88 protein-coding genes and 1 pseudogene (1 of these 89 cut by a window edge) are annotated in these 115,343 nt (G+C 73.0%); 43 read left to right on the top strand and 46 right to left on the bottom strand.

Annotation, left to right across the window (positions count from 1 at the left end; genetic code table 11):
* The 7 genes from ACZ6AA_RS24715 to ACZ6AA_RS24685 form a co-directional block, all read right to left on the bottom strand.
* A protein-coding gene (locus ACZ6AA_RS24715; RefSeq protein ID WP_468454793.1) for an acyl-CoA synthetase family protein crosses the window boundary here: on the bottom strand, positions 1-294 show its start. 855 nt of this gene lie to the left of the window's left edge; 294 of the gene's 1,149 nt are visible here — the first part of the coding sequence; its start codon is at positions 292-294; its stop codon lies off the left edge, out of view.
* Complete coding sequence (locus ACZ6AA_RS24710) at positions 291-1,580, bottom strand: hypothetical protein (protein WP_471460001.1); 1,290 nt, start codon at positions 1,578-1,580, stop codon at positions 291-293. The genes ACZ6AA_RS24715 and ACZ6AA_RS24710 overlap by 4 nt, the downstream gene beginning before the upstream one ends.
* The gene (locus ACZ6AA_RS24705) at positions 1,577-3,904 is read right to left on the bottom strand and encodes an aminotransferase class I/II-fold pyridoxal phosphate-dependent enzyme (RefSeq protein ID WP_471459999.1); all 2,328 of its coding nucleotides are present in this window, start codon (positions 3,902-3,904) and stop codon (positions 1,577-1,579) included. The genes ACZ6AA_RS24710 and ACZ6AA_RS24705 overlap by 4 nt, the downstream gene beginning before the upstream one ends.
* A gap of 571 nt (positions 3,905-4,475) precedes the next feature.
* Positions 4,476-5,576, bottom strand: coding sequence for a radical SAM protein (locus tag ACZ6AA_RS24700; protein WP_468454799.1), 1,101 nt, complete (start codon positions 5,574-5,576; stop codon positions 4,476-4,478).
* 360 nt (positions 5,577-5,936) lie between these two features.
* The gene (locus tag ACZ6AA_RS24695) at positions 5,937-7,556 is read right to left on the bottom strand and encodes an ABC transporter substrate-binding protein (RefSeq protein ID WP_468483528.1); all 1,620 of its coding nucleotides are present in this window, start codon (positions 7,554-7,556) and stop codon (positions 5,937-5,939) included.
* Between the two features lie 6 nt (positions 7,557-7,562).
* The gene (locus ACZ6AA_RS24690; protein WP_471459997.1) at positions 7,563-9,638 is read right to left on the bottom strand and encodes an ATP-binding protein; all 2,076 of its coding nucleotides are present in this window, start codon (positions 9,636-9,638) and stop codon (positions 7,563-7,565) included.
* 521 nt (positions 9,639-10,159) lie between these two features.
* Entirely contained in the window at positions 10,160-13,390 is a 3,231-nt protein-coding gene (locus tag ACZ6AA_RS24685) for an NACHT domain-containing protein (protein WP_468454805.1), read from the bottom strand.
* Positions 13,391-13,522: 132 nt separating this feature from the next.
* Between ACZ6AA_RS24685 and ACZ6AA_RS24680 the strand changes: the two genes are divergently transcribed.
* From ACZ6AA_RS24680 to ACZ6AA_RS24655, 6 genes are all read left to right on the top strand, one after another.
* Entirely contained in the window at positions 13,523-14,392 is an 870-nt protein-coding gene (locus ACZ6AA_RS24680; protein ID WP_468454807.1) for a metallophosphoesterase family protein, read from the top strand.
* Positions 14,393-14,665: 273 nt separating this feature from the next.
* Entirely contained in the window at positions 14,666-15,976 is a 1,311-nt protein-coding gene (locus tag ACZ6AA_RS24675; protein ID WP_471459994.1) for a cation:proton antiporter, read from the top strand.
* 132 nt (positions 15,977-16,108) lie between these two features.
* A complete protein-coding gene (locus ACZ6AA_RS24670) occupies positions 16,109-16,888 on the top strand; it encodes an SDR family NAD(P)-dependent oxidoreductase (RefSeq protein ID WP_468454811.1) in 780 nt (259 codons plus the stop codon).
* Positions 16,889-16,986: 98 nt separating this feature from the next.
* Positions 16,987-18,132, top strand: a complete 1,146-nt coding sequence (gene dgoD / locus ACZ6AA_RS24665) for a galactonate dehydratase (RefSeq protein ID WP_468454813.1) — start codon at positions 16,987-16,989, stop codon at positions 18,130-18,132.
* A 103-nt stretch (positions 18,133-18,235) separates the two neighbouring features.
* Complete coding sequence (qcrB, locus tag ACZ6AA_RS24660; RefSeq protein ID WP_468454815.1) at positions 18,236-19,879, top strand: cytochrome bc1 complex cytochrome b subunit; 1,644 nt, start codon at positions 18,236-18,238, stop codon at positions 19,877-19,879.
* Positions 19,880-19,964: 85 nt separating this feature from the next.
* Positions 19,965-22,340, top strand: coding sequence for a hypothetical protein (locus tag ACZ6AA_RS24655; RefSeq protein WP_471459991.1), 2,376 nt, complete (start codon positions 19,965-19,967; stop codon positions 22,338-22,340).
* A 3-nt stretch (positions 22,341-22,343) separates the two neighbouring features.
* On the opposite strand, the gene ACZ6AA_RS24650 is transcribed toward ACZ6AA_RS24655, so the two are convergent.
* From ACZ6AA_RS24650 to ACZ6AA_RS24640, 3 genes are all read right to left on the bottom strand, one after another.
* Positions 22,344-23,696, bottom strand: coding sequence for a hypothetical protein (locus ACZ6AA_RS24650; protein ID WP_471459989.1), 1,353 nt, complete (start codon positions 23,694-23,696; stop codon positions 22,344-22,346).
* A 29-nt stretch (positions 23,697-23,725) separates the two neighbouring features.
* Complete coding sequence (locus ACZ6AA_RS24645) at positions 23,726-24,202, bottom strand: hypothetical protein (protein ID WP_468483534.1); 477 nt, start codon at positions 24,200-24,202, stop codon at positions 23,726-23,728.
* Between the two features lie 132 nt (positions 24,203-24,334).
* Complete coding sequence (locus ACZ6AA_RS24640) at positions 24,335-26,551, bottom strand: terpene synthase family protein (RefSeq protein WP_471459987.1); 2,217 nt, start codon at positions 26,549-26,551, stop codon at positions 24,335-24,337.
* 496 nt (positions 26,552-27,047) lie between these two features.
* On the opposite strand from ACZ6AA_RS24640, the gene ACZ6AA_RS24635 reads away from it, so the two are divergent.
* The 7 genes from ACZ6AA_RS24635 to ACZ6AA_RS24605 all read left to right on the top strand — a co-directional run bounded on the left by ACZ6AA_RS24635 (position 27,048) and on the right by ACZ6AA_RS24605 (position 33,771).
* On the top strand, positions 27,048-28,301 hold the full coding sequence (locus ACZ6AA_RS24635) for an MFS transporter (RefSeq protein WP_471460210.1): 1,254 nt from the start codon (positions 27,048-27,050) through the stop codon (positions 28,299-28,301).
* Positions 28,302-28,401: 100 nt separating this feature from the next.
* A complete protein-coding gene (locus ACZ6AA_RS24630) occupies positions 28,402-29,259 on the top strand; it encodes a TetR/AcrR family transcriptional regulator (protein ID WP_468454825.1) in 858 nt (285 codons plus the stop codon).
* 91 nt (positions 29,260-29,350) lie between these two features.
* Positions 29,351-30,247: a beta-keto acid cleavage family enzyme gene (locus ACZ6AA_RS24625; RefSeq protein ID WP_468454827.1), complete on the top strand. Its 897-nt coding sequence runs from the start codon at positions 29,351-29,353 to the stop codon at positions 30,245-30,247.
* A 20-nt stretch (positions 30,248-30,267) separates the two neighbouring features.
* Positions 30,268-31,275, top strand: a complete 1,008-nt coding sequence (locus ACZ6AA_RS24620) for a 3-hydroxyacyl-CoA dehydrogenase NAD-binding domain-containing protein (RefSeq protein WP_468454829.1) — start codon at positions 30,268-30,270, stop codon at positions 31,273-31,275.
* A complete protein-coding gene (locus ACZ6AA_RS24615) occupies positions 31,272-31,775 on the top strand; it encodes a thioesterase family protein (RefSeq protein ID WP_471459984.1) in 504 nt (167 codons plus the stop codon). The genes ACZ6AA_RS24620 and ACZ6AA_RS24615 overlap by 4 nt, the downstream gene beginning before the upstream one ends.
* A gap of 154 nt (positions 31,776-31,929) precedes the next feature.
* Positions 31,930-33,270, top strand: coding sequence for a 6-phospho-beta-glucosidase (locus ACZ6AA_RS24610; protein WP_468454833.1), 1,341 nt, complete (start codon positions 31,930-31,932; stop codon positions 33,268-33,270).
* A gap of 24 nt (positions 33,271-33,294) precedes the next feature.
* Positions 33,295-33,771, top strand: coding sequence for a (2Fe-2S) ferredoxin domain-containing protein (locus ACZ6AA_RS24605; protein WP_468454835.1), 477 nt, complete (start codon positions 33,295-33,297; stop codon positions 33,769-33,771).
* Here the strand turns inward: ACZ6AA_RS24605 and ACZ6AA_RS24600 are convergent.
* From ACZ6AA_RS24600 to ACZ6AA_RS24590, 3 genes are all read right to left on the bottom strand, one after another.
* Positions 33,768-34,271: an FBP domain-containing protein gene (locus ACZ6AA_RS24600; protein ID WP_468454837.1), complete on the bottom strand. Its 504-nt coding sequence runs from the start codon at positions 34,269-34,271 to the stop codon at positions 33,768-33,770. The genes ACZ6AA_RS24605 and ACZ6AA_RS24600 overlap by 4 nt on opposite strands.
* A gap of 51 nt (positions 34,272-34,322) precedes the next feature.
* Positions 34,323-35,114, bottom strand: a complete 792-nt coding sequence (locus ACZ6AA_RS24595; RefSeq protein ID WP_471460208.1) for a GNAT family N-acetyltransferase — start codon at positions 35,112-35,114, stop codon at positions 34,323-34,325.
* 158 nt (positions 35,115-35,272) lie between these two features.
* Positions 35,273-36,193 (bottom strand): quinone oxidoreductase family protein, encoded by a 921-nt coding sequence (locus ACZ6AA_RS24590; protein ID WP_471459981.1) that lies wholly within the window; start codon positions 36,191-36,193, stop codon positions 35,273-35,275.
* Between the two features lie 318 nt (positions 36,194-36,511).
* Here ACZ6AA_RS24590 and ACZ6AA_RS24585 point away from each other — a divergent pair, with 318 nt between their 5' ends.
* From ACZ6AA_RS24585 to ACZ6AA_RS24575, 3 genes are all read left to right on the top strand, one after another.
* Positions 36,512-38,569 (top strand): phosphocholine-specific phospholipase C, encoded by a 2,058-nt coding sequence (locus ACZ6AA_RS24585; protein ID WP_471459979.1) that lies wholly within the window; start codon positions 36,512-36,514, stop codon positions 38,567-38,569.
* Positions 38,570-38,750: 181 nt separating this feature from the next.
* Positions 38,751-41,381 carry a valine--tRNA ligase gene (gene valS, locus ACZ6AA_RS24580; RefSeq protein ID WP_471459978.1) on the top strand — a complete coding sequence of 877 codons (2,631 nt, stop codon included), beginning with the start codon at positions 38,751-38,753 and terminating at the stop codon, positions 41,379-41,381.
* Positions 41,382-41,504: 123 nt separating this feature from the next.
* Entirely contained in the window at positions 41,505-42,404 is a 900-nt protein-coding gene (locus ACZ6AA_RS24575; RefSeq protein ID WP_471459976.1) for an LURP-one-related family protein, read from the top strand.
* Positions 42,405-42,593: 189 nt separating this feature from the next.
* On the opposite strand, the gene ACZ6AA_RS24570 is transcribed toward ACZ6AA_RS24575, so the two are convergent.
* Complete coding sequence (locus tag ACZ6AA_RS24570) at positions 42,594-43,559, bottom strand: DMT family transporter (RefSeq protein WP_471459974.1); 966 nt, start codon at positions 43,557-43,559, stop codon at positions 42,594-42,596.
* On the bottom strand, positions 43,556-44,476 hold the full coding sequence (locus ACZ6AA_RS24565) for a phosphatase PAP2 family protein (RefSeq protein WP_471459972.1): 921 nt from the start codon (positions 44,474-44,476) through the stop codon (positions 43,556-43,558). Before ACZ6AA_RS24565 ends, ACZ6AA_RS24570 begins: the two co-directional genes overlap by 4 nt.
* A gap of 169 nt (positions 44,477-44,645) precedes the next feature.
* Between ACZ6AA_RS24565 and ACZ6AA_RS24560 the strand changes: the two genes are divergently transcribed.
* Positions 44,646-45,311 (top strand): TetR/AcrR family transcriptional regulator, encoded by a 666-nt coding sequence (locus ACZ6AA_RS24560; protein ID WP_471459970.1) that lies wholly within the window; start codon positions 44,646-44,648, stop codon positions 45,309-45,311.
* A gap of 118 nt (positions 45,312-45,429) precedes the next feature.
* On the opposite strand, the gene ACZ6AA_RS24555 is transcribed toward ACZ6AA_RS24560, so the two are convergent.
* Both ACZ6AA_RS24555 and ACZ6AA_RS24550 read right to left on the bottom strand, forming a co-directional pair.
* Positions 45,430-46,359, bottom strand: a complete 930-nt coding sequence (locus tag ACZ6AA_RS24555) for a DUF2510 domain-containing protein (RefSeq protein WP_468454853.1) — start codon at positions 46,357-46,359, stop codon at positions 45,430-45,432.
* Positions 46,360-46,439: 80 nt separating this feature from the next.
* Positions 46,440-47,621: an anhydro-N-acetylmuramic acid kinase gene (locus tag ACZ6AA_RS24550; protein WP_468454855.1), complete on the bottom strand. Its 1,182-nt coding sequence runs from the start codon at positions 47,619-47,621 to the stop codon at positions 46,440-46,442.
* A 206-nt stretch (positions 47,622-47,827) separates the two neighbouring features.
* On the opposite strand from ACZ6AA_RS24550, the pseudogene ACZ6AA_RS24545 reads away from it, so the two are divergent.
* Positions 47,828-47,977: pseudogene (locus ACZ6AA_RS24545) on the top strand (MFS transporter); the annotation flags it as partial.
* Positions 47,978-48,085: 108 nt separating this feature from the next.
* On the opposite strand, the gene ACZ6AA_RS24540 reads toward ACZ6AA_RS24545, so the two are convergent.
* Both ACZ6AA_RS24540 and ACZ6AA_RS24535 read right to left on the bottom strand, forming a co-directional pair.
* Positions 48,086-49,090, bottom strand: a complete 1,005-nt coding sequence (locus ACZ6AA_RS24540) for an acyl-CoA dehydrogenase family protein (RefSeq protein WP_471459968.1) — start codon at positions 49,088-49,090, stop codon at positions 48,086-48,088.
* Positions 49,090-50,400, bottom strand: coding sequence for an acyl-CoA dehydrogenase family protein (locus tag ACZ6AA_RS24535; protein ID WP_471459966.1), 1,311 nt, complete (start codon positions 50,398-50,400; stop codon positions 49,090-49,092). The genes ACZ6AA_RS24540 and ACZ6AA_RS24535 overlap by 1 nt, the downstream gene beginning before the upstream one ends.
* A 122-nt stretch (positions 50,401-50,522) precedes the next feature.
* On the opposite strand from ACZ6AA_RS24535, the gene ACZ6AA_RS24530 reads away from it, so the two are divergent.
* From ACZ6AA_RS24530 to ACZ6AA_RS24515, 4 genes are all read left to right on the top strand, one after another.
* Complete coding sequence (locus tag ACZ6AA_RS24530; RefSeq protein ID WP_471459964.1) at positions 50,523-51,308, top strand: SDR family oxidoreductase; 786 nt, start codon at positions 50,523-50,525, stop codon at positions 51,306-51,308.
* Positions 51,309-51,470: 162 nt separating this feature from the next.
* Complete coding sequence (locus ACZ6AA_RS24525; protein WP_468483579.1) at positions 51,471-52,058, top strand: TetR/AcrR family transcriptional regulator; 588 nt, start codon at positions 51,471-51,473, stop codon at positions 52,056-52,058.
* Positions 52,059-52,105: 47 nt separating this feature from the next.
* Positions 52,106-53,263, top strand: a complete 1,158-nt coding sequence (locus tag ACZ6AA_RS24520) for an acetyl-CoA C-acetyltransferase (RefSeq protein ID WP_471459962.1) — start codon at positions 52,106-52,108, stop codon at positions 53,261-53,263.
* A 192-nt stretch (positions 53,264-53,455) separates the two neighbouring features.
* On the top strand, positions 53,456-56,104 hold the full coding sequence (locus tag ACZ6AA_RS24515) for an ATP-binding protein (RefSeq protein WP_468454865.1): 2,649 nt from the start codon (positions 53,456-53,458) through the stop codon (positions 56,102-56,104).
* Positions 56,105-56,492: 388 nt separating this feature from the next.
* On the opposite strand, the gene ACZ6AA_RS24510 is transcribed toward ACZ6AA_RS24515, so the two are convergent.
* The 4 genes from ACZ6AA_RS24510 to ACZ6AA_RS24495 form a co-directional block, all read right to left on the bottom strand.
* Positions 56,493-57,506, bottom strand: a complete 1,014-nt coding sequence (locus ACZ6AA_RS24510) for an NAD(P)H-dependent flavin oxidoreductase (RefSeq protein WP_471460206.1) — start codon at positions 57,504-57,506, stop codon at positions 56,493-56,495.
* 68 nt (positions 57,507-57,574) lie between these two features.
* Positions 57,575-58,351 (bottom strand): CoA-transferase subunit beta, encoded by a 777-nt coding sequence (locus ACZ6AA_RS24505; protein ID WP_468454869.1) that lies wholly within the window; start codon positions 58,349-58,351, stop codon positions 57,575-57,577.
* Complete coding sequence (locus ACZ6AA_RS24500; protein ID WP_468454871.1) at positions 58,348-59,214, bottom strand: CoA transferase subunit A; 867 nt, start codon at positions 59,212-59,214, stop codon at positions 58,348-58,350. The genes ACZ6AA_RS24505 and ACZ6AA_RS24500 overlap by 4 nt, the downstream gene beginning before the upstream one ends.
* On the bottom strand, positions 59,211-60,023 hold the full coding sequence (locus tag ACZ6AA_RS24495) for an enoyl-CoA hydratase family protein (protein ID WP_471459960.1): 813 nt from the start codon (positions 60,021-60,023) through the stop codon (positions 59,211-59,213). The genes ACZ6AA_RS24500 and ACZ6AA_RS24495 overlap by 4 nt, the downstream gene beginning before the upstream one ends.
* 72 nt (positions 60,024-60,095) lie before the next feature.
* Between ACZ6AA_RS24495 and ACZ6AA_RS24490 the strand changes: the two genes are divergently transcribed.
* Both ACZ6AA_RS24490 and ACZ6AA_RS24485 read left to right on the top strand, forming a co-directional pair.
* Entirely contained in the window at positions 60,096-60,863 is a 768-nt protein-coding gene (locus ACZ6AA_RS24490) for an SDR family oxidoreductase (RefSeq protein ID WP_468454875.1), read from the top strand.
* Between the two features lie 13 nt (positions 60,864-60,876).
* Positions 60,877-61,827, top strand: a complete 951-nt coding sequence (locus tag ACZ6AA_RS24485; protein WP_471459957.1) for an SDR family oxidoreductase — start codon at positions 60,877-60,879, stop codon at positions 61,825-61,827.
* A 70-nt stretch (positions 61,828-61,897) separates the two neighbouring features.
* Here the strand turns inward: ACZ6AA_RS24485 and ACZ6AA_RS24480 are convergent, their stop codons facing one another.
* The 7 genes from ACZ6AA_RS24480 to ACZ6AA_RS24450 form a co-directional block, all read right to left on the bottom strand.
* On the bottom strand, positions 61,898-63,400 hold the full coding sequence (locus ACZ6AA_RS24480) for a SulP family inorganic anion transporter (protein WP_471459955.1): 1,503 nt from the start codon (positions 63,398-63,400) through the stop codon (positions 61,898-61,900).
* A 117-nt stretch (positions 63,401-63,517) separates the two neighbouring features.
* On the bottom strand, positions 63,518-63,883 hold the full coding sequence (locus tag ACZ6AA_RS24475) for a hypothetical protein (RefSeq protein ID WP_471459953.1): 366 nt from the start codon (positions 63,881-63,883) through the stop codon (positions 63,518-63,520).
* A 299-nt stretch (positions 63,884-64,182) separates the two neighbouring features.
* Positions 64,183-65,817 carry a 3-carboxy-cis,cis-muconate cycloisomerase gene (pcaB, locus tag ACZ6AA_RS24470; protein WP_471459952.1) on the bottom strand — a complete coding sequence of 545 codons (1,635 nt, stop codon included), beginning with the start codon at positions 65,815-65,817 and terminating at the stop codon, positions 64,183-64,185.
* A gap of 35 nt (positions 65,818-65,852) precedes the next feature.
* Complete coding sequence (gene pcaG / locus ACZ6AA_RS24465) at positions 65,853-66,413, bottom strand: protocatechuate 3,4-dioxygenase subunit alpha (protein ID WP_468483550.1); 561 nt, start codon at positions 66,411-66,413, stop codon at positions 65,853-65,855.
* Positions 66,410-67,195: a protocatechuate 3,4-dioxygenase subunit beta gene (pcaH, locus tag ACZ6AA_RS24460; RefSeq protein ID WP_468454887.1), complete on the bottom strand. Its 786-nt coding sequence runs from the start codon at positions 67,193-67,195 to the stop codon at positions 66,410-66,412. Before pcaH ends, pcaG begins: the two co-directional genes overlap by 4 nt.
* Positions 67,192-67,887: a CoA transferase subunit B gene (locus tag ACZ6AA_RS24455; protein ID WP_471459950.1), complete on the bottom strand. Its 696-nt coding sequence runs from the start codon at positions 67,885-67,887 to the stop codon at positions 67,192-67,194. Before ACZ6AA_RS24455 ends, pcaH begins: the two co-directional genes overlap by 4 nt.
* The gene (locus ACZ6AA_RS24450) at positions 67,887-68,642 is read right to left on the bottom strand and encodes a CoA transferase subunit A (protein ID WP_468483553.1); all 756 of its coding nucleotides are present in this window, start codon (positions 68,640-68,642) and stop codon (positions 67,887-67,889) included. The genes ACZ6AA_RS24455 and ACZ6AA_RS24450 overlap by 1 nt, the downstream gene beginning before the upstream one ends.
* A gap of 213 nt (positions 68,643-68,855) precedes the next feature.
* On the opposite strand from ACZ6AA_RS24450, the gene ACZ6AA_RS24445 reads away from it, so the two are divergent.
* Entirely contained in the window at positions 68,856-69,320 is a 465-nt protein-coding gene (locus tag ACZ6AA_RS24445; RefSeq protein ID WP_468454893.1) for a MarR family winged helix-turn-helix transcriptional regulator, read from the top strand.
* Here ACZ6AA_RS24445 and ACZ6AA_RS24440 read toward each other — a convergent pair.
* The 3 genes from ACZ6AA_RS24440 to ACZ6AA_RS24430 all read right to left on the bottom strand — a co-directional run bounded on the left by ACZ6AA_RS24440 (position 69,307) and on the right by ACZ6AA_RS24430 (position 73,448).
* On the bottom strand, positions 69,307-70,263 hold the full coding sequence (locus ACZ6AA_RS24440) for a DUF3048 domain-containing protein (RefSeq protein ID WP_471459949.1): 957 nt from the start codon (positions 70,261-70,263) through the stop codon (positions 69,307-69,309). The two genes, ACZ6AA_RS24445 and ACZ6AA_RS24440, sit on opposite strands and share 14 nt — an antisense overlap.
* 30 nt (positions 70,264-70,293) lie before the next feature.
* Positions 70,294-72,087 (bottom strand): hydroxysqualene dehydroxylase, encoded by a 1,794-nt coding sequence (locus tag ACZ6AA_RS24435; protein ID WP_471459947.1) that lies wholly within the window; start codon positions 72,085-72,087, stop codon positions 70,294-70,296.
* 287 nt (positions 72,088-72,374) lie between these two features.
* Positions 72,375-73,448: an ATP-dependent DNA ligase gene (locus tag ACZ6AA_RS24430; RefSeq protein ID WP_471459945.1), complete on the bottom strand. Its 1,074-nt coding sequence runs from the start codon at positions 73,446-73,448 to the stop codon at positions 72,375-72,377.
* A 74-nt stretch (positions 73,449-73,522) separates the two neighbouring features.
* On the opposite strand from ACZ6AA_RS24430, the gene ligD reads away from it, so the two are divergent.
* On the top strand, positions 73,523-74,542 hold the full coding sequence (gene ligD / locus ACZ6AA_RS24425) for a non-homologous end-joining DNA ligase (RefSeq protein WP_471459943.1): 1,020 nt from the start codon (positions 73,523-73,525) through the stop codon (positions 74,540-74,542).
* A 25-nt stretch (positions 74,543-74,567) separates the two neighbouring features.
* Here the strand turns inward: ligD and ACZ6AA_RS24420 are convergent, their stop codons facing one another.
* Positions 74,568-76,805, bottom strand: a complete 2,238-nt coding sequence (locus ACZ6AA_RS24420) for an OmpL47-type beta-barrel domain-containing protein (RefSeq protein WP_471459941.1) — start codon at positions 76,803-76,805, stop codon at positions 74,568-74,570.
* Entirely contained in the window at positions 76,802-79,345 is a 2,544-nt protein-coding gene (locus ACZ6AA_RS24415; RefSeq protein ID WP_471459939.1) for a ThuA domain-containing protein, read from the bottom strand. Before ACZ6AA_RS24415 ends, ACZ6AA_RS24420 begins: the two co-directional genes overlap by 4 nt.
* A 268-nt stretch (positions 79,346-79,613) precedes the next feature.
* Here ACZ6AA_RS24415 and ACZ6AA_RS24410 point away from each other — a divergent pair, with 268 nt between their 5' ends.
* Positions 79,614-80,666: a multicopper oxidase domain-containing protein gene (locus ACZ6AA_RS24410; protein WP_471459937.1), complete on the top strand. Its 1,053-nt coding sequence runs from the start codon at positions 79,614-79,616 to the stop codon at positions 80,664-80,666.
* Positions 80,667-80,754: 88 nt separating this feature from the next.
* Here the strand turns inward: ACZ6AA_RS24410 and ACZ6AA_RS24405 are convergent, their stop codons facing one another.
* The gene (locus ACZ6AA_RS24405) at positions 80,755-81,318 is read right to left on the bottom strand and encodes an RICIN domain-containing protein (protein ID WP_468454909.1); all 564 of its coding nucleotides are present in this window, start codon (positions 81,316-81,318) and stop codon (positions 80,755-80,757) included.
* A gap of 302 nt (positions 81,319-81,620) precedes the next feature.
* On the opposite strand from ACZ6AA_RS24405, the gene ACZ6AA_RS24400 reads away from it, so the two are divergent.
* Together ACZ6AA_RS24400 and ACZ6AA_RS24395 are read left to right on the top strand one after the other, a co-directional pair.
* Positions 81,621-82,655 carry a LacI family DNA-binding transcriptional regulator gene (locus tag ACZ6AA_RS24400; RefSeq protein ID WP_468455064.1) on the top strand — a complete coding sequence of 345 codons (1,035 nt, stop codon included), beginning with the start codon at positions 81,621-81,623 and terminating at the stop codon, positions 82,653-82,655.
* A 139-nt stretch (positions 82,656-82,794) separates the two neighbouring features.
* The gene (locus ACZ6AA_RS24395) at positions 82,795-83,559 is read left to right on the top strand and encodes an SDR family oxidoreductase (RefSeq protein ID WP_471459933.1); all 765 of its coding nucleotides are present in this window, start codon (positions 82,795-82,797) and stop codon (positions 83,557-83,559) included.
* Positions 83,560-83,696: 137 nt separating this feature from the next.
* On the opposite strand, the gene ACZ6AA_RS24390 is transcribed toward ACZ6AA_RS24395, so the two are convergent.
* Positions 83,697-84,920 (bottom strand): glycoside hydrolase family 64 protein, encoded by a 1,224-nt coding sequence (locus ACZ6AA_RS24390; protein WP_471459931.1) that lies wholly within the window; start codon positions 84,918-84,920, stop codon positions 83,697-83,699.
* Positions 84,921-85,265: 345 nt separating this feature from the next.
* Here ACZ6AA_RS24390 and ACZ6AA_RS24385 point away from each other — a divergent pair, with 345 nt between their 5' ends.
* Together ACZ6AA_RS24385 and ACZ6AA_RS24380 are read left to right on the top strand one after the other, a co-directional pair.
* Positions 85,266-86,057: a VOC family protein gene (locus ACZ6AA_RS24385; protein ID WP_471459929.1), complete on the top strand. Its 792-nt coding sequence runs from the start codon at positions 85,266-85,268 to the stop codon at positions 86,055-86,057.
* A 191-nt stretch (positions 86,058-86,248) separates the two neighbouring features.
* Entirely contained in the window at positions 86,249-86,497 is a 249-nt protein-coding gene (locus ACZ6AA_RS24380; RefSeq protein ID WP_380855964.1) for a WhiB family transcriptional regulator, read from the top strand.
* Between the two features lie 72 nt (positions 86,498-86,569).
* On the opposite strand, the gene ACZ6AA_RS24375 is transcribed toward ACZ6AA_RS24380, so the two are convergent.
* The 4 genes from ACZ6AA_RS24375 to ACZ6AA_RS24360 form a co-directional block, all read right to left on the bottom strand.
* Positions 86,570-89,041: a glucosidase family protein gene (locus tag ACZ6AA_RS24375; RefSeq protein WP_471459927.1), complete on the bottom strand. Its 2,472-nt coding sequence runs from the start codon at positions 89,039-89,041 to the stop codon at positions 86,570-86,572.
* A gap of 94 nt (positions 89,042-89,135) precedes the next feature.
* The gene (locus ACZ6AA_RS24370) at positions 89,136-90,104 is read right to left on the bottom strand and encodes an acyl-ACP desaturase (protein WP_468454919.1); all 969 of its coding nucleotides are present in this window, start codon (positions 90,102-90,104) and stop codon (positions 89,136-89,138) included.
* Between the two features lie 161 nt (positions 90,105-90,265).
* Positions 90,266-92,602, bottom strand: coding sequence for an ATP-binding cassette domain-containing protein (locus ACZ6AA_RS24365; protein ID WP_468483563.1), 2,337 nt, complete (start codon positions 92,600-92,602; stop codon positions 90,266-90,268).
* Positions 92,603-92,645: 43 nt separating this feature from the next.
* Positions 92,646-94,397, bottom strand: coding sequence for an ABC-F family ATP-binding cassette domain-containing protein (locus tag ACZ6AA_RS24360; RefSeq protein ID WP_471459925.1), 1,752 nt, complete (start codon positions 94,395-94,397; stop codon positions 92,646-92,648).
* Between the two features lie 536 nt (positions 94,398-94,933).
* On the opposite strand from ACZ6AA_RS24360, the gene ACZ6AA_RS24355 reads away from it, so the two are divergent.
* Positions 94,934-95,767 (top strand): isocitrate lyase/PEP mutase family protein, encoded by an 834-nt coding sequence (locus ACZ6AA_RS24355; protein WP_471459923.1) that lies wholly within the window; start codon positions 94,934-94,936, stop codon positions 95,765-95,767.
* A gap of 87 nt (positions 95,768-95,854) precedes the next feature.
* On the opposite strand, the gene ssgD is transcribed toward ACZ6AA_RS24355, so the two are convergent.
* Complete coding sequence (gene ssgD, locus ACZ6AA_RS24350; protein ID WP_468454927.1) at positions 95,855-96,271, bottom strand: spore wall synthesis regulator SsgD; 417 nt, start codon at positions 96,269-96,271, stop codon at positions 95,855-95,857.
* A gap of 392 nt (positions 96,272-96,663) precedes the next feature.
* On the opposite strand from ssgD, the gene ACZ6AA_RS24345 reads away from it, so the two are divergent.
* Entirely contained in the window at positions 96,664-97,788 is a 1,125-nt protein-coding gene (locus ACZ6AA_RS24345; RefSeq protein ID WP_468455066.1) for a WD40/YVTN/BNR-like repeat-containing protein, read from the top strand.
* Positions 97,789-97,863: 75 nt separating this feature from the next.
* Here the strand turns inward: ACZ6AA_RS24345 and ACZ6AA_RS24340 are convergent, their stop codons facing one another.
* On the bottom strand, positions 97,864-98,163 hold the full coding sequence (locus tag ACZ6AA_RS24340) for a YciI family protein (RefSeq protein WP_468454929.1): 300 nt from the start codon (positions 98,161-98,163) through the stop codon (positions 97,864-97,866).
* Positions 98,164-98,291: 128 nt separating this feature from the next.
* Here ACZ6AA_RS24340 and ACZ6AA_RS24335 point away from each other — a divergent pair, with 128 nt between their 5' ends.
* On the top strand, positions 98,292-99,002 hold the full coding sequence (locus ACZ6AA_RS24335; protein WP_468454931.1) for an endonuclease V: 711 nt from the start codon (positions 98,292-98,294) through the stop codon (positions 99,000-99,002).
* A gap of 179 nt (positions 99,003-99,181) precedes the next feature.
* On the opposite strand, the gene ACZ6AA_RS24330 is transcribed toward ACZ6AA_RS24335, so the two are convergent.
* A complete protein-coding gene (locus ACZ6AA_RS24330) occupies positions 99,182-100,369 on the bottom strand; it encodes a saccharopine dehydrogenase family protein (RefSeq protein WP_468454933.1) in 1,188 nt (395 codons plus the stop codon).
* Between the two features lie 82 nt (positions 100,370-100,451).
* Between ACZ6AA_RS24330 and ACZ6AA_RS24325 the strand changes: the two genes are divergently transcribed.
* The 6 genes from ACZ6AA_RS24325 to ACZ6AA_RS24300 all read left to right on the top strand — a co-directional run bounded on the left by ACZ6AA_RS24325 (position 100,452) and on the right by ACZ6AA_RS24300 (position 108,046).
* Complete coding sequence (locus ACZ6AA_RS24325) at positions 100,452-100,883, top strand: MmcQ/YjbR family DNA-binding protein (protein ID WP_468454935.1); 432 nt, start codon at positions 100,452-100,454, stop codon at positions 100,881-100,883.
* 169 nt (positions 100,884-101,052) lie between these two features.
* Positions 101,053-102,237 (top strand): CaiB/BaiF CoA transferase family protein, encoded by a 1,185-nt coding sequence (locus ACZ6AA_RS24320; RefSeq protein ID WP_468454937.1) that lies wholly within the window; start codon positions 101,053-101,055, stop codon positions 102,235-102,237.
* Positions 102,237-103,250 (top strand): LLM class F420-dependent oxidoreductase, encoded by a 1,014-nt coding sequence (locus ACZ6AA_RS24315; protein ID WP_468454939.1) that lies wholly within the window; start codon positions 102,237-102,239, stop codon positions 103,248-103,250. Before ACZ6AA_RS24320 ends, ACZ6AA_RS24315 begins: the two co-directional genes overlap by 1 nt.
* 21 nt (positions 103,251-103,271) lie before the next feature.
* Complete coding sequence (locus ACZ6AA_RS24310) at positions 103,272-104,414, top strand: acyl-CoA dehydrogenase family protein (RefSeq protein WP_468454941.1); 1,143 nt, start codon at positions 103,272-103,274, stop codon at positions 104,412-104,414.
* Positions 104,415-104,500: 86 nt separating this feature from the next.
* Positions 104,501-105,715: an acetyl-CoA C-acetyltransferase gene (locus ACZ6AA_RS24305; RefSeq protein ID WP_471459920.1), complete on the top strand. Its 1,215-nt coding sequence runs from the start codon at positions 104,501-104,503 to the stop codon at positions 105,713-105,715.
* Between the two features lie 138 nt (positions 105,716-105,853).
* Entirely contained in the window at positions 105,854-108,046 is a 2,193-nt protein-coding gene (locus ACZ6AA_RS24300; RefSeq protein WP_468483569.1) for a 3-hydroxyacyl-CoA dehydrogenase NAD-binding domain-containing protein, read from the top strand.
* An 88-nt stretch (positions 108,047-108,134) separates the two neighbouring features.
* Here the strand turns inward: ACZ6AA_RS24300 and ACZ6AA_RS24295 are convergent, their stop codons facing one another.
* Complete coding sequence (locus ACZ6AA_RS24295) at positions 108,135-108,965, bottom strand: MerR family transcriptional regulator (RefSeq protein WP_468483570.1); 831 nt, start codon at positions 108,963-108,965, stop codon at positions 108,135-108,137.
* 134 nt (positions 108,966-109,099) lie between these two features.
* Between ACZ6AA_RS24295 and ACZ6AA_RS24290 the strand changes: the two genes are divergently transcribed.
* The 3 genes from ACZ6AA_RS24290 (at position 109,100) to ACZ6AA_RS24280 (ending at position 113,590) form a co-directional block, all read left to right on the top strand.
* Positions 109,100-110,923, top strand: coding sequence for an AMP-dependent synthetase/ligase (locus ACZ6AA_RS24290; RefSeq protein WP_471459918.1), 1,824 nt, complete (start codon positions 109,100-109,102; stop codon positions 110,921-110,923).
* 183 nt (positions 110,924-111,106) lie between these two features.
* Positions 111,107-112,570 (top strand): amino acid permease, encoded by a 1,464-nt coding sequence (locus ACZ6AA_RS24285; protein WP_468454951.1) that lies wholly within the window; start codon positions 111,107-111,109, stop codon positions 112,568-112,570.
* Between the two features lie 174 nt (positions 112,571-112,744).
* Positions 112,745-113,590: an oxygenase MpaB family protein gene (locus ACZ6AA_RS24280; RefSeq protein WP_471459916.1), complete on the top strand. Its 846-nt coding sequence runs from the start codon at positions 112,745-112,747 to the stop codon at positions 113,588-113,590.
* A gap of 46 nt (positions 113,591-113,636) precedes the next feature.
* Here the strand turns inward: ACZ6AA_RS24280 and ACZ6AA_RS24275 are convergent, their stop codons facing one another.
* Positions 113,637-115,175, bottom strand: a complete 1,539-nt coding sequence (locus ACZ6AA_RS24275; RefSeq protein ID WP_468483582.1) for a M1 family metallopeptidase — start codon at positions 115,173-115,175, stop codon at positions 113,637-113,639.
* Positions 115,176-115,343 lie beyond the last annotated feature (168 nt).

Here is a 115,343-nt window from a genome sequence, read left to right as displayed (position 1 = left end):
CCCGCGCGGACGCAGGTCCAGGGCGCTCGCCGCGCGCAGCTCGCCCTTGTCGAAGAGCCCGAACAGCTCCAGCGCCGCGAAACCGTCGACATCCTTGAGCGGGTCGAAGCCGAGCCGGTCCCGCCGCCCGATCCAGAACGGGGAGCCCGTGTCGGGGTGGAAGTGCCAGCGCATCATGCGCCGCGTCCACACGTCGAGGTCCACGGCCAGCGCGGGCACGCGCTCGCGCAACGTGTCGTACAGGGTGTCGAAGCTGACCTGCGGGGCGTGTTCCTGGCGTGCCGCGGTCGTCATGGGACTCCTCCTGGTGTCGCCGGCGGTCGGTACACGAACAGGGCTTCGTCGGCGAGGGCACGCGCGGCCCCGGCGGTGGCGCCGAGCACGGCGGCGAACGGGAAGGGGACCTCGTGGCCGATGAGCGGATGGGACGGTGCGGCCGCGTCGACCTGGAGCAGGGCCAGTTGGGGGCGTACGTAGACGTCGCCGCCGGTACCGGTGCCGACACCGGGGCTCGTGGTCACCGTCGGCTCGCGGGTGAGCAGGTGGTCGCCCGGGCGCAGGCGCTCGCGTACGGACGCGGCGGCGCGGTCGGCCTCACCGGGGTCGCGGAAGGCGGTCAGCGGCCAGCGGGGGTCGGCCGGGTCGGGGGCGGGACCCGGGTGGAGGGCGTCGAGCGCGGAGGCGAGGGCCTTGGCCAGGGGTTCCGGGTCGTGGTCCACGCACACGACAGTGCGTACGTTGCTGCAGAACCGGCCCGAGTCCGCGGCGATGAGCGGCAGCAGCCAGGCAACCATGTCGTCAACAGCGTCAACAGCGTCAACAGCGTCAACAGCGTCAAGGGAGTCGGCGGGACCGGCGGCCGTGCCCGGTGACACGAGTGCACAGCCCCGGCCGGGCCCGTGCAGCGTCAGCGTCGGAGAGTCCCGCACCGACGCGGCGAGACCCGCGCCGCCGTACACGATGTGCCGGTCGGTGAGCTTCAGCAGGCCGTGCAGGGTGTGCTGCTCGGTGGGGTACAGGCCGAGGCGCCGCGGTGGCCAGCCGACGGCGAGGAGCGCCGCGAGCAGCCGGGCCGCGGACAGCGGTTCGCGGCGGCTCGGGCGCACCCAGACGCACGCGGACCGCTCGACCTGCTCCAGGACGGAGTCCAGGCAGGTGAAGGTGTTGCCGGGCAGCGCCACCAGGGCGAGCGCGTCGTCCGGCGCGACGACCTCGCGGCGCGCGGCCCCCTCGTACAGCATCGCCCCCCACCGCTCGACCAGCGGCCCCGGCAGTCCCGCGCTCTCCCACAGGGCCGCCCGGAAGTCGTCCGCGCTCTGCGGCCCGACGCCCCCGACGGTGACCGTGCCATGCCGGAACAACTCCAGAGCGGACAGGACGAGTTCGCGTCGGCCGGACAGCGGGGGCAGGTCCGCGCGGACGCCGTCCCACCAGCGGCGGTCGGAGTGGGCGACGATGTGCGGGACGAGGGCGAGGCGGGCGCGCGTCGCGCCGGGCAGCGGGGCCGTGTCGAGGGACGGCTGCCAGCCGCCCCTGCGGTACGCGGAGAGGACCGGAGCCTCGTCGTCCGGCCCCGTCACGACAACTCGCCGCGCAAGGCCTCGACCACCCGGAACTGCTCGGCCCGGGTGAGCGTTGGATAGAGCGGAAGCGCGATGTGGTGGCGGGCGAACCACCGGGCCTGCTCGAAGGGACCGTCCGTCGCCACCCCGGAGGCTCCGATCGCCGTCCCGGAGGCTCCGGCCGCCGCCTCGGACGCTTCCACCACCGTCCCCGTCCCCGAGCCCGCTGCCGCCGTCCCCGAGCCCGCTGCCGCCGTCCCCGAGGCGGCCACCGCCGCCGCAGAACCGACTGCCACCGTCCCCGAGGCCTCGGCGCCCGCCGCCGAGGCGACCGCCACCGCCCCCGATTCCCCAGCCGCCGCGAAGTACGGCTGGTCGCACAGCAGATGGTCGTACACCTCGCCCGCGAGCGACACGCCATGCCGTTCGCGCAGGCGCTTCTTCAGCAGGGCCCGATCCACGGGTGCGTCCAGGTAGGCGAGGTACTTGTAGTAGTTGCTGTGCGCCGCCGCGGGCACGGTGTGGGCGCGGACGCCGGGCACGTCGGCCAGCAACTCGTCGTAGCCGAAGGCGAGATCGCGGCGCGCCGCCAGCGTGTCGTCGAAGCGCTCCAGGTCGACCGTGCCGACGGCGGCGTGCAGTTCGCTCAGCCGCCAGTTGCCGCCGGGCCGGTCGTGCAGCGTGGAGCCCTGCGCGCTCTTGCCGTGGTCGCGCCAGCGCCGCACCTGCTCCGCGTCCTCGGCGTTCGCACAGGTCACCAGGCCGCCCTCACCGCTCACCGCGACCTTCGTGGGGAAGAACGAGAAGGCGCCGAACCGGCCGAAGGCACCCGCGTACCGGCCGCCGAGCGTCGCGCCGAGCGCGTGCGCCGCGTCCTCCACGACGGCCACGCCCCGTCGCTCGCACAGCGCGAGAACGTCGTCCAGGGTCGGCGAGACGATGCCGCCGATGTGCACCGGCAGCACCGCCGCCGTGTCCGGATGGCGGTCGAGCGCGGCGCGCAGCGCGTCCGGGTCGAGGCCGAGGCCGTCCAGCTCGATGTCGACGAACCGTACGCGCGCACCCGCGCGCACCGCGGCCGCCGCCGTCGCGAAGAAGGTGTTGACCGGTACGAGCACCGTGCGCCCGGCCACGCCGACGATGCGCAGGGCGATCTCCAGGGCGGCCGCGCCGGACGCGACCGCGACGCCCTCGCGCCCCGTCCAGGAGCGGCACAGCTCCTCGAAACGGGCCAGGCCGGGGCCCTGCGTGAGGTGGCCGGAGGCGAGCGCGGTGTCGACCCGGTCGAGGACCGCGCGGCGCTCGGCCACGCCGAAGTGGACACGTTGTGCGGGGATGTCGCCGGGAGCGGTGGCCGGACCCGACAACGTGCGCGTGAAGAAGTCGACCGCGTGCCGCACGTGGGTGCCGTGGCCCATGGGAAGCTCGTGGACGTCGAGGCGGTCCTCGGCGTCGGCCGCCGTGTAGCCGCGCCGGACCGTGCCCGCGGCGGCGCGGGCGTCGGCCGGTTCCAGGTAGGAGTCGGCCGTGCCGTACTGGAGGTGCAGCGGGGCCGGGGCGAGCGCGGCGTAGAGGTCGCCGAGGTCGGCGTACTCCAGGATGCCTGGCAGGGCTGCGCCCTCGTACCCCGTCAACAGGCGTTCGTACAGCGCCGGGTAGCTGCCGAGGTGGCTGGCCGCGCACACCGGCAGCGGGCGCGGCGTGAGCAGCGCGGTGTGCAGGGCGACCGCCGCGCCCAGGCTGTGCCCGAACAGGCCGACGCGGTCGGCGTCGACCAGGGGGTGCGCGGTGAGGACGTCCAGGGCGCCCAGGGTGTCGCCGACGAGCGCGCCGAGCAGGGAGCGGCCGGTGAGCGCGAAGGCGTGCGCGAGGAGGGCGCCCTCCTCGCGGCCTGCGCGGCGCTCCTCGTCGAGGCCGCCGATGCCGTGCTCGAAGGTCAGCGTGACGAATCCGGCGCGAGCCAGGTGTTCGGCGATGTTGCGGTCGGGGAAGTCCGGTGGGCGCTCGCCTGTGAGGTGCTCCAGGCGGGCGTTCTTGCCGCCGAACACCAGGACGGCGGGGCCGGGGGAGGACGCGGTGCGGTCCGCCGGGGCCAGGAGGGTGGCCTGGAAGGCGCCCCGTACGGGCGAGTTGAGGGTCAGGTGCTCGCGCCTCAGGCCCGTCTCGTCGTGGGTGTCGACGGCGGTGATGTCGAGCTGGGCGTGCTCGACGCGGGCTAGGCGGTCCACGACCGCCCGGAGCCTGCGGGACCAGGTCGCGTGGGCCGTGGGGTCGGAGAGGGTGGGGGTGAAGCGCAGCGTCGGTTCGGCTCTCAGCAGCCGGCGCACGTGGGTGGTCTGCATGCGGGGGCTAACGCTCCTGTGGGTGCGGGTGGGTGTGGTTCTCGCGGGGCGCCCCAGGCCCGCCCCTTCCCGTAACCAGGGGGCTGCGCCCCCTGGACCCCCGCTGATCGCCGCTTCGCGGCTCGTCCTCAAACGCCGGACGGGCTGGAAAGAGGCGGTGGCGGGGGTGGGTTGAGAAGGGCGGGCGTGTGAGTGAAGGGCGGGTGTCGGGTGACTTGCGGGCGGATGGGTGACGGGTCGAGTGGAGTACGTGCCAGGCGCCCGGGCGGGGTCTGGACGAAGCCCGCGTCGGGCGTGCGGGCGGGGTCTGGGAAGTCCGCGCCGGGCGTCCGGGCGAGGTCCGCGCCAGGGGTCCGGGTGGGCCCTCGGTGAAGGTCGCGCCAGGCGCCTGGGTGGCGTCTGGGCGAGGCCCGTGTCGGGTGTTCGGGTGGGTTTGGGGGAACCCCGTGTCGGGTGTTCGGGTGGGGTTTGGGGGAAGCCCGTGTCAGGCGTCTGGGTGAGGTCCGGTGGAGGTCGCGTCGGGGGGCGGGTGGGCCCTGGGTGAAGTTCGCGTCCGGTGTCCCGAAAGCGGCTAGACGAAGTCTGCGTGGAGTGTTTGGGGGACCTCGATCGCATACGCGTCCAGGGCCTCGTCGAGTTTGATCTGGCCGCGTTTGAGGAGTTCGAGGAGCTCGTTCTGGGGGCGGTAGAAGCAGGATTTGCACAGGTCGGTGCGGTTGGGGTTGGTGGCTTCCCACTCGGCGCGGGGGCCGCCGTCGAGGACCGTGGGGTAGCCGAGGTCGACCACGTCGCCGATGCGGTAGCGGCTGTTGAGGTGGACCTGCGGGCACGGGTAGAGGTGCCCGTCGGCGCCGACGGCCGTCACGAAGCGGCTGTAGTGGCAGCGCTCGAAGTCGCCCTCGACCTCCTCCACCTGGTCCATGGGGCCGCGGTCCAGCTTGGGCACCGACACCTCGAAGGCGTCCGTGGACATCGCGGCGGCCTCGACGAGCGAACCGGAGATCTCCGCCATGACGGACTCGATGGTCTCGTGCCCCATCGCGCTGTAGAACTCCGGCTCGAAGCGCACATAGTGCGCGCCGGACTCGTGGGCGATGCGGGCGGCCTCGACGATCTCGCGGTAGTTCTGCAGCGTGATCACATAGTTGAAGCCGATGCGGAAGTCCGGTGCGACGGCGTTGTCGCGCAGCTTGCCGATCGTCCCGATGAACTTGGAGAACGTCTGCTCGCGGTCGCGGGTGATGTCGTTGAACGTCGCCTCGGTGCCGGCGTTCATGCCGACGCGCACCCAGGTGTGCGTCGCGGTGACACAGTCGGCGACCTTGGGGCGGCCGAGCCGGGAGCCGTTGGTGATCAGACCGATGTGCAGGCCGCTGTCGTGCCCGGCGTGGCAGATGTCGGCGTAGCCCGGGTGGATGGTGCACTCGCCGCTGCCGCAGAAGGTCACGGCGCGGCCGTCGTTCTCGGCGAACTCCTTGAGGAGAGTGATCGCCTTGTCGGTGGTGAGGGAGTCCTTGAACGAGAACAGGTCGTAGAACTGTTCCTCGTTCGGTGAATGGAAGTTGCAGAAGTTGCAACGCATATTGCAGGCGCCCATGATGCCGATCCGCATGTGGACCGGTTTGATCTCCTCGCCGGCGACGAATCGTCGTAGGAGATCACCGTGCGCCATGACTTTCTGTGGCGAGTGTGCTTGATCGAGACTCACGTCCGGGAGGCCTTCGCCGTTCCGGGGCGCTGCCATGGTGATATCGCGGGCACCTTCAGTGCTGTTCACGAACCCCTCCACGCGCTTTTGGCGACGTTTTGCGTTGTCCGATCGACGTCCGCGACAGTAGGAGAGCGCTTCCTGGAGTGTCAATGGGTCTAGACAACCAGGAAGTTGAGTAAACATCTATCGCGCCATGGGATCAGGCCAAATGTGCTGGGCACGTGTTCTTGTCACGTGCCACCGCGCGTCGGACGCGGTGAATTGCCGCCGCGGGGCAGGTCAGGAATCGCTGTGGGGCGGGTCGCCAATCGTCGGGGCGGGTCAGGAGTCGCCGCGGGTCACATCGTCCGGGCACGGGTGCTTGAACGTCTTCTCGAACGTTCGGAAGGTGTCCTGCGCCTTGCGGCCCCGCACGGCCGGGTACTCGATCACCGGTACGGGCTTGCATACCGGCCACTGATCGGTGTCGTCGGTGTCGGAGGACTTCTCGAAGCCGTACGTGCCCGCGGCGCCCTGGAGACAGCCGATGCAGCGTGTGGAGTCGCCGGTGTCGACGATACTCGCGTCGATCAGCGTGTTGTAGACGTCGTCCTTGGTCGGCGTGCGCGCCGGGTCCGGAGTCCTGGTGGAGTCGCCGGTGGGCTCGTTCGCCTCCGAGTACGAGCGGTCGAAGGCGTTGGCCAGGAGCATGAACGCGTCGTGGTACATGATCGCGTAGCCGTCGTCGAGGGACTTCCCGCCGAGGCCGTAGGGCTCCTTGAGTTTGTTGAAGACCGAAAGGAAGCCGCCGAGACCATCGGGTGCGGTGCTCTTCTTCTGCCACCACTCGCTCGTCACGGACGCCGCCGCCACCATCGTGGTCTTCGTGTCGCGCAGCATCTGCGTGAGTTCGGGGGTGGTGAGCGTCGGGTCGAGACCGATTCCCACTTTCAGGATGCGCACGGGACTGCTGCGGTCACAAGAAGGCTCCTGTGACAGGCGTTTCACGAGTGCCGGGAGATCCTGGTCGCGGCCCGCGAAGAACACCGTGTCCGAATCGGTCACGCAGATCTTCTGCGCGGCGGACTGGAATCGCTGCGGGATACCGGCGTCCGGGCCCGTCGAGCCGAGGAACGACGCCGAGCGCTTGCGCAGCCCGTACGTCGCGCCGAATTTCTTCTCGATCAGCTTCTGCAGATTGCGCGAGTACACATCGTCGGGGCGGCTGTCGAAGACGAGGAAGCCTTTGCCCTCGCCCCGATTCTTCTTCAGGTACTGACCGAGTGCGTCCGCGAGGAGGTCGTTGTTCGGTGAGGTCTTGAAGAAATAGGGGGCGTTCATGTCGGCGGAGGTGATGACCGGACCGACGGTCGCGATCCGGCGGTCGCTCAGCGCCCGCATCGCGTCCCGGGTCTCGGGGGTGCTGCTCGGCAGGCCCATCACACCGACGAGCGGCGACTCCCGGTCGTCCGTCAGGTCCTCCAGGTCGTCGACCACCGGCTGCCACTTGTCGAGGTCCTTGCCGTCGGGCGCCATCAAGAGCTGATAGTGCGGCCCGCCGCCGCTGTTGGCCCGCAACTGCGCTGCGTGCGCCCCGGCGAGGGCGCGGCGGATCATCGGCGCGGTCATGGCGCTCGAATCGTCCGAGGTGAACGGCATCATCAGCGCGATCCGGCCGTACGGTATCCGGGTCTGGCCCTTCTTCGGCGACTCCCAGGCCTTCTCCACCCGGGTGTTCTCATCCGCGACGGCCCGGATCAGCCCCTTGATGTCGTCGTTCGCGTCGAACGCCGAATCCGTGACGCCCACACACTGGCCGTCACGCTTGGCGAGGCCCCCCGCGCAGTCCTCGGGGCGGGTCGCCAGGTACACGATCACGCCCACGGCGATCAGGACCAGCGGCACCAGGACGGCGATGGCCTTGTCGAGGGGACCGAACCCGTTGCGACGGCTCAGGAACATGCTTCCTCACAGTTCGGGCAGCGGGAGGGGGCGCTTGTCACGGACGGCGGCCGGCCAGGTGCGGGCGGCCTGGCTCAGCACCGCCCGCCACGTCTGGTGCCGCAGCGACAGGAAGGCCAGCTCGGCGCCGATGTCGTCGCAGAGGTCGGCCTCCGGCTCGGCCAGCGCGTCGGAGAGGTACCACAGGCCGTGCAGCAGCCTGTTGATGCAGCGGTCGATCTCGTCTATGTCGTGATAGCGGTCGTCGTGGGCGCCCGCGGCCATCGCGGCCCGCTCGTCGTCCCAGTCCGCCGACGGCGGGGCCGGTGCCGTCGCCGCGTAGCTCAGGCAGTTCAGCCAGCGCAGCGCGCTCTGCCGGTCCTGCTCCGACTGGAACTCCTCGGACAGCGCGGCCACCACCGTCTTGGCGTCCCCGGCCGCCAGCGTGTGGCGCAGCGCGTCGGCCTCGCTGTCCTCGCCGCGCGTGGTGTGGTGGCGGCGCAGGAAGCCGTGGATCTCCTGCCAGCCGCGGCGCGAGTCGGCGCCGTGCGAGGTGCGGCGCGCCTCGTGCACCAGGAGCGTGTGCAGCAGCGGGTCGGCGGCCAGCGGGCGGTCCTGCGGGGTGTCGTGCTGCCAGTGCTCGGCCTCCAGATAGTCGGCCGCCGCGTTCGCGGGCAGCTGCTCGGGGCCCTCGAGGCGCAGATGGGCGGCCAGGGCCTGTGCGGCCGTGCTGTCGCGGGCCAGGGACAGCGGCACCAGGCGGGACCGCTGCTGCGGCGAGGGGAGCAGCCGCTCCAGGATCGCCTGGGTCACCGAGGGCCCGTCGGGGGTGGTCAGTTCGAGGAGGTTGCGCGGGCCGAGCGGTCCTTCCGGCGGGCGCGGGGCCGCGCCGCGGGACGCGGTGGCGCGGGTGTGCTCCAGGACGGCGTCGCACAGCACGCCGCTCGCCAGCGGGTGCCCGCCGGTGAGGGTGTGCAGCGCGGACGCCAGATACGGGTGCAGCGGCGCGGACGCGGCGTCCAGCATCAGCAGGATGTCGTCCCTGCTGAGCGGAGTGAGCGGTACGACGAGCAGTCCCGCCGACGGGGCGTGGCCGGTGCGCCGCCAGCGCGTGGAGGTCACCAGGTCCGGCAGTTCGCGGTGCGCGGCCTCGGTGGCCTCCGGCGGCGCGTCGCCGAGCCGCGTGGCGACGACGACCAGCGGGTCGTGGTGGGCGGCACGGGCGCGGTATTCGAGGATCAGGTCGACCAGGCGGGCGCCGGCGGGGGAGTGGGTGTTGTCGAGCAGGGCCAGCGGGCGCGGGTCGCGGTTCAGGCGCTGCCACTTGCTGCGGGCGGTGGCGATGTCCTCCAGGAAGGCGTGCACGAGGGTCTGTTCGGCCGCGTGCCGGTAGTCGCCGCCGCGGCGGAACCAGTCGGCGAGGCGTACGAGTCCGTCCTGGCCGTCCGCCGCCGTGCCCGCGGCGGACTCGGACTCGGCGTACCGCTCCTGGTACCACTGGCGCAGCGGTGCGGCGGCGCGCGAGCGGGTGTACCGCTCGAAGTACTCGGCGAGCGCCGCCTGCGTGACGGCGTGCGCGCCGGACCGGGACCCGGCGCCGCCGGTCCCCGCGCCGGGCGCGTCGTCCAGGCGGGCGCGCAGCCGGCCGGCCCACCGCTGGGCGACGTTCGCCTCGGTGCCGGACTCCAGGTGGCAGGCGATCAGGAGGCGGGCGATGCGGGTGGTGGCCCGGGTCCGCCCGTCCGGGGTGCCGCCGTGGCTCGCGAACACGGAGATCAGGCCCGGCAGGAGCAGCGGGAAGCGCCTGCCGAGGCCGGGCGCCAGGGAGCACACCAGCTCCTCCAGGAGCTCGACGACGAGCGCGCAGGCCGCGGTGTCGACGAGGGCGAGCGGCAGCCGCCCCGTGTAGTGCCGCTCCAGGGCGCGCAGGACGGCGGTGCGGCCCATGCCGTGGCGTCCGGTCAGGAGGACGAGCGGGAGGTCCTTGTCGTGCTCCCAGGGCACGCGGGCGCGTTCGGCGTAGGCGAGGCCCGTGAGGCGGGGGAGGAGGCAGTGGAGGAGCGGATCGCGTGCGTACAGCCGAGGCGTTTCGGATGTGTGCATCTCGCCGGATTCCGCTCCTGTCCTTGGCCGCCCGCCGGTGTCTCGTCCCCGCCGGTCCCGCGGGATCTCGCGCCGCTCCTTCGCCCCTCCTTGCCGGGGTCAACTGCTTTGAGGGTGAAAGAAGTTACACCTCCCACTATCCCCTGGCCAGGGCTTACGGGCGAGCCGATCGGGCATATTACGGCGGATCCGTGACACGGTGCGGTATGCGATCGGGGGCTCGCGACGGAGCGGGGCCGACGGCGGCCGGAAGGCGGCCGGATCGGGGTCGGACGCCGGTTCGGGGCCGGTCTGATTCCGGTGCATTTCCGGTCGTGCGTCGCTCAGTTTTCGCCTGGATTCAGGTCGGGAGCGGTCGACAACCGATCGGGAACGGGCGCGCGGAGGGGCGTGGACGCGGGACGCGCGCGGGGGCGTACTCCAAGCGGTGCTCGGCGCCGCACGGGCGCCACTTCGATGCCGCGCGCAAGCCACGCCTCCGACACCTCCGCCGTCCCCGACCACCCGCGCCGGGCCTCGTCTCAGTGCCGCGGCCGCACCGTCAGCTCCACCCGCGCCGGCAGCTCGTCCGCGTGGTGCACCTCGCCCGGATAGTCGAGGCGCACCCGCCGCAGCGCCGGAAGGCCCGCCAGATGCACCAGGTCCACCGTGTCGAACAGGGAGAGGTGGACCTCCTCAAGGCCCGGAAGGCGGCGCGCGATCCGCCGCAGCGACACCGCCGCGCCGGGCCGCGAGCGCACTTCGAGGCCGGTGAGCTGCGGAATGCGGGCGCCCGGCGGGAACAGCATCATGCTCAGCTGCTCGTGCGAGAGGCGCAGGGTGCGCAGCGCGGGCAGCTGGGCGAGCAGCGCGTCCCAGTCATCCGGCCGCAGCCGGTCGCTCGCGTTGTGCAGGCGCAGCTCGCGCAGCTCCGTCAGGGCGGTGATGGCGGCCAGCTCGACGGCGTCCGGCGGCAGCGCGAGCAGCCGCAGCGCGCCAGGACGCGGCAGGTCCCGCAGCCCGCGCCAGGGCACCGCGGCGCCCAGGAGCAGCGAGTCCAGGCGCGGGCACGCCGAGAGCCGGGCGAGGGGCTCCAGTTGGGGCAGGTCGGTGAGGGTGAGGCGGCGCAGCAGGGGCAGCCGGGTCAGCGGCGCGGTGTCGCTGATGGCGCGGCAGCCGTGCAGGGCCAGGGCCTCCAGGGCGGGGAACGTCGACAGGAACCCGAGCGACGTCAGCCGTACGTTGCCGCGCAGCCGCAGCTCGCGCAACCCCTCCGCGTCGAGCGCCCCGACGATGTCCTGCTCGGAGAAGTCGCCCTGGAGCACCACGCGTTCGTACCCGGACATCGCGCTGAGCGACTTCAGCTCGGCCGCCGAGCGCACCGTGACGGCCTCGCCCGCGCCCGCCGCGAGCAGCGGCTTGATGATCTCCTCGGCGTACGCGTCGGTGTCGAACCGGTCCCAGTGCGCGAGGAGCTGGGAGCGCACCGCGGGCTGCCGTGTGGTCACGAACTCGCGCAGCCGGGCCAGGGCCGCGTCGCCGCCGATGCGGCAGATCGCGTGGACCGTCGTGACCTCGGCGTCGCCCGTGAGGCTCTCGGCCCCGGGCAGCAGGCCGAGCAGCAGCGCCCCGGTCTCCGCGAGCGCCCTGGCCTCGCGCATGCTGCGGGGCGGCAGGAGCTGCGCGGCCCGTTCCTCCACGGTCCTGCGGACCTCCGGGTCGAGGCGCGTCGCCTGGCCGAGGGAGGCGAGCGCGAGCAGCCGGAGCCGGGCGCGCACCGTGTCGTCCTCCTCGCGGTCGGCGCGGCCGGTGAGCCGGGTGAGGAGGTCGGCGCGCTCGTCGGGCCTGGCCTGGGCGACGGCCATCTGCAGGACGTCCTCCCACTGGTCGACGTGCGCGTGCGCGACCAGGGCGCCGATGTCGTGCTCCTCCAGGGCGGCCTTGGCGCCGAGGAAGTCCTGGAAGGTGCGGTGGATGAAGTCCACGGCGCCCTCGGCCGGTTCGCGCAGCAGGCCGGTGCGGACGAGGAGCAGCCGCAGCACGTCGTCGGACGTGCCGACGGCGGCGAGCTGCGGCACGGACGGGCGCAGCTTCTCCACCAGGTCGACGGCGTCCTGGCGCCGCAGGATGGTGCGTTCGTTGCGGATCAGCCAGTACGCGAGCCGCTTCAGGGGCTCCGTCGCGGACATCTGGTCCAGCGGCGGCGGCTGGCGGCCGTACAGGTCGCGTTCGCGGTCGCGGCGCTCCAGGAGCATCGAGAGGGCGGCCTCGTACAGCGCGATCCGGCCCGGCGGCAGGAAGCCGCGGCGCTCGCGGTGCAGCGCACACATCAGGGCGCACAGCAGCGGGTTGGTGGAGAGGCGGCTCAGCTCCGGCGAGGCCCGCAGCAGCGGCAGCAGCTTCCCGGCGAGTTCCTCGCCCGCCCCGGCCGCCTCGTGCCAGCGCCGCACGAACCGCCGTACGTCGCCCGGCCGCATCGGCGTGAGCGTGAACTCGCGGAAGCCCTCGCGGCCGAGCCAGTCCCGGGGCAGCGCGGAGGGCCGCGTCGTGACCAGCCACAGATTGCCGGGGAAGGCCGAGCGGAGCTTCGCGAGCCAGGCCCGTGCGCGGGGCCGCTCCGCCTCCGGGATCTCGTCGACCCCGTCGATCAGGAGCATGCCGCGCCCCGCCTGCAGGACCCGCACCACCCAGCCCTTGGGCTCGCTGCCCGTCAGCGGGCAGTCGATCCACTTCAGGAAGCCGTCCGGCATGGGCAGTTCGGTGTCCTCGCGGGCCAGCGTGCGCAGCGGGAGCACGAACGGCACCCGGCCGAGGAGCTGCGGCAGATGGCCGGGCACCCGGTCCTGCTGGGCGGTGGTGATGGCGAGCCACTGCACCAGCGTCGTCTTGCCGGTCCCGGCGACTCCCCGCAGCAGCACCCGGTCGTGCGCGGCGAGGGCCGCCTCGACGGGGCCCGCCGTGCGCTCGGACTCCGGGTCCGGGTCGACGCCGCGGCCGTCGGGGTCGCCGTTGCCCGCGCCGGGGACCGGCTCGGCGGGGTCGCGGGCGGGCGCGGCCTCCAGGCTCAGATAGGCGGTCTCAAGGGGCCAGGCCTGGCTCTGCGGGTCGTGCAGGTCGACGCCGTGGATGGTGAGGCTGCTGTGCTGGCCCACCACATAGTCGGCGTAGGCCCGCTCGAATTCGGTGTCCTCCGTGAGCGTCGCGGGCAGCCGCTCCAGGAGCAGTCGCAGTTGCTCCTTCTGCTCGCTCAGGCCGCGGCGCAGCTCGACCTGGGTGCGGGCCTCGAAACCGGGGCGCTTGCTGAACTGGTGGACCAGGTGCAGACAGGCGGTGACCAGCAGCCGGTCGTGCAGCCGGGCGGCGTCGGCGCTGAGCAGCGCGCGGGTCTCCGGGGCGCTGGCGCGGACCAGGGCGGCGGCGAGCTTCTCCGGGCCGAGGTCGAAGGCCTGCACGTCGTCCATGTCGAGTTCGCCGAGGGCGCGCAGGGTGTGGCCGAGGGCGTAGCCGACGGCGTTCTGCTCGTCGGGCGCGATGGGCGGATCGTGCGGGCCCGCGGCGCGCATGGCGCGGCGCACCAACTCCCGCGCGAGCTGGTAGAGATCGGCCTCGCTGAGGACGCGCTTGTCGCCGGTGAACGACAGGAGCCGCCCGATGCGCACCGGCCGCTCGCCGAACTCGGCTCCCGGCAGGCTCTTGGGCGGCAGCAGCAACCGTTTCACCAGCGGCACCATCACCGACGACGCGATCCGAAGCCCCACCGTGCCGGCGTCCACTCAAGCCCCCGTCCGTGACCAGAACCGCCTTCTGGGCACCTTAGACCGTGGTCGCCGACGGCGCACCGAGGTCGCGCGGAGCACCCGGGGCGCGGCTGCGGGGCGGCGGCGCGCGTCGGTTAGCCTCACGTGGTGACGACATCTGCCGCATCCCGACGGGCGCCGAGGCTGTTCGGCATCAGTGACCTGCACATCGCCTATGCCGAGAACCGGAAGTTCGTCGACGAGCTCTGGCCGGAACACGAGGGCGACTGGCTGATAGTCGCCGGTGACATCGGCGAGATGATGAGCGACATCGAGTGGGCCCTGCGCACCCTCACCGAGCGCTTCGACACGGTGATCTGGTCGCCCGGCAACCACGAGCTGTGGACGCCCCGCGACGACCCGAACCAACTGCGCGGCGAGGCCCGCTACCGCCACCTCGTGGAGCTCTGCCGGGGCCTCGGCGTGCACACCCCCGAGGACCCGTTCCCGGTCTGGGACGGCGAGGGCGGCCCCGCGGTCATCGCCCCGCTGTTCCTCCTGTACGACTACACGTTCCGGCCCGCCGGCAAGCACAACAAGAAGGACGCCCTCGCGTACGCGTACGAGACCGGCGTGGTCTGCACGGACGAGGTGCTCCTGCACCCGGACCCGTACGCGACCCGCGAGGACTGGTGCCGCGCCCGCGTCGCGCTCACCAAGGACCGGCTCGACGCGCTCGACCCCGAGCTGCCGACCGTCCTCATCAACCACTGGCCGGTCGTCCGCGAGCCCACGCGCATCCTGCACTACCCCGAGTTCGCCCTGTGGTGCGGCACCGAGGCGACCGCCGACTGGCCCGTGCGCTACCGCGCCGCCGCCGTCGTCTACGGCCATCTGCACATCCCGCGCACCATCTGGCACGAGGGCGTTCCGCACGTGGAGGTCTCCGTCGGCTATCCGCGCGAGTGGCAGCGCGAGCGGCACCCCTCGCCGCGCCTGCGGCAGATCCTGCCCGCGCCGCGCCCCACCGGGACCTGACACCCCCCGCCCGCCTCCCCTCACTTTCCCGTCCACCCGTCGCCTCCGACGATCTCCGTCGTTTGCGTCAGGGGGCTGTCAGCGTCCCTCGCCGAGTCTGAGCGCACTGCGAACAGAGTGCACAGACCGAGGGATGCGACAGGGGAGCAGCTTGATGCGGTCCAATACGAAAGTTCACGCAGTCACTTACGTTCATGGGGATACGTACGTGCACGGAGGTGCGGGCGTTCACGGGGGCACCGCCCGCGACCTCGGTGAGGGGCTGGTCCGGTCATGACCAGTCACCAAGTGCAGCTGCTCTTCCTGGACGTGGCGCTGATCCTGGCGCTCGCCCGTGGCCTCGGCGCGCTCGCGGCGCGGATCGGCCAGCCGCCCGTCGTGGGCGAGATCCTGGGCGGCATCCTGCTCGGGCCCACGCTGTTCGGCGGTCTCTTCGCGGACCATCTGTTCCCGTCCGACGTACGCCCGCTCCTGACGGCGCTCGCCGACATCGGCGTCGCGCTGTTCATGTTCGTCGTCGGCCTCGAACTCGAACACCGGGTGCTGCGCGGCCGCACCCGGGTCAGCGCGGGTGCGGCCCTCGGCTCCACCCTGGTGCCGTTCGTCCTCGGCGTCGGCCTCGCGCTGTGGCTCCTGCGCGACCACGACACGCCGCAGCGCACCGCGTTCATCGTGTTCATGGGCCTGGCCGTGTCGGTCACCGCCTTCCCGGTGCTCGCGCGGATCCTCGCCGACCGCGGCCTGTCCCGTACGGAGATCGGCGGCATCGCGCTCGCCACGGCCGCCCTCGTCGACGTCGTGGCCTGGTCGGCGCTCGCCGGGGTACAGGCCGTGGTCGGCGGGGCCGACGACTACTGGCGCGTGACGCTGCTGATCCCGTTCACGGCGTTCCTGGTCGCCCTGCGGCCGCTGCTGCGGCGCGTCCTCGACACCGGCGGCGCCACGGGGCTCAGCGCGAACCGGCTCGGCGTCGTCCTCGTCGGTGCGCTGCTCTGCGCCGCGGCCACCGAGGCCATGGGCATGCACTACATCTTCGGCGCCTTCCTCTTCGGCGTCGTGCTGCCGCGCGACGGCGCGGGGGCGCTGCGCGACGAGGTGTGCGACCGCACCGGGCACATCACCTCGCTGCTGCTGCCCGTGTACTTCGTGGTGGCGGGCCTAAAGGTCGACCTGCGCGGGGTGGGCGTGAGCGGGCTCCTCGAACTCGCCGTGATCCTGCTGGTCGCCGTCGCGGGGAAGTTCGGCGGGACCTACGCCGGAGCGCGCTCGCAGGGCCTCTCGCCGCACGGCGCGGGCAAGCTCGCCGCGCTCATGAACACCCGCGGCCTCACCGAACTCGTGATCCTCGGCGTCGGCCTGCAACTCGGCCTCCTGGACCAGTCGCTGTACTCCCTGATGGTGGTCATGGCCCTCGTCACCACGGCGATGACGGGCCCGGTGCTCGGGTTCCTGGACCGGCGGGCGGCGCGGCAGGACGGCGTGGCCACCGGGGCCGGACGTACGGCGTCGAGTTCGGCTCCCGAACCGTCCGCAGAGTCCGCAGAGGACAGCGTGGCAGCTGAGTCGGCAGGTGTCCGGACCTAGGACCGGACTTAGAGTGGATGGCGCATGCCATCAGCGGTCGCCGCTCCGCGGCGGGCCGTCCGCGCGGCACCACCGCGCGGTACGGGCCCAGGGGAGCGGCGCGCCGCCCACCCGCACGAGGGGACGCCGCACGTGAACCCAAGCGCACCCGCCTCCCACTCCGCCGCCCGCTTCACCGGCAAGGTCGCCGTGGTCACCGGCGGCGCCTCCGGCATCGGTGCCGCCACCGCCGTGCGCCTCGCCGCCGAGGGCGCGGCCGTCGTCGTCTCCGATGTGGACGAGGGCCGCGGCGAGCCGGTCGCGGAGGGCATCCGGGCCGAGGGCGGCAGCGCGGTGTTCGTCCGCGCGGACGTCACCGATGCCGCCGACTGGGACCAGGTCCTCGCGGCCGCCCACAGCTTCGGCCCCGTCGGCGTCCTCTCCAGCAACGCCTACGCCTGCGAGATCGCCCCCGCCCACGCCATGACCCGGGCCTCCTGGGAGCACCAGCTCACGGTGAACCTCACCGGTACGTTCCTCGGCGTCAAGGCCGTCCTGCCCGATCTGCGCGCCCACCGCGGCGCCGTCGTCCTCACCTCCTCCGTGCACGCCCGCACCGGCATCCCGGGCCGCCCCGCCTACGCGGCGAGCAAGGGCGCCCTGGTCTCCCTGTGCGGGCAGCTCGCCGTCGAGTACGGCCCCGAGGTGCGGGTCAACGCCGTCCTGCCGGGGCCGATCCTGACGCCCGCGTGGGGGGACGTGGGCGAGGCGGACCGGGCGCGCAGCGTCGAGGGGACGGCGGCCGGGCGGTTCGGGGCGCCGGAGGAGGTGGCGGCGGCCATCGCGTTCCTCGCCGCCGACGAGGCGTCGTACATCACCGGGACGAGCCTGACCGTGGACGGCGGCTGGAGCGTGGTGAAGGACTCCGCCTGAGCGGGCCCGACCGCCGCGCGCTCCCTGCTGCCGCGCATCCGATCCGCCGCGCACCCCCACCGCGCGCCGCCCCCCCAGCGAGGAGAGAAGGACACACCATGATGATCGACCGCGTGGAGACCTTCCTCGTCCCGCCGCGCTGGCTGTTCTGCCGCGTGGGGACCGACGACGGCGTGGTCGGCTGGGGCGAACCCGTCGTCGAGGGGCGCGCCGAGGTGGTGCGCGCCGCCGTGGACGTACTCGCCGAGTATCTGATCGGCAAGGACCCGCTGCGGATCCAGGACCACTGGCAGGTGCTCACCAAGGGCGGCTTCTACCGCGGCGGCCCCGTCCTCTCCAGCGCCGTCGCGGGCATCGACCAGGCCCTGTGGGACATCGCGGGCAAGACGTACGGCGCGCCCGTGCACGCCCTGCTCGGCGGGCCCGTGCGGGACAGGGCGCGGGTGTACGCGTGGGTCGGCGGCGACGAGCCCGCTGTGCTCGCCGAGCACATCGCCGAGCAGGTCGAGGCGGGCTTCACCGCCGTGAAGATGAACGCGGCCGGGGCCACATCGCCGCTCACCACGCCCGCCGAGACCGCCGCCGTCGTCGACCGCGTCGCCATCGCCCGCGAGGCCCTCGGCCCCGACCGGGACGTGGCCGTCGACTTCCACGGCCGCTTCACCCCCGCGAGCGCCCGCCGCGTCCTCGCCGAACTCGCCCCGCTGCACCCGCTGTTCGCGGAGGAGCCGCTCCTTCCCGACCAGAGCCACCTCCTGCCCGCCCTGGTCGCGGCGAGCCCCGTCCCCCTCGCCACCGGCGAACGCCTCTACAGCCGCGCCGAGTTCCTGCCCGCCCTCACCGCGGGCATCGCCGTCGCCCAGCCCGACCTGTCGCACGCGGGCGGCATCACGGAGGTCCAGCGCATCGCCGCCCTCGCGGAGACCCACGGCGCGCTGCTCGCCCCGCACTGCCCGCTCGGCCCGATCGCGCTCGCCGCGAGCCTCCAACTCGCCTTCACCACGCCGAACTTCCTCATCCAGGAACAGAGCCGCGGCATCCACTACAACAAGAGCGCCGACCTCCTGTCGTACGTCGTGGACACCGAGCCGTTCCGGTTCACCGACGGGCACGCCCACCGCACGACCCTGCCTGGACTCGGCGTCGAGGTCGACGAGGCGGCCGTGCGGGCGGCCGACCGGGGTGGGCACGCCTGGCGCAACCCCGTGTGGCGGCACCCGGACGGTTCGTTCGCGGAGTGGTGAGGCCCGCGGGGGCCGAGGGGGAGCTCTTCCCGGCGGGCCGCACGACCCTGTCGCCGAGGCGCGCGGCGCACCTACCCTGGTAGCCGCCCGAGGGGGGAGCCGCATGAGCGAACACGCCCGCAACACCGACCCCGGCAAGCGCGACCCCGGTCCCGGCAGAGGTGAACGCGTCGCCGACTGGGCGGACAGCCGCCTCGGCGTGCACACCCTCGCCAAGACCCAGATGCGCAAGGTGTTCCCGGACCACTGGTCCTTCATGTTCGGCGAGATCTGTCTCTACAGCTTCCTGATCCTGATCCTCACCGGCGTCTGGCTCACCCTGTTCTTCGAGCCGAGCGGCATCGAGGTCGAGTACAACGGCAGTTACGAACCGCTGAAGGGCGTGCTGATGACGCGCGCCTACGAGTCGACCGTCGACATCAGCATGGAGGTGCGCGGCGGTCTGCTCATCCGGCAGATCCACCACTGGGCCGCGCTCGTGTTCGTCGCCGGGATGCTCGTGCACATGATGCGGGTGTTCTTCACCGGCGCGTTCCGCAAGCCGCGCGAGATCAACTGGGTGTTCGGCTGGACCCTGTTGATGCTCGGCCTCATCACCGGCCTGACCGGCTACTCGCTCCCCGACGACCTGCTGTCCGGCACCGGCATCCGCTTCGCGCAGGGCGCCATCCTGTCCGTCCCGGTCGTGGGCACGTACCTCTCCTTCTTCCTCTTCGGAGGGGAGTTCCCTGGACACGACATCATCCCGAGACTCTTCGCCGTGCACGTGCTGCTGCTGCCGGGCATCATGCTGGGCCTGGTCGTCGCCCATCTGATCCTGGTCTTCTACCACAAGCACACCCAGTTCGCCGGGCCCGGACGCACCGAGAAGAACGTGGTCGGCGCGCCCTTCCTGCCCATCTACGTCGCCAAGGCGGGCGGCTTCTTCTTCCTCGTCTTCGGCGTCCTCGCGCTGATGGGCGCGATCGCGACGATCAACCCCGTATGGGCCCTCGGTCCCTACCGGCCCGATCTCGTCGGCACCGGCGCTCAACCCGACTGGTACCTCGGCTTCTCCGAGGGCCTCATCCGGGTGATGCCCAGCTGGGAGATCAACGCCTGGGGCCACACCCTGCAGTTGGGCGTCTTCATCCCCTTCGCGCTGTTCCCGCTCATCATGGCGGCGATCGGGGCGTATCCGTTCATCGAGTCCTGGGTCACCAAGGACAGACGCGAGCACCACATCGCCGACCGGCCGCGCAACGCGCCCGTCCGCACGGGCCTCGGCGTGGCCTGGCTGACGCTGTACGGCGTGCTGATGGTCGGCGGCGGCAACGACCTGTGGGCCACGCACTTCCACCTGTCCATCAACGCCATCACCTGGTTCGTGCGCGTCGCCTTCTTCGTCGCCCCGCCGCTCGCCTTCGTCGTCACCCACCGGATCTGCCTCGGGCTGCAGCGCCGCGACCGCGACAAGGTGCTGCACGGGCGGGAGAGCGGCATCATCAAACGCCTCCCGCACGGCGAGTACGTCGAGGTCCACCAGCCCCTCAGCCAGGCCGAGCGGTACAAGCTCACCGCGCACGAACAGCCCCGGCCCTACGAGGTGGGGCCCCTGGTCGACGCCAACGGCGTGGTCCGCAAGGTGCCCCGCTCCGAGCGGCTGCGCGCGCGCCTCTCCCGGGCGATGTACGGTCCGGGCGCGCAGGTGCCGAAGGCCACGGCGGAGGAGTACCGGCGGATCCACAGCGGGGACGGGCACCACTGAGGCGCGCCGGGCCTGTGGTCCGCCCGGGGCGCGAGGTGGCGTTCCGTCCGGCGCGGCGCCCTGGAAGACTGCCCGGGTGGATTCGGTGGCCAACAACATCTCGGGCGGGACCTTCCGCGACGTCATCCAGGCGCGGCACGTCACGGTGCGGCAGTGCGTGAGCGGCGAAGTGCGGGCCCCGCGCGTGCCGTTCATGGCGCCCGCAGCGCCCGGACGGCTCGTGGACCGGCTGCCGGTGCGCGCCGCCCTCGACCGCGTCGCCGACGCCCCGGCCGACCGCGCCGCCGCCGAGGTCGTCGTGGTGACGGGGCCGCCGGGCATCGGCAAGAGCGGCGCCGTCCTGCACTGGTCGGCGCGGCGGCGCGGGGACTTCCCCGGCGGTGTCCTCTACGCCGACATGAGCCCGCGCGGTGCCCTGGAACCGGCCGACACCCGCTCCGTCCTGGAGTCGTTCGTCGCCGCGCTCGGCACCCCGCGCGCCGAGATGCCCGGCGATCTGGCGCCGCTCGCCGCGTACTACCGCCACCTCACCGCGCACGAACCCTGTCTGGTGCTGCTCGACGACGTGGTGACGGCCGGTCAGGTCCCGCAGCTGCTTCCGGGGCACCCGGGGAGCATGGTCGTCCTCACCAGCCGCCTGCTCCTGAACGGTCTGCGCCCCGTGCTCCCGGGGTCGGAACCCGTGTACGTGCGCCTCGCCGGGCTCGACGACGAGTCCTGCCGGGAGCTGTTCCTGGACACGGTCGGCCGCGCCATGACCGCCGAACTCACGGACCGGGGGCAGGAGTTATTGCGGACCGTCGTCCCTGCCTTCGCGGGCCTGCCCGCCGCCGCCCGGCTCGCCGGGGCGCGCGCCGCGGACCCGCTGGAGGGCGGCGTCGAGGAGTTCGTCCGCAGACTCCTGGCCCTGCCCACCTTCCAGGAGGCGCTGACCGTGCCCGACGACCCGCACACGTACTCCCTGCGGTCCGTCTTCGAGGACTCCTACGCGGCGCTCGAACCCGCCACGGCCGCCGTGTTCCGCGGGCTCGGCCTGAACCCGACGCCCGAGTTCGCCGACGCCCTCGTCGACGAGCTGGCGGGCGGACCCGACGCGGGCGCGCGAGTGCGGCGCACGCTCCTCAACGGCAACCTCCTCGAACGCCCCGCGCCCGGCCGCTGCCGCATGAACGGTCTCCTCCACGAGTACGCGGCCGCCCTCGCCCGCACGGACGCCGACGAGGCCGCGGCGGTGGCGGCCCGCATCACCGACTGGTACCTGCGGCGGGCCGCGGCGGCCGAGCACTTGGTGTCCGGCCGCTGGCGCCGCGCCGGGATCTTCCGCCAACCAGCTGCCCTGGACGGCGTGTTCGACAGCGAGGCCGAGGCCCTGGACGCCCTCGAACCGGACCGTGAGAACGCCGCCGCCCTCACCGCCCTGGAGTTCGCCCGCGGCCACGACCGCACCGTGTGCGATCTCGCGGAGGCCCTGCGCGGCTTCTTCTTCCGCCGCAAGCACCACACGCTGTGGGTGGAGGTGGCGGAGCGGGCGGTGCGGGCGGGGGAGCGGATCGTGGAGGGGGGTGCGGCGAGTGCCTCGGGCGTGTCCGGCGCGGGGGGTGCGGCTGGGGTGTCCGGTGCGGCGGGTGTGTCCGGGGCGGCCGGTGCGCCTGGGGAGGCCCGGGCGGCCGATGGCGCGCACGCCGAGCATGGCGGGTCCGCGCCAGACGTGGCGGATGGGGGAGGCGCGAGGTCTGGCCCGGCCGCCGCCGGGGATGCCGCAGCGCCCGAGGGTGACGCAGCGCCCGACGACGCCCCGCTCGTCCTGGCCCGCTGCCACTACGAGCTGGCGTTCGCCCTCTTCGACCAGGGCGGCGCGGAGAGCGTCGAGCGGGCCGGTCACCACTACGGGCTCGCCCTGCGCCAGGCGCGCGCGGCCGGGCACGCCCGCACCGAGTCCTCCGCGCTCGAAGGCCTCGGCCAGGTCGCCGTGGAGCAGGGCCGCCCACAGGATGCCCTGGACTGCTTCCGGCAGGCGCTGCGCGCGCTCGGCGACTTGGCGCACCCGCGCGGCCGTGCCCTGCTCCAGTACCACATGGGACGCACGGCGAGCGCCGCCCACCTCCACGAGGAGGCCGCCGCGGCCCTGCTCGGCGCCCGCAGGCTCTTCGCCGAGCTGCCCACCCCCGACCGCTACAACGAGGCCCGCGCGCTGACCCGTTACGCCCAGGCCCGCCTGGCCGCCGACCGTGCCGACGAGGCCGTCGCCCCGCTGGACGAGGCGATCGCCCTCCTCCAGGAGCGCGGCGCCCCCAAGGAGGAGGCCGACGCCCGCCTCGCCCGCGGCGACGCGTGGGCGGCCCGCGGCGACGAGGCGCGGGCACGGGAGGACTGGCGGGCGGCGCTCGACACGTACCGGACGTTGGGGAGCGTGGGGGCCGCCGGGGCGCGGGAGCGGCTGGGGGAGGGGGCCGACGGGTGACCGTCAGCTGTTGTACGGCGCGGGGCCCGCGCCGAGGCGCCCCACCCGCAGGTGCGCCGGTACGCCGCCCGGAGTGAGCCGCACCCGCACCTCGCCCTCCCAGTCGTCCCCGTGCCGGAGCAGGCAGGCATACGCCACGGACGCGGTGAGCGAAGCCGTCGCCCAGGCGGGAGGTGACTCCCAACTCCCTCGCAGAGAGGTGCCGTTACGGGTGCGTAGGAGACACCCGCCGCCTTCCTGCGGCACGGCGATCAGCGCGCAGCCCGGGTGGGCCGTGAACAACTCGTCTTCCAGTGAGGTCAGTTGAGGCCCCGTCGCGGGGGCACGGGCCGTGACCACGTCCGCCGCGTGCGCCCAACGCGCCTCGGGCTCGCCCGCGGTGACGGCGACGTGGGCGTCGGTGAGCCGTGGGTGCGGGGTGGCGGCGGCGCGGGCGTGGGCGGGGTAGCGCCGGACCAGGAGCTCGGTCGGGCCGGTGAGCGCGGTCGGCCGGTCGGACCCGGTGGCCGCGTCGGTGCCGTCGGCCGCCGTCACCAGGGCCTCCACGAACAGGGGTTGCTCCACGGGCGAACGAGGCGTCGAAGGCAGGTCCCGCGGTACGTCGACGGGGCGCGGCGCGGGCGGGACGGCGGGCTCGTCCAGGTCGAGCATGCGGTAGCAGAGGCGGCGCAGGCGTGCCGGGGCCTCGCCCGGGTGGGAGGTGATCTGCGAGGTGGCCGCGGCGAGCCGGGGGTCCGCCGCCTTGTCGCGGGCGGCGTGCTCCAGTTGGGCTGCGAGCGGCCGTGCGGGCGAGACGCGGGGCAGCGCCTCGCCGAGGGCCTCCATGGGGGAGCCCGCCGCCACGCTGTCCTCGTCGAACGCGCCGAGCAGTCCGGGCAGGCCGAGTCCCGCCGCGTACAGCGTCACCGAGCCGTGGTCGCCGATGAACGCGTCCGCCGCGCACAGCGCCGCCTGCCAGGTGCCGTCCGCGGGCGGGGGAAGCAGCAGCCCGGCGTCCAGGTGGGGGCGCAGCCAGGTGCGGATCTGCCAACCCCCGTGCCCGTACCAGGCGTTGGGGTGCACGGCGGCGAGGACACGGAACGAGTCGTGGGGCAGCTCCGCGAGCGCGCGGAGCACGAGGTCGCCCGCGGCGCCGAGCAGGGAGCGGCGGCCCCAGGTCGAGCTGAGGACGAGCAGGCGCTGGTCGGGGCGGACACCGAGTGCGGCGCGGTACTCCGCACGGAAGGGGAGGGAGGCGCGCAGTCGGTCCATGCAGGGGTCGCCGACGACGTGTGCCACCGGCAGGGCCTCGGGGCAGCCGACGCGGAGCCGGGCGAGCTGTTCTTCGTGAGAGAGGACGACGGCCGACGGTATCAACTCGCCGTCGTACACAAGCCATTCAGCCGTCAGACCGAAGGCTCCCGGCTCCCGGCTCCCGGCTCCCGGCTCCCGGCTCCCGGCTCCCGGCTCCCGGCTCCCGGCTCCCGGCTCCCGGCTCCCGGCTCCCGGCTGCTGAGCCTCTTATTGTATCCGGCGCCGTGCGGGGCGCCCATGAGGGGAGCGGAGATGCTGTGCAGGGCTCCGCCGCGGCTCGTGCTGACCGCCAGGTCGAACTCCGTCTTCACCGCCTCGTCCCAGGGGAGGAAGGGGAGTTCGCGGGCGGCGGCGAACTCCGCGATGCCGTCCGCGAACGGTGAGGAGTCGGTGCAGGTGAACAAGGTCTGCACGCGCCGGTCGCCGTCGAAGACGGTGAGTAGGTCGAGCAGTCGGGTCGCCGAGGTCACGTTGTGGATGACGCCGAGCACGGTGCGTTCGGGGGTGACGGTGAGCCAGCGGGCGGGGGCGCCGGGGGCGGCCGGGTGGACGTGGTTCGGCTCCCGCACTGCGCGCGTCCTCCCCGCGTTCCCGGGGCCGGACCGCGCCGGCCCCGGGCCGACCCCGGTGATCGGCCCGACCGCCGACCTTACCCGCCCCCGCCCGGGGCGCGGAGGGCCGACGGCCGGGTCACCGCGGGCTCAGGGCGCGGCGAGCTCCCGCAGCCAGCCGGGCCGCACCACCTCCATGCCGAGCCCCGACGGTTCGGGCAGCGGCCCGTGCGAGAGGTCCTCCTGGCGGTAGCGGCGGCAGTCGCGGTGCCAGATGTGGATCCCGGCCATCCAGTGCTTCAGCTCCTCCACATAGCCGTCGAGGATGTCCCGCGCCTCCTGGTCGAGGTCGAACTCGTCGTACAGGACGGGCAGTTCATGCGCGACGACGTGCTGGAACTGGCTCATCCGGGACCTCATGAGGTCGTCGACGATGCCGAGCGCCGTCGGGTAGTCGCAGTCGAAGAAGTTCTGCACGACGAGGATCGCGTTGTGCACCTCGCCCTCGTACTCGATCTCCTTCTGGTACGAGAAGACGTCGTTCATGAGCATCGAGTAGTCGGCGGCGGCGTTCTCCAGGTTCTGCACCGGCGCGCTCGCGTAGACCTCAGGGGGCACCCGCTTGCCGTGTCCGAAGCGGCACAGGCTCATGGTGAAGTGCGCGCCGAAGGTGTGGCGGCGCATCTCCATGTAGTCGACCGGCTCCGGGATGCGGTTCTGCGCCTGGTTGGCCAGCTCCCACAGCCAGCTGTCCGTCATGTCCACCAGGGTCCGGTGGAGCAGGGCGCGCCCCCCTGCGTCCATGGGTCCGGCCGTGCGCGCCCACAGGTCGGCGAGGCCCCGCTCCAGAGCGTTGGCGGGCGGGGGCGTCGGCGAGCAGTCCAGCGGCATGAACAGCGACAGACGGTCGTTGCACGCCTTCGCGCCGAGCAGGTCCCGGGGCCTGCCGAACACCACCGGGTAGTAGTCGTCCCCGTACGTCCCCCAGGTCAGCCAGCACGAGCCGATGTCGAGCTGCTCCGGTGTGGCGTCCGGGTGCAGGCCCGCGGCGCACAGCGGGAAGTCGTACCCGGCGAGCTTGCGGGCGTCCCAGACGTGCGAGGCGGGCACGCCCGGCTGGGGCTCCAGCATGCCCATGCGGGCGGCCCAGTCGACGGTCTCGCGCCGCGAGCGGTCGAGGTGGGGGCTGAGGGTGGTCGTGTAGGGCAGGTCGAAGTCGGGGATCACGGACGGGCCGACGCGCCGGTACGGGACGTGGGTGAAGCGGCGCACGCGCTGGGCGCCGGTCGCGGCCATGAGGGCCTTGATGCCGGCGGCGGACGTGCCGACGCCGGTGGGGCCCGCGAGCGGCGACGGGCGGTCGACGGCGCCCTCGTTCATGTAGCGGCTGGAGCGCATGTGCCACTCGTGGCCGCCGGACTGCCAGTCCTGGAGCCCCTTGACGTACGCGAGGACGTCGGCGCTCTGCCTCGGCGTCAGCGTCTTCTCGGCGCACAGCGGGGCGAGTTCGGTGAACGTCGTGTCCTCGAACTGCTGCATCCGGGCCGTGAGCAGGTCGTTGACGGCGTCCGCCGCCTCCTGCGTGGAGCAGCCGAGGAAGGTTTCGAGGACCAGCACACCGTTGCTCAGCTCGCCCTCCTCCTCGACCTCCCGCTGGTAGGAGAACAGGTCGTTGCGCAGGTGCACGGCGTCGGCGAACGTGTCCCTGAGGACCCGCAGCGGCCGCGACCGCGCCACCGCCGCCGGGACCTCCGCGCCCGTCGCGTACTCGACGAGCCCCGCCGACCACGGGGCGCCGCCGACCTTCCGGCGCATCTCGATGTACTCGACGGGGTTCGCGACGCGGTGCGCGTTGATGTTGGACAGCTCCCACAGCGACTCGTTGAGGAGATTGCGGGTGCTCTCAGCGAAGCGGGCCCGCCACTCCAGGGACATGCTGGGCACCGTGCGCGTCCACAGGTCGGCGAGGCCCGCCTCCACCGGGTTGGTGGGCTCCGGCATCGGTGTCGCGAGGTCCATCGGCATGAACGCGGGCAGCCGGTCGAGATAGGCCTTGCCGCCCGCCCGGTCCTGGGTGCGTTTGAACAGCTCAAGGAAGTGGTCGTCGAAGAAGAACACCCACACGTACCAGTCGGTGACCAGGGACAGGGCCGCGCTGTCGCAGTCCGGGTGGGTGTACGCGCACAGCAGCGCGTAGTCGTGCGCCTCCAGGTCGGCCGTGTCCCAGACCCCGGAGCCCTCCAGCATCCCCATGCTCCGCGCCCACTCCCGGGTGTGCGCACGCGCCTCCTCCGCATGGGGGTTGAGGCGCGCCGGATGCACCATGTAGAAGCTCGGCAGTTCGAAGGGGCGCGACGGCTGGGGCATGCGGGGCTCTCTTCTCGCGGACGGCGTACGGGCAGCCGAGCACTACCCCGGCGCCGCCGTCGGATGCCGGGCGCCGCCCCCGGTCACACCATCGCGTGATACGACGCGCCGAATTCGGCCCGGGAGTCAAACACCCGTGCGGGGACGGCCTCGGGGAGCGCGGCGCCGATCGCCCGGCAGGTGGCGACGGGCACGGCCGCGTACTCCCGCCGGCCGCCGGTGCGACACCGTCTCGCCGACGCGCGGGGAGTAAGCAGTGCAGGTGGGCGGGGGTGTGGCCGGGTCGGGGCGGTGGGGAGAAACACCTTGTGCGTGGGGGCCGCAGCGGCGAAGGTGATCCCTCGTGACCGAACGCACCACGCCCACGCCGGGGCCGATACCGGCCGCTTCCGCGCCCACCTCGCCGGAGGCCGCCGCTCCGGAAGCCCTGGCCCACGCGGCTCCGGAAGCGCCCGCGCCCGAAGCCCCCGCTCCGCGCGCCTCCCTCAGCCGCGGCATGGTGCTCCTCCTCGCCGTCGCCTGTGGTGTCGCCGTCGGCAACATCTACTTCCCGCAGGCCGTCAGCCCGCTCGTCGCCTCCGGGCTCGACGTGTCCGGCGACACCGCGGCCCTCGTGGTGACCGCGGCCCAGTTCGGCTACGCGCTCGGCATCTTCTTCCTGGTGCCGCTCGGCGACCGCGTCCCGCACCGCACGCTCATCACCACTCTGTTCGCCCTCAGCGGTGCCGGGCTGCTCGCCGCGAGCGCCGCGCCCGCGCTGCCGCCCCTGCTCGGCGCGAGCGTGCTCGTCGGCGTCACCACGGTGATCGCCCCCGTCGTCGCGCCCATGGCGGCGGGACTCGTCCCCGCCGCGCGCCGCGGCGCCGTCACCGGCACCCTCCTGAGCGGATCCATCGGCGGCATGCTGCTCTCGCGCGCGTTCGGCGGCGCACTCGGCGAATGGCTCGGCTGGCGGGCGCCGTACCTCGTGACGGCCGTGCTCGCGCTCCTGATCGCGGCCGTCCTCGCCCGGGGCCTGCCCCGCACCGTCCCGACGTCGAACCAGCGCTATCCGGCGCTGCTCGCCGAGTCGCTGCGGCTGCTGCGCGCGGAGCCCCTGCTCAGGCTCTCGTGCTTCTACCAGGCGACGGCCTTCGCGGCCTTCCAGGCGCTGTGGACGGGGGTCGCCCTGTTCCTGACGAGCGGGACGTACGGCCTCGGCGCCTCCGCGGTCGGTGCGCTGGCCCTGGTGAACGCGGGCACGATGCTGGCGACGCCGTTCGCGGGCCGCCAGATCGACCGGCGCGGCCCGGACGCGGTGAACGCCGTCTGCCTGGTCGCGGTCGTCTCCTCGGCGGGAGTCCTCGCCCTCGGCGGGCTCGGCGGCGTGCCCGGGCTCGTGGCCCTGGCCCTCGGCACGCTGCTCCTGGACGTGGCCATGCAGTCCGGGATGGTCGCCAACCAGGTGCGGATCTTCGCCCTCAACGGCGAGGCCCGCAGCCGCCTCAACACGGCCTACATGACGTGCGCCTTCATCGGCGGTGCGACGGGGTCGTCGCTCGGGGCGCTGGCGTACGCGACGCTCGGCTGGGCGGGCGTGTGCGCGTGGGTGGCGGTGCTGGGGGCGGTGTCGGCGCCGGTGGCGGTGCGGCGGGTGCGGCGGGAGCGGCGGGGTGGGGAGGCTGTGCAGGGGTGCACGAGGTTCATGGGGTGGGGGAGACGCAGGGGGTGTGCAGGTCGCTCGGGCCATGCGGGACGTTGTGGTGACTGATGCGTCAGTCAGCATCGCAATGGCGTGAAAGCATGAGTGAAGCCGGAGGGATCATGGAGGCGCGTTGTGCTGATCTCAATGCGCGGGTACCGTGACCGGCATGGAGCAAGACCCCGACGTCCCCACCCGTGTCCGTGAGGTCATCGCCGCGGCGGGCGTGACCCAGCGCGAGTTCGCTCGGCGGATCGTCATGGACCCGTCGAAGCTGTCGCGCTCCCTGGGCGGCACCCGGCGCTTCACCGCGGCGGAGCTGGCCCGGATCGCCGACACCGCAGACGTCGACGCCGCCTGGCTGCTCGGCACCCGCGGCGGCGCGGACCCGGCGGCCGCCCGCCCCGCCGCCCCGCGCGGACGGCGGGCCGCGACGCCGCCCGAGGGACGGCCGTTGCAGATCATCCGCGAGACCGTCCGCCTCATCGCCGACCACGGCTTCCACGCCGTCCGCGTCCAGGACATCGCCAAGGCCTGCGAGACCAGCACGGCCGCCATCCACTACCACTTCCCCGGCCGCGACGACCTGCTGGAGGCGGCCGTGCGCTGGTGCATGGACGAGGACACCGCCCGCAGGGCCGCGCGCATCGCCGACGCGGCCGACGCCGCCGACGAACTGCGCCAGCTCATCGAGCTCCAGACCCCGCGCACCGGCCGACAGCGCGACCAGTGGAGCGTCTGGCTCGACCTGTGGGCCGAGGCGGCCCGCTCCACCGCCGTCGGCCGCCTGCACACCGAGTACTACCGGCAGTGGCGCGCCACCGTCGCCGACGTCGTCCGGCGCGGCGTCGACGAGGGCGCATTCCGGCCCGTGGACCCCGAAGCGGCCGCCCTGCATCTGACCGCCCTGATCGACGGCCTCGCCACCCAGGTCCTCGCCGGCACCCCGGACGGCCCCGGCACCCGCCCCGACGACATGCACGCGGCCCTGCTCGCCCACGTGGACGCCGCGCTCGCCGCGCGCTGAGCCCCGGCCGCGTACCCCCGACGCCTCCGGTACGCGGCCCCGTACACACTCCGCACGACCACAACCCCCAGCCCCCGAAAGGGAGTCCGGCATGCCCGTGAACGACAACGTCATCATCACCTGCGCCCTCACCGGCGCGGGCGACACCGTCCGCAAGAGCCCGCACGTGCCCGTCACGCCCGAACAGATAGCCCGCGACGCCGTGCGGGCCGCCGAGGCCGGTGCCGCCGTCGTCCACATCCACGTCCGCGACCCGGAGACCGGCGCCCCGTCCCGCGACCCCCGGCTCTACCGCGAGGTCGTCGAGCGCGTGAAGGAGACCGGCACCGACGTCGTCATCAACCTGACGGCGGGCATGGGCGGGGACCTGGTGATCGACCCGGACCAGCCGCTGAAGGAGCTCGGCGAACTGCCCGGCACCGACCTCGTCGGCGGCCTCGACCGGCTCCCGCACGTCGAGGACCTGCTGCCCGACATCTGCACCCTCGACTGCGGCTCCCTCAACTTCGGAGACAACCTCTACATCTCCACGCCCGACATGCTCCGCCAGGGCGCCAAGCGCATCCAGGAGCTGGGCGTACGGCCCGAGTTGGAGATCTTCGACACCGGGCAGCTGTGGTTCGCCAAGCAGCTTCTGGCCGAGGGCCTGCTGGACGACCCGACCGTCTTCCAGCTCTGCATGGGCATCCCGTGGGGCGCCCCCGCCGACCCCGGCGTGCTCCAGTCGATGGTCAACATGCTGCCCGAGGGCGCGCAGTGGGCCAGCTTCGCACTCGGCCGCATGCAGATGCCGTGGGTCGCGCAGTCCATCCTGCTCGGCGGGCAGGTCCGCGTCGGGCTGGAGGACAACCTCTACCTCGGCAAGGGCAACAAGGTGACCAACGCCCAACTGGTCGAGCGCGCCGTCCAGATCACCGAGAACCTCGGCTCGCGCGTCGCCACCCCCGACGAGGCCCGCACGAAGCTCGGCCTCAAGCCCCGCGCCTGATCCCCACGGAGGACCGCACCATGACTGTGACCACCCCTGAAGAAGTCCGCCGTGTCGCCTGCGTCGGCGCCGGAGTCATCGGCGGCGGCTGGGTCGCCCATTTCCTGGCCCGTGGCTATGACGTCACCGCCTGGGACCCCGCGCCCGACGCCGAGCAGCGGCTGCGCCGCCTCGTCGACGCCGCCTGGCCCGCGCTCACCCGGCTCGGCCTCGCCGACGGCGCGTCCCGGGACCGCCTGACCGTCGCCGCGACGCTCGAAGAGGCCGTCGCCGACGCCCAGTTCGTCCAGGAGAGCGCCCCCGAGAAGCTGGAGCTGAAGCGCGATCTGCTCACGCGGCTCGATGCCGCCGCGCCCGCCGGGGTCGTCATCGCCTCGTCCACCTCCGGCTACCCCATGACCGACATGCAGACCGAGGCCGCCGACCCGGGCCGCCTCGTCGTCGGGCACCCCTTCAACCCGCCGTACCTGATCCCCCTCGTCGAGGTCGTCGGCGGCGAGCGGACCACCGACGAAGCCGTCGCCTGGGCGTCGCGGTTCTACGAGGTCGCGGGCAAGTCCGTCATCACCATGAAGAGCGAGGTGCCCGGCTTCATCGCCAACCGCCTCCAGGAAGCCCTGTGGCGCGAGGCGCTGCACATGGTCGCCAACGGCGAGGCCACCGTCCAGGAGATCGACGACTCCATCACCGAGGGCCCCGGCCTGCGCTGGGCGTTCATGGGCCCCATGCTCACCTTCGCGCTCGCGGGCGGCGAGGGCGGCATGGCCCATATGCTCGACCACTTCGGGCCGTCCCTGAAGTCCCCGTGGACGCGGCTCGAAGCACCCGAACTCGACAAGGAGCTGTACGACGCGGTGGTCGCCGGATGCGACGAAGCGGCCGCCGGGCGCACCATCGCCGACCTCGTCGCCGAGCGCGACCAGGGCGTCATCGACGTACTGCGCGCGACGGGGAGGCTGCCGCGCCAGGCCGCCGCCGACCGGAGCGCCCCCCACGCCGACCACGCCGCTCAGAAGGGAACCGTGTGACCAGGGAAATCGCCCGCCGTCTCGCGCCTTACCGGCAGGTCGTCCCGCCGGAGTGGATCGACTACAACGGCCATATGAGCGAGGGCTACTACTCACTGGCCTTCGGGTTCGCCACCGACGCGATGATGGACGCCACCGGCCTGGACGCCGCGTACCGCGAGACCACCGGCTGCTCCCTCTACACCGTCGAGGCCCATCTGCGGTATCTGCGCGACGTCGCCGAGGGCGCCCACCTCGCCGTGCGTACCCGGGTCCTCGGCGTGCACGGCAAGAAGGCGCACTTCGCGCATGAGCTGTACGTCGTCGACGGCGCCGCGGCCGATCCGGCGCCCGACGCCGCGCCGGTCGCCACGACGGAACTGCTCGCGCTGCACGTCGACCAGAAGGCGGGACGCGCGGTGCCGTTCCCGGACGCGGTCCGCGAGCGCCTCGCCGAGTTCGTGGAGGCGGCACCTTCGTGGGCGGGACGGGCGATCGCGACTGTGGTCACCACCGAGTAGAACGTTCGTCCCAGTCCTGGTCGAGGTTCGGCGCCCGTCCGGGGCCCGGTTCGGGCACCTCGCGTTCCGCATGGCATCGTCCGAAGTGGTAGGTGTTCGGAGCGATGTTCAACTGTTCCCTCTTCACTGAGGCTGCGGGCAAGGTGGTTCAGACGTGAGGCTGGCAATTCTGGGCGGCGGCGGATTCCGCGTGCCCCTCGTGTACCGGGCGCTGCTCGGCGACCGCGCCGAGGGCCGTATCACCGAGGTCGTCCTGTACGACGTGGACGGCGCCCGGGCCGGGGCGATCGCCCGCGTCCTCGCCGACCAGGCCGCAGGGGTGTCCGACGCGCCCGCCGTGCGCGTCACCGCCGACCTCGACGAGGCGCTGCGCGGCGCCGACTTCGTGTTCTCCGCGATCCGCGTCGGCGGCCTGGAGGGCCGCGCCACCGACGAGCGGGTGGCGCTCGCCGAAGGGGTGCTCGGGCAGGAGACGGTCGGCGCGGGCGGCATCGCGTACGGGCTGCGGACGCTGCCCGTCGCCGTCGACATCGCCCGCCGGGTGCGGCGGCTCGCGCCCGAGGCATGGGTCATCAACTTCACCAACCCCGCGGGCCTGGTGACCGAGGCGATGGCCCGCCACATCGGCGACCGCGTCATCGGCATCTGCGACTCGCCCGTGGGCCTCGGCCGCCGGGTGGCGGGGCTGCTCGGCGTCGAGCCCGGCCGGGCGTGGCTCGACTACGTGGGCCTGAACCACCTGGGCTGGCTGAGCGGCCTGGAGGTCGACGGGCAGAACCTGCTGCCGCGCCTGCTCGGTGACCGCGGCCTCCTGGAATCCTTCGAGGAGGGCAAGCTCTTCGGCGCCGACTGGCTCCAGTCGCTCGGGGTGATCCCCAACGAGTACCTGCACTACTACTACTTCAACCGCGAGACCGTCCACGCCTACCGGACCGCCGAGCGGACCCGCGGCGCGTTCCTGCGCGACCAGCAGGCCCGCTTCTACGAGGAGATGCGCAGCCCCGAGACCCCCGCCTTCAAGACGTGGGACGCCACCCGCGCCGAGCGCGAGGCGACGTACATGGCGCAGAGCCGGGAGGCCGCGGGCGCCGGGGAACGCGCCCCCGAGGACATGGAGTCCGGCGGCTACGAACGGGTCGCCCTCGCCCTGATGCGGGCCATCGCCCGCGACGAGCGCGCGACGCTGATCCTCAACGTCCGCAACCGCACGACCCTGCCCGAGCTGGACTCGGACGCGGTCATCGAAGTGCCGTGCCTGGTGGACGCGTCCGGGCCGCACCCGGCGGCCGTGTCGCCGCTGCCGGGGCACGCCACGGGCCTGGTGTGCGCGGTCAAGGCGGTCGAGCGCGAGGTGCTCGCCGCGGCGGAGAGCGGTTCGCGCGCCACGGCGGTCAAGGCTTTCGCGCTGCACCCGCTGGTCGACTCGGTGTCCGTGGCCCGCCGTCTGGTCGACGGCTACCGGCAGGCACACCCGGGCCTGGCCTATCTGACCTGAGCATCACCCTGACATGATCACGAAATGACCGCGCCCGAGCCCCGCACCACGCCCGAGCCCACGAGCACGTCCGCCGTGCTCCTGCCCGACCCCCGCACCGCCCCCGACGCAGTGTCCCCGGCGGCCCCGGAGGCCCGGCCCGCCACCCGCCCCTGCACCCTCGTCGTGTGCCGGGGCTGCTGCTGCGGCGACCCGGTGAAGCACCCCGGCACGGACCACGTGGGCCAGTTGGCGCGGCTGCGGGCGGCGGCGGACGCGTCCGGGGGCCGGTTCGCGGTGCGCACCAGCGACTGCCTCGGCCCCTGCGGCCAGGCCAACATCGTGGTGGTCCAGCCCTCCCGCACGGGCCGCGCGCACGGCGGCCGCCCGGCCTGGGTGGGCTTCGCCCTGGACGACGCGTCCCTCGACGACATCCTCACCTGGGCGGAGGCGGGCGGCCCGGGCCTCGCGGACCCGCCGGACGCCCTGACCCTGCAACTGGTCGACCCGCGACAGGTCTAGGAGCGGCCGAGCACCTGGTCCAGGAAGCCGTTGAGGTTGCGCACCGTGCGCTCGTTCTGCTCCTCCGGGCTGAGGCTCTCGTCGAAGCGGCGGGCCAGGGCCGACGTCTTCTTGCCGCGTACGTAGAGGGAGCAGGCCAGGTCCGCGCAGACGTACAGGCCGACCGAGTTGCCCTGGCGGCCCGCCTCGCCCGCGCGGGGCGCGACGAGCAGCGCGATGCCCGAACCGGCCTGCGGCGTCACGCACACCGAGCAGATGCTGGACTTCAGCATGGAGCGGCGGGCCCCCGCGGAGGCACGCAGGGCGATGCCGACCAACTCGTCGTCCCGCTCGGCGACGACATAGCCGCGGTCCGGCGCCTTGGGGTCGCGCCAGCCCAGGAAGTCCAGGTCGGACCAGGGCGTCTCGGCGAAGCCCGCGGGCAGCGTCAGACGCCGGGCCTCGCCCTTCGAGCAGTTCACGAACGACGCACGGATTTCTTTGTCACCAAGGGCACGCATGGTTCGGAAGGTATCAATCCGAACGAACGGCCGTCTTTTCCTTTTTCCCGGTCAGGGCCCTGCAACGGGTCCAGGATGTCGACTTGTCGCTGATCGGACCTGCAGACTGTCCGCGCCCCGGGCCACCGCCCGCGCCGGTACGCGCGCCGCCCGGAACGGGATGCTCCGCCGCAGCCGGAACCCCAGCGACTCGTACAGCCGGACCGCCCCCGCGTTGCGTGCCGCCGTGTGCAGGAACGGCGTCTCGCCGCGCTCCTTGATCTCGTACGCCACGGCGAGGACCAGGCGGCTCGCGAGGCCGTGGCCCCGGTGGGCCGGGTCGGTGCAGACCGCGCTGATCTCCGTCCAGCCCGGCGGACGCAACCGCTCCCCGGCCATCGCGACCAGGGCGCCCTCATGACGTATGCCCAGATACGTTCCGAGTTCGATGGTGCGCTCCCGGAACGGGCCCGGCCGGGTGCGGGCCACCAGGTCCAGCATCTCCGGTACGTCGTCGGGGCCGAGCCGCACCGCCTCCGGGTCCGGCGCCGCCGGTATGCCGCCGTCGACGAGCTGCACCCCGTCCACGTCGAACGTCAGCTCCCAGGCGTCGGGCACGTCCACCGCGACGCCGGGCAGCGGCACTTCGCCCTCCGGCCCCGCGAACGCCGCCAGGTCCGCCCAGTCCGCCGCGTCCGGCACGGCGGGGATCCCCAGCCAGGGCGACACGGCGGCCGGATAGCGCGCGACGCGCCCGCGCCGCTCGGCGAGATGCGCGTGCGGCCCTTCGAGGGAGGCGAGACCGGGGTTGTCGAGGGGGTGGGGGCTGGCTTCGGGAGCGGAGGGAGGTGCGGGGGCAATCAGGGCGGACGGGGCGGACGTGGCGGGGACCGCCGGGGTGGACGGGGCGGGACCGGTCGCGCCGGACGGAGCGGGGCCGGTCGCGCCGGACGGCGCGAGATCGGCCGAGGCGGACGGTGCGAGATCCGCCGGAGTGCCCCGTTCCGCCGCCCGCGCCGCCCTCACGGGCCGACCTCGATCACGACCTTGCCCCCCGCGTGGCCGGTCTCCACCGCGCGCAGGCCCTCGCCCGCCCGCTCCAGCGGGTACGTCGCCGTGATCTGCGGCCGGAGCACACCGGCGGCGGCGAGTCCGGCCACCGCCTCCAGCGTGGCGGCGTCCCGCGCCCGGGCCACGGGGGAGCCGCCCAGCTCGACCACGATCTGCTTCCCGCCGGCCGTGATCAGCTTCGTGCGGTCGGCCACCAGCTCCGCCACCGTCCGCAGGTGCTCCCCGCCGACCAGGTCGAAGACGCCGTCGACGCCGTCCGGGGCGGCGGCACGGATCCGCTCCACCAGGTCGGGCCCCGACGCCACATGGACCGCGCCCAGCGACTCGACGACGTCCTTCTTGGCCTCGCTCGCCGTACCGACGACGCGCAGCCCCAGATGGCGGGCGAGGCGCACCACGTTCCCGCCCACGCCGCCCCCGGCACCGGTGACGAGCAGCGTCGCCCCGGCGGGCAGCGCGAGCTGACGCACCCCGTCGTAGGCGGTGGCCGCGGCGACCGGCAGCGTCGCGGCCTCCGCGAAGGACAGGCCCTCCGGGACGTGCGCGGCGACGGCCACCGGAAGGAGCGTGTACTCGGCGTACCCGCCGGTGAGCGTGGAACCGAACACCGCGTCCCCCACGGCGAACCCCTCGACCCCGGGGCCGGTCCGCTCCACCACGCCCGCGGCCTCGCTGCCGAGCACCTCGGGCAGTTCGGCGGGCGCCTGCCCCGGCCTGCGATAGCCGCCGCGCAGCTTGTGGTCGACGGGGTTGACGCCCGCCGCCCGCACCGCGACGAGCAACTGCCCCGGTCCCGGCTCGGGCGGCTCCCGGTCGATCAGGGCCTCCGCCTCGGGACCGCCGTGCCGGGTGAATACGTACGCCTTGGCCATCTGTCCCTCGCTCCGTTCCCTGCGTCCCGCGCGCCCCGTGGCGCACGGCGCACCTCAACGATCACAGATGACAAGGCCGCTGGACCGCTCCCGCATTCCTGGCCGGGGGAGAGTTCACGAGCCCGCAACGCGCATGGGCCGCCCCGCGGCTCGGCGGCACTCCCCGGACGCGAGCACCGCACCGACCGGACCCGGCACCCGCGGTTGTCCCCGCCGTCATCTCGTCGACACGGCACCGCCCGCCTCTTCCGTAAGCCTGGGCCGCTTGACACACTTCACCCGCTCACGTCCCCCCACATCACGCGAGGTCATATCCCCATGCCTGAACTGAACCGGCGCCGCTTCATGCAACTGGCCGGTGGCACCGCCGCCTTCGCCGCGCTGAACGAGAGCATCGCCCGCGCGGCCTCGCTGCCCGCGAAGCGCCGCACCGGCACCATCAAGGACGTCGAGCACGTCGTGGTGCTGATGCAGGAGAACCGTTCCTTCGACCACTATTTCGGGATGATGAAGGGCGTACGCGGCTTCGGCGACCCGCGTCCGGTGACGCTGCCCAGCGGCAAGCCGGTCTGGCACCAGCAGGGCGGCGGCAAGGAGGTCCTGCCCTTCCACCCGGACGCCGACGACCTCGGCATGCAGTTCATCGCGGGCCTGGACCACGACTGGGCGGGCGGCCACCGGGCGTTCAACAACGGCGCGTACGACCAGTGGATCCCCGCGAAGTCGGAGCGGACCATGGCGTACCTGAAACGGGACGACATCCCCTTCCACTACGCGCTCGCCGACGCCTTCACCGTCTGCGACGACTACCACTGCTCGTTCATCGGGGCCACCGACCCCAACCGCTACTACATGCTGACGGGCCACGTCGGCAACGACGGCAAGGGCGGCGGCCCGGTCCTCGGCAACCAGGAGGCGGGCTACGACTGGACGACGTACGCCGAGCGCCTGGAGCAGGCGGGCGTCTCCTGGAAGGTCTACCAGGACATCGGTGACGGCCTGGACGCGGCCGGGCACTGGGGCTGGATCGACGACGCCTACCGCGGCAACTACGGCGACAACTCGCTCCTGTACTTCAACAAGTACCGCGGCGCCAAGCCCGGCGACCCGCTCTACGACAAGGCCCGCACCGGCACCAACGCCAAGGCGGGCGACGGCTACTTCGACATCCTGAAGGCCGACGTGCGGGCGGACCGGCTCCCGCAGGTGTCCTACATCGCCGCGCCCGAGGCGTTCTGCGAGCACCCGAACTGGCCGGTGAACTACGGCGCCTGGTACATCGCGCAGATCCTGGACGCACTCACCTCCAACCCGGCGGTGTGGGCCAAGACGGCGCTGTTCCTCACGTACGACGAGAACGACGGCTACTTCGACCACGTCGTGCCGCCGTACGTCCCCTCCTCGGCGAACCAGGGCCTCTCCACGGTCGACACCCAGCTCGACCACTTCCCCGGCGACGCCTCGTACGGCGCCGGGCACTACGGCCTCGGGCAGCGCGTCCCGATGCTCGTGATCTCGCCGTGGAGCACGGGCGGGTTCGTGAACTCCGAGGTCTTCGACCACACGTCGATCATCCGGTTCATGGAGAAGCGCTTCGGCGTCCAGGAGCCCAACATCTCGCCGTGGCGCCGCGCGATCTGCGGCGACCTCACCTCCGCCTTCGACTTCGGCGGCAAGGACACCGACCCGGCGGACCTGCCCGACACCGCCGCCTACGAGCCGCCGGACCACGAGCGCCACCCCGACTACTTCCCCAAGCCGCCCGCGAGCCCGGCGCTGCCCAAGCAGGAGCGCGGCTCCCGTCCCGCGCGTGCGCTGCCCTACGCCCCGCTGGTGGACGGCCGCGCGGACACGGCCGCAGGGAAGTTCACCCTCACCTTCGGCGGCGGCGACCAGGCGGGCGTCTGCTTCCACGTGCGCTCCGGCAACCGCACCGACGGACCCTGGACGTACACCACGGGCGCGGGCAGGACGGTGTCCGACACCTGGAACTCGGCGTACTCGGGCGGCAGTCACGACCTGAGCGTGTTCGGCCCGAACGGCTTCCTGCGCACCTTCAAGGGCCCGGGGAAGACCGCGGGCCCCGAGGTCACCGCCCGCCACGACAAGGCGACCGGCAACCTCAAGCTGACCCTGACCAACGCGGGCACCACCGACTGCAACCTCACGGTCACCAACGCCTACGGCGGCCGCAAGGAGACCTTCAAGGTCAAGCCGGGCGCCACCGTCCAGCACACCGTGGACCTGCGCGCCAGCAAGCGCTGGTACGACCTGACCGTGGTGTCCGACACCTCCGCCGGCTTCCTGCGGCGCCTCGCCGGGCACGTGGAGAACGGGCGGGCGGGGGTCAGCGACCCGGCGATCGCCACGGTCTGAGCACACCACGGTCTGAGGCACGCCACGGACTGAGGCACGCCATGCGCGCCACGGTCCGCGCACGCGCGTCCGCGGCGGCCGCTGCCCCGGGGCTCCCCGCTCCGGGCAGCGGCCCCGCCGCCGTCCGCGCCGCGAAAAAAGGCCGAACGTCCTGCTCTGCGCGGCGTTAGCATGCGGGAGCATGACGGACACCCCACGCCCCCAGGGCGCCCCGGAGAAGCCCGTCCTCGACGGTCTCGAGGAGAAGTGGTCAAGGCGCTGGGACGAGTCGGGTGTATACGCCTTCGACGCGGAGCGGGCACGCACGGCACCCCGGGACGAGCTGTTCGCCATCGACACCCCGCCGCCCACGGTCAGCGGCTCCCTGCACGTCGGACACGTCTTCTCGTACACGCACACCGACACCGTCGCCCGCTACCAGCGCATGCGCGGCCGGAACGTCTTCAACCCCATGGGCTGGGACGACAACGGCCTGCCCACCGAGCGCCGCGTCCAGCACCACTACGGCGTCCGCTGCGACCCCGCGCTGCCCCACGACCCGGACTTCACCCCGCCCGCGGCGCCCGGCAAACGGCAGATCCCGATCTCCCGGGAGAACTTCATCGAGCTGTGCGAGCGGCTGACCGCGCGGGACGAGCAGGCCTTCGAGGACCTGTGGCGCCGCCTCGGCCTGTCCGTCGACTGGTCGCGCACCTACCGGACCATCGGCGCGGAGGCGCGCGCCACCTCGCAGCGGGCCTTCCTCGCCGACCTCGCCCGCGGTGACGCCTATCTCGCCGAGGCACCCACCCTGTGGGACGTCACCTTCCGCACGGCGGTCGCCCAGGCCGAACTGGAGGACCGGGAACGGCCCGGCGCCTACCACCGGCTCGCCTTCCGCGCCGCCGACGGCCATGGCGTCCCGGTCGAGACGACCCGCCCCGAACTGCTCCCCGCGTGCGTCGCGCTCGTCGCGCACCCCGACGACGAGCGCTACCGCGACCTCGTCGGCACGACCGTGCGCACCCCGCTGTTCGACGTCGAGGTGCCCGTCCTCGCCCACCGGCTCGCGGCGCCCGACAAGGGCACGGGCATCGCCATGGTCTGCACGTTCGGCGACACCACGGACGTCGTCTGGTGGCGTGAACTGCGCCTGCCTACCCGGCCGGTGATCGGCTGGGACGGCCGCTTCCGCGCCGAGCCGCCGAGCGGCGTCGACGCGCCGGACGCCGTGGCCGCGTACGCCGAACTCGCGGGCGCCACCGCCCACACCGCGCGCGAACGGATCGTCGGGCGCCTGCGCGAGCACGGCGAGCTGCACGGCGAACCCCGGCCCGTCACACACGCGGTGAAGTTCTTCGAGAAGGGCGACAAGCCCCTGGAGATCGTCACCACCCGCCAGTGGTACGTCCGCAACGGCGGTCGCGACGAGGGGCGCAGGGCCGAACTCCGCGCGCGGGGGCGGGAGCTGGTCTGGCACCCGCCGCACATGCGCGTGCGCTACGACCACTGGGTGGACGGCCTCAACGGCGACTGGCTGATCAGCCGTCAGCGGTTCTTCGGAGTCCCCATCCCGCTCTGGTATCCCCTCGACGGCGACGGCACTCCCGACCACACCCGTCCGATCGTCCCCGACCCGGCCACGCTGCCCGTCGACCCCAGCGCGCAGACCCCGCCCGGCTACGACGCGTCCCAGCGCGGCGCCCCGCACGGCTTCACCGGCGACCCGGACGTCATGGACACCTGGGCCACCTCGTCGCTCACCCCGCAGATCGCCGGGCGGCAGCTCGCCGACCCGGAGCTGTTCGCCCGTCTCTTCCCGATGGACCTGCGCCCGCAGGCCCACGAGATCATCCGCACCTGGCTCTTCGCCACGGTCCTGCGCGCCCACACCGGACACGGGACGCTGCCCTGGCGGCACACGGCGATCTCCGGGTGGATCCTCGACCCCGACCGCAAGAAGATGTCGAAGTCGAAGGGCAACGCCGTCACCCCCGACGACCTGCTCCGCACGCACGGTTCGGACGCGGTCCGGCACTGGGCGGCGAGCGGCCGGCCCGGCACCGACACCGCCTTCGACACCGGCCAGATGAAGATCGGCCGACGGCTCGCGACGAAGCTCCTGAACGTCGGGAAGTTCGTCCTGGGCTTCGAGGCGACGGACGCGGCCGTGCGCGAACCGCTGGACCGGGCGCTGCTCGCCGACCTCGCCGCCACCGTCGAGGAGGCGACGGCCGCCTTCGACGACTTCGACTACACCCGGGCGCTGAGCCGCACGGAGACGTTCTTCTGGCGCTTCTGCGACGACTACGTGGAGCTGGTCAAGGCCCGCGCCTACGGCGACCACGGCGGCGCGGCCGCCCGCGACTCCGCCCGCGCGACCCTGCGGACCGCCCTGGACACGGTGCTGCGGCTGTTCGCGCCGATCCTGCCGTTCGCCACCGAGGAGGTCTGGTCCTGGTACGCGCCGGGGTCGGTCCACCGGGCCGCGTGGCCGTCGGCGGAGGGGGTGCTCGCGGGGGCGCGGGGCGGCGAGGGGACCGGCCGGGCCGAGGACGGTCCGGACGACGGGGGCCGGGAGGCGGGCGACCCGGACGGGAGTGTGCTCGTGACGGCCGCCGAGGTCATCGCCGGGGTGCGCAAGGCCAAGTCCCTCGCCAGGCTCTCGATGCGCGCCGAGATCGCGACGGTCGTCGTGCGCGGACCGCGGGACGCGCTCGACCGGTTCGCGCCCGCCGCGGCGGACGTGCGGGCGGCGGGGCGCGTCGGTGAGGTGGTCCTCGAAGTGGCGGACGGGGCGGACGGGGCGCTCGCGGTGGAGGTCCTGAGGTAGCTCCGGCGCCGCCGTGGTGCCGGTGTCGGTGGTTGTTCCGGAAGCGCGGCCACCGCTCCGGCCTGCGGAAAGTCCGCTCCTGGGGCTGGCGGGGCCCGGGGTGGTTCGGGGTAGTGTGCCCGGGTGACAACGCATTCGAACACTCCTGCAGGCTGGTACCCGGACCCCCAGGGCGCCTCCCAGCTCCTCCGCTGGTGGGACGGCTCCCAGTGGACCGACCACACGAACCAGGCCCCGCAGGACGCGACGGCCCAGGCGGCCGCGCAGGGCCAGCAGGTCCCGCAGCAGCCGGGGCAGGCGGCCCAGTTCAGCAAGGCCCAGGCCCCTGCCCAGGCCGTCCCCGCCGCCCCGGTCGCGGACCCGGCCAGGGTCCAGCGCCAGGTGCAGCAGCAGGCCGGCGTGAACCCCACCTCGCAGGGCGGCGGCACGCTGTTCAGCGAGCCGGTCCTGGTGGTGAACCAGAAGGCCAAGCTGATCGAGCTGACGAACGAGTACAGCGTCATGGACCAGTCGGGCAACCAGCTCGGCTCGGTGGTCCAGGTCGACCAGAGTGCCATCAAGAAGGTGGCCCGCTTCGTCTCCAGCATCGACCAGTTCATGACGCACAAGCTGGAGATCCGGGACGCCCACGGCACCCCGCAGCTGCTCATGACCCGGCCCCGGAAGTTCATGAAGTCGCGGGTCATCGTGGAGCGCCCCGACGGCCAGGTGGTCGGCGAGATCGTCCAGCAGAACGTCATCGGCAAGATCAACTTCGCGATGAACGTCAACGGCCAGCAGGTCGGCGCGATCAAGGCGGAGAACTGGCGCGCCTGGAACTTCTCGATCGTCGACCAGTCGGACAACGAGGTCGCCCGGATCACCAAGACCTGGGAAGGCCTCGCCAAGACGATGTTCACGACCGCGGACAACTACGTCCTGCAGATCCACTACCAGCTCCCGGACCCGCTCCTGAGCCTGGTCGTGGCGACGGCCCTGACCGTCGACACCGCGCTCAAGCAGGACTCGCGCGGCCTCGGCTGAGAAACGGCCTCCGGGCCGACGGATGTGGGTGCCGCACGGCACGTACGCGTACGACGAAGCGACCGCTCCCCGACGAGGGCGCCCCGCTGCGGGGCCCGCTCGCTGCGGGGGCGGTCGCTTCGTCGTGTGTCCTTGTCGTACGGCCTCGTTGTCTGCCCTCGTCGTCTGCCCGAGCCGTACGTCCCCGGTCTACGTCCGCAGGGGAGCGGCCGCTTCGGGCTGGAGCGGGATAGAGGGCAGGTAGTCGGCCGCCGCGTCCGGCACGGGGGAGGGGCCCGGTGCGAGGACAGCTGCCGGTTCGGGTGCCTGTTGCGGCCCGCGCGCGGCGGCGGTCTGCGGGGACCGGGTGAGGACCACGACCCCGTACGCGGCGATCAGTGCCCCCGTCGCGGCGAGGAGCACTCCGCCCGCGCCGCCCCGCAGCCGCTCGCCGAGCAGGGCGATGCCGATGGCCGCCGCGGCGACGGGGTTGGCCAGCGTCACGACGGCGAGGGGTGCGCCGAGGCCGCCGCGGTACGCGGTCTGCGACAGCAGCAGCCCGCCGACGGCGAACGCGGCGACGAGCAGCGCCACGACCACGACCTGCGCGTCGAGCACCGGCCCCGAGCGGTCCGTCGCCGCGACCGTCACGGTCTGCGTGAGCGCGGACGCGACACCGGAGGCGAAGCCGGACGCGGTCGCGTGCCGCAGACCGGGGCGGGTGCCGGGCCGGGAGAGCAGGCCGACGACGGCCATCGTCATCCCGGCGACCGCCACGGCCTCCGGCAGCGACAGCGTGTCGTCGGGCTCGGGGCCGGACGCGGTGAGCAGCAGGACACCCAGGCCGATCAGGGTCAGGCCCGTGCCGCGCCACTCCGGCGGGGAGACCCGCCGCCCGGCCAGGCGCGCGCCCAGCGGCACCGCGGCCACCAGCGTGAGCGCGCCGAGCGGCTGCACGAGGGTGAGCGGACCGAACTTCAGCGCCGCGACGTGCAGCAGCGCCGCCGACGCGTTGAGGCCGACCGACGCCCACCACGCGCCACTGCCCAGGAGCCGCGTCACCCGGCCGCCCGTGTCCGCCATGCGCGCGGCCAGGCGCTGCTGGGCGACGGCGGCGGTGGCGTACGCGGCGGCGGAGACGAGGGAGAGGAGGACGGCGAGCAGGGTGGCGCTCATCGGCCGGCTCCGGAGGCGGAGGGCACGGGGGCGGGGGTGGCCGTGGTGGCGGACGAGGTGGCCGGGGCGACCGGCTCGTGTGCGGGGAGCGCGGGCGGTGCGGACGGCGCCGGTGTCCACATGGGTGCAGGTGTCGTCGTCGGGGCGGACCTCCGCACGATCCGGGACCGGGCCGGGTGCGGCAGCCGGATCACGGCCAGCGCGATGCCGAGCAGCGCGCCCGCGGCGAGGGCGTCGAGCCAGTAGTGGTTCGCGGTGCCGACGACGACGAGCAGCGTGAGCAGCGGATGCAGCAGCCACAGCCAGCGCCACCGGGAGCTGGTCGCGACGATCAGGCCGACGGCCACCATCAGCGCCCACCCGAAGTGCAGCGACGGCATGGCGGCGAACTGGTTGGCCATCGAGTCGGTCGCGGGCTCGGCCGCGTACACCGAGGGGCCGTACTTCTGCGCCGTGTCCACGAGGTGCGCCGCCTCCAGGAGGCGCGGCGGCGCGAGCGGGAAGGCCAGGTGCAGCGCGAGCGCGGCCGCGGTGAGCGCGGCGAGGATCCGCCGGGCCCAGACGTAGTGCCGGGGGCGGCGCACGTACAGCCACACCAGGAAGAGCAGCGTCGCAGGGAAGTGCACGGTCGCGTAGTAGGTGTTCGCGACGTGGACGAGGCTGTCGCCGCTCAGCAGGACGTCCTGCACGGAGCCCTCGCCCGGCAGGCGCAGGAACCGCTCCGCGTCCCAGACGCGGTGGGCGTTGCGGAACGCCTCGGCGGTATGGCCGTTGGCGAGCTGCCTGCCGAATTTGTAGACGAGGAAGAGTCCGACGACGAGGAGCAGCTCGCGCGCGAGCGGCGGCCGGGCAGGGGTGTCCGGTCGTCCGGAGGCTATCTCCGGCTCCTGTTCTGCAGGCTCGGTGCGGGAATCCATCCGCCGGCCCCTTTGCATGACGACTGGGTGGTGCGGTGATGAGTGAGTCCCTGTTGTTCCACTCATCGATACGCCAGTGTACCGATACGGGAGCGTACCGGTACACTGGCGTATCGGTAGGGTCCGCGGGAAGCGAACCGAGCGGGCCGCCGCACCGAGGAGACGAGAGATGACGCCGCGGGAACGGATTGAGGAGCACCTCTGCGAGCAGGTCGCGCTGTCGCGCCGCTCCAAGATCACACCCGAGCGTGAGCAGGAGTTCTACGACGCGGTCCTGGACCAGCTCCGTGAGTGCGGCTATGAGGCCGTGACCATGGAGGGCGTCGCGGCCCGTACGCGCTGCAGCAAGTCCACGCTCTACCGCCAGTGGAAGACGAAGCCCCAGTTCGTGGCCGCCGCGCTGCGCGCCAACCGGTGCGTGCGCTTCGCGGGCATCGACACCGGCTCGCTCGCCGGCGACCTGCGCGCGGCGGCGCGCGCGGCCGCCGCCTGGGCCGGGCGCGACACCATGATCGTGCAGGCGCTCAGCCACGCGGTCCAGCAGGACGAGGATCTTCAGCGTGCGCTCCGCGAGGCGCTGGTGGAGCCGGAGGTGCAGGCCGTCGACGGCTTCGTCGCGCGGGCCGTGGCGCGCGGGGAGATCGCCGCGGGCCACCCGGCGGCGGAGTTCGTCACGGTCCAGCTCTTCGGCGTGCTGCGGGCCCGGCCGCTGGTGGAGGGCGAGGACGCGGACGAGCGCTATCTGGAGCGGTTCGTGGAGGCGGTGCTCCTGCCGGTCCTCGGGCTGAGCGAGGGCCCCGCCCGCCCGGCCGCGGGGGAGGCCCCGGCCACCTGAACGTGGGCCCGGTCCGCAGGATGACCGGACGGGGCCCGCAGAGCGCCGCACCGTGGGGACGGGGGCGGCGCGCGACAAGAAGCCGGGCGTACCGATCGCGATCGGTACGCCCGGCTTCTCAGACCTGCTGGCCGTCGCCTCCGCCGCCCCCGCCGCGGGACTCCTTGATGCCCTTGGTGATCTGGTCCATGTACGACACCGACGGGGCGTCGTCGTGGTCGTCGATGCCGAAGCGGACGATCACCATCGTCATGTCGTCGGCGGGCGACTTGAACGCGAGCGACTGCACATAGCCGTCCGGGCCCTTGCGGTTCACGGCCTTCCAGCGGACCAGATAGCCCTTCTGCCCGGCCACGGTCACCGACTTCGAGGCGAGCTGCTTGTGGGACACCAGCTTGCCGCCGTAGATCTTGCCGCCGTACGACTCCTCGGCGTTCTTCTCGATGTCCGCCTTGGCCGCCGCCTCGGGGCTTGTCTCCCTGACCTTGAAGCTGCCGGCAGGGGCGGAGAAGGCGCCGCCGCGCACGCACACCTTCGCGCCGTCGCCGGGGCACGGGTACTTGCCCGTGGTGACGCCCGCGCCGAGGTTGCCGGACTTGCCCTCCCAGCCGTCCGGGACCGGCATGCTGATGCCGCTCGCCGTGTCGGCGGCGAACCCCTCCTCGGCCTGCGGGCCGCCGTCGGACGGGCCGGGCGAGGGGGAGCCCTCGGGCTTCTCGGGGCCGTCGTCGTCGCCCTTGCCGGGCTTCGAAGGCCCGGAGGACGCCGGGGTCTTGGCGGTGTCGTCGCCGTCATCGTCGTCGCCCGCGGTCAGCGCGTACACGCCGCCGCCGATGCCCGCGAGCACCGCGAGGGCCACCCCGACGACGACGGCCGTGCGCGCCCGGCGCCGCGGCGCCTGCGGGGGCTGTGGGGGGAAGGCGGGCGAGCCGCCCGGCGCGCGGACGGCATCCGTCCACATGGTCCCGTCCCACCATCGCTCGGACGGCGGGGCACCAGGTATCTGCCCGGGGTCGGGATACCAGCCCGGGGGAGTCGCGTGCGTCATGGGCGTCAGCGTAGGAGCAGCGCCTGAAAGTCGGATGAGAGGGGTCGGCGGAAATCGGCCAAGTGCGGCCGGAGCGGGGTTCAGTGACCGTCGACGACCAGCCGCGTCGGCGCCTGCACGGCGCCGAGGAGACCCCCCGGCCACAGTCCCGTGCGCCCCGGGGTGATCGAGCCGAGCACGCTCGGATGCCGGGCGCCCGTGCTCGCCGCGACGGTGCCGGGCAGGCCGTGCGCCGTCAGGAAGCCGAGCACCGCGAAGGCGTACGCCTCCTTCGCCGCCGACGCGAGCCCCAGCTCGTCCGAGCCGCGCACGGGCACGTCGGGCCCCAGCTCGGCCCGCACCATCGCCATCAGCGTGGGATTGCGGATCCCGCCGCCCGACGCCACCACCTCGCTCGCCTTCGCCGCGCGCACCGCGTCGGCGACCGTCACCGCCGTGAGCCGCGTGAGCGTCGCGACGACGTCCTCGGGGGCCAGCTCCTCGTACCCGGAGAGGGCCCGGCGCAGATAGTCCGGGTGGAAGAGCTCCTTGCCCGTCGTCTTCGGGGCGGGCAGCGCGTAGTACGGCTCGGCGAGCAGCCGGGCGAGCAGGTCCTCGCGCACGGTGCCGCGCGCGGCGATGGCGCCGTCCCTGTCGTACGTCAGGCCCCGCTCGCGGCCCTGCGGCGTCCACGCGCGGACCGCCGCGTCGATCAGGGCGTTGGCCGGGCCGGTGTCGAAGGCCGTTCCGTCCGGGGCGGTGATGTTGGCGATCCCGCCGAGGTTCAGGGCGACGGGGGTGCCGGGGCGGCCGCGCAGCCACATCTGGTCCACGAGGCTGACGAGCGGCGCGCCCTGGCCGCCGGCCGCGACGTCCCGCGGCCGGAAGTCGGCGACCACCGGCAGCCCCGTGGCCTCCGCGATCCACGCGGGCTGCCCGATCTGCAGCGTGCCGCGCACCTGCCCCTCGTCCACCCAGTGGAAGACGGTCTGGCCGTGCGAGGCGACCAACTCGGCCCGGCCCCCGCACAGTTCGCGGTCGGCCTCGGTGGCGGCCGCGGCGAAGGCCTGGCCGATGCGGGTGTCCAGGCGGCACACGGCCGCGAGGGTGGTGGCCGCCGGGGGCAGCGCGGCGGTCAGGGCCGCGCGCAACTCGTCGTCGTACGCGCGGCTGATCAGGCCCAGCGGTGTCAGGCGGAGGCTTTCGCCGTCGAGGGTGAGGTCGACGGCACCGGCGTCGATGGCGTCGTGGGAGGTGCCGGACATCAGGCCGATCACTCGCATGGGTCTCTGTCTCTCACTGGCGGGGTGGGGTGCGCCGGGGCGGCGTGAGGGTGCTCTTCCCCCGGGGGCCCGGAGTTAAAGGTGCCGCGGGGCGGGGCCTGGGTCCAGTCGTGTCCGGCCCCGGTCGGAAATGCCTGCCCCGCGAACTGCACCTGTCGGGAACCGCCGTCGGCCTCGCGCCGGCCGGGATCGGGCCGGGTGCGCTTCTCGGCTCGCTGCTCGGCGGCTGGCTCGCCGAGGCGTACGGGCTGCGGACCGGCCTGCTGGTGGCCGCCTGCGGGATGCTCCTCTCGCCGGTGCTGACGGGGTTCTCGCCGTTGGCGCGGTTGGGGCGGACGCTTCCTGGAAGGGGTTGATGCTTCTGGGGGTACGAGGCCGACGCTTTCGGGGAGTGGGGTTCCGGGTACGCGATGGTGGCCGCCCGCACAGCCCTCGGGACGGGGCCGCCCCGTGCGACGCGACCCTCACCCACCCGTCACCACCCGCTCCCGCCACCTCCCCACCCCGCCCCAAGCCCCGCGCAGCGCCCGCGCCTTGAGGAGCCACAGGGACAAGTCGTACTCGGCCGTGTACCCCAGCGCCCCGTGCAGTTGCAGCGCCGTCCGCGCCGCGTCGTACGCCGCCTCCCCGGTGGCGACCTTCGCCGCGGCCAGGTCCACCCGGGCCGCCGACCGGTCGCCGTCCCGCAGCGACACCGCCGCCCCGAACACCAGCGGCCGCGCGAACTCAAGACCCACCAGCACATCCGCGAGCCGGTGCTTGACGGCCTGGAATGACCCCACCGGCACGCCGAACTGCGTCCGCCCCCGCACATACGCCACAGTCCGGTCGAGGAGTGCGTACCCGACCCCCAGGCACTGCGCCGCCGTCGCCAGCGCCGCCCAGTCGAGCGCCCGCCCGGCCGCGTCGGCCGCCGCGTCCCCGGACGCCACCACCTCCCCGCCCGGGAGGAGCCGGGCGAGCCGCCGCGCCGGATCGAGGGAGGCGCGCTGCTCCGCGTGGCCGGGCGCGAGCCGCACCTCCCCGTCCCCGGCGGCGAGCAGCACCGCCGAGGCGTCCGCGTCCAGCGCGTACGGCCCGGTGCCGGGGAGGGTCAGCGTCGCGCTCGCCCCGCCGCCGACCAGCGTCGGCAGCGACCGCTTGGCGGGCTCCGACAGCCCCAGCTCGGCCAGGCGCGACAGGAGTGCTGTCGCCGCCACCGTCTCGACCAGCGGTCCCGGGACGGCGTGCCGTCCCAACTCGACGAACGCGACCGCCGTTTCGACGGGCAGCGGCCCCACGCCCTCGTACGCCTCCGGTGCCGCGAGCGCGAACACCCCGGCCGCGCCGAGCCGTTGACGGAGGGCGAAACCCGCCGCGTGCTCCCCGGCGGCCCAGGACCGCGCGGCCGCCGGTGTGCCCGCCGCCGTCAGCATGCCGTCCAGCGAACGGGCGAACTCCCGCTGCTCGTCGTCCAGGAGGAACCGCATCACCGGCGTCCCTTCGGCAGGCCGAGCAGCCGCTCGGCGATGATGTCGCGCTGGATCTCGTTCGTGCCCGCGTAGATCGGCCCGGCGAGCGCGAAGACGTAGCCCTCGGTCCAGTCGGTCGGAGGTGTCCGGTCGGACAGCTCGGCGTGCTCCGCCCTGTCCGGCGTCGACGGTTCCCAGGTCGCGCCCTCCGAGCCCGCTGCGTCCTCCGAGTTCTCCGTGCCCTCCGCGTCCTCCGAGTTCTCCGTGCCCTCCGCGTCCTCCGAGCCATCCGTGTCCTCCGCGCCCTTCAACTCCCCCTCCGCCCCCAGCAGATCCAGCGCCGTCTCGTGCACCCCGATGTCGTACTCCGACCAGAACACCTTGTTCAGGCTCGACTCCGCGCCGATCGCCTCACCCGCCTCGAAACGGGAGGCGTTGGCCCAGGTGAACAGCTGGTACGCGCGGGCGCCGATCACCGCGTCGGCCACCCGGTCGCGCAGCGCCGTGTCGGCCGGGTCGCCGTGCGCGCGCCACTCGCCGAGCAGCCGGTCGGCCGTCGCCAGGAAGCGGCCCGGTGAGCGCAGCGTCAGGCCGCGCTCCTCGCCCGTCGTCGCCATCGCGATCTGCCAGCCCTGGCCCGGCTCGCCGATGACGTCCTCGTCGGGCACGAATACGTCGTCCAGGAACAGCTCGGCGAACGCGGGCTTGCCGTCGATGCGGCCGATGGGGCGCACGGTGACGCCCGCCGCGTCGAGCGGGAACATCAGATACGTCAGGCCCCGGTGCGGCCGGTCCGCGGCCGCGTCGCTGCGGAACAGGCCGAACGCGCGGTCGGCGAACGCGGCCCGGGACGACCAGGTCTTCTGCCCGTTCAGGAGCCAACCGCCGGGCACCCGGCGGGCGGTGGAGCGCAGTGAGGCCAGGTCCGAGCCCGCCTCCGGCTCCGACCAGGCCTGCGCCCAGATCACCTCGCCGCGCGCCATCAGGGGCAGTATCCGTGCGCGCTGATCCGGCGTGCCGAAGTCGAAGAGGGTCGGCGCGAGCAGGCTGATGCCGTTCTGCGAGACCCGGCCCGGGGCGCCCGCCGCGTAGTACTCCTCCTCGAACACCAGCCACTTGACGAGGTCGGCGCCCCGCCCGCCGTACTCCTCGGGCCACGACACCACCGACCAGCGGTCCGCGGCCAGCTCGCCCTCCCAGGCGCGGTGGGCCGCGAACCCCTCCTCGGTCTCCAGCGAGGGCAGCGGGCGCGACGGCACATGCGCGGCGAGCCAGGCCCGCGCCCGCTGCCTGAACTCCTCCTCCGCCGCGCTGAATTCGAGGTCCATCCCTGGTCCGCCTCCCGCTCGGGCGCCTTCCCTAACAAGTGTTTGGTAGATTATCGTGAGGGGCAGACAATCGTCGAGGGCCGGTGCGGCCGAGGGGGTGTCGGGGGATGTCAGGTGGGGGCATGACGGCAGCGGTTCCCTATGTGTCCGGGCACGGCCTGCTCGACGGCCGCACCGCCGTCGTCACGGCGGCGGCCGGAGCGGGCATAGGCGGTGCCACCGCGCGCCGCTTCCTGGAGGAGGGTGCGCGCGTCGTCCTCGGTGACGCGCACGCGCGCCGCACCAAGGAGACGGTCGAGCGGCTCGCCGACGAGTTCGGCGCCGAGCGCGTACACGGCACGCCCTGCGACGTGACGGACGAGCCCCAGGTGCAGGCCCTGTTCGACCTGGCGGAGCGGCAGCACGGCCGCCTCGACATCGTGGTGAACAACGCGGGCCTCGGCGGCACCGCCGAGCTGACCGACATGACCGACGAGCAGTGGGACCGCGTCATCGACGTCACGCTGAACGGCACGTTCCGCTGCACCAGGGCCGCCCTGCGCCGCCTGCGTGCCGCCGGCTCCGGGGGCGTCGTCGTGAACAACGCCTCGGTGCTCGGCTGGCGCGCGCAGCCGGGCCAGGCGCACTACGCGGCCGCGAAGGCCGGAGTCATGGCCCTCACCCGCTGTGCCGCCCTGGAAGCCGCGCCCCACGGGATCCGGATCAACGCCGTCGCCCCCAGCCTCGCCCTGCACCCGCACCTCGCGAAGGTCACCTCCGCCGAGCTGCTCGACGAGCTGACCGCGCGCGAGGCGTTCGGCCGCCCCGCCGAGCCCTGGGAGATAGCCAACGTCATCGTCTTCCTCGCCAGCGGCTACTCCTCCTACATGACGGGGGAGACGGTGTCGGTCAGCAGCCAGCACGCCTAGGCGGAGAATGACCGTGTGCCGAAACAGAAGCAGTCCAGCGACACCAGCACCAGCGAGAAGCCGACCGACGGCGGTAAGCCGACCGGCAGCGGTGGGCCGACGACGGGGCCCAAGCGGTCGGCCGCCGCCAAGCAGGCCGCCGGCGGCAAGAAGAAGCCCCCGGTGACCCCCTCGCCCGAGCGCCGCGGCGAGCTGCTCAGGATCGCCGCGGACGTCTTCGCCGAACAGGGCTACAACGCCACCACCGTCCGCAAGATCGCAGACGCGGCGGGCATGCTCGCGGGCAGTCTCTACTACCACTTCGACTCCAAGGAGTCGATGCTCGAAGAGATCCTGCGGACGTTCCTGACCGAGTTGTGGGACGGGTACGACAGCGTGCTGTCCGCGCCCCTCGGCCCCCGCGAGACCCTGGAAGCCCTCGTCACCGAGTCCTTCCGGGAGATCGACCGGCACCGCTCCGCCGTCGCGATCTACCAGAAGGAGTCCAAGCATCTGGTCGCCCAGACCCGGTTCGAGTACCTGGTCGAGTCCCAGCAGCGATTCGAGAAGGCCTGGCTGACGACGCTGGAGCGCGGCGTCACCGACGGCGTCTTCCGCGCCGACCTGGACATCCGCCTGGCCTACCGCTTCGTGCGCGACACCGTCTGGGTCGCCGCGTCCTGGTACCGCCCCGGCGGGGGCCACAGCCCCGACGAGATCGCCCGCCAGTATCTGTCGATGGTCCTGGACGGCATCTCCGTACGCACCTGACACCGCGCCGTCGCCGCACGGCGCCAGACCGCGAGGAGTACGCAGCCATGGCCGAGGCCTACATCGTCGAGGCGGTCCGCACCCCCGTCGGCAAACGCGGCGGCGGCCTCGCCGCCGTGCACCCCGCCGACCTGGGCGCCCACGTCCTCAAGGCGCTCATCGAGCGCTGCGGCGTCGACCCGGCAGCCGTGGACGACGTCGTCTTCGGCTGCCTGGACGCCGTCGGACCGCAGGCCGGGGACATCGCACGCACCAGCTGGCTGGCGGCCGGACTCCCCGAGGAAGTGCCCGGCGTGACCGTCGACCGGCAGTGCGGTTCCTCGCAGCAGGCCCTGCACTTCGCGGCCCAGGGCGTCCTCTCCGGCACCCAGGACCTCGTGGTCGCGGGCGGCACACAGAACATGTCCATGGTCCCCATCGCCTTCGCCTCCCGGCAGGCCGCCGCACCGCTCGGCCTGACCGACGGCCCCTTCGCGGGCAGCGAGGGCTGGCGCGCCCGCTATGGGGACCTGCCCGTCAACCAGTTCCACGGCGCCGAGCTGATAGCCGGGAAATGGGGCATCTCCCGCACGGACATGGAGGAGTTCGCCCTCGGCTCCCACCAGCGGGCCCTGCGCGCCATCGACGACGGCCGCTTCGACCGCGAAGTCGTCCCCCTCGCGGGCGTCACCGCCGACGAGGGCCCGCGCCGCGACACGACAGCCGAGAAGATGGCGTCCCTCAAGCCCGTCATGGACGGCGGCAGCATCACCGCCGCCTGCTCCTCGCAGGTCTCCGACGGCGCCGCCGCCCTGCTCCTCGCCGGTGAACAGGCCGTCCGCGACCACGGGTTGACGCCCCGAGCGCGCGTCCACCACCTGTCCGTGCGCGGCGAGGACCCCATCCGGATGCTCTCCGCGCCCATCCCCGCCACGGCACACGCCCTGAAGAAGACCGGCCTGACCCTCGACGACATCGACCTCGTCGAGATCAACGAAGCCTTCGCGCCCGTCGTCCTCGCCTGGCTGAAGGAAACCGGCGCCGACCCCGCCCGCGTCAACGTCAACGGCGGAGCCATCGCCCTGGGTCACCCCCTCGGCGCCACCGGCGCCCGCCTGACGACGACCCTCCTGCACGAACTGGAGCGCACCGGCGGCCGGTTCGGCCTCCAAACCATGTGCGAAGGAGGGGGGCAGGCCAACGTCACAGTGATCGAACGCCTGTGAAGACACCCCGGCCGACCGACCGCGCGTCCCGGCGCCACCGCGCCGCGCCCCGCACGCGACAGCCCGGCAGCCTGGCATATGACCGTCTGTCACCCATGCGGGAGTAGCTGCGCGGACCGTGCTCCGAGAGGGCCCCGACCCGGCTAGGCTCGACTTCTGTACGTCGATTGAGCGACCCCGGGAGGTAGCGCGATGACGCAGGGACGGCCCGGAGGTGGTGGCGCCTGGGCCCCGCTGTGGGAGCGCGACGCGGAACTCGCCGCAGCCGAAGGCGCGGTGTCCGCACTGTGCTCGGACCTGACGACCGAGGGCGGCCTGCTCGTCTACAGCGGCGAGGCAGGCATCGGCAAGACCGCGCTGCTTTCCGAGGTGCGCCGCATCGCCCAGGGCCGTGCCACGGTCCTCGCGGCCCGCGGCGGGGAGACCGTGGCCGAGGTCCCCTTCAACGTCGTACGACAACTCCTGCAACCCGTCCTCGTCCAGCTCAGCCCCGAAGAGGGCCGCGAATATCTGGGCGACTGGTACGAGATCGCCGGACCCGCCCTCGGCATCACCGAGCCGGGCAGCGGCCGCCCCGACCCGCAGGCCGTCTGCGACGGCCTCGTCGACGTGGTCGCCCGCCTCTCGCGGCTGTACTGGCCGCTGGTCCTGATCGTCGACGACGCGCACTGGGCCGACCAGGAGACACTGCGCTGGCTCGCCGCGTTCGCCGAGCGCCTCGACGACCTGCCCACCCTCGTCGTGGTCGCGCACCGGCCCGGCGAGGCCACCGGCGAGGGCGCCCGCCATCTCGCCCGGATCGGCGCGACGGCCCTGCCCACGACCCCGCTGCGCGCCCTCACCCCGGACGCCACGGCGGGCCTCACCCGCGCCACCCTCGGCGAGCACGCCGACGCCCCGTTCTGCCGCGAGGTCTGGGCGGTCACCGGCGGCAATCCGTACGAGTCCGTGGAACTGCTCGCCAAGGTGCAGGACAGCGAGCTGGAACCGGTCGAGAGCTCCGCCGCCGAACTGCGGGACCTCAACCGCTCCGCACGCGGCCGCGGCCTCGTCGCCCGCCTCGAGGACCTCGGCACCGACGTGACCCGGTTCGCCTGGGCCGCCGCGATCCTCGGCCCCGCGATCTCCACCGAACTCGCCGCATCCCTCGCCGGGATGCCGCACGACGACGCCGCTCGGTGCGCCGAGCGGCTCCGCGCCGCCCGCATCGTCACCAGCGGCGAAGCGGGCCTGGAATTCGTGCACCCGCTGATCGCCACCGCCGTCTACGAATCGATCCCGAACGCCACCCGCACCGCGATGCACGGCCGGGCCGCCTGGGCCGTGACCCGCTCCGGGCGCGGCGCCGCCGCGGCCTCCCGGCATCTCCTCGAAGTCCACCCGGACGACGACCCGGAACTGGTCCAGCACCTGCGCGACGCCGCCACCGAACACCTCGCCGTCGGCGCGCCCGACGCGGCCCGCCGCTGCCTGGAGCGGGCCCTGCGCGAACCGCCCCGGCCCGAGGTGCACGCCCGCGTGCTCTACGAACTCGGCTGTGCCACGCTGCTCACCTCACCCGTCACCACCATCGGGCATCTGCGCGAGGCCCTGTCGATGGCCGGACTCAGCCAGCAACTGCGCGTCGACGCCGTGTGCAGGCTCTCCCAGGCCCTGGTCCACAACGACCAGCTCGGCGAAGGCCTGCGCGTCATCGACGAGGAGGCCGCGCGGCTCCCCGACGGCCCCGCCAGGCTGCGGCTCCAGGCCGTGCACTACATGTGGGAGGGCATCCACGCCGGCGAGGAGGACTCACCGGGACGCTCCCGACGCCTCGCCGCGCTCGCCGGTCCGCTCACCGGCCGCGACAACGCCGAGCGTGCGCTGCTCATCCTGCGCGCCTTCGACGCCATGACGCGCGGCGAGAACGCCGAAGAGGTCGTCGAGCTGTGCGACCGCGCCCTCGTCAACGGCCGGCTCGCACCCGGGCTCGGCTGGACCGACGCCGAGTGGAGCTTCGAGCTGCGCCTGATGCTCGGCGGCTCCTACGCCTTCGCGGACCGGCTCGACCGCGCGGAAAGCCTGTTCACGGAGGCCGTGAAGGCGTACGAGACCGCGGGCTGGAGCGGTGGTCACCTCGCCCTCGCGCACGCCTTCCTCGGGTATGTGTACCGCAGGCGCGGACGGCTCAGGGACGCCGAGAAGTCGCTGCGCGAGAGCCTGCGGCTCGCCGACCGCGTGGGCCAGGGCGGACTCCCCATGCACTGGGAGGCCGCCAGCATGCTCATCGACACCCTGCTCGCCCGCGGCCACGCCCTGGAGGCCAAGGCCGTCGCCGACCGCTACGGCTTCGCGCCGCCGTCCGCGTCCACGATCTACGTCCCCGACGCCATGTCCGTACGCGGACGGCTCCTCCTCGCACTCGGCCACACCGAGGAGGGACTGAACGAACTGGAGGCCACCGCCAAGGCGTTGACGGCCCGCGGCCAGTACAACACCGTGCTCGCACCCTGGGCGTACGACCTCGCCCGCGCGCTCGCCGCCGAGGACCCGCGGCGTGCGGGCGACCTCGTCGCGGACGCGCGCGTGCAGGCCGAGCGGTTCGGCACGGACACCGCGATCGGCGAAGCGGTGCGGTGTGCGGCGTCGCTGGAGACCGGGTCGCGGGCCGTCGCCCTGTACGCCAAGGCCGTCACGTATCTGGAGGCCTCGCCCTGCCAGTACGAGCACGCCGTGGCCCGGGTCGAGTACGGGATCGCCTCGGGCGCCGTGGAGGAGCTCGAGCGGGGGCTCGCTCTTGCTCGGGCCTGCGGGGCGGATGGGCTTGCCGCCCTGGCCGAGCGGGAGTTGGCCGGGGTGTAGGGCTCTGTGGGTGTGACTCCCGTTGGTCGTGCGTGCCCTGGACCTGGTCCGGGGCGAGGCCACGGGGGCTGCCGCCCCCGGACCCCCGCCATCGGCCTGAACGGCCTCGTCCTCAAACGCCGGACGGGCTGACAAACGCCCCGGAGCCGCGGGGGTGCGTGGGTGGTTGACGCCGAGGCCGGGCGCGGCCCCCGCGTCCGGCGAGCCCGCTGCCGTCCCGCCGGGGCGACCCGCAGCCTGCGGCACTCCACATCGGGGCGGACCCGCAGCCGCAACCGTCTCCGCAGGCCGCAGAGGCCCCTCCACGGCGCCCTTCGCGTCCGCATGCGCCCGGCGGCCCAGCCGACCCCTCACCGCCTGGCTCAGCCGACCCCTTACCGCCGCCCGATCACCCCGCCGCCCCCTCATCCACCCACCCGACCCGCAACGACCGCACCGTCTCCTCCGCCTCCCGCACCACCCTCTCCACCAGTTCCGCGCACGTCGGTACGTCCTGGAGCAGGCCCGCCACCTGGCCCGACGCCATCAGGCCGCGCTCCGGGTCGCCGTCCACCATGGCGGACTTGAGCATCATGGGGGTGTTGGCCGCCAGGAGCACCTGGCTCCAGGTCAGGTCCTTGCCGCGCTTCATCGCCAGGCCGTCGCGGACCAGGCCGGGCCACGTCGCTCCGGAGACCCGGCGGAACGCCGCCGCGTGGCGCACGGCACGGGTCAGGGAACGCAGGGGGCCCGCGCGCTCCAGAGCGGCCACGAGGTCCGTGCGGAGCATGCGGTGGGGGAGGCCGTCCACGCGTGTGGTGACCGTGATGTCCTTGACCGTCGCCGCGAGATAGCGGGCCTTCACCGCGTCCGGCACCGTCGACTCCGCGGTGAGGAGGAACCGCGTGCCCATGGCGACGCCCGCCGCGCCGTAGGCGAGCGCCGCGACCAGGCCCCGGCCGTCGTGGAAGCCGCCCGCGGCGATCACCGGGATGTCCACGGCGTCCACGACCTGCGGCAGGAGCACGGTCGTGGCGACCTCACCGGTGTGGCCGCCGCCCTCGCCGCCCTGCACGAGGACCGCGTCCGCGCCCCACGCCGCGACCTTCTCCGCGTGCCGCCGCGCCCCGACGGACGGGATCACCACGACACCGCCGTCCTTCAGCTCGGCCATCAGGTCCTTCGACGGGGCCAGGGCGAACGACGCCACCCGGACCCCCTCCTCGACGATGATCCGCACCCGCTCCCGCGCGTCCCCCGCGTCGGCCCGCAGATTCACGCCGAACGGCTCGTCCGTGCGGGACCTGACCTCCCGGACCGCCGCCCGCAGCCGCTCGGGCGTCATCGTCGCGGAGGCGAGGACGCCGAGCGCGCCCGCGTTCGCCACCGCCGACACCAGACGCGGCCCCGCCACCCACCCCATGCCGGTCTGCACGAGGGGATGCCGCACCCCGGTGAGCCGGGTCAGGGCCGTCCGCGGGCCGGGTGCCGTCACCGGGCCCGCACCTCCCGCTCGCGCAGACCGGACGGGTCCACCACGTCGCGGATCAGGTGGAGTTCGGCGGCGGACGGCGTACGGGTGCGGGGGATCCCGTCCGGCAGCGGGAGCGGGAAGCCCGTGGCGTCGTGGACCTCCTCGGGTGTCACGCCGGGGTGCAGGCTCACCACGCGCATCGAGCGGTCCGGTGTCGCGAAGTCGAAGACGCCGAGGTCCGAGACCACGCGGCGCAGCTCGTGGAAGCGCGTCGCCGACGGGCCCGCCGCCGCGGCGCTGTCGTACCCGACCCCGCAGATCATGTCGACGCGCTCGACGAACACGCGCGGGGAGTGCCGCGGGATCCAGTAGCTCACCGGATTGTTGAGGGTGTTGACGGGGGCACCGCGGACACCGAGGAGCTGGCGGTCCGGGCGGCGCCAGTCGCCGACGCAGCTGATGTTCTGGTTGCCGAAGCGGTCGATCTGGCTCGCGCCCATCATCACGTGCCGACGGCCGCCCATCACCATCGTCAGATGGCGGCGGTACGGCAGCCAGCCCTCCGTCACCGCGGACCGCGCCCCGAGGGCCGGGACGTCCCCGATCAGCAGGGCCTCGCCGTCCGTCAGGAGCAGGTCCGGCGCGAACGTGAGCTTCGCCAGGCGCGCCGCGATCGACGGGACCGTGCCCATGGGCGAGGCGAGCACCTCGCCGTCGCCGCGCCAGGCCTCGGCGCAGGCGACCACGCAGTACTCGGCGCGGGTGGCCGTCGCGGCCTCGGTCGTCGCCGTCATCGCTGCTCCTTGTGCCAGGCCTCGACGGCCAGGTGATAGTCCTCCTCGCCGGTGCCCGCGAGGAAGCGGGCGCTGAAGTCCCCCCAGGTCTCCGGGGCGCGCGCGGCGGTGGCGTACTCCCTCTGGAACGCCTCGTCACGGTCGTAGTCCGGCACGCACGACGTGAAGTGCGCGCCCCGGGGCGTCTCGGCCACACCCGTGACCGCGTGCCGGGAGACCAGCAGGGTCTGCGGCGCCGCATCGCGGGTCAGCTCGGCCGTGTCGACGATCCGCTCGCACGTCACGTACGCCGTGTCGGCCGCCTCGCAGAACAAGTCGTCGAAGTACGGATCGGGGCCCAGATACTGGGCGTTGCCGAGGGCGTCCGCGCGGTTCAGGTGGACCAGGGCGGCGTCCAGGCGCAGGGCGGGCACCGCCACCAGCTCCTCCCCGTCCTCGTACGGCGAAGTGACCGTTCGCAGCGAAGGATTGACCCGCAGCACGTCCGAGCCGAGGCCCGCGCGGACGGGCAGGAACGGTAGTCGCTGGGCGGCCGCCGTCAGGCCCTGCATGAACATCGCCTCGTCCAGCTCCACCAGTTCGAGGGCGCCGCGCTCGCGGGCCGCGCGGAAGTGCGGCTCCAGCGGGATCGAGTCGAGGGTCACGAACGCCGTGACCAGCTTGCGGATCCGGCCCGCCGCGGCGAGCAGACCCACGTCCGGCCCGCCGTACGCCACCACTGTCAGGTCCGTGACCTCCGAGCGCAGCAGTGCCCGCACCAGCGCCATCGGCTTGCGGCGCGAGCCCCAGCCGCCGATGCCGAGCGTCATGCCGCTCTCCAGGCGCCCCACGATCGCGTCGGGCGTCATCACCTTGCCGCTCATGACGGTCCCCCCTCCTTGCTGCGGACGTCGTTGTCGATGCCTTCGCCGCCGCGGCCCCGGCTGCCCGGGCCCTTGTCGCCGAAGTCGGCGCGGATCCGGTCGGCGAGGCCGCTGAGGTTCGCCTCGAACGTGAAGCCCTGCTCGAAGCGGTAGCTGCGGTGCACGTCGACCGGGTCGATGCCGTTGATCGCGGCCTTGGCCAGGCGCAGCAGCGTGCCGTCCTTGCGGGCGATCTCGTGGGCCAGCTCCAGGGCCGCCGCGCGCAGCCCCGTGCGCGGGACCACCCGCCACACCGAGCCGTGGGCGTGCAGTTCGGCGGCGGTCGCCGTGCGCGAGGTGTAGTACAGCGCGCGCATCAGGTGCTGGGGCACCAGGCGGGCCAGATGGGTGGCGGCGCCGAGCGCCCCGCGGTCCAGCTCCGGAAGGCCGAACGTGGCGTCCTCGCTCGCCACGATCGCGTCCGCGTTGCCCACCAGGCCGATGCCGCCGCCCAGGCAGAAGCCCTGCACGGCGGCGACGACCGGGACCTCGCAGGCGTACACCGCCGAGAACGCCTCGGCGCACCCGTGGTTGGCGCCGAGCAGCGCGTCGTGGCCGGGGTCGCGCTGCATCTCCTTGATGTCCACGCCCGCGTTGAACCCCCGGCCCGCCGCCGCGAGCACGACGCAGCGCACGCCGGGGTCGCGGCCCGCGGCGCGCACCGCGTCCGCGAGGTCGTACCAACCCCGCACGGGCAGGGCGTTGACCGGTGCGTAGTCGACGGTGACCACCGCCACGCCCCCGTCCGGAACCGAGGTGGAGACAGGCATCAGAGGATCCGCTACCTTTCGACCAGAGCCCTCAACCAAACATTTGTTAGTTGCCTTCGAAAGGTAGCAGCGATGACTGACAAGGGACAGATGGTCGTGGTCACCGGCGGCACCCGCGGCGTCGGCGCCGGGATCGCCCGGCGCTTCCTGGCCGCCGGGGCGCGCGTCGTGATCTGCGCCCGCAGGCCGCCCGCCGCGCCCGTCGAAGTGGCGGGCATCGCCGCCGAGTTCCGCCCCCTCGATGTGCGCGACGCGGCGGCCGCCACCGATTTCTTCGCCGAGGTGGCGGCCGACCACGGCGGGATCGACGTCCTGGTGAACAACGCGGGCGGCACGCCGTTCGGGCTGCTCGCCGAGACGCCCGCGGCCCGCCAGACGAAGATCGTCGAGCTGAACCTCCTGTCGCCGCTCTACGCCTCCCTCGCCGCGTACGAGGTGATGCGTCGTCAGGAAGCGGGCGGGGCCATCGTCATGATCGGCAGCGTCAGCGGCACCCGCCCCTCGCCGGGCTCCGGTGCCTACGGCGCCGCCAAGGCCGGCCTGGAGAACCTGGCGCGCACCATGGCCGTCGAGTGGGCGCCGCACGTGCGCGTGAACACCGTCGTCCTCGGTCTCACCCGCACCGAGAGTTCCCACCTGCACTACGGCGACGAGGCGGGCGTCGCGGCGGTCGGCCGCACGGTTCCGCTCGGCCGCCTCGCCGACCCGGCCGACGTCGGGGACGCCTGCGTCTTCCTCGCCTCCGACGCCGCGCGGTACGTGAGCGGGGCGGCGCTGCACCTGCACGGCGGCGGCGAGCGGCCCGCGTTCCTCGACGCGGCCTCCGTGAACCACGGCTGAAAGGGAGTTCGGCATGAGCGCTGACAGCGGGCCAGGGCCCGAACCCGGGCCAGGACCAGGGATCTGCGCGGAGCGCGTCGTGATCGTCACCGGCGCGGGGCGGGGCCTGGGGCGCGCGCACGCACGCGCGTACGCCTCCGAGGGCGCCCGCGTCGTCGTCAACGACCTGGGGGCGGGCCTCGACGGCTCCGGCTCCTCCGGGGATCCCGCGCACGACGTCGTCGAGGAGATCCGCGCGGCGGGCGGCGAGGCGGTCGCGCACTACGGGGACATCGCCACCCCGGACGGCGCCGCCTCCCTCGTCACCGCCGCCCTGGAGACGTACGGACGCCTCGACACCCTCGTGAACAACGCGGGGTTCCTGCGCGACCGGATGCTCGTGAACCTCGACGCGGACGACTGGGACGCCGTCGTCCGCGTTCACCTGAAGGGACACTTCCTGCCGCTGAAGCACGCGGCCGCGCACTGGCGTACCGAGTCCAAGGCCGGGCGCGCACCGCGCGCGTGTGTCGTCAACACCTCTTCCGGAGCAGGCCTGTTGGGCAGCGTCGGGCAGGGCTGCTACAGCGCCGCCAAGGCCGGGATCCTGGGGCTCACCCTGGTCGCGGCCGCGGAACTCGCCGCCTACGGAGTGCGCGTGAACGCCATCGCACCCGCCGCGCGGACCCGGATGACCGAGCGGACGTTCGCCGACACGATGGCCGCCCCCGTGGACGGCGGTTTCGACGCGATGGCCCCGGAGAACGTCTCCCCGCTGGTCGTCTGGCTCGGCTCGGACGCCTCCACCGGGGTCACCGGCCGCGTCTTCGAGGCCGAGGCGGGCCGCATCACCGTCATGGAGGGCTGGCGGCCCGGCCCCAGCGCCGACAAGGGCGCCCGCTGGAGCGCCGCGGAGGCGGGCGAAGCGGCCCTGAAGCTGCTCTCCAGGGCCGGGACGCCTCAGCCGGTGTACGGGGCGCGGTGACCCCGAGGGCGCGCCCGGCGACCGGCCCCGGCACGGGAGCCGGGACCGGCCGTGGACGCCGCCCCGGGGCTCACACCCCCGAAGCCACCCGCACGGGTTCCGTGCCCTCCGCGCTGTGCCGCGCCGCCCAGTTCTCCAGGGAGGTGCGGCAGGCGTGGTCGAGGTGGCGCAGTTCCGTCAGGTCGAGCTCGATCGGGCGGTCCTGGGGGAGTGCCTCCAGGGCGTCGAGGATCTTCGGCAGCCGCAGGAACGTGGCGTTGCCCGACAGGTGGGCGCGGATGGGGCCCGCGCCCTTGTCGACGACGTCGATGTGCACATGGGAGGTCTCCCACGCCGTCTTGACGACCGCGAGCGCGAGGCCGATGAGCACGCCCTCGAACATGCTCACCGACACGATCGCGACGGCCGTCACCACCAGCACGACCGCCTCGCCCCGGTGCTCGCGCCACAGCCCGGCCAACTGCCGCACCGGAACCAGCTTGCAGCCCGCGTGCACCAGGACGCCCGCGAGCGCGGCGACGGGGATGAGGCCGAGCGCGGCGGGCAGCAGCGCCGCGAACAGCAGCAGCCACACGCCGTGCAGGACGCGCGACGCCTTCGTACGGGCACCGGCCTGCACATTGGCGGCGCTGCGGACGATCACCGCGGTCATCGGGAGCGCGCCGAGGAGCCCGCACACCGTGTTGCCCGCGCCCTGCGCCACCAGCTCCTTGTCGTAGTCGGTGCGCGGGCCGTCGTGCAGCCGGTCCACGGCGGCCGCGCTGAACAGGCTCTCCGCGGACGCGATCAGCGCGAAAGCGAGGACCGTGCCGATCGCGCCGAGGCCGAGGAGTTCCCCGAAGGCGCCGGTGCCGGGCGGCTGGACGGCCTCGATCAGGCCCTGCACCTCGACGGTCGCGACCGGCATCGAGAACAGCAGCGAGGCGCCGGTCGCCAGGGCGACGGCCGCGAGCGGCGCGGGGACCGTGCGGAACGCGCGCGGCAGCCTGCGCCACAGAAGGAGCACCGCGACGGTGCCGGAGCCGAGCGCGAGCGCGGCCAGCGCGCGACCGGAGCCGAAGGTGTCGGCGAGCAGCTCCGGCAGCCCCCCGATCTTCGCGAGGCCGCTCGCGGGGGCCTCCTGGTCCGCCATCGCGTACAGCTGCCCGGCGATCAGGACGAGCCCGATCCCGGCGAGCATGCCCTCGACGACGGCGACGGATATCGCGCGGAAGAACCGGCCGAGCCGCAGTGCGCCCATGGCCAGTTGGAGCAGGCCCGCGGCGAGCACGAGCGCGCCGAGCGCGGGGAGTCCGAACTCCCGCACGGCCTCGTACACGAGGACGGTCATGCCGGCGGCGGGGCCGCTGACCTGGAGGCTGCTGCCGGGCAGCAGGCCGGTGACGAGACCTCCGACGATGCCGGTGATCAGGCCGAGTTCGGCGGGTACGCCGGACGCGACGGCGACGCCCACGCACAGGGGGAGTGCGACGAGGAAGACCACTGCGGAGGCGGTGAGATCGTGCCGTCGGTCTCCGGAGACCTTTAACAGCGAACGGGCACGGAGAAGGGAACGGTCGAGGAAAGGCTGCATGGGGGAATGACTCCTGAGCGCCACGGGGGCGTGTAGGTGCTCGGTGTGACATGGGATCGGTACGGACCGGCACGGCGACGTGTGTGGGGGTCGCGGGTGCCGGTGCGGTGGCACCGATCAGCAGCGGAAGACCTGCAACAGGGACGGCAGTTCACGGCCCGCGGGTCTGCTCTCGTCGTACGCGACCATGCGCGGCAGCGACGGCCGTGCGGCGGGCGCGTCCGTCCTCACCTGGACGGCGACGGCCACATGCCCGTCGGTCACGGGGCACGCGTGCGGCCGGGCCCGGACCCGCATGTGCTCACCCGCGGCCCCGGCTCCCGCGGGCCCGTCACAGGCCGACGAGACAACAAACTCCCTGGCCTCGACGGCGAGCCCTCCGGCCGTACCACCGCCCGAGCCGGGCCCGAAGCACTGGAGGACGACCAACAGCACGGCGGCCAGCGCGGTGAACACCCAGGGGCGTCCGCCGAGTCGGGGCACGTGCTCACCTCCGTGCGTGAAGTTCCACGATCATCTCGAAACCTAAGGCACGGATGTGTCACGGGGATGACTTGACGGTGACGTGTGCTGCTTCTCACGTGCACGGCACGCCTGGTCACGGCCGGTACCGAGGAGCGCGGGGCGCGCACGGGGCCTTGAACGCGGGGATGTGAGAGGCGACCTCTCGGTCAGCGATCGGCGACGCTGTTCCCCGGTCCGGCGTGTCCGGGTCCACGGCACCGCCGACCTGGCCTTTCGGCTGTTCCATGACGCCGGGTCCGGCTGCGGCCGCGCGTTGTTCAGCGGCGCTTCAGTGCGCGGTCGGTGAGGGCTTTCGCGCAGCCGGTCCAGTGGGTGGGGTCGGTGAGTTCGGTGAGTCGGGGGAGGTCGGGTGTGGGGGCGTGTGGGCGGGGTGGGAGTGCGGTCAGTTCGGCTGCCACCGCCTCCGCCAGGGTGGTGCCGCCCGCTCTGGCCCTCGTCGCCGCCGCGGACACCAGTTCCGTGGCGCGGGCGCGGCCCAGGGGCGGGGTGAGTTCCACGACGAGGCGTTCGGAGGTGAGGAGGCCCGCCGTGAGGTCCAGGTGGGCGCGCATCGTGGCCGGGTGGACCTGGAGGTGGGCGCACAGGTCCACCGCGTCGCGGGCCGCGCCGCCGACGAGGCGCAGGAGGTCCCGCAGCGGCTCCCACTCGGCGTGCCAGGCGCCCGGCGGGCGTTCGTCGGCTGCGGGCAGCGAGGCGTACAGCGTGGCCGCGAGGGCGGGCGCGCGCTGGGCCGCGGCGGCGATCAGCGTGGCGCGGACCGGGTTCGCCTTGTGCGGCATCGCGGACGAGCCGCCCGCCGCACCCTCGGAGAGCTCGCCGATCTCCGTGCGGGCGAGTGTGAGGACGTCTGCGGCGAGCTTGCCGAGTGCCCCGGCGGTGAGGGCGAGCGCCGCGGCGAGGTCCGCCACGGGGGTACGGAGTGTGTGCCAGGGGAGTTCGGGCTCAGCGAGGCCCAACTCCCTTGCGTAGGAGTGGATCAGACGGAACGTCAGATCCGTGGGGTCGTGGGGGCCGTCGGCCCCGTACGCCGCCGTCACCGCCAGCGTGCCCACCGCCCCGCCCAGCTGCACCGGCAGCCCTCCGCGCACCCGCGCCACCCGGTCCCGCGCGTCCAGGACCAGCGCCCGCCACCCGGCCGCCTTCAGGCCGAACGTCGTCGGCGCCGCGTGCTGGGTGAGCGTGCGGCCCGGCATCGCCGTGTCCCGATGGGCCCGGGCCAGGCGGGCCAACTCCCCTTCCAGGGAAGCGAGATCGGCCAGAAGCAGGTCCAGCGTCCGCGCCGCCACCAGCATCGCCGCCGTGTCCAGGATGTCCTGACTGGTCGCGCCCCGGTGCACGTACGGCGCCGCTTCCGCGGGCACCGCCGCCGTCAGGTCCGCCACCAGCGGGATCACCGGATTGCCGCCCGCCCGGGCCCGCACCGCGAGGGCGCGCGCGTCGAAGCGGGCGGCATCGGCGGCCGCCGTGACCGCGGCCGCCGCCTCGTCCGGCGCCGCCCCCACCGCTGCCTGCGCCCGCGTCAGCGCCGCCTCCGCGTCCAACATGGCCTGGAGGAAGGCCTGGTCACCGGTCGCCCACTCGGCGGGGGACCCGGCCCGCCCGGGGGCGAGGAGCCCGACGTCGAGGCCGTGGCTGGGGCTGGTGCTGGGAGCCGGACCGGGACTCGGAGCCGGGCCGGGCCTGGGTTCGGGAGCGGGCGCGAAGGCATCGGGGGCGGACGGCGCGCCCTGCCCTTGGCCGGGCCCTGAGCCCGTTCCCGTTCCTGAGCCCCCTGCTCCCGTCCCTGAGCCCGCCGCTCCTGGCCCCGAACCCGCTCCCGGCCCCGAACCCTGCCCCGAGCCCCCACCCTGCCCGGAGCCGGAGCCGGAGCCGGAGCCGGAACTCGGCCCCACTCCAGCCTTACCCCCCACCTCAGCCTCACCCCCACTCACAAGAACCCCAGAAACACCGTCTCGCTCTCCCCCTGAAGCCGAATGTCGAAGCGGTACGCGCACGGCGGCTCGGGACGGGTGAGGAGGGTGGCGCGGCGCCCCGTGTCCAGGGAGGAGAGCAGGGGGTCGGCCGGTTCGTCGCGCAGGTAGGCGCGTGTGTACAGGTGGTGGAGGAGGCCGCGGGCGAAGAGGGCGACGCAGAGGTAGGGCACGCCGCCGGGCGGGAGCGTACGGATCGCCCAGTGGCCGTCCGCGTCCGTGGGGACGCGGCCGAAGCCCGTGAACGTGACCCCGTCGCGCCCCGCCGCGCGCCCCGTCGCCGGGTCGCGCCGCAGCGACCCGGGCGCGCCCGCGCGCGACCCGTCCGGCGCGGGCTGCCAGATCTCCACGAGGGCGTCGGGGACGGGCTCGGCGGCGCCGTCGTACACGTACCCGTGGAGCGTGACGGCCTCCGGATGGGCGCGGGGCGCGATCTCGGCGCCGTCCGTGAAGGGCAGGGCGTTGCCGTAGAAGGGGCCTATGGTCTGGGAGGGAGTGGGGGCGTGAAGGGGCGTCACCGGTCCTGGTCCTCCTCCATGAGCGTGGCGGACGGGCCGTCGAGGACGACGTCCCAGCGGTAGCCCAGCGACCACTCGGGCACCGAGAGACCGTGGTCGTACGCGGCCACGAGCCGGGCCCGCGCCGCCTCGTCGGTGACGGAGTGCAGCACCGGGTCGTGCGCGAGGAGCGGGTCCCCGGGGAAGTACATCTGCGTCACCAGGCGCTGGGCGAACGCCGTGCCGAAGAACGAGAAGTGCAGGTGCGCGGGGCGCCAGGCGTTGATGTGATTGCGCCACGGGTATGCGCCGGGCCGGACGGTGGTGAAGGAGTACGTGCCGTCGGCGTCCGTCAGACAGCGGCCGAAGCCCGTGAAGTTCGGGTCGAGCGGCGCCAGATGCCGGTCGAGACGGTGGGCGTACCGGCCCGCCGCGTTGGCCTGCCACAGCTCCACCAACTGGCCGCGGACCGGCCGCCCCCGGCGGTCGATGACGCGCCCGGTGACGGTGATCCGCTCGCCGATCGGCTCGCCCGTGTGCTGCCGCGTCAGATCGTGGTCGAGCGCGGTGACGTCGGTGTCGCCGAACACGGGCCCGGTCAGCTCCACGGCCTCCGGGTCGTGGAGCGGGACGAAAGGGGCGCGGGGGGTGCGATGCTCGGTGCTGCGGTACGGGGGGTAGGCGATCGGCGGCCGGTACGGGGCCGCCGGCCCGTCCTGCGCCCGCGCCGCCTGTTCGGCCTTGGCCAGTTCCACGTCCATCTCCTGCTGGGTCAGGCCGTCCGGCAGCGGTGAGGGGGTCATGTCCGGCTGCTCCTCCCTGAGGGGTGGGGAACGGGTGCGTGGGGGTGCGGCGGCTCCGGTACGCGCACGCTCAGTCGCGCCGCCGTCCGCGCGAGGACCTCCGCGATATCGACACCCGGCGCACACTCGGTGAGTACGAGCCCGTCGTCGGTGACGTCGATGACCGCGAGGTCGGTGATGATCCGGTGCACGCAGGCCCGGCCGGTCAGCGGCAGATCGCACTCCTCGACGACCTTCGGGGAGCCGTCCTTGGCGGTGTGCGCCATCGTCACGACGACCCTGCGGGCGCCGTGCACGAGGTCCATCGCCCCGCCGATGCCGGTGACGAGCTTGCCGGGCACGGCCCAGTTGGCGAGGTCCCCGCGCGCGGACACCTGCATCGCGCCGAGCACCGCCACGTCGATGTGGCCGCCGCGGATCATCCCGAAGGACAGCGCGGAGTCGAAGTACGCGGCCCCCGGAAGGACGGTCACCGTCTCCTTGCCCGCGTTGATCAGGTCGGGGTCCACCGCGTCGGGCGCCGGATAGGGGCCGACGCCGAGGATCCCGTTCTCGGAGTGCAGGACCACGCGCACGCCGGGCGGCAGCTGGTTGGGGATGAGGGTGGGCAGGCCGATGCCGAGGTTCACGTACTGGCCGTCGCGCAGCTCGCGTGCCGCGCGGGCCGCCATCTGCTCACGGTTCCAGGGCATCAGGAGCTCACCGTCCGGTTCTCGACGCGCTTGGCTGCGGCCTCGGCCGGGCTCAGCTCCACCACCCGCCGGACGAAGACACCCGGCAGGTGCACCGCGTCCGGGTCGAGCGCGCCGGGCTCCACCAGCTCCTCCACCTCGGCGACCGTCACCCGCCCGGCCATCGCGGCAAGGGGGTTGAAGTTCCGGCTGGACCTGGCGAACACCAGGTTCCCGTGCCGGTCGCCCCGCGCCGCCCGTACCAGCGCGAAGTCGGTGCGGATGGCGTGCTCCAGGACGTACGGCACGCCGTCGAACTCCCGGACCTCCTTGGGCGGCGACGCCACCGCGACCCCGCCCCGGCCGTCGTACCGCACCGGCAGACCGCCCTCGGCGACCTGCGTGCCGACCCCGGCCGGGGTGTAGAACGCGGGGATGCCGCAGCCCCCGGCCCGCAGCCGCTCGGCGAGCGTGCCCTGCGGGATCAGCTCGACGTCCAGCTCACCGGCCAGGTACTGGCGGGCGAACTCCTTGTTGGCGCCGATGTACGAGCCCGTCACGCGTGCGATGCGGCCCGCCGCGAGGAGCACGGCGAGGCCCGTGTCCAGGGCGCCGCAGTTGTTCGAGACGACGTGCAGGCCCGTGACACCACGGGCGTGCAGCGCCCCGATCAGTACCGTCGGCACGCCGCTGAGTCCGAACCCGCCGACGGCGAGCGACGCGCCGTCCGCGATGTCGGCCACCGCGTCCGCGGCCGAAGCGACCACCTTGTCCATGCGGGCGGGCCTCGTCTCTCTCGCCGAGAAGTCATCAGCACACTTGACCATTGCTCAGCACACCACATATCGCTCAGCGCACTGACTATTGCTGTGGACCTCGGACTCACGCTGCCACCGCCACCCGAAGCCGTCAAGACGCCTTCGCACCGGTCGACTTGGCGATATCGTTCAGTGCACCGACGAAATCATTCCGGCGCGTGAGGAGCAGCCATGGCCGCGGTGGACCTGAGCACCCACCCGGGCCACCTGGCCCGGCGCCTGCAGCAGGCGCACCACCTGCTGTGGAACGCGATGGTCTCCGAGGAGATCACCTCACCGCAGTTCGCGGTCCTGAACGCCCTGATCGCCGAACCGGGACTCGACCAGCGCGGCGTGGGCGAGCGGGTGCGCCTCGACCGCTCCACCGTCGCCGACGTCGTCGGCAGGCTGACCCGCAGGGACCTGCTCGACAAGGTCCGCGACCCACAGGACGGCCGCCGTGCCCTGCTGCGCCCCACGGCCGAGGGCAGGCGCGTCCACCGCCGCCTGACGGTGCGCGCGGCCCGGATGAACGAAGTCATGCTCGCGCCGCTGGCCGACGAGGAACGGACGCTGTTCCTCGGCCTGATCCAGCGGGTCGCCGACGCGGCCGAGCGCCTGCGCGACCCGCTGGCCGAAACCGTCACGCCTTCGTGAACACCACCCACACCGGCCCCTTCGCGAACGGCAGCGGCTTGCCCCCGGGCGTGCTGAACTCCGTCCCGTCGTCCGCCGTCCGGCGCTCCCAGCGCGCCTCGTAGGAGCGGCCGTCGCGCAGCACCCGGGCCGTGCCCCTGCCGACGGAGCGGGTCAGCGGCGAGGTGTTGCCCGAGCGGTCGTGGAAGCGGGAGTCACGGATGTCGACGCGCTGGACCACCACCGTCGCGGCGGACAGGGCCTTGCCCGCGGAGGTGCGGGCCGGGGTGCCGTCCATCGCGATGTGCCAGCGCCCCTCGTACTCGACCCAGGTGAAGGCGAAGCGCGCCGACGGGAAGCGGACCGTGCGCCGCGTCTCCGGCGTGCCGCCCGCCGGGCGCGGGCCGAACGTGAAGCCGGTGCTGTCCAGGCCGCTCGCCTGGGGCCGGACGCCGAGGGCGGCGGGCCGCAGATACAGGTTGTGCGGGGCGGGCTTGCCGCCGCCGCGGTAGTACGCCCGCCCGGGGGCCTTGCCCGGCGGCAGCGGGCGCAGCGGCGCCCGGTCGATCAGCGGGAGCAGCCTGGACTGCGCGCCGGAGAAGGCGAGCGCCGGACGGTCGAACTGGCGCAGCAGGTCCAGGTCCGTCTCGCGCGCGCTGCGCACCGGGCCGACGACGGGCGGCAGCTTGCTCGCGTACACCGCCATCAGCCGGCTCAGACCCGCCTCCACCTGCTCGACATACACGACGTCCGCCGCGTCCAGGCCCGTCTGCGGGCGCGCCGGAACCACGTTGTCGATCTTCACGGCGAGCACGCGGCCGCCGTCCCCGGACCGCTTCCCGTCGCCGTCCCGGTCCGTCTCCAGCGTGCAGCCCGCGGCCAGCGCGGCGACGACCGCCACCGCCGTCGCCGCGCGCCACACCCGTACCCGCTCCCGCACCCGTCCCTGTGCTTGCCGTGTCATGCCGGGGATGTACCCCGAACCGGGGGCTTCTCAGCCCAGATCGAGGAGATTGGGCAGGCCGAGCCGGTACCGGAAGCGGTCGTGGCGCCGCAGGCCCTCGATCTCCGGGGCGCGGTACATCGGCGTCACCTCGCACCGCTCGTGGTCCGAGCCCACCCGGTCGAGCAGCGCGTTGACGGCCTGGCGGGCCGCCGCGTTGGCGCCCTCCATGGTGGCCAGGTCGATGTCGACGGCCACGTAGTCGCCCGCGAGGAACAGGTTCGGGATCTTCGTCGCGGCCGACGGGCGGTTGTGCAGGGTGCCGACGGGGTGGATCAGGAGCTCGTCCTCGTTGGTCGGGTTCGGGCCGCCGATGCCGTCGACGCCCGGGTCCAGGAACCACGAGTGCAGCTTGCTGTCGCTCAGGGCCGTCTTGCCGGTGTCGTTCAGGGACGCCTTCAGCTGAGCCCACACCTCGCGTGCCACCTCGTCGCGCGTGCACTGCTTGGCCGTCTTGCCGTACAGGATCCCCGGCTTGTCCCACTCGGAGATGTCCACCGACAGACAGTCCACCGCCGTGCCGTCGCCGTAGTCCGCGGGGAAGTCACGGCCCTTCCAGTGCGCGGCCTGCGCGATGCCGGTCAGCGACCAGGGCGAGTCGATGCAGTTGAAATGCCCCTCGACGACATCGGGCCGCTCCGTCAGATAGAACTGAATGCCCGTCATCCAGTCCGTCTTGAGCTTGTCGCAGCGCGCCAACTGCGGGTCCGCCGCCTTGAGTTCACGGCTCCAGGTCCTGCGGGCGTGCTCGACCGGCATGGCCTGTACGTAGTGGTCGGCGACGATGTCCTCGCGCTTGCCGTCGGGGTTCTCGACGACCGTCTTCGTGATCCGGCCGCCGCCGTACGTCAGCTCGCGCACCGTCCAGCCGACGCGGAACTCGACGCCGAGCCCCTTCAGATGCGTCACCCACGGGTCGATCCACGCCTCGTTGGTCGGCGCGTTCAGGATGCGGTCCGGCGGGCCGTCCCCGCCCCGCCCGAGCGCGTTGAACACGAGGGCCTCGCCGAGCGTGCCGACCGTGCGGGTGCTGGCCTCCTCGGCCTTCGTCGCCACGATGTTGCGCGTCACGCCGATCGCAAGGACCCGCTGGTAGTCCTTCGACATCTGCTCGGCGCGCACGAACTCCCACCACGGCGTCGCCTCCCAGTCGTCGTCGCGGCGCTCGTCGCAGCTCGTCAGGAAGACCAGGGCGCGGTTCACGAAGTACGCGACCTCATGACCGGGGATGCTGGTCGCCGTGTCGAGCAGGGCGGTGAGGGCGCGGGCGATGTCGTCCTTGGTGAGCTTCGCCGGGTCGCCCGTGTGCTGGGGGATCGGAAGCCGGATGTCCTCGCGGCCGCCGGAGCGGGCGAAGCTCATCTCGGGCGGGCTGACGAGGTTGTCCCAGACGCCGTTCTTGTTCCCCGGGAACGGGATGCGCCGCATGGTGTCCGGCAGATTGTGATAGATCCCCGGAATGAACCGGAAGCCGTGCTCCCCGGGGAGCGGCTTGCGATTCCCCTTCGCGCTGTTCGGTACGTCCATGCTGCGCGCCTTGCCGCCCAGCGCCCGGCGCTCGTACACGGTGACTGCGAACCCGCGTTCCACCAGCTCGTGGGCGGCGGTGAGCCCGGCGACGCCGCCGCCGAGCACGGCGACCGCCTGCCCGGCGCGGGGCGCGGGGTCGGCCGCGCGTGCCGGGACCGACAGGGCCCCGACCCCCAGCGCGGCCGCACCGCCAATGGTCGCCGTACGCGCGACGAAGGTCCTGCGGGTGCTTCCTGATGTCCGTGCGTGCCCCACGTGTCGTCCCCCTTACCGGTGGTAACTCGGTGTCGGGGGCGGAGCTTACGGTTGCTGGCGGGGCGCCGGAAGCGGTTGGGGTTCGCGGGGGGTGACGTTGGCGCGATTTCGTCTGCGGGTGTGTGGGAGACAACCCGTGACTGTGGGACGCGGGGTCGGTCGGGGGTGGGCATGGGGGCGCGGGCGTGCGGCGGGCGCAGGGGCGGTGCGACTGGTCCGAGGGGAACGGGTGGGCGGGTGGGGGAAACCGCCGCGGAGCGGCGGGGAAGGGTCGCAGCGGCGGCGACCTAGGCCGGCGGCGACCCGAGGACCTCGGTGAGGTCGTACCCGGCGGGCTCCTCCAGCTGGGCGTACGTACAGGAGTCAGGAGTCCGGTCAGGGCGCCACGCCCGAAACTGCGCGGTGTGCCGGAACCGCGCCCCGTTCTCCATGTGGTCGTAGGCGACCTCACACACCCGCTCAGGACGCAACGGCACCCACGACAGATCCTTCTTCCCGGTCCACCGGCTCACCGCCCCCGGCAGCCGAGCGCCCTCGTGGGCGGCCTCCTCGGCCCACGCCGCCCATGGATGCCCCGCCACGGACTCCATCCGCAGCGGCTCCAGCTCCGCCATCAGCTCGGCCCGCCGCTTCATGGCGAAGGCCGCGCACACCCCGACGTGCTGCAACGTCCCCCCGTCGTCGTACAGACCGAGCAGCAGCGACCCCACCACGGGCCCGCTCTTGTGGAAGCGGAAGCCCGCGACGACGCAGTCCGCGGTCCGCTCGTGCTTGATCTTGTACATGAGGCGTTCGTTCTGCCGGTACCGCAGGTCGAGCGGCTTGGCGACGACCCCGTCGAGCCCGGCGCCCTCGAACTCCTCGAACCACCGCTCGGCGACCTCCCGGTCGAGGGTGGCGGGAGCCAGGTGCACGGGTGCGCTCACGCCCTCTAGGGCCCTGGCCAGGAGCGCGCGCCGGTCGCTGAGGGCGACGTCGAGCAGGGACTCGTCGAAGAGGGCGAGCAGGTCGAAGGCGACGAAGGACGCCGGGGTGCGCTCGGCGAGCAGCCGCACCCGGGACTCCGCCGGATGGATGCGCTCGGTGAGGGCGTCGAATTCCAGCCGCCCCCCGCGCGCGATGACGATCTCCCCGTCGACCACGCACCGCTCGGGCAACCGCTCCCGCAGCGCCTCGACCAGCTCGGGAAAGTACCGGGTCAGGGACTTCGTGCCCCGGCTGCCGATCTCGATCTCAGGGCCGTCCCGGAAGACGACCGCGCGGAACCCGTCCCACTTCGCCTCGTACTGCATGCCGGGCGGAATCCGCGCCACGGACTTGGCGAGCATGGGCTTCACGGGCGGCATCACCGGCAGATCCATGGTCCGATTCTGCGGCGCGACGGACGATATCGCCCGGTGTGCGGCATTTGCTGGGCGCGGCTACCGTGGCTCGCATGGGCGCCGGAGCGGCGGTGGAGCTGACGGCTGGAGAGCGGCAGGTACGGCTCTCCAGCCCCGACCGCGTGCTGTTCCCCGAGCGCGGCTTCACCAAGCGCGACCTCGCGGAGTACTTCATCGCCGTCGGCGACGGCATCGTACGGGCGCTGTGCGACCGGCCGACCACCCTGGAGCGCTACCCGGAGGGCCTCGGCGGCGAGCACTTCTACCAGAAGCGCGCCCCCAAGAACCTGCCCGACTGGATCCCCACCGGCACCATCACCTTCCCCAGCGGCCGCACCGCCGACGAGATCTGCCCCACCGAGGTCGCCGCCGTCGTCTGGGCCGCCCAGTTCGGCACGTTCACCTTCCACCCCTGGCCGGTCCGCCGCGCCGAACCCGACCACCCCGACGAACTGCGCATCGACCTCGACCCCCAGCCCGGCACCGACTACGCCGACGCCGTCCGCGCCGCCCACGGACTCAGGGAGGTCCTGGAGGACTTCGGCCTGCGCGGCTGGCCCAAGACCTCCGGCGGGCGCGGCATCCACGTCTTCGTGCCCATCGCGCCCCGCTGGACCTTCGTCGAGGTGCGCCGCGCCGCCATCGCGTGCGGCCGGGAGCTGGAGCGCCGCGATCCGGACGCGGTGACCACCGCCTGGTGGAAGGAGGAGCGCGGCGAGCGCATCTTCGTCGACTTCAACCAGACCGCACGCGACCGCACCATCGCCTCCGCCTACTCGGTGCGCGCCCGACCGCACGCCCCCGTCTCCGCGCCGCTGCGCTGGGACGAGATCGACGACGCCGTGCCCACCGACTTCGACATCGGCACCATGCCGGGACGCTTCGCCGAGGTCGGCGACGTACACAAGGACATGGACGAGCACGCGTTCTCGCTGGAGGGGCTGCTGGAACAGGCCGACCGTGACGAGCGCGACCACGGGCTCGGCGACATGCCCTATCCGCCCGAGTACCCGAAGATGCCGGGAGAGCCGAAGCGGGTCCAGCCGAGCCGCGCGAAGCACGACGACGACTGAACCCGCTTTCTCTCAGGGGCTCTTGCTACAACTCCTTGATCCGGATGTCCCGGTACGACACCACGTCCGTGACGCCGTGGACCTGGAGCCCGATGTACCCGGACGCGAAGCGGCGGCCGTCCGTGCCGGGGTCGTCGCCGCGCGGCGGCTCGAAGAGCTGGCCGCCGGTGTTGTCGAACTCGTTCAGCAGGACACCGTTGCGGTAGATCGAGTAGTGCTGGTCGACCACGCGGATCTCGTAGTCGTTCCAGGTGCCCTTGGGCGTCACACCCGCGCCCGCGAGGCCGACGCGGTCGAAGCCGTACACCGAACCGGTCTTGTACATGTCGCCGTCGGGACGGTCGAGGACCTGCACCTCGTGCCCGTACTTGATGGCGACCCACTCCGGACGTGACTCCTCCGGGTGGTCGTGGACCTGCGGGAAGCGCACGAACACACCGGAGTTGGCGTTCCCGGCGGCCGGGGCGTCGTCGCGCCACTGGAGCTTCAGCGAGAAGTCCCCGTACTTGCGCTCGGGGAACCACAGCATGCCGAGGCCGTTCTTCGTGGTGCCCGAGGTCATCGACCCGTCGGCGTTCAGGCCGAACGAACCGCCGCCCACCTGGCTCCACTTGGCGAAGGACTTCTGGGTGCCGTCGAAGAGGTGACGGTAGCCCTCGGTCTGGCCGGGCTTGCCGATGCCCGACTGCTTCGCCGCCTTGTTGATCTTGTTGTACTCGCGCTGGTCGATCTCGGCGGTCTTCTTGAGGCGGTCCGTGACGGTCTTGACGTGCTTGAGGAACAGCGCGTGCGACGACCAGTCCTTCTCGTCCTCGATCAACTCCCCGATCCGGCAGCGGTTGTTGGTCACCCGGTTCGGGATGCCCGTGTCGACCGTCCCGACGAAGACCGTCAACCGCTCGTCGTACTCGGGGCAGTTGGGCCCGGGGACCCCGCCGCCCTCGTCGACCGTGAACGCCACCGACTTCGCGGGCGCGGTGTTGCCCGCCTTGTCGCTCGCCCGGTACGCCACGGTGTGCCGCCCGACGCGGTCGACGACCACGGGTGCCGCGTACGCCACGTACGGGCCGCCGTCCAGGGAGTACTCGACCTTGTCCACGCCCGAGCCGGAGTCGGTCGCGGTGACCGTCACCTTGGCCTTTCCGATGTAGGCGCCGTCGGAGTTCTTGTCGCCCTCGACCTTCGCCGACGTCTCCGGCGGCGTCTTGTCCTCGGTCGGCGGCGCGACCACCGTGAACTCCACCGACTTCTCCGGGGCGACATTGCCCGCCTTGTCGGAGGCGCGGTAGCGGACCTTGTGGCTGCCCACCTCGTGCACCATCACCGGCGTCGTGTACGGCTGCCAGGCGCCGTCGCCGATCGCGTACTCGACCTTGTTGAGGCCCGAGCCCGCGTCGGACGCCGTCACCGTCACCGTCGCCATGCCGAGGTACTGGCCCTGGCCGTTCTGCTGACCGCTGACCGTCGCCGAGGTCTCCGGCGGTGTCTTGTCGTCGGTCGGCGGCGCGACGACCTTGAAGTCGACGGCCTTCTCCGCCGCCACGTTGCCCGCCTTGTCGGACGCCCGATAGCGGATCTTGTGCGTGCCGACGGTGTTCACGACGACCGGCGCGGTGTACGGCTGCCAGGCGCCGTCGGCCCCGACCGCGTACTCGACCTTCTCGACACCCGAGCCGCCGCTCTCGTCGGTCGCCGTCACCGTGACCGTCGCCGAACCGACGTACGCGCCGTCGGAGTTGGTCGCCCCGTCCACCTTCGCCTTCGTCTCCGGCGCCGTGGTGTCCTCGCCGCCGCCCTCGGTCACGACCAGGATGCCCTGCATCGCGCCGTGGCCGGGGATGGTGCAGTAATAGCGGTAACGGCCCGGCTTGAGGGTGACCTCGGCCGTGTGCTTGCCGCCCTTGTCGTCGCCCGGGTTGGCGAGGATGTTCAGCGGGACGTCGTTGTTGTACTCCGGGTCGGAGACGTCGAACGTCAACGTGTGTGGCATGCCGGTGGTGTTGCCGGTGGCCACGCTGTTCTCGAAGACGATCGTCGTCTTGCCCGCGACCGCCGTGGCCGGCGCGGACTTGTACTTGGAGATGTCGTTGTCGGCCGTCCAGGTGAGCGTCTGCTCCTGTGCGGCCGGCCCGGTGTCGTCGGGGCGCGCGCTGGCCGCCGACGTCAGGCCGACCGCCATGAGGAGTGCGGCGAGCAGGGCCGTGAAGACCCTGCCGCGATGCGGCGCCCTCCGGACGCCGCCGCGGTGAGCGGATCTCATCATCCCGCCTTCCTCGCCAGGTCCGCCGCGGCCGGAGTGGCCGCGCCGCCCCTGTAAGTGACCCGCCACAGCGCCGACTTGGCGTCGGAGGTGAAGAAGCCGCGCCCATAGTCAAGGACGTACAGCGAGCCGTCCGGCGCGAACTTCCAGTCCATCAGGTTCTTGATGTTGTCGTTGCCCACCGGAATGATCTTCTTCAGCGATTCGGCGTGCACCGGCAGGCCGCCCTTGCCGACCGTCTTGGGGTCGGTGAGCACCGCGTGCCGCGGCTGGTCGCCGTCGTAGAAGTCCCCGACGAACCACTTGCCGTCCCAGTACGACGGCCACTTGTCCGCGCTCGTGCTCTGCGCGTCGTAGCGGTAGACCGGGCCGTTCATCGTGGCCTGGCCGCCGCCCTTGAGCCACGGCAGGAGCTGCTTCTGCTCCTCCGGCTTGTAGCTCGGCACGCCGTTGGCGTCGCGCGGGTAGTCGATGCCCCCGCCCTGCGGCGAGTACCAGATGGTGTTGGGCTCGGCCGGCGGGATCTTCACCAGGCCGTCGTTGTTGGGCGACTCGTTGCGCAGGTTCTTGCAGTCGTACCAGCCGAGCGGCTTGCTCGGGTCCGGCAGATTGCGGTCGCGGTAGGGCTGGTTGTTGCCCATGCAGTACGGCCAGCCGCGGTTGGAGGCGTGCGTGATGGCCGCGAACGTGTCGTACTTCGCCGGGCCCCAGGTCGTCGACGGCTGACCGGCGTCGGGGCCGACCCAGCCCGCGTACAGCGTGTCGGTCTTCTTGTCGACGAAGATGCGCGCCGGGTTGCGCACACCCATCACATAGATCTCGCCGCGCGTCTTGCCGCCGCCCTCGTCCGGCTCCTTGCCGGTGAAGAGGTTGCCGTCGGGCAGCGTGTACGTGCCGTCGGGCTCGGGGTGGATGCGCAGGATCTTGCCATTGAGGTTGTTGGTGTTGCCCGCGGTGCGGCGGGCGTCGGCGAAGGAGACGCCCTTGAAGTTGGGCTGCGGGTTGTTGCCCGAGTAGCCGTCGCTGAAGCCGGAGGAGTTGTTGTCACCGGTCGCGATGTACAGGTTGCCCTTGGAGTCCCAGGACATCCCGCCGCCGGAGTGGCAGCAACTGTGGACCTGTACGGGCCACTTGAGCAGCACCTTCTCGCTGCCGAGGTCCAGCTTGTTGGTGGCCTGGTCGAGGGTGAAGCGGGAGACGTACCGCTCGGCCATGTGCGTGTCGCGGTTGAGCTGCGAGTGCGGCGTGTAGTGCAGATACACCCAGCCGTTCCGCGCGAACCCCGGGTCAAGCTCGATGCCGAGCAGGCCCTCCTCGACCTTGATCAGCTCACCGCCGCCGCCCTTGTTGCCGAAGACGGACAGCGCCCCGGCCAGGGTCGACTTCTTGGTCTTCGGGTCGTAGACGTGGATCTCGCCCTTGCCCTTGCCGATGTCGGGGTTGTTCCAGTCGGTGATCACGGGCTGCGAGGAGTCGGCGCCGCCGCGGCCGATGTAGAACACCCGGCCGTCGGGGGCCGTGACCAGGCCGTGCGGCTCGCCGATCTGGTCGTTCTGGCCCGGCTTGTTGGGCTGGGTGAGGCGCTCGGCCTTGTAGTTCGCGTTGATGGTCGCCTTGCAGTCGGCGCGGGCGATGCGGGTCGTCCACAGCAGGGCGCCGCGCAGATGGCCGCGGAAGTCCGCCTCGTCGTAGGCGTCGGCCGTGCCGCCCATGCCGGTGTAGAAGGACCGGCCGCCGTCGTAGTCACGGCACCAGGACACCGGGTGGTCCGCGCCGTTCGCGCCCTCACCCGGCTTGTACGTGGCCTCACGCACCCGGGCCACGGTGTGCACGTTGCCCGACGGATTCGCCTCCCAGTTCAGCCACTTGTCGGGGCGCTTCCACTCCAGCGGAAGGTCCTTGGTGGCGGGGTTCTCGCGGTCGCCGACCTCGACGGTGGCGCGCTGGACGGCGGCGGGGCTCGCGTCCTTGGGACGGGCGCCGACGAGGCCGGTGAACCAGGACGAGTACGGCTCGGCGCGGGCCGCGTCGTGCAGGCCGAGGAAGCCGCCGCCGGCCTCCATGTAGGCCTCCAGGCCCGCCTCCTGCTCGGCGTCGAGGACGTCGCCACCGCCGGTCACGAACGTCACCGCGTTGAACTTGCCGAGCTTCCTGGCGTTGGTGAACACGGCCGGGTCGTCGGTGGCCGTCACTGTGAACCGCTGCTCGGCGGGGCCCGACTGGCCGATCTTCTCGATGGCGGCGATGGCCGCGTCGACGACCGGCGACTCGTCGCCACCGGCGGCCGAGCCGTAGAAGGCGAGCACACGCACGTTCGCGCCGCCCGGGGGAGCGGGCAGCGCGCGTGACATCGTTGTCTTCATCGCCTCCGCGTCGGGGGGCGGTTCCGGAAAGGGCCGCGCGGTCGCTGCGGGGCCCGTGAGGAGGCCGGCGGCTACGGCCCCGGCGGCCAGGGCCGCCGCCCAGGCGCGGCGCCTGGATCTGAGTCTGATTCTGCCCAACCCTCGTACGGTTGGGGGCGTTTGATGCGGTTTCAGCCGCATGAGTACACCCACCCATCGTCGGTCACGGCTACGGCGAATACATCAAGAGCACCGGAGAAGCTAGCCCCCCTTGGAGGGCTGGCGCCGACGAAGCTAGCCCTCTTTTGACGGCTAGCCAAGAGCTACGACATCACTTCGTGCGACCTTTGTCCTGCGTGTGGATAAACCGGAGCGCTGCCGCTAGCGTGTGGCCGGAATCCGGTGCCCCGGGTGCCCCGACCGCGTCCGTACGTAGCGTCAGTTTCCGTATATGAGTGGGGAGTTCGCCATGGACAGACGGAGCTTCAACCGCCGGATGCTGGCCGGGGGAGCGGCGGCCACCGTGGGGGTGACATCGTTGTCGGTGATGGCCGCGGACTCCGCGGCCGACGCCCCGCGCGCCGTCGATCCGCCGAAGACGGCCCCCGCGGGCGGCGAGGTGCGCCGCATCAAGATGTACGCGGAGAAGCTCCCGGACGGGCAGATGGGCTACGGCCTGGAGAAGGGCAAGGCCTCCGTCCCCGGGCCGCTGCTCGAACTCAACGAGGGCGACACCCTGCACGTCGAGTTCGAGAACACCACGGACGTCGACGTCAGCCTGCACGTCCACGGCATGGACTACGAGATCTCCAGCGACGGCACGAAGCACACCAAGTCCCAGGTGGCGCCCGGCGGCAAGCGCACCTACACCTGGCGCACCCACGCGCCGGGCCGCCGCAAGGACGGCACCTGGCGCCCCGGCACCGCCGGATACTGGCACTACCACGACCATGTGGTCGGCACCGAGCACGGCACGGTGGGCGTCCGCAAGGGCCTCTACGGCGCGGTGATCGTGCGCCGCAAAGGCGACATCCTGCCCGACCAGACCTGCGTCGTCGTCTTCAACGACATGATGATCAACAACAAGCCCGCGCACTCGGGGCCCAACTTCGAGGCCACGGTGGGTGATCGGGTCGAGTTCGTGTCGATCACCCACGGCGAGTACTACCACACGTTCCACATCCACGGTCACCGCTGGGCCGACAACCGCACCGGCCTGCTCACCGGCCCCGACGACCCGAGCCAGATCCTCGACGACAAGATCACGGGCCCCGGCGACTCCTTCGGCTTCCAGGTGATCGCGGGCGAGGGGGTGGGCGCGGGGGCGTGGATGTACCACTGCCATGTGCAGAGCCACTCCGACATGGGGATGGTGGGACTGTTCCTGGTCAAGAAGCCGGACGGCACGATCCCGGACTACGAGCCGCATCATCCGCACGCGGGGGCGGGGAAGAAGTCGGGCGGTGCCGAGTCGGGTGCGGCCGAGTCCGGCGGGGCAAGCGCAGATCACTCGCACCACTGACGCCGGTGCCGCGAGCGTCCCTGTGCCGTGCGTGGCGGATCCTCTTCGGAGGACACCGTTTTCACTCCAGTTCCTGCCGCCGTGGCGGCTACGGCCGCACGAACCGCCACCGGTACCGCAGGTCGGCGGGGTCGAGGTCGCGGCGGGCCGTCACGTAGGACGTGTTCGCGGTGTACGGCGTGCTCAGCCGCTTCTCGTCGTCCCACGACAGCCAGTTGGCCTCGCCCGCCCCGTTGAGGGAGAGCCGCCAGGCCTGGTTGAGGTCGTTCTCGTCGCACGGTCCCATCCAGGCGAGGCCCCAACCGCCGATGTCCGTCAGGCACTTGCCGTTGTCGCGGGAGACGATCCGGAAGCCGTTGTGGTCCCGCAGCTCGAAGGTCCACTGCTGGCGCGGGTCGCCCGCGTCGCAGACGGCGAACGTGGCGGTGCCCTGGAAGCCGTTCGCCGGGTCGGCGGCCGTGGTCATGCACAGGCCGTTGCCCACGTTGCGCCACTGCGACCAGGGGTCGTCGGCGCGCGGCGCGGGGTCGGCGGGGGCGTCGGCGCGCACGGGGACCGTGCCCGCGACGACGGTCCCGGCCAGGGCTGTGACCAGGGCTCCCGTCAGGGCGGCGAGCCTGCGTGCGGACCTCTTGTGGCGTGCGGACGTCATGCGTACTCCCTGCGCCGTGGCGGCGCGGGGCCGAGGGGCCGGGCGCCGCGCTGGATCACGTTCCGTGGCCCCGATGCTGACGCACGCGGCGAGCGATCCGCCATGCACGGAGCCGGGATGGCCCGCATGAGGTCACGGTCGGCCGAGAAGGGTGAACCGGCCCGCCCCGGGCTTCGAACGGGCACTGGCGAGCGGCGTGAATGTTCGATGGAGGGCGGTGGGTGCGGGGATATCCTGAGCGGCAACCGTCGACGAGGAGTTCCGAGGTGCCCCAGGCAGCAGCGCGCCCCACGCTGGAGGCCGTGGCCGCGCGGGCCGGGGTGTCGCGGGCGACGGTGTCACGCGTGGTGAACGGCGACGCCGGGGTGCGGGAAGCGCTCGCGGCGAAGGTCCGGCACGCGGTGCGGGAACTCGGCTACGTCCCCAACCGCGCCGCCCGCAGCCTCGTCACCCGGCGCCACGACGCCGTCGCCGTGGTCATCGCCGAGCCCGAGACGAGGGTGTTCGCCGACCCGTTCTTCGCCCGCCAACTACGGGGAATCAGCAAGGAACTGACGGCGCGTGATGTCCAGCTGGTGCTGCTCCTGACGGAGGGCAGGGACGACCACGAGCGGGTCGGGCGCTATCTCGCGGGCGGCCACGTCGACGGCGCCCTCGTCTTCTCGCTGCACCTGGACGACCCGCTGCCCGGCATCATCCACGGCGCCGGTCTGCCCACGGTGTTCGGCGGACGGCCGGGATGGACGGGCGGAGCGGGCAGCGTCCGTTACGTCGACTGCGACAACCGCGGCGGCGCCCGCCAGGCCGTACGCCACCTCACCGCCCTCGGCCGCACCCGCGTCGCGCACATCACCGGCCCCCTCGACCAGACCTCCGCCGTCGACCGCCTCGACGGCTACCGCGACGTCGTACCGGACGGTGACCCACGACTGGTCGCCGAAGGCGACTTCACCCCGGCGGGCGGCGAACGCGCGATGCGTACCCTCCTCGACCGCTGCCCCGACGTGGACGCGGTCTTCGCCGCCAACGACCTGTCGGCGGCCGGGGCGCTGCGCGTCCTGCGCGAGTCCGCGCGGCGGGTGCCCGAGGACGTGGCCGTCGTCGGCTTCGACGACATGCTGCCGCTGGCCGAGCAGGCGGATCCGCCGCTGACGACGGTGCGCCAGGACATCGAGGAGATGGGTCGCCTGATGGCGGCGATGCTGCTGCGCGACCAGGCGCAGGGGCAGACCCCGAGCCATGAGCAGGGGCAGCCGCGGGCCGGGACCTCGGACGCCCCGGGGGAGGCCGCGCGCGTGGTGCTGCCGACGGAACTCGTACGCCGGGAGTCCGCGTAGCGGTACTCGTACGCCGGGGAGATCCTTTTCCGCAACCGGTCACACTTCCCGTGCCCCACGAGTCATAGCAGTGAGCCCCGCGGAACGCGCGGGGCCGCCGGGAGCGGAGGCTTCCGGGTGCGACGAGTGGGGAGCGGTCATGGCGGGAACGATCCTGGTCACCGGGGGTACGGGCACGCTCGGCCAGCTGGTGGTGCCGTTGCTGCGCGAGGCGGGTCGTGACGTGCGCGTGCTGACCCGGAACGCCCGGCCCGCGCGGGACGGCGTCGAGTACGTCACCGGGGACCTGGTCAAGGGCGAGGGCATCGAGCAGGCCGTGGCCGGGGCCGAGGTCGTGCTGCACCTCGCGGGCGGCCCGAAGGGCGACGAGGAGGCGGCCCGCAACCTGGCCCGCGCCGTCGCCGACGCCGGGGTGCGCCACCTCGTGCACATCTCGGTCATCGGCGCCGACCACATGCCGATCGGCTGGTTCCGCGCCAAGCTGGGCGCCGAGCGCGCCGTGGCCGATTCGGGCGTGCCGTGGACGACGCTGCGGGCCGCCCAGTTTCACGACCTGGTCCTGACCATCGTGTCCAAGATGGCGAAGCTCCCGGTGATCCCCGTCCCCGGTGGCCTGCGCTTCCAGCCGGTCGACGCGCGCGAGGTCGCGGCCCGGATCGCGGAGCTGACCCTCGGCGAGCCCGCGGGCCTGGTGCCCGACCTGGCGGGACCGAAGGTGTACGGCATGGGCGAGCTGAGCCGCGGCTACCTGGAGGCCCGCGGCAAGCACCGCCTCCTGATGCCGGTACGGATGCCCGGGAAGGTCGGGCGGGCGTACCGCGCGGGGGAGAACCTGACGCTGGACGGCGCCGCCGTGGGCCGCAGGACGTGGGAGGACTTCCTGGTCGAGCGAGTGGAGGCCTGACGCGGGGGCCGCGGTGGGGGCTCGGGCCGGATGGGTGGAAGGGCCGGGTGGGGTCGACGGGCCGGACAGGATGAAGGGCCGGACGGGGGCGGGCACCGGAAGGAGCTGCCCGCCCCCTGGAACGCGCGGCGGAGCCGCTACGCCCCGACCGACACCGTGAACCTCCGAGGGTTCCCGTCGTGCGCCGCCCCCGACACGTCCGGCTGGCCGTCCGGACGGACGTCGTCGTACGGGAAGGCGTACCCGATGGGCGAGTTGGCGTGGACCACGCGGGCCCAGTGGTTGGTGACGTCGCCGCGGTAGTAGTCGCCGGACGTCGTGCCGTCTGGCTGCGAAGGGTGGGTCAGCATGATGCTGCGGTTGAAGCCGGCGGCGAGGCGGGCCAGGAGGCCCTTCTTGTCGTCGGAGTCGTTCGGGTTGTTGGCGAACGGGCCGTGGTTGCAGGTGAAGATGTCCTTCGACGAGGGCTTGGCGAAGGTGTGGCCGCCCTCGAAGGTGAGCGTGTCCCCGGAGACCCGGCCGACGCGCACGCCCCGGCCGCCCTGGAGGTCGATCCGCAGGTCGGTGGCGCGGTACTTGTCCCACACCTGGTCGACGTAGCCCTTGAAGAGGTCACGGAACGGCATCTGGTCGGGGCGGTCGAAGTACGGGGCCATGAGGTTCTGCGGGGAGATCACCCGCAGTACGCCGCCGTCGCCGCGGATCACCAGCTTGTCCCAGGGCTGCCCGTCCCGGCCCGCCTGCGCCACCAGATCGGCGGCGATCTTGTCGACGGCGCCGTCGGGCAGCGGCGCGACGGTGTGCGTGGCGTCGCCCGCCAGGGTCAGGCCGATGGGCAGCGCGGTCACCAGGTCGACGTAGCTGATGTTCGCGTACAGCTGGGTGCTGTTGAAGGTGAACTCGCAGAACGACCACGTGCGGCCGTAGTTCGGGTCCTCCTTCGTGGCGAAGGCGGGCTCGACGAGGCTCGGGCCCGGGTTGAGGAAGAAGTCCAGCTTGTCGTCGCGGACGAAGTAGACGCGGGCGCCGTACATCTGAGGAAGCGTCAGCACCTTGGGTGCCGAGCCCGCCGCGCCGAGAGGGATGGCGCAGTCCACCGGCAGCGGTGTCTGCGGGGCCGACGGCGACTCCGGGCGGTAGACCCCGCCGTCCGGCTTGAGCAGCAGCCAGCGGTCGGTGCCCGGCTCGTGCCCGGTGACGTACGCGCGGACCTGGCCCGGCAGCGACTTGTTCCGCAGGGCGAGTTCGCAGGTCGCGGGTGCGGCGTCGGCGCGCGGGCTGAGCGCGGGGCCCCAGGCGGGGTAGGTGAGGGCGCCCGCGGCGGCCGCGGACGACGTCAGGAACACTCTGCGCGAGATCACGGAAATTCTCTCCTGGCTGGAATGTGGGGGGAGTTGAGCAGGAGTACGGCCCGGGCGCGGGGTGGTGCGTCGACGTGCCCCCACTGTTGCCGCGGTGAAAACGTGGCGTCAAGAGCTGTGGCTGAGAGCGCTCTCAGAATCTTGTCCGCGTTCACAAGGTGATGACGGGTGGGTGCGGAGGGTGACGGAAAGACGACCGGGTGGTGCGACGGGCGGTGACGGTGGGTGCCCGGGCCCGGTCAGCGCGCGCGGATTGTCAGTGCCCGGTGGAAGACTCGGAAGCGACGGTCCCGCGGGCGACGGGGACGGTCCTGTGAGACGACAGGCGCGACAAAGGAGTCGATCATGCTCAGTGATCTCACGCTCACCGGTGCCCCGATCTGGGTCGATCTGGGGACGCCGGACATCGACGGCGCGGCCGCCTTCTACCGCGCGGTCTTCGACTGGGACTTCGAGAAGGGCGGCGAGGACGTCGGCGGGTACGGCACGTTCCAGCTCGGCGGCAGGACGACGGCAGGCGGCATGACGGTCACGCCCGACATCGGCGCCCCCTCCTGGTCGCTGTACTTCTGCACGCCCGACGCGGACGCCACCGCCAAGCAGGTCGAGCGGGCCGGCGGCCGCACCCTCTGGGAGCCGACGGACGTCCTCGACCTCGGCCGCATGGCGGGCTTCGCCGACTCGGGCGGCGTCGCCTTCTCCGTCTGGCAGCCGGGGCGGAACAAGGGCCTGGAGCTGGTGAACGAGCCGGGCGGACTGATCTGGACGGAGCTGTACACCCCGGACATCGAGGCGGGCGCCGCGTTCTACGACATCGTGTTCGGCTGGAAGACCATCGCGCAGCCCTTCGAGGGCGGGTCGTACACCATGGTGTATCCCGCCGACGGCACCCCGGACGACATGTTCGGCGGCCTGTGGCCGCTGGACCAGGACCCGGTCGAGCAGGAGGCCGGGGTCTACTGGATGCCGTACTTCCAGGTGGCCGACATCGACGCGGTCGTGGAGAAGGCGCGCACGAACGGCGGCACGGTCCGGGCCGAGCGGATGGACCTCGCGGGGGTGGGCGCGTTCGCGAAGCTCGCCGATCCGCACGGCGCGCGGTTCGCGCTGATGCAGCCGGAGCCGTCGCAGGGCTGAGGCGGTCGGAGCAGCCGCAGGGCTGATGAGGTCGGAGTCGCCGCAGGGTCGAGAAGCGCCGGGGGAGCGGTGCCGGGGCGTGCCCTGGGGCGCTGGTCGCGGTGCCGGTGAGAGCCGGTCCCGGGGCGTGCGGCGCGCCGCGTTGAGCGAACGTTGATCGCTTGTTTCGCGGCGTCAAGCACGATCACCACATGCACTATGACACCACTTTGACCGAGCCCGAACTGGCCTGGCAGGAGCAGGCGCTGTGTGCGCAGACCGGGCCCGACTTCTTCTTCCCCGAGCCGGGCAGCTCGGTGCGCGAGGCCAAGCGCATCTGCCTCCTGTGCGACATGCGCGAGACGTGCCTCACGTACGCACTCGACAACGACGAGCGGTTCGGGGTCTGGGGCGGGCTCTCCGAGAAGGAACGGCAGAGCCTCCGCCGCGACCAGGCCTGAGACCGCGGCGAGCGGCCGTGCCCGGCCCGGTCCGCACGGGGGGAACCGGGCCGGGCACGGCGCGCACCGGGGTTACGCGTAGCTCACCTCGATCCGTCGCGTGCCCTCCGGGACGTGGACGTCGGCGCCGCTCACCGGCACCTCGCGGCCGTCCGCCGATGCCGACCGCACGCTGCCGAAGCGGCACGGGTAGACGTACCGGACCCGCTCCGGGGCCCCGGTGATGTCCACGGTCACCGTGCGCGCGCCCGCGTCGTGCGTGAGCCGGTAGCCGAAGGGCGCGCCGAACAGCGTCGGCGCGTCCTCGACGGTCACCGTCTCGCCGTCCGGCACCCAGTGCGGACGCACGCCCGGGGCGATGTACACATGCGGATCGCGGTCCTCGTCGGCCTCGAAGAACAGGATGTCGCGGAGCAGCAGCAGATACTCCGCGGCGGCCCAGCCGTGCGGGATGTCCCCCATGTACCAGTGCCGGTACGGGACTTCGGTGAAGCCCGACGCCACGGGGAACGCGTGCTGCTCGTTCCACGCGCCGAGCGCCACCGCCCGGTCGTCGACGCGCGCCATGGAGGCGGCCACGGCCCAGCCGAGCAGCGCGTCCATCCGCGCGGGGTCCCCGGCGAGCAGATACGCGTGCGCCAACTGCGTGGTCAGATACGGCCCGTAGGCGTTCCAGGCCGCCTCGTGCCGGAAGCCGCCCGTCACGAACCGCCCGTACATGGTGTCGAGGGTCCAGCGCGCCGCCCGGTCGACGTCGTCACCGAGCTTGTTGCCCATGTGCAGGCGCAGCGGATGGAAGTACGCCGCCGCGCCGATCATCGTCGAGTCGCGCCGTCCGACGTCACCGGGCCCGGTCGGGATGTACGTCTCCCACTCGCCACGCCGCCGCTGCTCGTCCAGGACCCAGCGGATCGACGCCGCCGTGGCCTGCTTCAAGTCGTCGAAGGCGGCCCAGAGCTCCCGCACGTCCGGGGTGCCCAGACGCTCGGCGAGTCGCGCCGACTCGTACAGGCCCGCGAGGCCCCACAGGTCGTCCCAGTAGTGCGGCTTGTCGCGCTCGCCCAGGTGCTCGGCGCTCCAGCCGCTGTGCAGCAGGCCGTTCCCGTCCCGGTTGTCGCGCAGCCAGCGGGCGCCGTCGATGACGTACGGCGTGTACAGCTTCGCGCCGAACGCGGCGGCGGGGCCCGCCGTGCGGTCGTAGCGGCCGATCGCCCACAGCGCCTGGCCGTTGCTGTCCCACTCGTGGTCGTCGCGCTCGTGCGGCCCGCCGTAGAAGCCGTACTCCGCGCACGGCCCGATCCGGCCCGTGCCGCGGTTGAACCGCCCCGGATAGTGCGTGCCCAACTGGTGCTCCGCGAGCGCCGCGTCCCCCACCAGGGAGCACGCCGTCGCCTCCACCGAGGAGTCGCGGATCCAGAACGAGTCGTACACCGTGGGGCCCGGGTGGATCTCCCCGTGGTCGGAGAGGACGAGCAGCTGCGAGCGCGCCTGCCGGAACAGGTCCGCCAAGTGCCCCACCGGCCTGGGAAGGCGGGGCTGCACGCCCTGCCCGAGGAGCTTCGCCGCCCAGAACGCCCGGTTGGCCCCGGCCAGTTCGTCGGCGGGCGTCGCCCGCAGCTCCGCGAGGTCGGCCGCGCCGCTGTACAGGTCGACGGGCAGCCGCACGTCGACCTCGAACACCTCGTCGCCCGCGATCCGGAACGGCCACGCGAACGCGCCGCTGCACAACCCGGCGACCTGGTCCTGCGCCTGCGCCGCGCCGTTCAGTTTGCCGCCGACGACCAGGTCGTGGAACGGGCTGCGCGCCAGATACGTGGCCGGGTCGAGCGAGAAGTCCGGGTTGCCGTACACCCCGTAGTGCTCGGGTGCCGTGTCGAACGCCGGACCCCAGCCGCTGTTCGTCTCCACCCGCGCCTCGTCGGGCAGATACCGCAGGAAGGTCAGCCTCCGGTCGGTGCCGGAGGGGTCGCGGCGGTCGTGCCGCTGGAAGCCGCTCGGCCCCGCGGGCAGCACGGCCGCGCACAGCCAGCCCTCGCGCGCGGGCCCGCCGGGACCCGTGACGCTCAGCCGCGTCACGGTGAGGTCCCGCTGCCGCGCCCCGACCGGCACCGCGAACGTCCGCTGCGTGAACCCGAGGCCGTCCGTCCCGCGGAACGTCGTCACGACCTCCGGCACATGCGGTGCCTCCATGCGCTGCGTGACCGTGCCGCACTCCGCGAGCTGCGGCATCCTGACGGTGCCCGTCGCCGGGTCGTACAGGAAGAACGCCAGGCAGTACTTGTCGTACACCGGCTCGATCTCCCCGGCCTGCCCGATCAGCGACTCCTGGCGGTGGTCCTTGACTCCCACCATGTGCCAGTAGCGGTAGAGCGCGTTCGAGGCGAAGGCGGCCTCACGCGACTCGTACGTGCCCGCGTCGAAGTCGTCGCTCCAGCGCCGGAAGGCGGTCTGCGCCCACCACGGCACGGGGTACGGCACCCGTGCCCGGTCCGCCCAGCTGCGCCACATGACCTCGTAGAACATCCACTCGTGGGTCCGTGCCACTCCGTGCACCCCCTGCGGTCGACGGCGGCTGTGTCCGTCCGCCCAACTCCGACCAACATGGCACCGCGGGCAGGGGCCGTAAATGGACCCGGGCTCAGCCCCGCGCGGCCATGCGCGCCCGGCGGGCGGCCAGGCGCTCGTCGAACTTCGTGGCCTCCGCGTCCAGGCCGCCCATGAAGAGGCCCAGCTCCTCCTGGGCGCGGGCGCCCTCGGGGCCGAGTCCGGGGACCTCCATGACCTTGAGGAAGCGCAGCACCGGCTGCAGCACGTCGTCGTGGTGGATGCGCAGGTTGTAGACACCGCCGATGGCCATCTGCGCGGCGGCGCGCTCGAAGCCGGGGATGCCGTGTCCGGGCATGCGGAAGCCGACGACGACATCGCGCACGGCGCACATCGTGAGGTCGGGGGCGAGGTCGAAGGCGGCCCGCAGCAGGTTCCGGTAGAAGACCATGTGCAGGTTCTCGTCGGTGGCGATGCGCGACAGCATCCGGTCGCAGACCGGGTCCCCGGACTGGTGTCCGGTGTTGCGGTGGGAGATGCGCGTGGCCAGCTCCTGGAAGGCGACGTACGCCACGGAGTGCAGCATCGAGTGCCGGTTGTCCGACTCGAAGCCCTCGCTCATGTGCGCCATGCGGAACTGCTCGAGCTGGTCGGGGTCGACGGCACGGGACGCGAGGAGGTAGTCACGCATCACGATGCCGTGGCGCCCCTCCTCGGCGGTCCAGCGGTGCACCCAGGTGCCCCAGGCGCCGTCGCGGCCGAACAGCGAGGCGATCTCGTGGTGGTAGCTGGGGAGGTTGTCCTCCGTGAGCAGGTTCACGACGAGGGCGATCCGGCCGATGTCCGTGACCGGCGACTGCCCCTTCTCCCAGGCCTCGCCGTCCTCGAAGAACCCGGGGAAGTTCCGGGCGTCGGAGAACGGCACGTACTCGTGCGGCATCCAGTCCTTGGCGACGCCCAGGTGCCGGTTGAGCTCCTTCTCGACCACTTCTTCCAGGGCGTACAGGAGCCGGGCGTCGGTCCATGTGTCCGTGCTGCCGAGGTGGGAAGGGGTGATCGTCACGGGGGCTCCTGGGGACGGGAGGGGGAGGGGTGCGGTGCGAGGGGGGAGCCACGGCACCGCGAGCGGTTTTTACCTACGGCATCGTAGGTTACGTTCCCGTAGGTTAAGCCCTCCGTAAAGAGCCCCCCAAATCGGGGTCGGCCGCGGCCCCCGGCCCGGCGTCAGCGCACCCCGCTCCCGGGCGCCCCCACCGACCGCCGCAGATGCTCCGCCGTGTGCGACCCGCGCGCCCCGAGCAGCTCCCCGGGCGTCCCCTCGAAGACGATCCGCCCGCCGTGCTTGCCGCCCTCGGGCCCCAGGTCGATCACCCAGTCCGCGTGCTTGACGACGTCCAGGTTGTGCTCGACGACGAGCACGGTGTTCCCGGCGTCGACGAGCCGGTCCAGCATGGCGAGCAGTCCGTCCACGTCGGCCATGTGCAGGCCGGTCGTCGGTTCGTCGAGGACGTACGTGGTGCCGGTCCGGTGCAGCTGGGTGGCGAGCTTGATGCGCTGGCGCTCGCCGCCGGAGAGCGTGGACAGGGGCTGACCGAGGGTGAGGTAGGTCAGGCCGACGTCCCGCAGGGCGTGCAGTCGGCGGCTCACCGCCGCGTCGGGGAAGTCCGCGAAGAAGGCGAGCGCCTGCTCGGCGGTCATGTCCAGGAGGTCGACGACGGAGCGCCCGCCCACGGTCAGCCGCAGCACCTCGTCCTTGAAGCGCCTCCCCTCGCAGGCCTCGCACGTCGTGGTGACCGGGTCCATGAAGGCCAGGTCGCTGTAGATGATCCCACGGCCCTGGCAACTCTCGCACGCGCCCCGGGAGTTGAAGCTGAACAGGCCGGGCTCGGTGCCCGTCCGCTTCGCGAAGAGCGCCCGGATCCGGTCCATGATCCCCAGATACGTCGCCGGGGTGGACCGCCCCGAGATGCCGATGGCCGACTGGTCGACGGCCACGGCGTCGGGGTGCTGCTCGACGAAGGCCCCGGACACCAGCGTGCTCTTGCCGGAGCCCGCCACGCCGGTGACGGCCGTGAGCACCCCGGTGGGCACCCGCACGCTCACGTCCTTGAGGTTGTGCAGATCGGCCCCCTTGATCCACTCGCCTCCGACCGGCTCGCGCGGGTGCTCCTTGACGCCGCTGGTGCGGCGCAGACACCGGCCCGTGAGGGTGTCGGCGGCCCGCAGCTCCTCCGGGGTCCCCTCGAAGACGACGAGGCCGCCGTCGCCGCCCGCGGCCGGGCCCATGTCGACGATGTGGTCGGCGAGGGCGATCACGTCCGGGTCGTGCTCGACGACGAGCACGGTGTTGCCCTTGTCGCGCAGCCGAAGCAGCAGGTCGCCGAGGCGCCCCACGTCCCGCGGGTGCAGGCCGACGCTGGGCTCGTCGAAGATGTACGTCATGCCGGTGAGGCTGGAGCCCAGGTGGCGCACCATCTTCAGGCGCTGGCCCTCGCCGCCGGAGAGCGTGGACGTCTCGCGGTCCAGACTCAGATAGCCGAGGCCGATCGCCTCGATCCGTTCGAGCGCGGCGACGGCGGCCCCGGCGATGGGCCCGGCCACCGGGTCGTGGATGCCGCCGAGCGCCGCGATCAGGTCGGTGACCTCCATGCGCGTGCAGTCGGCGATGGACAGGCCGCCGATGCGAGTGGCGAGCGCGGCCGGGTTCAGGCGCGCGCCGTCGCAGGCCGGGCAGTGGCCCTCGACGAGGAAGGGCTGCACCGTGTCGCGGGTCCTCTGGGAGAGCGCCGACAGGTCGCGGTGCAGATAGAGCCGCTCGAAGCGGTCGGCGAGACCTTCGTAGTCGATGTCGCGGGCGCCGCCGGTGTTGTCGACGTTGACCTTGCCGGCCTTCTTGCCGCGCCCACCGCCGCGCATCAGGAACTGCCGTTCCGCGGCGGTGAATTCACCGACCGGCTTGTGCGTGTCGAGGTCGGTGGTGTTCGTGTACGTCTGGCCCTGCCAGGTCCCGACGGCGAACGGCGGGAAGAGGATCGCGCCGTCCGCCAGGGACTTGGCCGGGTCCAGGAGGCGGTCGTAGTCGGGCCGGACCGTGCGGCCGAGCCCGGCGCACTCGGGGCACATCCCGCTCGGGTCGTTGAACGAGTACGCGGTGGCCGGGCCCGCGCTCGGGGTGCCGTGCCGCGAGAACAGGACCCGGATCACCGAGTAGATGTCCGTCATCGTGCCGACGGTGGAGCGGGAGTGGCCGCCGATCGGCTTCTGGTCGACGACGATCGCGGGCGCGAGGTCCTCGATGGCGTCCGCGTGCGGCCGCTCGTACTTCGGCAGCCGGTTGCGGATGAACCAGGTGAACGTCTCGTTGAGCTGGCGCTGCGACTCGACGGCGATCGTGTCGAAGACGACCGACGACTTCCCGGACCCCGACACCCCGGTGAAGACCGTCAGACGGCCCTTCGGGATGCGCAGGTCCACCTCCTTCAGATTGTTCTCACGGCCTTTGCTGATGGTGATGTGCTGGTGGTCCGACGAGGTGTGCGGTGAGTGACTGGCTGCTCGCATACACGCGAAGCTAGCCGGAATACCCGACAGCCTCTGTCCTGATTTACGCGCCGATCCGGGAGCTGTCGGCCACTCCTGCCACCTCCTCGGTCTCCGCTGCCGCCGCCGTGTCCGCGGGGCTCTCGGCGGTCTCGTCGTTCTCGGCGTTCTTGGCGTTCTCCGTGAACTCCATGACCGCCGCGAGGTCCGCGAACTCCTTCAGCTCCCCGTCGAGCAGCAGCCAGCGGGTGATGCCGATGGACTCCAGGAACGGCAGGTCGTGGCTGGCCACGATCAGCGCGCCCTCGTAGCTCTCCAGGGCGGTCGACAGCTGCCGGACGCTCGCCATGTCGAGGTTGTTCGTCGGCTCGTCGAGCATCAGGAGCTGCGGCGCGGGCTCGGCGAGCAGCAGCGCGGCGAGCGCCGCCCTGAACCGCTCGCCCCCGGAGAGCGTCGCGGCCTGCTGGTCCGCCTTCGCGCCCTTGAACAGGAAGCGGGCCAGACGTGCCCGGACCCGGTTGTTCGTGGCGTCCGGCGCGAACCGGGCGACGTTCTCGGCGACGGACAGCTCTTCGTCGAGTACGTCGAGTCGCTGCGGCAGGAAACGCAGCGGGACGTGCGCCTTCACCTCCCCGCCGAGCGGGTCGAGTTCGCCGCTGATCGTCCTGAGCAGCGTCGTCTTGCCCGCGCCGTTGCGGCCGACCAGCGCGATCCGCTCGGGTCCGCGCAGATCGAACCCGCCCTTCACGCGCGCTCCATAACGGAGCGTCAGATCGAGGAGCGTCAGGACGGTGCGGCCCGGCGGGACCGCTGTGTACGGCAGGTCGACGCGGATCTCGTCGTCGTCGCGCACCGCCTCGACGGCGTCGTCCAGGCGCTCCTTGGCCTCGCTGAGTTTCTCCTCGTGCATGATGCGGTGCTTGCCCGCGGACACCTGGGCGGCACGCTTGCGCGCTCCCATGACGATCTTCGGCTCGCGCTTCTGGTCGTGCATCTTCTGGCCGTACCGCTTGCGGCGGGCCAATTTGACCTGGGCGTCGACGAGTTCGCGCTTCTGCTTCTTCAGATCGGACTCGGCGACGCGCACCATGCGCTCCGCCGCCTCCTGTTCGACGGCGAGCACCTCCTCGTACGCGCTGAAGTTGCCGCCGTACCAGGACACTTCGCCGTCGCGCAGGTCGGCGATGTGGTCGACGCGGTCGAGCAGCTCCCGGTCGTGGCTGACCACGACGAGCACGCCGGACCAGGCGTCGACGGCCGCGTACAGGCGCCGACGGGCGTGCAGGTCCAGGTTGTTGGTGGGCTCGTCGAGCAGCAGGATGTCGGGCCTGCGCAGCAGCAGCGCGGCCAGGCGCAGCAGCACGGACTCGCCGCCGGACACCTCGCCCGTGGTGCGGTCCAAGCCGATGTGGCCGAGGCCGAGCTGGTCGAGGGTCGCCGCGGCGCGCTCCTCGACGTCCCAGTCGTCGCCGACGGCGGTGAAGTGCCGCTCGCTCGCGTCGCCCGCCTCGATGGCGTGCAGGGCGGCGCGGGTGGCGGCGATGCCGAGCACCTCGTCCACGCGCAGGGTGGTGTCCAGGGTGACGTTCTGCGGCAGGTAGCCGACGTCGCCCGCGGTGCGGACGGCGCCGTCCGTGGGCGTCAGTTCACCCGCGACGAGCTTCAGGAGGGTCGACTTGCCCGAGCCGTTGCGGCCGATCAGACCGGTCCTGCCGGGGCCGAACGCGGCCTGGAGGCCGTCGAAGACGCCGGTGCCGTCGGCCCAGGCGAAGGCGAGGGAGGTGCAGGTGATGGAGGTGGTGGGGGACAAGGACATACGGGCCTCGCGGTTGCTTGTGGTGCGGCGGGTGTGGGCAACGTGTGCGGGACACCGCGAGGGTCGTGTGTGCGTCGGCTCGCCGTCGGGGCGCCGGGGTTGCCGGGGCCGGACGGCGGGGGCGGTCACGCCGGGGGGCCGGAGAAGAAAAGAAGGCCCGGTGCCGGAACGGACGGCTCGTACGCCGAGGTCGCACACATCGTGCGCAGCGGAGAACTCACGGCAGGCGCGGAGTTCGTCGACAGCTGCGACGCGGTGTCTCAAGACCTCAGACGAGCAACGTCCTTCTCCTATCGACGGCAACAGATCCGCTATACACCGTAGAAGCGCGGTGGGGGTCTGTCAACGGGGTTTTCGGGGGCCTTCTGCGGGTGGGGGGGCGGGCGCTCCCGCCCCGGTGCCCTCCGCCATCAGCGTGCCGGTTCGGACGGCCGCCGCGCAAAGGAGTTTTCGCTCGGCGCCGCGCGGCGGGGCGGCCGTCGGTGATGTCGGATTCTCGCCAGACCCCGCCCCGCGCCCCTGCTTGAGTACCGGCCATGACGAACCAGCACGCCACCGCGACCGCCTTCCGTGCCCTGCACACCCCCGGTACCCCGCTCGTCCTGCCCAACGCCTGGGACCTCGCGAGCGCCCGCGTCGTCGAGTCGGCGGGCGCCGCCGCCGTCGCCACCACCAGCGCGGGCCTCGCCTGGGCCCTCGGCGCCGCCGACGGCGACCGGCTGACGCGGGACCGGGCGCTCGCCCCCGTCGCCGCCATCACGGCCGCGGTCGACGTGCCGGTGACCGCCGACATCGAGAGCGGGTACGCCGAGGACGCGGCGGGCGTCGCGGACACGGTGCGCGCCGTCCTCGCCGCCGGGGCGGTGGGCGTGAACATCGAGGACGCGCTGTACGGGGCGGCCGAGCCGCTGCGGCCCGTCGCCGAGCAGGCGGAGCGGATCGCGGCCGCGCGCGGCGCCGCCGACGCGGCGGGCGTGCCGATGTTCGTGAACGCGCGCGTCGACACCTACCTGCGGGGCGTCGGCGACGGTCCGGACGCCCGGCTCGCGCTGACCCTGGAGCGGGCCGCCGCGTTCCTCGCCGCGGGCGCGGACGGGGTCTTCGTGCCCGGCGCGGTCGCCCCGGACACGGTCAAGGCGCTGGTCGAGGGCGTCGACGGGCCGCTGAACGTGATGGTGGGGCCGGGCGCCCCGACGGTCGCGGAGCTCGCGGGACTCGGCGTCGCGCGCGTCAGCGTCGGCTCGGGCATCGCGCAGGCGGTGCACGCCCTGGTCCGCGGGGCCGCGCGGGAGCTGCTGACCGAGGGGACGTACGGGGCGCTGGCGGGCGGGCTCGACTACGGGGAGCTCAACGGGCTGTTCAGCCGCTGAGGCGGGCCGCGGGGGCGGTGGACGTGCAGGGGGCGGCCACGGCGCGGCGGGCGGTGGCGGCGCGGCGGGCGGGGCCGGGGCCCCGGCTCAGCACGCGTCGCGCATCAGGTCGGCCAGATCCTGGTCCAGGTCGACGTGCAGGTGCTCCTGGCCGACCGGGACGAGGGCGGTCGTGCGCTGCAGGAAGCGGCGCAGGTCGCCGGTCTGGACGTGCACGATGGCCGTGCCCTCGGGGGCGTGGAACTCCAGGACCGTGCGGTCGTAGCCGTAGGGCCGCACGCGCACGTCGCCGTCGCCCACCGCGTTCTCCACGCCGTGCGTGAGCAGTTCGCGGGCGAACGTCCAGTAGACCTCCACGCCCTCCAGCGTCGCCGGGGCCGGGAAGCTCATGCGGACGGCGAAGGGGTCGCGCCCGTCGTAGTGGAGGGTGGCGGGAATGGTGGGCATCCGGGGCGCGGCGGCGACCAGGCGGGCCTCAACGGCTTGCTCGATGACAGTGGACAACGCCTGCTCCCTCAACTCTGACGGCTGGACGACCTGGGTGTGCACGACCGGGGTCGGACACTTGAATAGACGTTGGAAACGGAGGATCCGTGCACGCGAGGACCCCGCTGGAGCGAGTGACCTCTGTCACCGCGACACCCGGGTACCGCGACTGGTTCCCGTCCACCCCCGCCCGGGCGACCGCCGAAAGGCCCAGTACCCGCCATCTGGACGAGGCCCCGGGGGTGGGCTAGCTTCGGCCCGCCATGAGGGCCACGGGGCGGCTGGACCGGGAGGGGCGTGCGATGCGTGGGGTACGGAAAATACGGGCGGGGCTGGCGATGCGTACGGGGAATGCGGAATGTCCTGGGCAGGAGGTGGGCCCGGCGCGGTCCCGGTGGACGAGCCGTGGCGTGTGGGCCGGGCTCGGCGCGGCGGCGCTCGCGCTGACGTCGGTCGCGGCGGTGCCGCCCGCACAGGGCGAACCGTCGACCTCGGCCGGCCGGGGTGAACCGAGCGCCGCGTCGGTCTCCCTCGCGACCGGCGACGCGAGCAGCACGACCCGGCCCGCCTGGTCGCTCAAGGCCACCGGCACCGACGCCCGCTTCCGGGGCCTCGCCGCCGTCAGCCGCAGCACCGCGTGGACCGCCGGGACGAAGGGCACCGTGCTGCGCACCACCGACGGCGGCGCGAGCTGGCGGAACGTGTCGCCGCCCGGCGCCGAGGGCCTCGAATTCCGGGACGTCGAGGCGTTCGACGGGCGCCGCGCCGTGGTGCTCGCGATCGGTGAGGGCGAGGCGTCCCGGGTGCTGCGCACCGACGACGGCGGAGCCACCTGGACGGAGTCCTTCCACAACACCGACCCCAAGGCGTTCTACGACTGCATGACGTTCTTCGACCGCCGCCACGGCCTGGCGATGAGCGACCCGGTGAACGGCAAGTACCGCATCCTGTCGACCGCCGACGGCGGCCGCTCCTGGAAGGTGTTGCCCGACCGGGGCATGCCGAAGGCGCAGGAGGGCGAGTCGGGGTTCGCCGCGAGCGGCCAGTGCCTGGTCAGCTCGGGCCCGCGCGATGTGTGGCTGGCGACCGGCGGTGCGGCCCGCGCGCGGGTCCTGCACTCCGCCGACCGGGGCCTGACGTGGACCGTCACGGACGCCCCGATCCCGGGCGGCGACCCGGCGCGCGGCGTCTTCGGCCTGGCCTTCCGCGACCGCGCGCACGGCATCGCGGTCGGCGGCGACTACCGCGCCGACCAGCAGTCGCCCCGCGCCTCCGCGACGACCACCGACGGCGGCCGCAGCTGGCGGCCCGCCGCGAAGCCCGTCCCCGCGTACCGCTCGGGCGTCACCTGGCTCCCGCACACCCGCCGTTCGGCCCTCGCCGTCGGTCCCACGGGCACGGACCTCACGACGGACGGCGGCCGCAGCTGGCGGACGGTCGACACGGGTTCGTACGACACCGTCGACTGCACGCGGGACCTGGGCTGCTGGGCCGCGGGGGAGAAGGGACGGGTGGCGCGGCTCGAACGGGGGTGAGGCGGCGGCACCGGAACGAGGGGCCGCGTCCTGAACGCCACCCGCTCCGGTGCCCGTCGGGCTGCCGAGCCGGACTCAGCCCGGCAACTGCTGCCGGTAGCGGTCCAGCTCGGGCGCCGTCTTCGTCGCCAGGAACTCGGTGATGCGGTACGCGCACACACCACCGACGGTGAACGGGTCGCTCGCCGCCAGCTTCTCGATCTCCTCCCGGCTTTCGCCCACGGCCAGGATCACGCCGCCGTCGCGCGGGTTCTTGCGCCCCGACGCGATGAAGACGCCTGCCGCGTACTGGGCGTCCAGCCAGGCGACATGCTCCGCGAGCAGGGCGTCGACGCGTTCGACGGGGGCGGTGTAGGTCAGCTCCATGACAAACATGATCGTGAGGCTACCCGGGCCCGGCGGCGGGCCCGGCCCCGGACCACCCGCCCCCGCTCGGTGCCGTCGGCCCCCACCCGGTGCCGCCCGACTCCGCCCCTGGGCCGACCCCATAGGCTCGGCCCACCATGAACACGACGACCACCACCACGATCCCGCCCCTGCCCGCCGACTGGCCCACGGACGAGGCGGCGGCCCGCGCCGTCCAGGACGCCCTGCGCGAGCGGGTCGTACGCGACGAGCCCGGGCCCCGGCCGGGCACCGGACACGTCACGGGCGTGGATGTCGCCTACGACGACGAGCGCGACGTGGTCGCCGCGGCCGTCGTGGTCCTCGACGGGGCGAGCCTGGAGGTCGTCGAGGAGGCGACGGCGGTCGGCCGGGTCGCCTTCCCCTACGTGCCGGGCCTGTTGGCGTTCCGGGAGGTCCCGGCGGTCCTCGCGGCCCTGGACGCGCTGACGGCCGACCCGGGGCTCGTCGTGTGCGACGGGTACGGCATCGCGCACCCGCGCCGCTTCGGGCTCGCGAGCCACCTGGGCGTGCTGACCGGGCGGCCCACGATCGGCGTCGCCAAGAACCCGTTCACCTTCGCGTACGAGGCGCCCGGCGCCGCACGCGGCAGCGCGGCGCCGCTGCTCGACGGCGCGGAGGAGGTCGGCAGCGCACTGCGCACCCGCGACGGCGTCAAGCCGGTGTTCGTCTCGGTGGGCCACCGCGTGACCCTCGCCGACGCCCGCGCCCACACCCTCCACCTCACCCCGCGCTACCGCCTCCCCGAGACCACCCGCAGGGCGGACGCGCTGTGCAGGGCGGCACTGCGGGAGGCGACGGGCGCCTGACGCGTGCCGCCTGCCGCAGCCAACGGCGCCTGACGCGTGCCGCCCGCCGCAACTAGCGAGCACCTAATGCGTGCCGCCCGCCGCAGCCAACGACCGCCCGGCGCGTGCCGCACCCCGCAGCCGACGGGGACACCGCACGAAACGCATCACCAGGCACCGCACGCCGCCCCGCCCACACCTCACCGCACCGCGGCCACCCTGAACCCGATCCCCGCGTCCATGAGTCGCTTGGTCAGCGCGTCGCCCATCGCCACGGTCGTGGTCACCTGGCCCGCGACGGCGGGCAGTTCGTCCAGGGCCAGGGACATCGCGCCCTCGGCGAGGATCTTCGCGGTCTCGCCGTAGCCGGGGTCGCCGCCCCACACCTCGGTGTACACGCGCCTGCCGCCGCCCTCGCCGACGAAGCGCATGGAGAACCAACTGGTCGCACGGCGGGCCGCGTCGGGCCCCTCGCCGGGCTTGAGGAGGCCGGCGAGCCAGCGCCGCGCCTGCGGCACCTGGGCCGCGGTGAACAGCGCGCCCGCGGCCGCCACCCCGCCGAGGGCGACGGGGAGCGACTTCACGGCGGCGTAGTGGCGGTAGCGGAAGTCGGGGCCGTAGCGGGGCAGCGCCCGCGCGGAACGCGCCACGATCTGCGGGTCGATGGTCGGCAGCGGCAGCGCCCAGGCGCCGACCTCCCCGGCGTAGCGGGGACCGCTCGCCGGGGTGGACGCGCGGCGCTCCACGAGCCGCGGCTCGTGCCGCCGCCGGTCCCGCGCGGCGGCCAGCATCTGCGGCCCGCGCGCGAACTGCTGGAGCACGGACGAGAACGTACCGCCGGAGAAGCGCGCGTCGGCGCTGACGAACCCGTCGACGCGCAGCGGCACGTCCTCCGGGAGCTGGCGCACGGTGTAGTACGCGCCCAGGTCGTGCGGCACGGAGTCGAAGCCGCAGGCGTGCACCAGGCGCGCGCCGGTCTCCCGCGCGCGGGCGTCGTGCCGCACGTAGACGAGGTCCACGAACTCGGGCTCGCCGCACAGGTCGACGTAGTCGGTCCCGGCCTCCGCGCACGCGGCCACCAGGTCCTGCCCGTGGCTGAGGTAGGGCCCGACGGTGCTCGCCACCACGCGCGCCCCCGCCGCCAGCTCCCGCAGGGCCACCGGGTCGGTGGCGTCCGCGTGCACGACGGGCAGCTCCGCGCAGCCCGGCCGGTCCTCCGCGAGCCGCTCCCGCAGCCGCCGCAGCTTGGCCGCGTCCCGCCCGGCGATGGCCCACCGCAGGGTGTCGGGGGCGTGCGCGGAGAGGTACTCGGCGGTCAGCGCCCCCACGAAACTCGTCGCTCCGAAGAGCACGATGTCGTAGGGACGGTCCTTGTCATGACTGGTCATGGCACCTCTCAGCCGTGTGTCCCGCGCCGTTGTCGGTGGCTGAGGCTAGCGTGAACGAGCGGGTCCCGAACGAGGAGGTGCCATGGCGGACACGGCAGGACAGCGGGCGGGCAACCCGAAGGAGCCGAAGCGGCCGTCGAAGGCCGCGCTTGCCAAGTGGGAGCGGGTGCGCGGCTTCGCGCTCGGCCTGCCGGGCGCCACCGAGGAGTTCCCCTGGGGCGAGACCGTCGCGAAGGTTCACAAGAAAGTGTTCGTCTTCCTCGGCGTCGACGACGGCAGCTGTCCGATGGGCGTCACCGTCAAGCTCACCGACGAGGCGGCGCACGCCCACGCCCTGACCGCCCCGGGCGCCGAACCCGCGGGGTATGGCCTCGGCAGGTCAGGCTGGGTGTCGATCCCGCTGGAGGCCAAGGGCGCCCCGGCCGCGGACCTCCTGTGCGACTGGGTCGAGGAGAGCTATCGGACGATCGCACCGAAGAAGCGCGTGGCGGAACTGGAGGAGCGCGCCACATAAGGCTGCGCGCCCCCGCACGGGCCGTGCGGACGGCGACGCGGCGCCCCGCACGGACCCGCCCCGGCCGGCCCCTTGGCTAAGCGCTTGCTCGTCAAGGGCTTGTGCGGAGTGGAACGCGTTCTTAGCATCACTGGTGTTACATCGGTTGTGTCACAGCGCTGGGGGCTCAATGGCAGTGCCGGACAAGGGCGTTCACGGACCGCTCTCCGGGGTGCGCGTGGTCGAGCTGGCGGGCATCGGGCCCGGCCCGTTCGCCGCCATGCTGCTCGCCGACCTCGGCGCCGACGTCGTGCGCGTCGACCGCCCCGGCGGCGGCGGACTCGCGATCGACCCCGCGTACGACATCACCAACCGCAACAAGCGCAGCGTCCTCGTCGACCTCAAGGCACCCGGGGGCCCGGCCCGCGTCCTCGACCTGGTCGCCCGCGCGGACGTGCTGATCGAGGGCTATCGCCCGGGCGTCGCCGAGCGCCTCGGCGTCGGCCCCGAGCCCTGCCACGCCCGCAACCCGAAGCTCGTCTACGGCCGCATGACGGGCTGGGGCCAGGAGGGCCCCCTCGCCCAGCGCGCCGGGCACGACATCGCGTACATCGCCCTCACCGGCGCCCTCGGCATGATCGGCGCCCCGGGGGAGCCGCCCACCGTCCCCGCGAACCTCCTCGGGGACTACGCGGGCGGCTCGCTGTACCTGGTCGTCGGCGTCCTCGCCGCCCTGCACCACGCGCGGAACACCGGCGCCGGGCAGGTCGTGGACGCCGCCATCGTCGACGGCACCTCCCATCTGTCGTCGATGATCCGCGGCATGGTCGCGGCGGGCGGCTGGCAGGACCGCAGGGGCGCGAACCTCCTCGACGGCGGCTGCCCGTTCTACGGCACCTACGAGACCGCCGACGGCGAGTACATGGCCGTGGGCGCCCTGGAGCAGCAGTTCTACGACGAGTTCATCGCGCTCATCGGCCTCGGCGAGGTCGCTCCGGCCCGCAAGGACCTCGCGCGCTGGGGCGAGCTGCGCGAGGCGGTGGCCGCCCGCTTCCGGACGCGTACGCGCGCGGAGTGGACGGCCCACTTCGAGGGCTCCGACGCCTGCGTGGCCCCCGTGCTTTCGCTGGGGGAGGCCCCGCACCACCCGCACCTCGCCGCCCGCGGCACCTTCACCGACCACGGCGGCATCACCCAGCCCGCGCCCGCGCCGCGCTTCTCCGCGACACCCACGTCCGTGCGCTCGGGCCCCGCCCGGCCCGGCGCCGACACGGCGGCCGTGGCCCACGACTGGGACGTACCCGACCTGATCGCCCCGGCCCCGGCGGGCCAGGACGCGCCCGCCCCGCACCACCCCACCCAGGAAGGCGCCTGATGGAGATCTCCACCCCGCTCGCCTACGCGGGCGACCCGCGCGCGGGCGCCGACGCCGTCGCGGCCCTGGAACGGGCCGGCCTCGACGCCGTCTGGGTCGCCGAGGCGTACGGCTTCGACTCGCCCACGATCATGGGCTATCTGGCCGCCCGCACCGAGCGTCTGCGCATCGGCGCCGGGATCCTCAACGTCTACTCGCGCACCCCCGCGCTCATCGCCCAGACCGCCGCCGGGCTCGACGCGATCTCCGGCGGCCGCGCGATCGTCGGCCTCGGCGCGTCCGGGCCGCAGGTCGTCGAGGGCTGGCACGGCAAGGCGTACGACAAGCCGCTCGGCCGCACCCGCGAGACCATCGAGCTGACCCGCCGGATCCTGCGCCGCGAGGTCATCGACCACCACGGCATCACGGACATGCCGCTCCCCGGCGGCCTCGGCAAGCCCCTGAAGATCCTCACCAAGCCGGTCCGCCCGGAAGTGCCCCTGTACGTCGCCTCCCTGGGACCCGCGAACGTCCGCATGACGGCCGAGATCGCCGACGGCTGGCTGCCCACGCTCTTCCTGCCGGAGAAGGCGCACGAGGTCTGGGGCGCGCCCCTCGCCGAGGGCCGCGCCCGGCGCGATCCGGCGCTCGGCCCGCTCCAGGTCGTCGCGGGCGGACTGCTCGCCATCGGCGAGGACGCGGCCGCCGCACGCGACCTCGCCCGGCCGCAGATCGCCCTCTACGTCGGGGGCATGGGCGCCGTCGGCAAGAACTTCTACAACGACCTGGCGGTCGCGTACGGCTACGAGAAGGAGGCCGCGCGCATCCAGGAGCTGTACCTGGCCGGGCACAAGAAGGAGGCCGAGGCCGCCGTGCCCGACGAGTTCTGCGAGCTCATGTCGCTGTGCGGCCCCGCGAGCTACGTGCGCGAACGCGTCGAGGTGTTCCGCGCGGCGGGCGTCACCATGCTCAACGTCGTACCGGTCGGACCCGACCCGGCCGGTCTCATCGAAACCGTCAAGGGCTGGCTCTAGGGCCGGGGAGGTCACTGACACATGCAACGGCAGCTCTTCGACCCCGAGCACGACGCGTTCCGCGAGACGGTCCGCACCTTCCTCGCCAAGGAGGTCCTTCCGCACTACGAACAGTGGGAGAAGGACGGCGTCGTCTCCCGCGAGGCCTGGCTCGCCGCCGGACGCCAGGGCCTGCTCGGCCTCGCCGTGCCCGAGGAGTACGGAGGCGGCGGCAACCCCGACTTCCGCTACGCCGCCGTTCTCGCCGAGGAGTTCACCCGCGCGGGCGCCGCGGGCCTCGCCGTCGGCCTGCACAACGACATCATCGGGCCGTATCTGACCGGCCTCGCCACCGACGAGCAGAAACGCCGCTGGCTGCCCGGCTTCTGCAGCGGCGAGACCATCACGGCCATCGCCATGACCGAGCCCGGCGCGGGCTCCGACCTCCAGGGCATCCGCACGACCGCCGAGGACAAGGGCGACCACTGGCTGCTCAACGGCTCCAAGACGTTCATCTCGAACGGCATCCTCGCCGACCTCGTCATCGTCGTCGCCAGGACCACCCCCGAGGGCGGCGCGCACGGCCTCTCCCTGCTCGTCGTCGAGCGCGGCACGCCGGGCTTCGAACGCGGCCGCAACCTCGACAAGATCGGCCAGAAGGCCCAGGACACCGCCGAACTGTTCTTCAACGACGTGCGGGTGCCCAAGGAGAACCTGCTCGGCGAGCTCAACGGCGCCTTCGTCCACCTGATGACGAACCTCGCGCAGGAGCGCATGGGCATCGCCGTCGCCGGGATCGCCGCCGCCGAGTACCTCCTCGAGATCACCACCGCGTACGTCAAGGAGCGCGAGGCCTTCGGGCGCCCGCTGGCCAAGCTCCAGCACATCCGCTTCGAGATAGCCGAGATGGCCACCGAGTGCGCCGTCACCCGCTCCTTCCTCGACCGGTGCATCGCCGACCACTCCGCGGGCACGCTGGACGCCGTGCACGCGTCCATGGCCAAGTGGTGGGCCACCGAGCTGCAGAAACGAGTCGCGGACCGCTGTCTGCAACTGCACGGCGGCTACGGCTACATGACGGAGTACCGCGTCGCGAAGGCGTTCACCGACGGCCGGATCCAGACCATCTACGGCGGCACGACCGAGATCATGAAGGAGATCATCGGCCGCTCGCTGCTCGGCTGACCTCCTGCACCACCCGCACCACCCCGGGCGCACCTCGTGCACCCCTCCCGAACCTCCCCGGACCGACTTCCCCGAAAGGCTCTGGCGTGACCACCGAAGCGTACGTATACGACGCGATCCGCACCCCGCGCGGACGCGGCAAGGCGAACGGTGCCCTGCACGGCACCAAGCCGATCGACCTCGTCGTCGGCCTCATCCACGAGATCCAGGCCCGCTTCCCCGGCCTCGACCCGGCCGCCATCGACGACATCGTGCTCGGTGTGGTCGGTCCCGTCGGCGACCAGGGCTCCGACATCGCGCGGATCGCCGCCATCGCCGCCGGACTGCCCGACACGGTCGCGGGCGTCCAGGAGAACCGCTTCTGCGCCTCGGGCCTCGAAGCGGTCAACCTGGCGGCGATGAAGGTCCGTTCGGGCTGGGAGGACCTGGTGCTCGCGGGCGGCGTCGAGTCGATGTCGCGGGTGCCGATGGCCTCCGACGGCGGCGCCTGGTTCGCCGACCCGATGACCAACTGGGACACGAACTTCGCACCCCAGGGCATCGGCGCCGACCTCATCGCCACGATCGAGGGCTTCAGCCGCCGCGACGTCGACGAGTACGCCGCCCTGTCCCAGGAGCGGGCCGCCGCGGCCTGGAAGGAGGGCCGCTTCGAGCGGTCCGTCGTCCCGGTCAAGGACCGCAGTGGCCTCACCGTGCTTGACCACGACGAGCACCTGCGCCCCGGCACCACCGCCGACTCCCTCGCCAAGCTGAAGCCGTCCTTCAAGGACATCGGCGACCTGGGCGGGTTCGACGCGGTCGCGCTGCAGAAGTACCACTGGATCGAGGAGATCGACCACGTCCACCACGCGGGCAACTCCTCCGGGATCGTCGACGGCGCCTCGCTGGTCGCCATCGGCACCAAGGAGGTCGGCGAGCGCTACGACCTCACTCCGCGCGCCCGGATCGTCTCCGTGGCCGTCTCCGGATCCGAGCCGCTGATCATGCTCACCGGGCCCGCGCCCGCGACCCGCAAGGCGCTCGCCAAGGCCGGACTGAGCATCGACGACATCGACCTCGTCGAGATCAATGAGGCCTTCGCGGCCGTCGTGCTGCGCTTCGTCAAGGACATGGGCCTGTCCCTGGACAAGGTCAACGTCAACGGCGGCGCGATCGCGTTGGGGCACCCCCTGGGGGCGACCGGCGCGATGATCCTGGGGACGCTCGTCGACGAGCTGGAGCGGCGTGACCTGCGGTACGGCTTGGCGACGTTGTGCGTCGGCGGCGGCATGGGCATCGCCACGATCGTGGAACGGGTCTAGCGCCGCTGGGGCCGGGACCGCCGCCGACCGCGGGTGCGTCGTGGTTGCTCGCGCAGTTCCCCGCGCCCCTGAAGGCATGCGGCTTCGCCGCAGCCCTCCCCGGATACCGCCTGCCACAGACTTCACGGAGACATCGACATGACCGAGAGCACCACCATCCGCTGGGAACAGGACGACACCGGTGTCGTCACCCTCGTCCTCGACGACCCCCACCAGTCCGCGAACACCATGAACCAGGCGTTCAAGGACTCCATCGCTGCCATCGCCGACCGCGCCGAGGCCGCCGTCCAGGCGGACAAGGACGCCGTCCGCGGGTTCATCTACACCTCCGCGAAGAAGACCTTCTTCGCGGGCGGCGACCTCAAGGACATGATCCGGCTCGGCCCCGAGAACGCCCAGGTGGCCTTCGAGACCGGCACCGCCATCAAGAACTCGCTGCGCCGCATCGAGACCCTCGGCAAGCCCGTCGTCGCCGCCCTCAACGGCGCGGCGCTCGGCGGCGGTTACGAGATCGCGCTCGCCAGCCACCACCGCGTGGCCCTCGACGCGTCCGGCTCCAAGATCGGCCTGCCCGAGGTCACCCTCGGCCTGCTGCCCGCGGGCGGCGGCGTCACCCGCACCGTACGCCTCATGGGCATCGCCGACGCGCTCCTGAAGGTGCTGCTCCAGGGCACCCAGTACACGCCGAAGCGCGCCCTGGAGAACGGCCTCGTGCACGAGCTGGCCGCCACCCCCGAGGAGATGATCGAGAAGGCCCGCGCCTTCATCGACGCCCACCCCGAGTCGCAGCAGCCCTGGGACGTCCCCGGCTACCGCATCCCCGGCGGCACCCCGGCGAACCCCAAGTTCGCCGCGAACCTGCCCGCGTTCCCCGCCAACCTGAAGAAGCAGCTGGCGGGCGCCCCCTACCCGGCGCCGCGCAACATCCTCGCGGCCGCCGTCGAGGGCTCCCAGGTCGACTTCGAGACCGCCCTGACCATCGAGGCCCGGTACTTCACCGAGCTGGTCACGGGCCAGGTCTCCAAGAACATGATCCAGGCGTTCTTCTTCGACCTCCAGGCCGTCAACGCGGGCAGGAGCCGGCCCCAGGGCATCGAGCCGAAAACCGTCCGCAAGGTCGCCGTGCTCGGCGCCGGGATGATGGGCGCGGGCATCGCCTACTCCTGTGCCCGCGCGGGCATCGAGGTCGTCCTCAAGGACGTCTCCGCGGAGGCGGCCCACAAGGGCAAGGGCTACTCGGAGAAGCTGTGCGCCAAGGCCGTCTCCCGCGGCCGCACCACCCAGGACAAGGCGGACGCGCTCCTGTCCCTCATCACGCCGACCGCCGACCCGCGGGACGTGGCGGGCTGCGACGCCGTGATCGAGGCCGTCTTCGAGGACCCGGCGCTCAAGCACAAGGTGTTCCAGGAGATCCAGGACATCGTCGAGCCGGACGCGCTGCTGTGCTCCAACACCTCCACGCTGCCCATCACCGCGCTCGCCGAGGGCGTCGCCCGGCCGGTCGACTTCATCGGCCTGCACTTCTTCTCGCCCGTCGACAAGATGCCGCTCGTGGAGATCATCAAGGGCGAGCGGACGGGCACGGAGGCCCTGGCCCGCGCCTTCGACCTGGTGCGCCAGATCAACAAGACGCCGATCGTCGTCAACGACTCGCGCGGCTTCTTCACCTCGCGCGTCATCGGCCACTTCATCAACGAGGGCGTCGCGATGGTCGGCGAGGGCGTCGAGCCCGCGTCGGTCGAGCAGGCGGCCGCCCAGGCCGGCTACCCCGCCAAGGTCCTTTCCCTCATGGACGAGCTGACCCTCACCCTGCCCCGCAAGATCCGCAACGAGTCCAAGCGGGCCGTCGAGGAGGCGGGCGGCACCTGGCCGGGCCACCCCGCCGAGGGCGTCATCGACCGCATGATCGACGAGTTCGAGCGCACCGGCCGCAGCGGTGGCGGCGGCTTCTACGAGTACGGCGAGGACGGCAGGCGCACTCGTCTGTGGCCGGGCCTGCGGGAGCACTTCACCAAGCCGGGGCACGAGATCCCGTTCCGCGACATGCAGGAGCGGATGCTGTTCTCCGAGGCGCTCGACACGGTGCGTCTCCTGGAGGAGGGCGTCCTGACGTCGGTCGCCGACGCCAACATCGGCTCCATCTTCGGCATCGGCTTCCCCGGCTGGACGGGCGGCGTCCTGCAGTACATCAACGGCTACGACGACGGCGCCGGGCTGCCCGCGTTCGTGGCCCGCGCGCGGGAGCTGGCCGAGCGCTACGGCGAGCGGTTCGCGCCGCCCGCGCTGCTGGTGGAGAAGGCCGAGCGGGGCGAGCGGTTCAGCGACGCCTGACCGGCGCCGGGAAGGTCCGCGACGGCCGACCCGCCGCGGGGCTCCGCGCCGCCTGACGACGGCGCCGCACGCGGGGCGGGGGAGTGGCTCAGGTCTCCTTGAGCCACTCCCTCAGCTCTTCCTTCAGCGACCGCTGGAACGCCGTCACCAGCGCCTGCACCACCATCGGCTGCATATGGGCCGACAGGGACCGCATCGCCGCGACATGCTCGGGGTCCGACTCCCGCTCCCGGCAGCCGTCCCCCACCTCGTCCCGGAAGAGCCGCGACAGCTCGTGCGCCGCCGAGCGCGCGTGCTCCATCAGGACCGTGCGCGAGGCCAGGATCGTCTCGTGCGCGATCGGCACGTCGAGGAGCTGCACGCCGAGCCGCAGCAGCCCGGTGTCCACCCGCAGCCGGTCGGCCGTGTCCGCCGCGCGGCCCACCACGCCCATCGCCGCGAGCCGGTCCAGGTCCTCGTCCGACAGGGGCCGACCCGCACGCCGCTCCAGCTCGGCGCGGGCCATGTCCTCCGCCGCGTCCGGTGCCCACGAGGCCACGACCGCACGGTGAATGGCCAGGTCGTGGGCGCTCAGGTCGGGCGGAAGCTGTTCCAGGTACCGCTCGATCGCGGCGAGCGTCATGCCCTGGTGCTGCAACTCCTCGATGAGGGCGAGGCGCGAGAGGTGCCCGGGGCCGTAGTGCCCGACGCGGCGCGGCCCGATCACGGGCGGCGGCAGCAGGCCCTTGGTGCTGTAGAAGCGGATGGTGCGGACGGTGACGCCCGCGCGGGCGGCCAACTCGTCGACGGTGAGCGTCGACTCCGCGACCGCGGACCCCTCCGTCGCCGCGGATTCGTCCGCCGTCGCAGGCTCCTCCGCCACCCCGGATACGTCCGCCGCCGCAGACTCCGCCGCCGACCGCTCCGTGCCCGTCGTCATCGTGGCCCCTCACCTCCCCGACTGCTGCATCAATGCGGTGCAACAGTATTGCTGTGCCACCACTGTTGTGAAAGTCTCCGGGCCAGTCACGCCACGTAGCCGATGACGAACCCACGGTGCCAGGAGGCGGTTTCATGACCACGATCCTGCGGCTTCCCGCAGACCCGGCCCGCATCACCTTCCCCGCCCTGCTGCTGCGCAACGCCGAGGACCACCCCGAACTCCCCGCGCTCTCCTGGCGCGAGGGCACCGGCTGGACGACGCTCACCTGGAGCGAGGTGCGCCGCAAGACCGCCGTCCTCGCCGCCGGGTACGCCGCGCTCGGCGTCGGCCGCGGCGAGCACGTCCTGATGATGATGGGCAACACCCCCGAGCACTGGCTGAGCGACCTCGCCCTGGTCCACCTCGGCGCGGTCCCCGTCACCGTGTACGGCACGTCGGCCCCCGAACAGATCGCGCACATAGCCCGGCACAGCGGCGCCCGCGTCGCGATCGTCGAGGGCGCCCGCGAGCTGCCCCGCTGGGAGCCCCTGCTCGCCGACCCGACGGCGCCCCTGGAACGCCTCGTGGTCGTCGACCCCGCCGCCGCGGGACCGCACCGCACCTACGGCTCGCTGCACGCCACCGGCGCCCGCCTGTTCCGCCCGGACACCTTCGAGAAGACCTGGCGTGCGTCCCGGGCCACGGACCCGCTGACCGTCGTCTACACCTCGGGCACCACCGGCGACCCCAAGGGCGTGTGCCTGACGCACGGCATGGTCGTGGGCAACGGCATCGCCCTGGACTCCGTGATCGAGTTCCCCGAGCACGTCGGCCACATCTGCTACCTGCCGTTCGCGCACATCGCCGAGCGCATGCTCGGGATCTATCTGCCGCTGCTCCGCGCCGCCCAGGTCTACCTGTGCGCCGAGCCGACCCAGGTCGCCGCCACCGTGCGCGAGCTGCGCCCGCACCAGTTCTTCGGCGTGCCGAGGGTGTGGGAGAAGCTCGCCGCGGCCGTGCGGGCGGCGCTCGCCGGACTGCCCGAGGAGCGCCGCCGGGCGGTGGCGGCCGCGAACGAGACGGCCCGCGCCCACGTGGCCTGCCGCGAACGCGGTGAGGAGCCGTCCGCCGAGCTCGCGGCGGCGTACCGCGAGGCCAAGGAGCAGGTCCTGGACCCGCTGCTCGCGCTCGCCGGGTTCGACCGGCTGCTGTGGACGGCCAGCGCGGCGGCGCCGATGCCGGTGGACGTGGTCCGCTTCTGGGCGGGCTTCGGCCTGGTCGTCATGGACGCCTGGGGGCTGACCGAGACGACGGGCGTGGTCACCATCAACAGCCCCGCGGCCTTCAGGATCGGCTCCGTGGGCAAACCGCTCGCGGGCATGGAGGTGCGCGTCGCCGACGACGGCGAGGTCATGGTGCGCGGCCCGTTCGTCTTCGCCGGCTATCTGCGGGGCGAGGGCGACGGCGGCGGGGTGGACGGCGTGTGCGACGCGGACGGCTGGTTCGCGACCGGCGACGTCGGGCACCTCGACGACGACGGCTTCCTGTGGATCACCGACCGCAAGAAGGAGCTGATCGTGACGTCCACGGGCAAGAACGTCGCGCCCGCGCTCGTCGAGAACGCCCTCAAGGAGCACCCCCTCATCGGCCAGGCCCTCGTCCACGGCGACGGCCGCTCGTACCTGGTGGCGCTGCTCGTCCTCGACCCGGACATGGCGCCCGCGTGGGCGGCCGCACACGGCCTCGACACCACCGCCGCCGCTCTCGCCGACCACCCCGCCGTGCGCGCCGAGATCGCCCGCGCCGTCGAGGCGGCCAACGCGCGCCTCAACCGCACCGAGCAGATCAAGAAGTACCGGCTGCTCGACCAGGAGTGGAGCCCGGAGTCCGGGGAGCTGACGCCGTCCCTGAAGCTGCGCCGGGGGGTCATCAGACAGAAGTACGCCGACGTCATCGACGGCCTGTACACCGGGTGACGTAGGGCTGTACAGACGTCGCCCACCATGTGAGAAGTGCCGCTATGTGATGTGCGCCACCGCATCCGGAACCGTCCCTGAGGGAAGGTGTCGCGTTGGTCCGGGCACGTCAGGGGTGCCGCGGGCCCGCAGCACATCCGGACCCCGGAACCTCTTCCGGGCACCACAGAGTGGACCTTCCACGTGAGCAACGACGCCGTAGACACGGCCGCGGACGCCCGCACTGCGTCCCAGGCCGCCCCCGCGGACGCGGGCGACGCCGGTTACAGCAAGGACCTCAAGGGCCGCCACGTCAACATGATCGCGATCGGTGGCGCAATCGGCACCGGCCTGTTCCTCGGGGCGGGTGGCCGCCTCCACTCGGCGGGCCCCGCGCTCGCCGTCGCGTACCTCGTGTGCGGCATCATCGCCTTCTTCGTCGTACGCGCCCTCGGCGAGATGGTCCTCTACCGGCCCTCGTCCGGCTCCTTCGTGAGCTACGCCCGGGAGTTCCTGGGCGAGAAGGGTGCCTACGTCGCCGGCTGGATGTACTTCCTCAACTGGTCGACCACGTGCATCGCCGACATCACGGCCATCGCGCTCTACACGCACTACTGGAGCTTCTTCACGGACATCCCGCAGTGGCTGCTCGCGCTCGCCGCGCTCGCTGTGGTCCTCGCCGTGAACCTGATCTCCGTGAAGTGGTTCGGCGAGATGGAGTTCTGGTTCGCGATCATCAAGGTCGCGGCGCTCGTCGCCTTCATGTTCGTCGGCATCTTCCTGGTCTCCACCCAGCACAAGGTGGGCGGCGAGACCCCCGGCCTGAACATGATCACCGACCACGGCGGCTTCCTGCCGAACGGCCTGATGCCGGTCGTGATCGTCCTCCAGGGTGTCGTCTTCGCGTACGCGTCCCTCGAACTGGTCGGTGTCGCCGCGGGTGAGACCAAGGACCCGCAGAAGGTCGTCCCGCGCGCGGTGAACTCGATCATGTGGCGCGTGGGTGTGTTCTACGTCGGCTCGGTCGTGCTGCTCGCGCTGCTGCTCCCCGGCTCGGTCTACTCCGCCGACGAGAGCCCGTTCGTCACGGTGCTCTCCAAGATCGGCGTCTCCGGCGCCGGTGACGTGATGAACTTCGTCGTCCTCACCGCCGCCATGTCCTCGCTGAACTCCGGCCTGTACTCCACCGGCCGCATCCTGCGCTCCATGGCCATGGCGGGCTCGGCGCCGAAGTTCACGGCGAAGATGAACCGCAACCAGGTGCCCTACGGCGGCATCCTGCTCACGGCCTCGGTGGGTGTCCTCGGTGTCGCCCTCAACCGCGTGGTGCCCGACAAGGCCTTCGAGATCGTCCTGAACGTGGCGTCGCTCGGCATCATCGGCACCTGGATCAGCATCATGGTCTGCCACCTGGCCTTCGTCCGCAGGGCCAAGGAAGGCCACCTGACCAGGCCGAACTTCCGGCTCCCGGGCAGCGGCGTCACGCAGTACGTCACCATCGCCTTCCTCCTGGCCGTGCTCGGCCTGATGTGGAAGGACGCCGAGGTGGGCCGCAAGACGCTCTTCCTCATCCCGATCGTGGCGGCCGCGCTCACCGTCGGCTGGTACGCGATCCGTCGCAAGCAGGACCGCGAGACCGACCGCGAGGCGGCCGAGCTCGGCAAGTAGCACCGGCGGCGCGCACGGCGAGAGCCCGCGCGCGGCTCCGACAGCGGGCGGTGTCCTTCGGGGCACCGCCCGCCGCTGCGTTCGCGCGGGTCGCGCGAGGCGCCCGCCCGCCGCTGGTCCACGCGGCTCCCGGGCGCCGCGCACACAGCGGGCATACCGCCGCATACTGGTGACGTGTCCGACCCCGCGCCACCCCCGCCCGACGGGATCCTGTGGGACATCGCCGGTGAGTACCGCACGCTCCTCGCCCTGCCCGCCGCGATGGTCCTGCAGGTGGCGCATCCGGCGGTCGGCGCGGGCGTCGACGCGCACTCGGTGTTCCGCTCGGACCCGTGGGGGCGCGGCGAGCGCTCGATCACGTCCCTGCTGCTCTGGGTGTACGGGGGCGATGCCGCCGCCGACGAGGGGCGCAGGCTGCGCGCGCTGCACCGGGACATCCGGGGCACCGACACCCGAGGGCGGCGCTATCACGCCCTCACCCCCGCGACCTACGCCTGGGTGCACGCCACCGGCTTCCCCGTCCACCGGCACGCCCGGGCCTGCCTCGGGGAGCCGTTCACGTCCGCCGAGGAGCGCCGGCTGTACGCGGAGTGGCTCCAGGTCGGACGGATCCTCGGGCTCCACGACCGGGACATGCCGCAGTCCCTGGAGGAGTTCTGGCCGTACTACCGGCGGATCCTTGCCGAGGAGCTCGAAGAGACCCAGGTCGTACGCGACCTCCTCGCCGTCGACCGCGGGCTGCCCCCGCCCGACCGCGGCCCACGGGCCCTCCAGGCCGTCCTGCGGGTGCTGTGGCCCCTGCTGCTGCCCGGCCTCGCCCGGCTCCGGCGCTTTCTCACCGTGGGCCTGCTCCCGCCCGACGCCCGCGCCGCCATCGGCCTCGCGTGGACGCCCGCCCAGGAGCACCGCCTGCGCCGCTTCGGCCGCGCGGTCCGCTGGGCGTACCCGCGCCTGCCCGAACGCCTCCGCTACGCCCCACCGGCCCACCGCGCCCGGCGGTCCCGCCCGCCCACCCGCTGAACGGGCGGGCGGGGGAACCGCCGGGGAGCGGCCGCGCCGTCAGCCGTCAGTGCTTGTGGCCCTTGGCGTGCCCGGCCCCGGCCCCCTCCTCGTGGTCGTGGAGGGAGTTCGTCGCGGCGATCTTCTTCCAGGACTTCGGCTTGGCCTGGGCGGCCTTGCCCGCCGCGCGGACACCGGCGTCGCGCGCGGCCGGAGCGCCCGGCTTCCCGGCCTTGTAGAGCCAGGTGTCGAAGAGGGCGGAGAGCGGCTTGCCGCTGATCTTCTCGGCGTAGACCACGAAGTCCCGCACGCTCGCGTTGCCGTACGCGTTCGCCTTCGGCCACTCCTTCAGGATGCGGAAGAAGGTCTTGTCGCCGACCTCGTTGCGCAGGGCCTGCAGAGCGAGCGCCCCGCGGTCGTACACGGCGATGTGGAACTGGTTGTCCGGACCCGGGTCGCCGGGCTTGACCTGCCAGAAGGGGGAGTCCGCCGGGTTGTTCGCGTACACGTAGTCGGCGAGCTCCTGTGCGGTGCCCTCGCCCTCCTTCTCCGACCACAGCCACTGGCTGTAGCGGGCGAAGCCCTCGTTGACCCAGATGTCCTTCCAGTTCTCCACGGAGACGCTGTCGCCGTACCACTGGTGGGCCAGCTCATGGACGACGATGGAGACGTTGGAGCCGTTCGCGAAGGCCTTCGGGCTGTAGAAGGGCCGCGTCTGGGTCTCCAGGGCGAAGCTGGTGGGCACGTTCGGGACGTACCCGCCAAGGGCGTTGAAGGGGTATTTGCCGAAGACCTCCTCCAGCCACTCGGCGACCTCGGTGGTCCGCTCGATGCTGGCGCGCGCGGAGCCCGCGTTGTCGCCGAGGTCCTTGCTGTAGGCGTTGAGGACGGGCAGGCCGTTCTCGGTCTTGTCCGTGGTGATGTCGAACTTGCCGACGGCGAGCGTGGCCAGATAGGTGGCCTGCGGCTTGTTGGAGCGCCAGTTGAAGCGGGTCCAGCCGAGCTTGGAGGACTGCGACTGGAGCACGCCGTTGGAGATGGCCTGGGTGCCGTCCGGCACGGACACCGACACGTCGTACGTCGCCTTGTCGCGCGGGTGGTCGTTGCCCGGGAACCACCAGGCCGACGACTCCGGCTCCTGCGCCGCCACGCCGCCGTCGGGCGTGCGCTGCCAGGCGGTGAAGCCGTGGATCTTCACCTCGGAGGGCTTGCCCGCGTAACGGACCACGATCGACACGGAACTGCCCTTGGGCAGACCCGCCTTCGGCGTGATCTCCAGCTCCTGCTCGCCGGTCTTGGCGAACGCCGCCTTCTTGCCGTTGACACGGACCTCGCTGACCTTCAGGCCGAAGTCGAGGTTGAAGCGGGAGAGGTCCTGGGTGGTGGTGGCCTGGAGGGTGGCCGTGCCCTCCAGGAGGTCCGTCTTCGGCTGGTACTTCAGGCGCAGGTCGTAGTGGGAGACGTCGTAGCCGCCATTGCCCGCGTCGGGGTAGTAGCGGTCGCCGGCGCCCGGGGCCCCGGGGGAGAAGTCGGCGGCCGATGCCGGGATCGCCAGCAGGGCGAGAGCGGCCGCGAGAGCGCCCGGGGCGATGAGTCTGCGGTGCACGTGGAACTCCAAGTCATCACGGAATGAGACGGGTTGCGCCGCGACGGGGGGGGGGGGGGGGAGGGGGGGGGGGGGGGGGGGAGGGGGGTGGGGGGGGGGGGGGGGGGGGGGGGGTGGAAGNACGCGGCGGCCTTCTCGTCGCAGGCGACCGGGAACTCGGGGGCCTCG

The organism is Streptomyces sp. NPDC040610 (assembly GCF_055594065.1).
This window is presented reverse-complemented; position numbering and strand designations above follow the sequence as displayed.

What these genes read in the sequence shown, in the direction of transcription:
- ACZ6AA_RS24705 (WP_471459999.1), bottom strand. Translation starts at nt 3,904, where the DNA reads ATGCAGACCACCCACGTGCGCCGGCTGCTGAGAGCCGAACCGACGCTG.
- ACZ6AA_RS24700 (WP_468454799.1), bottom strand. Translation starts at nt 5,576, where the DNA reads ATGGCGCACGGTGATCTCCTACGACGATTCGTCGCCGGCGAGGAGATC.
- ACZ6AA_RS24695 (WP_468483528.1), bottom strand. Translation starts at nt 7,556, where the DNA reads ATGTTCCTGAGCCGTCGCAACGGGTTCGGTCCCCTCGACAAGGCCATC.
- ACZ6AA_RS24690 (WP_471459997.1), bottom strand. Translation starts at nt 9,638, where the DNA reads ATGCACACATCCGAAACGCCTCGGCTGTACGCACGCGATCCGCTCCTC.
- ACZ6AA_RS24675 (WP_471459994.1), top strand. Translation starts at nt 14,666, where the DNA reads ATGACCAGTCACCAAGTGCAGCTGCTCTTCCTGGACGTGGCGCTGATC.
- dgoD (WP_468454813.1), top strand. Translation starts at nt 16,987, where the DNA reads ATGATGATCGACCGCGTGGAGACCTTCCTCGTCCCGCCGCGCTGGCTG.
- qcrB (WP_468454815.1), top strand. Translation starts at nt 18,236, where the DNA reads ATGAGCGAACACGCCCGCAACACCGACCCCGGCAAGCGCGACCCCGGT.
- ACZ6AA_RS24640 (WP_471459987.1), bottom strand. Translation starts at nt 26,551, where the DNA reads ATGCCCCAGCCGTCGCGCCCCTTCGAACTGCCGAGCTTCTACATGGTG.
- ACZ6AA_RS24635 (WP_471460210.1), top strand. Translation starts at nt 27,048, where the DNA reads ATGGTGCTCCTCCTCGCCGTCGCCTGTGGTGTCGCCGTCGGCAACATC.
- ACZ6AA_RS24630 (WP_468454825.1), top strand. Translation starts at nt 28,402, where the DNA reads ATGGAGCAAGACCCCGACGTCCCCACCCGTGTCCGTGAGGTCATCGCC.
- ACZ6AA_RS24625 (WP_468454827.1), top strand. Translation starts at nt 29,351, where the DNA reads ATGCCCGTGAACGACAACGTCATCATCACCTGCGCCCTCACCGGCGCG.
- ACZ6AA_RS24620 (WP_468454829.1), top strand. Translation starts at nt 30,268, where the DNA reads ATGACTGTGACCACCCCTGAAGAAGTCCGCCGTGTCGCCTGCGTCGGC.
- ACZ6AA_RS24605 (WP_468454835.1), top strand. Translation starts at nt 33,295, where the DNA reads ATGACCGCGCCCGAGCCCCGCACCACGCCCGAGCCCACGAGCACGTCC.
- ACZ6AA_RS24600 (WP_468454837.1), bottom strand. Translation starts at nt 34,271, where the DNA reads ATGCGTGCCCTTGGTGACAAAGAAATCCGTGCGTCGTTCGTGAACTGC.
- ACZ6AA_RS24590 (WP_471459981.1), bottom strand. Translation starts at nt 36,193, where the DNA reads ATGGCCAAGGCGTACGTATTCACCCGGCACGGCGGTCCCGAGGCGGAG.
- ACZ6AA_RS24585 (WP_471459979.1), top strand. Translation starts at nt 36,512, where the DNA reads ATGCCTGAACTGAACCGGCGCCGCTTCATGCAACTGGCCGGTGGCACC.
- valS (WP_471459978.1), top strand. Translation starts at nt 38,751, where the DNA reads ATGACGGACACCCCACGCCCCCAGGGCGCCCCGGAGAAGCCCGTCCTC.
- ACZ6AA_RS24570 (WP_471459974.1), bottom strand. Translation starts at nt 43,559, where the DNA reads ATGAGCGCCACCCTGCTCGCCGTCCTCCTCTCCCTCGTCTCCGCCGCC.
- ACZ6AA_RS24565 (WP_471459972.1), bottom strand. Translation starts at nt 44,476, where the DNA reads ATGGATTCCCGCACCGAGCCTGCAGAACAGGAGCCGGAGATAGCCTCC.
- ACZ6AA_RS24560 (WP_471459970.1), top strand. Translation starts at nt 44,646, where the DNA reads ATGACGCCGCGGGAACGGATTGAGGAGCACCTCTGCGAGCAGGTCGCG.
- ACZ6AA_RS24555 (WP_468454853.1), bottom strand. Translation starts at nt 46,359, where the DNA reads ATGACGCACGCGACTCCCCCGGGCTGGTATCCCGACCCCGGGCAGATA.
- ACZ6AA_RS24550 (WP_468454855.1), bottom strand. Translation starts at nt 47,621, where the DNA reads ATGCGAGTGATCGGCCTGATGTCCGGCACCTCCCACGACGCCATCGAC.
- ACZ6AA_RS24540 (WP_471459968.1), bottom strand. Translation starts at nt 49,090, where the DNA reads ATGCGGTTCCTCCTGGACGACGAGCAGCGGGAGTTCGCCCGTTCGCTG.
- ACZ6AA_RS24535 (WP_471459966.1), bottom strand. Translation starts at nt 50,400, where the DNA reads ATGGACCTCGAATTCAGCGCGGCGGAGGAGGAGTTCAGGCAGCGGGCG.
- ACZ6AA_RS24530 (WP_471459964.1), top strand. Translation starts at nt 50,523, where the DNA reads ATGACGGCAGCGGTTCCCTATGTGTCCGGGCACGGCCTGCTCGACGGC.
- ACZ6AA_RS24520 (WP_471459962.1), top strand. Translation starts at nt 52,106, where the DNA reads ATGGCCGAGGCCTACATCGTCGAGGCGGTCCGCACCCCCGTCGGCAAA.
- ACZ6AA_RS24515 (WP_468454865.1), top strand. Translation starts at nt 53,456, where the DNA reads ATGACGCAGGGACGGCCCGGAGGTGGTGGCGCCTGGGCCCCGCTGTGG.
- ACZ6AA_RS24510 (WP_471460206.1), bottom strand. Translation starts at nt 57,506, where the DNA reads ATGGGGTGGGTGGCGGGGCCGCGTCTGGTGTCGGCGGTGGCGAACGCG.
- ACZ6AA_RS24505 (WP_468454869.1), bottom strand. Translation starts at nt 58,351, where the DNA reads ATGACGGCGACGACCGAGGCCGCGACGGCCACCCGCGCCGAGTACTGC.
- ACZ6AA_RS24500 (WP_468454871.1), bottom strand. Translation starts at nt 59,214, where the DNA reads ATGAGCGGCAAGGTGATGACGCCCGACGCGATCGTGGGGCGCCTGGAG.
- ACZ6AA_RS24495 (WP_471459960.1), bottom strand. Translation starts at nt 60,023, where the DNA reads ATGCCTGTCTCCACCTCGGTTCCGGACGGGGGCGTGGCGGTGGTCACC.
- ACZ6AA_RS24490 (WP_468454875.1), top strand. Translation starts at nt 60,096, where the DNA reads ATGACTGACAAGGGACAGATGGTCGTGGTCACCGGCGGCACCCGCGGC.
- ACZ6AA_RS24485 (WP_471459957.1), top strand. Translation starts at nt 60,877, where the DNA reads ATGAGCGCTGACAGCGGGCCAGGGCCCGAACCCGGGCCAGGACCAGGG.
- ACZ6AA_RS24480 (WP_471459955.1), bottom strand. Translation starts at nt 63,400, where the DNA reads ATGCAGCCTTTCCTCGACCGTTCCCTTCTCCGTGCCCGTTCGCTGTTA.
- pcaH (WP_468454887.1), bottom strand. Translation starts at nt 67,195, where the DNA reads ATGACCCCCTCACCGCTGCCGGACGGCCTGACCCAGCAGGAGATGGAC.
- ACZ6AA_RS24455 (WP_471459950.1), bottom strand. Translation starts at nt 67,887, where the DNA reads ATGCCCTGGAACCGTGAGCAGATGGCGGCCCGCGCGGCACGCGAGCTG.
- ACZ6AA_RS24450 (WP_468483553.1), bottom strand. Translation starts at nt 68,642, where the DNA reads ATGGACAAGGTGGTCGCTTCGGCCGCGGACGCGGTGGCCGACATCGCG.
- ACZ6AA_RS24445 (WP_468454893.1), top strand. Translation starts at nt 68,856, where the DNA reads ATGGCCGCGGTGGACCTGAGCACCCACCCGGGCCACCTGGCCCGGCGC.
- ACZ6AA_RS24440 (WP_471459949.1), bottom strand. Translation starts at nt 70,263, where the DNA reads ATGACACGGCAAGCACAGGGACGGGTGCGGGAGCGGGTACGGGTGTGG.
- ACZ6AA_RS24430 (WP_471459945.1), bottom strand. Translation starts at nt 73,448, where the DNA reads ATGGATCTGCCGGTGATGCCGCCCGTGAAGCCCATGCTCGCCAAGTCC.
- ligD (WP_471459943.1), top strand. Translation starts at nt 73,523, where the DNA reads ATGGGCGCCGGAGCGGCGGTGGAGCTGACGGCTGGAGAGCGGCAGGTA.
- ACZ6AA_RS24420 (WP_471459941.1), bottom strand. Translation starts at nt 76,805, where the DNA reads ATGATGAGATCCGCTCACCGCGGCGGCGTCCGGAGGGCGCCGCATCGC.
- ACZ6AA_RS24415 (WP_471459939.1), bottom strand. Translation starts at nt 79,345, where the DNA reads ATGCGGCTGAAACCGCATCAAACGCCCCCAACCGTACGAGGGTTGGGC.
- ACZ6AA_RS24410 (WP_471459937.1), top strand. Translation starts at nt 79,614, where the DNA reads ATGGACAGACGGAGCTTCAACCGCCGGATGCTGGCCGGGGGAGCGGCG.
- ACZ6AA_RS24405 (WP_468454909.1), bottom strand. Translation starts at nt 81,318, where the DNA reads ATGACGTCCGCACGCCACAAGAGGTCCGCACGCAGGCTCGCCGCCCTG.
- ACZ6AA_RS24395 (WP_471459933.1), top strand. Translation starts at nt 82,795, where the DNA reads ATGGCGGGAACGATCCTGGTCACCGGGGGTACGGGCACGCTCGGCCAG.
- ACZ6AA_RS24385 (WP_471459929.1), top strand. Translation starts at nt 85,266, where the DNA reads ATGCTCAGTGATCTCACGCTCACCGGTGCCCCGATCTGGGTCGATCTG.
- ACZ6AA_RS24380 (WP_380855964.1), top strand. Translation starts at nt 86,249, where the DNA reads ATGCACTATGACACCACTTTGACCGAGCCCGAACTGGCCTGGCAGGAG.
- ACZ6AA_RS24365 (WP_468483563.1), bottom strand. Translation starts at nt 92,602, where the DNA reads ATGCGAGCAGCCAGTCACTCACCGCACACCTCGTCGGACCACCAGCAC.
- ACZ6AA_RS24360 (WP_471459925.1), bottom strand. Translation starts at nt 94,397, where the DNA reads ATGTCCTTGTCCCCCACCACCTCCATCACCTGCACCTCCCTCGCCTTC.
- ACZ6AA_RS24355 (WP_471459923.1), top strand. Translation starts at nt 94,934, where the DNA reads ATGACGAACCAGCACGCCACCGCGACCGCCTTCCGTGCCCTGCACACC.
- ACZ6AA_RS24340 (WP_468454929.1), bottom strand. Translation starts at nt 98,163, where the DNA reads ATGTTTGTCATGGAGCTGACCTACACCGCCCCCGTCGAACGCGTCGAC.
- ACZ6AA_RS24335 (WP_468454931.1), top strand. Translation starts at nt 98,292, where the DNA reads ATGAACACGACGACCACCACCACGATCCCGCCCCTGCCCGCCGACTGG.
- ACZ6AA_RS24330 (WP_468454933.1), bottom strand. Translation starts at nt 100,369, where the DNA reads ATGACCAGTCATGACAAGGACCGTCCCTACGACATCGTGCTCTTCGGA.
- ACZ6AA_RS24325 (WP_468454935.1), top strand. Translation starts at nt 100,452, where the DNA reads ATGGCGGACACGGCAGGACAGCGGGCGGGCAACCCGAAGGAGCCGAAG.
- ACZ6AA_RS24320 (WP_468454937.1), top strand. Translation starts at nt 101,053, where the DNA reads ATGGCAGTGCCGGACAAGGGCGTTCACGGACCGCTCTCCGGGGTGCGC.
- ACZ6AA_RS24315 (WP_468454939.1), top strand. Translation starts at nt 102,237, where the DNA reads ATGGAGATCTCCACCCCGCTCGCCTACGCGGGCGACCCGCGCGCGGGC.
- ACZ6AA_RS24310 (WP_468454941.1), top strand. Translation starts at nt 103,272, where the DNA reads ATGCAACGGCAGCTCTTCGACCCCGAGCACGACGCGTTCCGCGAGACG.
- ACZ6AA_RS24300 (WP_468483569.1), top strand. Translation starts at nt 105,854, where the DNA reads ATGACCGAGAGCACCACCATCCGCTGGGAACAGGACGACACCGGTGTC.
- ACZ6AA_RS24295 (WP_468483570.1), bottom strand. Translation starts at nt 108,965, where the DNA reads ATGACGACGGGCACGGAGCGGTCGGCGGCGGAGTCTGCGGCGGCGGAC.
- ACZ6AA_RS24290 (WP_471459918.1), top strand. Translation starts at nt 109,100, where the DNA reads ATGACCACGATCCTGCGGCTTCCCGCAGACCCGGCCCGCATCACCTTC.